The sequence below is a fragment of the Akkermansia massiliensis genome (genome assembly GCF_023516715.1).
GTDB classification, from domain to species: Bacteria; Verrucomicrobiota; Verrucomicrobiia; order Verrucomicrobiales; family Akkermansiaceae; genus Akkermansia; species Akkermansia massiliensis.
The window spans coordinates 744,759-855,229 of record NZ_JAMGSI010000001.1 but is presented as its reverse complement, the minus strand read 5'-3'; the positions used below and the strand labels follow the sequence as shown (position 1 = coordinate 855,229).

The 110,471-nt window shown below is 57.9% G+C and carries 124 protein-coding genes, 1 tRNA gene and 3 CRISPR repeat arrays (2 of these 128 cut by a window edge); of the genes, 63 read left to right on the top strand and 62 right to left on the bottom strand.

Features of this window, described 5'->3' with window-relative positions; all coding sequences use genetic code 11:
* Positions 1-880, top strand: the 3' portion of a protein-coding gene (gdhA, locus tag M8N44_RS03680; RefSeq protein WP_102727528.1) for an NADP-specific glutamate dehydrogenase. The gene continues 476 nt to the left of window position 1, outside the view; only the last 880 of its 1,356 coding nucleotides appear in the window; the start codon falls outside the window, past its left edge; its stop codon occupies positions 878-880.
* A 385-nt stretch (positions 881-1,265) separates the two neighbouring features.
* Here the strand turns inward: gdhA and lpxB are convergent, their stop codons facing one another.
* Positions 1,266-2,372: a lipid-A-disaccharide synthase gene (gene lpxB / locus M8N44_RS03675; RefSeq protein ID WP_249853004.1), complete on the bottom strand. Its 1,107-nt coding sequence runs from the start codon at positions 2,370-2,372 to the stop codon at positions 1,266-1,268.
* Between the two features lie 122 nt (positions 2,373-2,494).
* Here lpxB and M8N44_RS03670 point away from each other — a divergent pair, with 122 nt between their 5' ends.
* Both M8N44_RS03670 and M8N44_RS03665 read left to right on the top strand, forming a co-directional pair.
* Positions 2,495-3,169: a DedA family protein gene (locus tag M8N44_RS03670; RefSeq protein ID WP_240454312.1), complete on the top strand. Its 675-nt coding sequence runs from the start codon at positions 2,495-2,497 to the stop codon at positions 3,167-3,169.
* Between the two features lie 17 nt (positions 3,170-3,186).
* A complete protein-coding gene (locus M8N44_RS03665) occupies positions 3,187-3,663 on the top strand; it encodes a C-GCAxxG-C-C family protein (protein ID WP_102722245.1) in 477 nt (158 codons plus the stop codon).
* A gap of 56 nt (positions 3,664-3,719) precedes the next feature.
* Here M8N44_RS03665 and M8N44_RS03660 read toward each other — a convergent pair whose 3' ends face one another.
* The 3 genes from M8N44_RS03660 to M8N44_RS03650 all read right to left on the bottom strand — a co-directional run bounded on the left by M8N44_RS03660 (position 3,720) and on the right by M8N44_RS03650 (position 5,400).
* Positions 3,720-4,064, bottom strand: coding sequence for a ferritin family protein (locus M8N44_RS03660; RefSeq protein WP_102722244.1), 345 nt, complete (start codon positions 4,062-4,064; stop codon positions 3,720-3,722).
* 296 nt (positions 4,065-4,360) lie between these two features.
* Entirely contained in the window at positions 4,361-4,705 is a 345-nt protein-coding gene (locus M8N44_RS03655) for a ferritin family protein (protein ID WP_102728421.1), read from the bottom strand.
* Between the two features lie 191 nt (positions 4,706-4,896).
* Positions 4,897-5,400 carry a thioredoxin family protein gene (locus tag M8N44_RS03650; RefSeq protein ID WP_022398008.1) on the bottom strand — a complete coding sequence of 168 codons (504 nt, stop codon included), beginning with the start codon at positions 5,398-5,400 and terminating at the stop codon, positions 4,897-4,899.
* Between the two features lie 172 nt (positions 5,401-5,572).
* Between M8N44_RS03650 and M8N44_RS03645 the strand changes: the two genes are divergently transcribed.
* Positions 5,573-5,647 (top strand) — tRNA-Val (locus M8N44_RS03645).
* A gap of 415 nt (positions 5,648-6,062) precedes the next feature.
* Here the strand turns inward: M8N44_RS03645 and M8N44_RS03640 are convergent.
* Genes M8N44_RS03640 through M8N44_RS03625 form a run of 4 tightly spaced genes read right to left on the bottom strand, consistent with a single transcriptional unit; the run spans position 6,063 to position 9,064 of the window.
* A complete protein-coding gene (locus M8N44_RS03640; RefSeq protein WP_102727525.1) occupies positions 6,063-6,944 on the bottom strand; it encodes a hypothetical protein in 882 nt (293 codons plus the stop codon).
* Positions 6,937-7,218, bottom strand: coding sequence for a Bbp19 family protein (locus tag M8N44_RS03635; RefSeq protein WP_102727524.1), 282 nt, complete (start codon positions 7,216-7,218; stop codon positions 6,937-6,939). Before M8N44_RS03635 ends, M8N44_RS03640 begins: the two co-directional genes overlap by 8 nt.
* Positions 7,215-8,849, bottom strand: coding sequence for a portal protein (locus M8N44_RS03630; protein ID WP_102728420.1), 1,635 nt, complete (start codon positions 8,847-8,849; stop codon positions 7,215-7,217). Before M8N44_RS03630 ends, M8N44_RS03635 begins: the two co-directional genes overlap by 4 nt.
* An 8-nt stretch (positions 8,850-8,857) precedes the next feature.
* Entirely contained in the window at positions 8,858-9,064 is a 207-nt protein-coding gene (locus M8N44_RS03625) for a hypothetical protein (RefSeq protein ID WP_102728419.1), read from the bottom strand.
* 291 nt (positions 9,065-9,355) lie between these two features.
* Between M8N44_RS03625 and M8N44_RS03620 the strand changes: the two genes are divergently transcribed.
* Genes M8N44_RS03620 through M8N44_RS03610 form a run of 3 tightly spaced genes read left to right on the top strand, consistent with a single transcriptional unit; the run spans position 9,356 to position 10,580 of the window.
* Entirely contained in the window at positions 9,356-9,976 is a 621-nt protein-coding gene (locus M8N44_RS03620; RefSeq protein WP_022398013.1) for a phage connector family protein, read from the top strand.
* 50 nt (positions 9,977-10,026) lie between these two features.
* Complete coding sequence (locus M8N44_RS03615; RefSeq protein ID WP_022398014.1) at positions 10,027-10,320, top strand: BlaI/MecI/CopY family transcriptional regulator; 294 nt, start codon at positions 10,027-10,029, stop codon at positions 10,318-10,320.
* A complete protein-coding gene (locus M8N44_RS03610; protein WP_022398015.1) occupies positions 10,317-10,580 on the top strand; it encodes a hypothetical protein in 264 nt (87 codons plus the stop codon). Before M8N44_RS03615 ends, M8N44_RS03610 begins: the two co-directional genes overlap by 4 nt.
* 102 nt (positions 10,581-10,682) lie before the next feature.
* Positions 10,683-11,519: direct repeats of the CRISPR family, unit length 33 nt; unit sequence GTTTCAATCCACGCACTCCTTGCGGAGTGCGAC.
* Between the two features lie 154 nt (positions 11,520-11,673).
* Here the strand turns inward: M8N44_RS03610 and M8N44_RS03605 are convergent.
* From M8N44_RS03605 to M8N44_RS03475, 27 genes are all read right to left on the bottom strand, one after another.
* Positions 11,674-12,390: a hypothetical protein gene (locus M8N44_RS03605; RefSeq protein WP_102734019.1), complete on the bottom strand. Its 717-nt coding sequence runs from the start codon at positions 12,388-12,390 to the stop codon at positions 11,674-11,676.
* Between the two features lie 14 nt (positions 12,391-12,404).
* Positions 12,405-14,558 carry a hypothetical protein gene (locus M8N44_RS03600; protein WP_215489892.1) on the bottom strand — a complete coding sequence of 718 codons (2,154 nt, stop codon included), beginning with the start codon at positions 14,556-14,558 and terminating at the stop codon, positions 12,405-12,407.
* Positions 14,555-16,999 carry a coiled-coil domain-containing protein gene (locus M8N44_RS03595; RefSeq protein WP_215489893.1) on the bottom strand — a complete coding sequence of 815 codons (2,445 nt, stop codon included), beginning with the start codon at positions 16,997-16,999 and terminating at the stop codon, positions 14,555-14,557. The genes M8N44_RS03600 and M8N44_RS03595 overlap by 4 nt, the downstream gene beginning before the upstream one ends.
* Positions 17,000-17,002: 3 nt before the next feature.
* On the bottom strand, positions 17,003-17,470 hold the full coding sequence (locus M8N44_RS03590) for a hypothetical protein (protein ID WP_249853002.1): 468 nt from the start codon (positions 17,468-17,470) through the stop codon (positions 17,003-17,005).
* Between the two features lie 6 nt (positions 17,471-17,476).
* Complete coding sequence (locus M8N44_RS03585) at positions 17,477-17,881, bottom strand: hypothetical protein (RefSeq protein ID WP_215489895.1); 405 nt, start codon at positions 17,879-17,881, stop codon at positions 17,477-17,479.
* Positions 17,878-20,076: a hypothetical protein gene (locus M8N44_RS03580; RefSeq protein WP_215489896.1), complete on the bottom strand. Its 2,199-nt coding sequence runs from the start codon at positions 20,074-20,076 to the stop codon at positions 17,878-17,880. The genes M8N44_RS03585 and M8N44_RS03580 overlap by 4 nt, the downstream gene beginning before the upstream one ends.
* Positions 20,077-20,136: 60 nt before the next feature.
* Positions 20,137-20,724, bottom strand: coding sequence for a hypothetical protein (locus M8N44_RS03575; RefSeq protein ID WP_215489897.1), 588 nt, complete (start codon positions 20,722-20,724; stop codon positions 20,137-20,139).
* 38 nt (positions 20,725-20,762) lie between these two features.
* On the bottom strand, positions 20,763-20,966 hold the full coding sequence (locus tag M8N44_RS03570; protein ID WP_215489898.1) for a hypothetical protein: 204 nt from the start codon (positions 20,964-20,966) through the stop codon (positions 20,763-20,765).
* Positions 20,967-20,987: 21 nt separating this feature from the next.
* Positions 20,988-21,461 (bottom strand): hypothetical protein, encoded by a 474-nt coding sequence (locus M8N44_RS03565; RefSeq protein WP_046434997.1) that lies wholly within the window; start codon positions 21,459-21,461, stop codon positions 20,988-20,990.
* Positions 21,458-22,099, bottom strand: coding sequence for a hypothetical protein (locus M8N44_RS03560; RefSeq protein ID WP_087393289.1), 642 nt, complete (start codon positions 22,097-22,099; stop codon positions 21,458-21,460). The genes M8N44_RS03565 and M8N44_RS03560 overlap by 4 nt, the downstream gene beginning before the upstream one ends.
* Complete coding sequence (locus tag M8N44_RS03555) at positions 22,096-23,421, bottom strand: hypothetical protein (protein WP_215489899.1); 1,326 nt, start codon at positions 23,419-23,421, stop codon at positions 22,096-22,098. Before M8N44_RS03555 ends, M8N44_RS03560 begins: the two co-directional genes overlap by 4 nt.
* A gap of 46 nt (positions 23,422-23,467) precedes the next feature.
* Positions 23,468-23,920: a phage protein Gp36 family protein gene (locus M8N44_RS03550; protein WP_215489900.1), complete on the bottom strand. Its 453-nt coding sequence runs from the start codon at positions 23,918-23,920 to the stop codon at positions 23,468-23,470.
* Between the two features lie 7 nt (positions 23,921-23,927).
* Positions 23,928-24,320: a hypothetical protein gene (locus M8N44_RS03545; RefSeq protein WP_215489901.1), complete on the bottom strand. Its 393-nt coding sequence runs from the start codon at positions 24,318-24,320 to the stop codon at positions 23,928-23,930.
* Positions 24,321-24,386: 66 nt separating this feature from the next.
* Positions 24,387-25,343, bottom strand: coding sequence for a hypothetical protein (locus M8N44_RS03540; protein WP_215489902.1), 957 nt, complete (start codon positions 25,341-25,343; stop codon positions 24,387-24,389).
* Positions 25,344-25,374: 31 nt separating this feature from the next.
* Positions 25,375-25,815: a hypothetical protein gene (locus M8N44_RS03535; RefSeq protein WP_046434984.1), complete on the bottom strand. Its 441-nt coding sequence runs from the start codon at positions 25,813-25,815 to the stop codon at positions 25,375-25,377.
* A 47-nt stretch (positions 25,816-25,862) separates the two neighbouring features.
* Positions 25,863-27,029 (bottom strand): phage protease, encoded by a 1,167-nt coding sequence (locus M8N44_RS03530; protein WP_215489903.1) that lies wholly within the window; start codon positions 27,027-27,029, stop codon positions 25,863-25,865.
* Between the two features lie 169 nt (positions 27,030-27,198).
* A complete protein-coding gene (locus M8N44_RS03525) occupies positions 27,199-29,343 on the bottom strand; it encodes a phage portal protein family protein (protein WP_215489904.1) in 2,145 nt (714 codons plus the stop codon).
* Positions 29,340-30,038, bottom strand: a complete 699-nt coding sequence (locus M8N44_RS03520; protein WP_215489905.1) for a TraB/GumN family protein — start codon at positions 30,036-30,038, stop codon at positions 29,340-29,342. Before M8N44_RS03520 ends, M8N44_RS03525 begins: the two co-directional genes overlap by 4 nt.
* Positions 30,035-30,964, bottom strand: coding sequence for a terminase large subunit domain-containing protein (locus tag M8N44_RS03515; protein ID WP_046434975.1), 930 nt, complete (start codon positions 30,962-30,964; stop codon positions 30,035-30,037). The genes M8N44_RS03520 and M8N44_RS03515 overlap by 4 nt, the downstream gene beginning before the upstream one ends.
* Positions 30,957-31,517, bottom strand: coding sequence for a phage protein Gp27 family protein (locus tag M8N44_RS03510; RefSeq protein ID WP_182916208.1), 561 nt, complete (start codon positions 31,515-31,517; stop codon positions 30,957-30,959). The genes M8N44_RS03515 and M8N44_RS03510 overlap by 8 nt, the downstream gene beginning before the upstream one ends.
* A gap of 76 nt (positions 31,518-31,593) precedes the next feature.
* Entirely contained in the window at positions 31,594-31,851 is a 258-nt protein-coding gene (locus M8N44_RS03505; protein ID WP_046434970.1) for a hypothetical protein, read from the bottom strand.
* The gene (locus tag M8N44_RS03500) at positions 31,848-32,180 is read right to left on the bottom strand and encodes a hypothetical protein (RefSeq protein ID WP_215489906.1); all 333 of its coding nucleotides are present in this window, start codon (positions 32,178-32,180) and stop codon (positions 31,848-31,850) included. The genes M8N44_RS03505 and M8N44_RS03500 overlap by 4 nt, the downstream gene beginning before the upstream one ends.
* The gene (locus tag M8N44_RS03495; protein WP_215489907.1) at positions 32,168-32,725 is read right to left on the bottom strand and encodes an N-acetylmuramoyl-L-alanine amidase; all 558 of its coding nucleotides are present in this window, start codon (positions 32,723-32,725) and stop codon (positions 32,168-32,170) included. Before M8N44_RS03495 ends, M8N44_RS03500 begins: the two co-directional genes overlap by 13 nt.
* Before the next feature lie 30 nt (positions 32,726-32,755).
* Complete coding sequence (locus M8N44_RS03490; RefSeq protein WP_215489908.1) at positions 32,756-33,385, bottom strand: hypothetical protein; 630 nt, start codon at positions 33,383-33,385, stop codon at positions 32,756-32,758.
* A 96-nt stretch (positions 33,386-33,481) separates the two neighbouring features.
* Positions 33,482-33,733: an excisionase family DNA-binding protein gene (locus tag M8N44_RS03485; RefSeq protein ID WP_102734099.1), complete on the bottom strand. Its 252-nt coding sequence runs from the start codon at positions 33,731-33,733 to the stop codon at positions 33,482-33,484.
* Between the two features lie 364 nt (positions 33,734-34,097).
* Positions 34,098-34,628, bottom strand: coding sequence for a DUF4339 domain-containing protein (locus tag M8N44_RS03480; RefSeq protein WP_102734039.1), 531 nt, complete (start codon positions 34,626-34,628; stop codon positions 34,098-34,100).
* 196 nt (positions 34,629-34,824) lie between these two features.
* Positions 34,825-35,175 (bottom strand): helix-turn-helix domain-containing protein, encoded by a 351-nt coding sequence (locus M8N44_RS03475; protein WP_102734040.1) that lies wholly within the window; start codon positions 35,173-35,175, stop codon positions 34,825-34,827.
* A gap of 24 nt (positions 35,176-35,199) precedes the next feature.
* Here M8N44_RS03475 and M8N44_RS03470 point away from each other — a divergent pair, with 24 nt between their 5' ends.
* The 15 genes from M8N44_RS03470 to M8N44_RS03400 all read left to right on the top strand — a co-directional run bounded on the left by M8N44_RS03470 (position 35,200) and on the right by M8N44_RS03400 (position 43,343).
* Positions 35,200-35,418, top strand: a complete 219-nt coding sequence (locus M8N44_RS03470) for a hypothetical protein (protein WP_205595947.1) — start codon at positions 35,200-35,202, stop codon at positions 35,416-35,418.
* A gap of 13 nt (positions 35,419-35,431) precedes the next feature.
* On the top strand, positions 35,432-35,596 hold the full coding sequence (locus M8N44_RS03465; RefSeq protein ID WP_180971952.1) for a hypothetical protein: 165 nt from the start codon (positions 35,432-35,434) through the stop codon (positions 35,594-35,596).
* A 28-nt stretch (positions 35,597-35,624) separates the two neighbouring features.
* Positions 35,625-35,843 (top strand): sigma factor-like helix-turn-helix DNA-binding protein, encoded by a 219-nt coding sequence (locus tag M8N44_RS03460; protein ID WP_249853084.1) that lies wholly within the window; start codon positions 35,625-35,627, stop codon positions 35,841-35,843.
* The gene (locus M8N44_RS03455; RefSeq protein WP_215712125.1) at positions 35,833-36,528 is read left to right on the top strand and encodes a DUF3102 domain-containing protein; all 696 of its coding nucleotides are present in this window, start codon (positions 35,833-35,835) and stop codon (positions 36,526-36,528) included. Before M8N44_RS03460 ends, M8N44_RS03455 begins: the two co-directional genes overlap by 11 nt.
* 2 nt (positions 36,529-36,530) lie before the next feature.
* Entirely contained in the window at positions 36,531-38,576 is a 2,046-nt protein-coding gene (locus M8N44_RS03450; RefSeq protein ID WP_102734043.1) for a hypothetical protein, read from the top strand.
* Positions 38,577-38,589: 13 nt separating this feature from the next.
* Positions 38,590-39,624 (top strand): AAA family ATPase, encoded by a 1,035-nt coding sequence (locus tag M8N44_RS03445; RefSeq protein ID WP_102734044.1) that lies wholly within the window; start codon positions 38,590-38,592, stop codon positions 39,622-39,624.
* Positions 39,625-39,646: 22 nt separating this feature from the next.
* Complete coding sequence (locus tag M8N44_RS03440; protein ID WP_102734045.1) at positions 39,647-40,003, top strand: hypothetical protein; 357 nt, start codon at positions 39,647-39,649, stop codon at positions 40,001-40,003.
* Positions 40,004-40,013: 10 nt separating this feature from the next.
* Positions 40,014-40,298, top strand: a complete 285-nt coding sequence (locus M8N44_RS03435) for a hypothetical protein (protein ID WP_215833972.1) — start codon at positions 40,014-40,016, stop codon at positions 40,296-40,298.
* Positions 40,295-40,612 (top strand): DUF6874 family protein, encoded by a 318-nt coding sequence (locus M8N44_RS03430; protein ID WP_215833973.1) that lies wholly within the window; start codon positions 40,295-40,297, stop codon positions 40,610-40,612. Before M8N44_RS03435 ends, M8N44_RS03430 begins: the two co-directional genes overlap by 4 nt.
* Positions 40,605-40,850: a hypothetical protein gene (locus tag M8N44_RS03425; RefSeq protein ID WP_102734048.1), complete on the top strand. Its 246-nt coding sequence runs from the start codon at positions 40,605-40,607 to the stop codon at positions 40,848-40,850. The genes M8N44_RS03430 and M8N44_RS03425 overlap by 8 nt, the downstream gene beginning before the upstream one ends.
* Positions 40,847-41,122 (top strand): hypothetical protein, encoded by a 276-nt coding sequence (locus M8N44_RS03420; RefSeq protein WP_102734049.1) that lies wholly within the window; start codon positions 40,847-40,849, stop codon positions 41,120-41,122. The genes M8N44_RS03425 and M8N44_RS03420 overlap by 4 nt, the downstream gene beginning before the upstream one ends.
* Positions 41,115-41,636, top strand: a complete 522-nt coding sequence (locus tag M8N44_RS03415) for a host-nuclease inhibitor Gam family protein (protein WP_215833974.1) — start codon at positions 41,115-41,117, stop codon at positions 41,634-41,636. The genes M8N44_RS03420 and M8N44_RS03415 overlap by 8 nt, the downstream gene beginning before the upstream one ends.
* Positions 41,629-41,787 (top strand): hypothetical protein, encoded by a 159-nt coding sequence (locus tag M8N44_RS03410; RefSeq protein ID WP_180971470.1) that lies wholly within the window; start codon positions 41,629-41,631, stop codon positions 41,785-41,787. The genes M8N44_RS03415 and M8N44_RS03410 overlap by 8 nt, the downstream gene beginning before the upstream one ends.
* Before the next feature lie 241 nt (positions 41,788-42,028).
* Complete coding sequence (locus M8N44_RS03405; protein WP_249853001.1) at positions 42,029-42,418, top strand: hypothetical protein; 390 nt, start codon at positions 42,029-42,031, stop codon at positions 42,416-42,418.
* 691 nt (positions 42,419-43,109) lie between these two features.
* Positions 43,110-43,343, top strand: a complete 234-nt coding sequence (locus M8N44_RS03400; protein ID WP_102734055.1) for a hypothetical protein — start codon at positions 43,110-43,112, stop codon at positions 43,341-43,343.
* 504 nt (positions 43,344-43,847) lie between these two features.
* Positions 43,848-45,220: direct repeats of the CRISPR family, unit length 33 nt; unit sequence GTTTCAATCCACGCACTCCTTGCGGAGTGCGAC.
* A gap of 202 nt (positions 45,221-45,422) precedes the next feature.
* Here M8N44_RS03400 and cas2 read toward each other — a convergent pair.
* The 3 genes from cas2 to cas4 are packed head-to-tail and all read right to left on the bottom strand — an operon-like array spanning position 45,423 to position 47,412.
* Positions 45,423-45,713, bottom strand: coding sequence for a CRISPR-associated endonuclease Cas2 (gene cas2, locus M8N44_RS03395; RefSeq protein WP_102722925.1), 291 nt, complete (start codon positions 45,711-45,713; stop codon positions 45,423-45,425).
* Positions 45,714-45,727: 14 nt separating this feature from the next.
* A complete protein-coding gene (gene cas1c, locus M8N44_RS03390) occupies positions 45,728-46,747 on the bottom strand; it encodes a type I-C CRISPR-associated endonuclease Cas1c (RefSeq protein ID WP_102722926.1) in 1,020 nt (339 codons plus the stop codon).
* Positions 46,744-47,412 carry a CRISPR-associated protein Cas4 gene (gene cas4, locus M8N44_RS03385; RefSeq protein WP_102728418.1) on the bottom strand — a complete coding sequence of 223 codons (669 nt, stop codon included), beginning with the start codon at positions 47,410-47,412 and terminating at the stop codon, positions 46,744-46,746. The genes cas1c and cas4 overlap by 4 nt, the downstream gene beginning before the upstream one ends.
* A 156-nt stretch (positions 47,413-47,568) precedes the next feature.
* Here cas4 and cas3 point away from each other — a divergent pair, with 156 nt between their 5' ends.
* Genes cas3 through cas7c form a run of 4 tightly spaced genes read left to right on the top strand, consistent with a single transcriptional unit; the run spans position 47,569 to position 53,573 of the window.
* The gene (gene cas3 / locus M8N44_RS03380) at positions 47,569-49,980 is read left to right on the top strand and encodes a CRISPR-associated helicase Cas3' (protein ID WP_180975184.1); all 2,412 of its coding nucleotides are present in this window, start codon (positions 47,569-47,571) and stop codon (positions 49,978-49,980) included.
* Positions 49,981-50,002: 22 nt separating this feature from the next.
* Positions 50,003-50,698: a type I-C CRISPR-associated protein Cas5c gene (cas5c, locus tag M8N44_RS03375; RefSeq protein WP_102728416.1), complete on the top strand. Its 696-nt coding sequence runs from the start codon at positions 50,003-50,005 to the stop codon at positions 50,696-50,698.
* A gap of 16 nt (positions 50,699-50,714) precedes the next feature.
* Positions 50,715-52,706: a type I-C CRISPR-associated protein Cas8c/Csd1 gene (gene cas8c, locus M8N44_RS03370; RefSeq protein WP_102728415.1), complete on the top strand. Its 1,992-nt coding sequence runs from the start codon at positions 50,715-50,717 to the stop codon at positions 52,704-52,706.
* Positions 52,707-52,748: 42 nt separating this feature from the next.
* Positions 52,749-53,573: a type I-C CRISPR-associated protein Cas7/Csd2 gene (cas7c, locus tag M8N44_RS03365; protein WP_102728414.1), complete on the top strand. Its 825-nt coding sequence runs from the start codon at positions 52,749-52,751 to the stop codon at positions 53,571-53,573.
* 633 nt (positions 53,574-54,206) lie between these two features.
* Here cas7c and M8N44_RS03360 read toward each other — a convergent pair.
* From M8N44_RS03360 to M8N44_RS14095, 14 genes are all read right to left on the bottom strand, one after another.
* The gene (locus M8N44_RS03360) at positions 54,207-54,437 is read right to left on the bottom strand and encodes a hypothetical protein (protein WP_102749307.1); all 231 of its coding nucleotides are present in this window, start codon (positions 54,435-54,437) and stop codon (positions 54,207-54,209) included.
* A gap of 513 nt (positions 54,438-54,950) precedes the next feature.
* Complete coding sequence (locus tag M8N44_RS03355; RefSeq protein WP_102749309.1) at positions 54,951-55,589, bottom strand: hypothetical protein; 639 nt, start codon at positions 55,587-55,589, stop codon at positions 54,951-54,953.
* Positions 55,586-55,759, bottom strand: coding sequence for a hypothetical protein (locus M8N44_RS03350; RefSeq protein WP_180976187.1), 174 nt, complete (start codon positions 55,757-55,759; stop codon positions 55,586-55,588). Before M8N44_RS03350 ends, M8N44_RS03355 begins: the two co-directional genes overlap by 4 nt.
* Positions 55,756-56,283, bottom strand: a complete 528-nt coding sequence (locus M8N44_RS03345) for a host-nuclease inhibitor Gam family protein (RefSeq protein ID WP_102749310.1) — start codon at positions 56,281-56,283, stop codon at positions 55,756-55,758. Before M8N44_RS03345 ends, M8N44_RS03350 begins: the two co-directional genes overlap by 4 nt.
* Positions 56,284-56,285: 2 nt before the next feature.
* A complete protein-coding gene (locus M8N44_RS03340; RefSeq protein ID WP_249853000.1) occupies positions 56,286-56,507 on the bottom strand; it encodes a hypothetical protein in 222 nt (73 codons plus the stop codon).
* A 273-nt stretch (positions 56,508-56,780) separates the two neighbouring features.
* Entirely contained in the window at positions 56,781-57,092 is a 312-nt protein-coding gene (locus tag M8N44_RS03335; protein ID WP_102749313.1) for a DUF6874 family protein, read from the bottom strand.
* Positions 57,089-57,373 (bottom strand): hypothetical protein, encoded by a 285-nt coding sequence (locus M8N44_RS03330; RefSeq protein ID WP_102749314.1) that lies wholly within the window; start codon positions 57,371-57,373, stop codon positions 57,089-57,091. The genes M8N44_RS03335 and M8N44_RS03330 overlap by 4 nt, the downstream gene beginning before the upstream one ends.
* 13 nt (positions 57,374-57,386) lie before the next feature.
* The gene (locus M8N44_RS03325) at positions 57,387-57,743 is read right to left on the bottom strand and encodes a hypothetical protein (protein WP_102749315.1); all 357 of its coding nucleotides are present in this window, start codon (positions 57,741-57,743) and stop codon (positions 57,387-57,389) included.
* A gap of 12 nt (positions 57,744-57,755) precedes the next feature.
* Positions 57,756-58,025, bottom strand: coding sequence for a hypothetical protein (locus tag M8N44_RS03320; RefSeq protein ID WP_102749316.1), 270 nt, complete (start codon positions 58,023-58,025; stop codon positions 57,756-57,758).
* 19 nt (positions 58,026-58,044) lie between these two features.
* Positions 58,045-59,085 (bottom strand): AAA family ATPase, encoded by a 1,041-nt coding sequence (locus M8N44_RS03315; protein ID WP_102749317.1) that lies wholly within the window; start codon positions 59,083-59,085, stop codon positions 58,045-58,047.
* A 24-nt stretch (positions 59,086-59,109) separates the two neighbouring features.
* Entirely contained in the window at positions 59,110-61,137 is a 2,028-nt protein-coding gene (locus tag M8N44_RS03310) for a hypothetical protein (RefSeq protein ID WP_102749318.1), read from the bottom strand.
* A 4-nt stretch (positions 61,138-61,141) separates the two neighbouring features.
* Complete coding sequence (locus M8N44_RS03305; protein WP_102749319.1) at positions 61,142-61,930, bottom strand: hypothetical protein; 789 nt, start codon at positions 61,928-61,930, stop codon at positions 61,142-61,144.
* Positions 61,927-62,199: a hypothetical protein gene (locus M8N44_RS03300; RefSeq protein ID WP_146024278.1), complete on the bottom strand. Its 273-nt coding sequence runs from the start codon at positions 62,197-62,199 to the stop codon at positions 61,927-61,929. The genes M8N44_RS03305 and M8N44_RS03300 overlap by 4 nt, the downstream gene beginning before the upstream one ends.
* Before the next feature lie 171 nt (positions 62,200-62,370).
* Positions 62,371-62,571, bottom strand: coding sequence for a helix-turn-helix domain-containing protein (locus M8N44_RS14095; protein ID WP_146024279.1), 201 nt, complete (start codon positions 62,569-62,571; stop codon positions 62,371-62,373).
* A 94-nt stretch (positions 62,572-62,665) separates the two neighbouring features.
* On the opposite strand from M8N44_RS14095, the gene M8N44_RS03295 reads away from it, so the two are divergent.
* The 28 genes from M8N44_RS03295 (at position 62,666) to M8N44_RS03160 (ending at position 87,546) form a co-directional block, all read left to right on the top strand.
* On the top strand, positions 62,666-62,986 hold the full coding sequence (locus M8N44_RS03295) for a helix-turn-helix domain-containing protein (protein WP_102749322.1): 321 nt from the start codon (positions 62,666-62,668) through the stop codon (positions 62,984-62,986).
* A gap of 13 nt (positions 62,987-62,999) precedes the next feature.
* Positions 63,000-63,335 (top strand): hypothetical protein, encoded by a 336-nt coding sequence (locus tag M8N44_RS03290; protein ID WP_102749323.1) that lies wholly within the window; start codon positions 63,000-63,002, stop codon positions 63,333-63,335.
* 120 nt (positions 63,336-63,455) lie between these two features.
* A complete protein-coding gene (locus M8N44_RS03285) occupies positions 63,456-64,178 on the top strand; it encodes a DNA-methyltransferase (RefSeq protein WP_102749324.1) in 723 nt (240 codons plus the stop codon).
* A 119-nt stretch (positions 64,179-64,297) separates the two neighbouring features.
* Positions 64,298-64,630, top strand: coding sequence for a hypothetical protein (locus M8N44_RS03280; RefSeq protein ID WP_102749325.1), 333 nt, complete (start codon positions 64,298-64,300; stop codon positions 64,628-64,630).
* Positions 64,631-64,726: 96 nt separating this feature from the next.
* Positions 64,727-64,981 carry an excisionase family DNA-binding protein gene (locus M8N44_RS03275; protein WP_102749326.1) on the top strand — a complete coding sequence of 85 codons (255 nt, stop codon included), beginning with the start codon at positions 64,727-64,729 and terminating at the stop codon, positions 64,979-64,981.
* Positions 64,982-65,054: 73 nt separating this feature from the next.
* Positions 65,055-65,720: a hypothetical protein gene (locus tag M8N44_RS03270; protein ID WP_146024281.1), complete on the top strand. Its 666-nt coding sequence runs from the start codon at positions 65,055-65,057 to the stop codon at positions 65,718-65,720.
* A 39-nt stretch (positions 65,721-65,759) separates the two neighbouring features.
* Positions 65,760-66,362, top strand: a complete 603-nt coding sequence (locus M8N44_RS03265) for a M15 family metallopeptidase (protein WP_146024282.1) — start codon at positions 65,760-65,762, stop codon at positions 66,360-66,362.
* Between the two features lie 2 nt (positions 66,363-66,364).
* On the top strand, positions 66,365-66,688 hold the full coding sequence (locus tag M8N44_RS03260; RefSeq protein ID WP_102749328.1) for a hypothetical protein: 324 nt from the start codon (positions 66,365-66,367) through the stop codon (positions 66,686-66,688).
* 104 nt (positions 66,689-66,792) lie between these two features.
* Complete coding sequence (locus tag M8N44_RS03255) at positions 66,793-66,942, top strand: hypothetical protein (protein WP_180976188.1); 150 nt, start codon at positions 66,793-66,795, stop codon at positions 66,940-66,942.
* 39 nt (positions 66,943-66,981) lie between these two features.
* Positions 66,982-67,479 (top strand): hypothetical protein, encoded by a 498-nt coding sequence (locus tag M8N44_RS03250; RefSeq protein WP_146024284.1) that lies wholly within the window; start codon positions 66,982-66,984, stop codon positions 67,477-67,479.
* A 75-nt stretch (positions 67,480-67,554) separates the two neighbouring features.
* Positions 67,555-69,006: a terminase large subunit domain-containing protein gene (locus M8N44_RS03245; protein ID WP_102749331.1), complete on the top strand. Its 1,452-nt coding sequence runs from the start codon at positions 67,555-67,557 to the stop codon at positions 69,004-69,006.
* Between the two features lies 1 nt (position 69,007).
* Positions 69,008-70,762: a phage portal protein family protein gene (locus M8N44_RS03240; protein ID WP_102749332.1), complete on the top strand. Its 1,755-nt coding sequence runs from the start codon at positions 69,008-69,010 to the stop codon at positions 70,760-70,762.
* A complete protein-coding gene (locus M8N44_RS03235) occupies positions 70,759-72,000 on the top strand; it encodes a hypothetical protein (RefSeq protein ID WP_102749333.1) in 1,242 nt (413 codons plus the stop codon). The genes M8N44_RS03240 and M8N44_RS03235 overlap by 4 nt, the downstream gene beginning before the upstream one ends.
* Before the next feature lie 37 nt (positions 72,001-72,037).
* Positions 72,038-72,463, top strand: coding sequence for a hypothetical protein (locus M8N44_RS03230; protein WP_146024285.1), 426 nt, complete (start codon positions 72,038-72,040; stop codon positions 72,461-72,463).
* A 37-nt stretch (positions 72,464-72,500) separates the two neighbouring features.
* Complete coding sequence (locus M8N44_RS03225; RefSeq protein ID WP_102749335.1) at positions 72,501-73,469, top strand: hypothetical protein; 969 nt, start codon at positions 72,501-72,503, stop codon at positions 73,467-73,469.
* Between the two features lie 88 nt (positions 73,470-73,557).
* Entirely contained in the window at positions 73,558-74,091 is a 534-nt protein-coding gene (locus M8N44_RS03220; protein WP_102749336.1) for a hypothetical protein, read from the top strand.
* Positions 74,092-74,117: 26 nt separating this feature from the next.
* A complete protein-coding gene (locus M8N44_RS03215) occupies positions 74,118-74,585 on the top strand; it encodes a phage protein Gp36 family protein (protein WP_102749337.1) in 468 nt (155 codons plus the stop codon).
* A 182-nt stretch (positions 74,586-74,767) separates the two neighbouring features.
* Positions 74,768-76,024: a hypothetical protein gene (locus M8N44_RS03210; protein WP_215833370.1), complete on the top strand. Its 1,257-nt coding sequence runs from the start codon at positions 74,768-74,770 to the stop codon at positions 76,022-76,024.
* A gap of 258 nt (positions 76,025-76,282) precedes the next feature.
* The gene (locus tag M8N44_RS03205) at positions 76,283-76,921 is read left to right on the top strand and encodes a hypothetical protein (RefSeq protein ID WP_102749339.1); all 639 of its coding nucleotides are present in this window, start codon (positions 76,283-76,285) and stop codon (positions 76,919-76,921) included.
* A gap of 12 nt (positions 76,922-76,933) precedes the next feature.
* Positions 76,934-77,398, top strand: a complete 465-nt coding sequence (locus M8N44_RS03200) for a hypothetical protein (protein ID WP_102749340.1) — start codon at positions 76,934-76,936, stop codon at positions 77,396-77,398.
* Between the two features lie 33 nt (positions 77,399-77,431).
* The gene (locus M8N44_RS03195; protein ID WP_102749341.1) at positions 77,432-77,644 is read left to right on the top strand and encodes a hypothetical protein; all 213 of its coding nucleotides are present in this window, start codon (positions 77,432-77,434) and stop codon (positions 77,642-77,644) included.
* Between the two features lie 33 nt (positions 77,645-77,677).
* On the top strand, positions 77,678-78,259 hold the full coding sequence (locus M8N44_RS03190) for a hypothetical protein (RefSeq protein WP_102749342.1): 582 nt from the start codon (positions 77,678-77,680) through the stop codon (positions 78,257-78,259).
* Between the two features lie 74 nt (positions 78,260-78,333).
* Entirely contained in the window at positions 78,334-80,940 is a 2,607-nt protein-coding gene (locus M8N44_RS03185; RefSeq protein ID WP_102749343.1) for a BACON domain-containing protein, read from the top strand.
* A 61-nt stretch (positions 80,941-81,001) separates the two neighbouring features.
* Positions 81,002-81,358 (top strand): hypothetical protein, encoded by a 357-nt coding sequence (locus M8N44_RS03180; RefSeq protein ID WP_102749344.1) that lies wholly within the window; start codon positions 81,002-81,004, stop codon positions 81,356-81,358.
* Positions 81,359-81,385: 27 nt separating this feature from the next.
* Positions 81,386-81,895, top strand: a complete 510-nt coding sequence (locus tag M8N44_RS03175; protein WP_102749345.1) for a hypothetical protein — start codon at positions 81,386-81,388, stop codon at positions 81,893-81,895.
* Between the two features lie 46 nt (positions 81,896-81,941).
* Positions 81,942-84,485 carry a coiled-coil domain-containing protein gene (locus M8N44_RS03170; protein ID WP_180976191.1) on the top strand — a complete coding sequence of 848 codons (2,544 nt, stop codon included), beginning with the start codon at positions 81,942-81,944 and terminating at the stop codon, positions 84,483-84,485.
* A 27-nt stretch (positions 84,486-84,512) separates the two neighbouring features.
* Positions 84,513-86,687 carry a hypothetical protein gene (locus tag M8N44_RS03165; protein WP_102749346.1) on the top strand — a complete coding sequence of 725 codons (2,175 nt, stop codon included), beginning with the start codon at positions 84,513-84,515 and terminating at the stop codon, positions 86,685-86,687.
* 22 nt (positions 86,688-86,709) lie between these two features.
* Complete coding sequence (locus tag M8N44_RS03160; protein WP_102749347.1) at positions 86,710-87,546, top strand: glycosyltransferase family 2 protein; 837 nt, start codon at positions 86,710-86,712, stop codon at positions 87,544-87,546.
* Between the two features lie 86 nt (positions 87,547-87,632).
* Positions 87,633-89,220: a CRISPR direct-repeat array (repeat unit 31 nt; unit sequence GTTTCAATCCACGCACCCGTGAGGGTGCGAC).
* Between the two features lie 379 nt (positions 89,221-89,599).
* On the opposite strand, the gene M8N44_RS03155 is transcribed toward M8N44_RS03160, so the two are convergent.
* The 5 genes from M8N44_RS03155 to M8N44_RS03135 all read right to left on the bottom strand — a co-directional run bounded on the left by M8N44_RS03155 (position 89,600) and on the right by M8N44_RS03135 (position 94,442).
* On the bottom strand, positions 89,600-91,177 hold the full coding sequence (locus M8N44_RS03155) for a glycine--tRNA ligase (protein WP_180975183.1): 1,578 nt from the start codon (positions 91,175-91,177) through the stop codon (positions 89,600-89,602).
* Positions 91,178-91,260: 83 nt separating this feature from the next.
* Positions 91,261-91,923 carry a YdcF family protein gene (locus M8N44_RS03150; RefSeq protein ID WP_102727517.1) on the bottom strand — a complete coding sequence of 221 codons (663 nt, stop codon included), beginning with the start codon at positions 91,921-91,923 and terminating at the stop codon, positions 91,261-91,263.
* Positions 91,924-91,966: 43 nt separating this feature from the next.
* The gene (locus M8N44_RS03145) at positions 91,967-92,746 is read right to left on the bottom strand and encodes a CPBP family glutamic-type intramembrane protease (RefSeq protein ID WP_102721716.1); all 780 of its coding nucleotides are present in this window, start codon (positions 92,744-92,746) and stop codon (positions 91,967-91,969) included.
* Positions 92,747-92,759: 13 nt separating this feature from the next.
* The gene (locus M8N44_RS03140; protein ID WP_102727515.1) at positions 92,760-93,929 is read right to left on the bottom strand and encodes an aminotransferase class I/II-fold pyridoxal phosphate-dependent enzyme; all 1,170 of its coding nucleotides are present in this window, start codon (positions 93,927-93,929) and stop codon (positions 92,760-92,762) included.
* 27 nt (positions 93,930-93,956) lie between these two features.
* The gene (locus M8N44_RS03135; RefSeq protein ID WP_022398056.1) at positions 93,957-94,442 is read right to left on the bottom strand and encodes an Lrp/AsnC family transcriptional regulator; all 486 of its coding nucleotides are present in this window, start codon (positions 94,440-94,442) and stop codon (positions 93,957-93,959) included.
* A gap of 309 nt (positions 94,443-94,751) precedes the next feature.
* Between M8N44_RS03135 and M8N44_RS03130 the strand changes: the two genes are divergently transcribed.
* Positions 94,752-98,261, top strand: coding sequence for a DEAD/DEAH box helicase (locus M8N44_RS03130; RefSeq protein ID WP_249852999.1), 3,510 nt, complete (start codon positions 94,752-94,754; stop codon positions 98,259-98,261).
* 147 nt (positions 98,262-98,408) lie between these two features.
* Here M8N44_RS03130 and M8N44_RS03125 read toward each other — a convergent pair whose 3' ends face one another.
* Together M8N44_RS03125 and M8N44_RS03120 are read right to left on the bottom strand one after the other, a co-directional pair.
* A complete protein-coding gene (locus M8N44_RS03125; protein ID WP_102727514.1) occupies positions 98,409-98,786 on the bottom strand; it encodes an ApaG domain-containing protein in 378 nt (125 codons plus the stop codon).
* Between the two features lie 18 nt (positions 98,787-98,804).
* Positions 98,805-99,701: a hypothetical protein gene (locus M8N44_RS03120; RefSeq protein ID WP_102749305.1), complete on the bottom strand. Its 897-nt coding sequence runs from the start codon at positions 99,699-99,701 to the stop codon at positions 98,805-98,807.
* A gap of 135 nt (positions 99,702-99,836) precedes the next feature.
* Between M8N44_RS03120 and M8N44_RS03115 the strand changes: the two genes are divergently transcribed.
* From M8N44_RS03115 to M8N44_RS03095, 5 genes are all read left to right on the top strand, one after another.
* The gene (locus M8N44_RS03115; protein ID WP_022398060.1) at positions 99,837-101,354 is read left to right on the top strand and encodes a cellulose synthase family protein; all 1,518 of its coding nucleotides are present in this window, start codon (positions 99,837-99,839) and stop codon (positions 101,352-101,354) included.
* A gap of 10 nt (positions 101,355-101,364) precedes the next feature.
* Positions 101,365-102,222, top strand: a complete 858-nt coding sequence (locus M8N44_RS03110) for a L,D-transpeptidase (RefSeq protein WP_102727512.1) — start codon at positions 101,365-101,367, stop codon at positions 102,220-102,222.
* Positions 102,223-102,334: 112 nt separating this feature from the next.
* The gene (locus M8N44_RS03105) at positions 102,335-102,892 is read left to right on the top strand and encodes a YqgE/AlgH family protein (RefSeq protein ID WP_180971053.1); all 558 of its coding nucleotides are present in this window, start codon (positions 102,335-102,337) and stop codon (positions 102,890-102,892) included.
* Positions 102,893-102,902: 10 nt separating this feature from the next.
* On the top strand, positions 102,903-103,598 hold the full coding sequence (locus M8N44_RS03100) for a YggS family pyridoxal phosphate-dependent enzyme (RefSeq protein WP_102728412.1): 696 nt from the start codon (positions 102,903-102,905) through the stop codon (positions 103,596-103,598).
* Positions 103,599-103,684: 86 nt separating this feature from the next.
* Complete coding sequence (locus tag M8N44_RS03095; protein WP_102728411.1) at positions 103,685-105,352, top strand: GTPase family protein; 1,668 nt, start codon at positions 103,685-103,687, stop codon at positions 105,350-105,352.
* A 73-nt stretch (positions 105,353-105,425) separates the two neighbouring features.
* On the opposite strand, the gene M8N44_RS03090 is transcribed toward M8N44_RS03095, so the two are convergent.
* The 3 genes from M8N44_RS03090 to M8N44_RS03080 are packed head-to-tail and all read right to left on the bottom strand — an operon-like array spanning position 105,426 to position 108,212.
* Entirely contained in the window at positions 105,426-106,016 is a 591-nt protein-coding gene (locus M8N44_RS03090; protein ID WP_022398065.1) for a 5-formyltetrahydrofolate cyclo-ligase, read from the bottom strand.
* Positions 105,983-106,861: an ABC transporter ATP-binding protein gene (locus M8N44_RS03085; RefSeq protein WP_022398066.1), complete on the bottom strand. Its 879-nt coding sequence runs from the start codon at positions 106,859-106,861 to the stop codon at positions 105,983-105,985. Before M8N44_RS03085 ends, M8N44_RS03090 begins: the two co-directional genes overlap by 34 nt.
* A 10-nt stretch (positions 106,862-106,871) precedes the next feature.
* Positions 106,872-108,212, bottom strand: coding sequence for a dipeptidase (locus M8N44_RS03080; RefSeq protein WP_022398067.1), 1,341 nt, complete (start codon positions 108,210-108,212; stop codon positions 106,872-106,874).
* A 156-nt stretch (positions 108,213-108,368) separates the two neighbouring features.
* Between M8N44_RS03080 and hprK the strand changes: the two genes are divergently transcribed.
* From hprK to ptsP, 3 genes are all read left to right on the top strand, one after another.
* Complete coding sequence (gene hprK / locus M8N44_RS03075) at positions 108,369-109,337, top strand: HPr(Ser) kinase/phosphatase (RefSeq protein ID WP_022398068.1); 969 nt, start codon at positions 108,369-108,371, stop codon at positions 109,335-109,337.
* Between the two features lie 78 nt (positions 109,338-109,415).
* Positions 109,416-109,682, top strand: coding sequence for an HPr family phosphocarrier protein (locus M8N44_RS03070; RefSeq protein WP_022197994.1), 267 nt, complete (start codon positions 109,416-109,418; stop codon positions 109,680-109,682).
* Between the two features lie 46 nt (positions 109,683-109,728).
* Positions 109,729-110,471, top strand: the 5' end (the start) of a protein-coding gene (ptsP, locus tag M8N44_RS03065; protein ID WP_022398069.1) for a phosphoenolpyruvate--protein phosphotransferase. It continues 1,036 nt past the right edge of the window; 743 of the gene's 1,779 nt are visible here — the first part of the coding sequence; its start codon is at positions 109,729-109,731; its stop codon lies beyond the right edge, outside the window.

The following is a 110,471-nucleotide window of genomic DNA, read 5'->3' as shown; positions in this document are numbered from 1 at the left end:
GGATACGGACGTTCCCGCCGGGGACATCGGCGTGGGCGGCCGCGAGATCGGCTACCTCTTCGGCCAGTACAAGAGAATCCGCAATGAATTCACCGGCGTTCTCACCGGCAAGAGCCTGAACTGGGGCGGTTCCCTCATCCGTCCGGAAGCCACCGGCTACGGCTGCGTGTACTTCGCCCAGAACATGCTCGCCACCCGCAACGACGATTTGCAGGGCAAGGTTTGCCTGGTGTCCGGCTCCGGCAACGTGGCCCAGTACACGGTGGAAAAACTCAATGAACTGGGCGCAAAGCCCGTCACGATGTCCGATTCCAACGGCTACATTTACGATCCGGACGGCATTTCCCCGGAAAAACTGGCCTGGGTCATGGAACTCAAGAACAATCGCCGCGGCCGCATTGCGGAATACGTGAAGCAGTTCCCGAAGGCGCAGTACTTTGAAGGCCAGCGTCCCTGGAGCGTTCCGTGCGACTGCGCCTTCCCCTCCGCCACGCAGAACGAAATCAACGGAGAAGACGCCCGCACCCTCATCAAGAACGGCTGTACCCTGGTGGCGGAAGGCGCCAACATGCCCACGGACCTGGAAGGCATTGAAACCTACCTGGCCGCCAAAATCCTGTACGGCCCGGCCAAGGCCGCCAACGCCGGCGGCGTGGCCACGTCCGGTCTGGAAATGTCCCAGAACAGCCAGCGCCTCTCCTGGACGCGCGAGGAAGTGGACCACAAGCTGAAGAGCATCATGGCCAACATCCACGCGAACGCCCTGGCCCACGCCCAGGAATACTCTTCCGACAAATCCTTCACCAACTACGTCACCGGCGCCAATATTGCCGGCTTCGTGAAGGTGGCGGATTCCATGATCGACCAGGGAGTGGTTTGAGTCCCGGTTGTGACACACTTGCTGCCAACGTAAAACACAACAGAAGCGCCGGGTTCGCCCGGCGCTTTTCTTTTATTCCTTTCAAGGGGCCTCTCCGGCCCGGAAATAGCTTTAAATGCTGCGCCCGGCAGAACGAGCAGGAACATTCCACAGAAGGATTTCTCTGCCTGAAAAACTACTTCCGATTCCAAAAGGAACGTTCACCGGGAATTCACGGCAACAAATCCCCTGGTCCGGACCGGGAGACAGAATGGAAAAACGGAACCGGCATTTCACCAGACAACGGCCACGGATGTATTTTCCCCATTCCGGTTGCGAACCCGTTTCCATCAATAAAATGGCCGGCGCAATTCTTCCCGGTTCAAATCGTCAAAAAACCGGAGCATTACTCCTTCAGCAGACGGCAGACGGCCTGGGCCGCGTGTTCCGCCGCTCCGCCCTGCCCCAGCTTGTCGGAGGCCTGCTTCATTTCCGCCAGCAGGGCATCCCTGTTTTCCGGAACCAGCAGGCGTTCTATTTCCTCAATCACCTGGTCCGGCGTAAAATCAAACTGGATCAGCTCCTTGACTACGGATTTCTGCGCCAGAATGTTCACCATGCCGATGAAGCGTATTTTAATAAGCATGCGCGCCATCCAGTACGTGAGCAGGGGAACCTTGTACACCAGCATGTACGGAAGCCGGTGCAAGGCGGCCTCCATCGTGGCGGTGCCGGAAGCCACCACGCCCACGGCGGCGCGGTCCATCAGTTCATGATAGCCCCCCACCGTAATGTGGAACAGCTCCGGCGGCATGCCGGCCTTCTGCGCCATGCCGCGCATTCTTTCTGCAAGCGCCTCCGTGGAAGCTGCGGTTTCAAAAGACAGCTCCGGCCGTTCCCCGGAAAGGCGGCGGACCACCTCTATCAACACCGGGAAATGCCTGTCAATCTCACGGTTCCGGCTGCCGGGAAAGAGACCGACCAGGGACGCCTCCCGGACGTCATCCTTCCGGATGGAAGCAATCTCGTCCACCAGGGGGTGCCCTACGAACTCCGTTTTCAGCCCGGCTTCCTGGAACAAGGGAGCCTCAAAGGGGAAGATGCACATCATCAGGTCCAGCATGCGCACCATCTTGGGAATGCGGCCGCGGTGCCATGCCCATACCTGCGGGGAAATAAAATAAATGATTTTGGTATGCGGGCAGCACTTGCGCACCTTTTCCGCCAGACGCAGGTTGAATCCCGGGTAGTCGATCAGAATGAGGCAGTCCGGCTGGTCCTGCCGTATCTGCTCCAGAATGGAGAGAAAACGCTTCCGGAACCACCCGTATTTCTTGAGCACCTCCACCACGCCGATGACGGCGGCTTCATCCGCCCAATCCTCCACGCCGGGGCATAACGCATGCATGCCGTGGCCGCCCAGTCCCCTGACCTCCATGCCGGGCATCAGGCGCAGCAGATTCTTCAACAGCAGGGCTCCGTGAATGTCCCCGCTCTTCTCGCCTGCTATCATGTAAAGCTTCATCACTCTCTGCAACGGCGCGCGCCGTATGCCTTCCAACCTTACCAGCCTCTTTTCCAAGGTGCAATAAAAGACTTTTCTTTCAAGGATTTTAATGCAAGATACGCGCCGTTATGCATGAGTTGATCTCACTTTGGATGTCCTGGGTGCAGGACTGGGGATATGCGGGCGTCATCGTCCTGATGGCCATGGAAAGCTCCATTTTCCCCGTCCCCAGTGAGGTAGTCATCCCGCCTGCGGCCATTCTGTCCGCCCAGGATGGAGCATCCATGAGCTTCTGGGGGGTGGTGGTTGCCGGAACGTTCGGCTCCTGGCTGGGATCCGCCATTACCTACGCCGTAGCCCGTATTGTGGGGCGCCCGGTCATCATGCGCTGGGGCAAATTCTTTTTCATGCCGCCCAACAAGGTGGAGAAGGCGGAAGTCTTCCTCCAGCGGTATGAGGTGTCAGGCGTTTTCTTCGCCCGCCTTCTGCCCGTCATCCGGCACCTGATCTCCATTCCCGCAGGCATTGTCCGCATGGGCTTCGGCGTCTTTTCCCTGGTCACCGTGCTCGGCGCGTTTGTCTGGTGCACGGTGCTCGCCTGGTACGGCCACCGCATCGGGGAACGGCATCCGGAACTGCTCAAGTCCCCGGAGGAGCTGATTTCCACCGTCAAGAGCGAAAGCCTTCCCCTTATTCTGGCCGTGCTGGTGCTGGCCGTCTGCTACATCCTCATGCTGCGCCTGACGGACCGCAAAAAACCGGAAGACGCCGCAGCGGACGCTCCCGCTGAAAAGGAGCAGTAAAAGAAAACCTTTTTCCCATGAACGGTTCCAAGGAAGACCGGGCAGTCCGGGCGCTGGATTACTTCCACCAGGGATACAACTGTTCCCAGTCCGTCTTTGCGGCTTTTGCAGACGTCTGCGGCCTGACGGAGGAAACGGCCCTGAAGCTCTCCTCCCCCCTGGGAGCGGGCATCGGACGCATGCGGGAAGTATGCGGCGCTTTTTGCGGACTGAGCATGCTGGCGGGGAGCCTGTATGGAAACAGCTCTCCGGAAACCGGAGAAAAGGAAAAAATCTTTTCCCTGGTCCAATCACTGGCCGCCTCCTTCAAGCAGGAATTCGGCACGCTTTACTGCAGGGAACTGCTGGGATTGTCTCCGGAACGCCTGGCTGCGGAGACGGCGCGCCCCGGAGAAAGAACCGCCGCCTACTACGCCTCCCGCCCCTGTGAACGCTGCATTGCCTTCTGCGCCCGCCACGGGGCCGAGCTGGAAGCAAAAGCCCGGCATCATTAAAATGCCCGGTCCCCCATGGAGGGAAACCGGGCATTTTAATCAGACAGAAGATTCCGTCAATGAGCGGCCTGGGAACTGCATTTGCCGTCCGGGCAGGACGCCTTCAATTTGTCAATTTTTTCATTGGTTTCACCCATCCCTTCATCGTAGAAGCCCTGTTCATCCGGGGCCAGCACTTGAAGGAGGCGGAGGAATTCGCCCGCGTGTTCCTTTTCTTCATTGGAAATGTCCAAAAGGACTTCCTGCGCAAGCTTGTTATCGATGGATTCCGCAAGCTGGGTATAAAGCTGGATGGCCTCATATTCCGCAGCAATCATGAACCGGATGGCCCTTACCAATTCGTCATGGGTAAGCATCCGGTCTTCTTTTTGTCCACTAAATGCATTTGTAAATTCAGGCATGCAGGTATGACTCAAATCACCACTAATGTATTCAAAATGTTTTTGTCATATATTTTTCGCGACATTCTTTGAACTTTTTCCATTAAAAACGGTCTAAGGAATCCAGCCTCGCATTCCGGCTTTTTTCCATATGAGGAAACGGCAGTTTTTCCCTCCTCAATTTTCCCGCTGCGGGACTTTCCCCACTGTCGGCATGAAATGAAAGAGGCGAGCCGGGACACATGCGCGGCATGAGAAAACGCCCGGATTCTTCGTGGAAAAAAACGGGCGTCTTGCAGTGGCGGCTGGAAAACCCTTTATTGGGTGGCTTGAGAACTGCATTTGCCGTCCGGGCAGGACGCCTTCAATTTGTCGATCTTTTCATTGGTTTCACCCATCCCTTCATCGTAGAAACCCTGTTCGTCCGGGGCCAGCACTTGAAGGAGGCGGAGGAATTCGCCCGCGTGTTCCTTTTCTTCATTGGAAATATCCCAAAGGACTTCCTGGGCCAATTTGTGGTCAATGGACGCGGCAAGCTGGGTATAAATCTGAATAGATTCATATTCCGCAGCAATCATGAACCGGATGGCCCTTACCAATTCATCATGGGTAAGCATCCGGCCTTCCTTTAATCCGCTAAATGCATTTGTAAATTCAGGCATGCAGGTAGGACCGGATGGGCAAATCCTTCATTCAATATGCGTTTGTCATAATTTCATGGAGCTTCTTTTGAACTTGAGCCATCAAAAACAGTGTAGGGAAAATTTCCCATCTTTCTTCCCAAAACACGGCAGGAGCGACGATTGTTCTGCCGCCGCTCCCGCTGAAAACGTTCCGATCCGGAACAAATACGTTACTTGGCCTCCGCAGTCTTGGGCGCGTACTTCTTGAAAAATTCAACGTACTGGACAGGAGTCTGGCCGGGAATATAACCCGTGCGGCCCAGTTCCTTGCCCTCCGCGTCCACCACGACCATGGCCGGAACGCCGGTGATTCTATACGTCTTGGCTTCCTTGGACTTGCTGAAATCAGAACTGCCGAACTCGAACTTGACGCCGATAGCCACGCCGTCCATGCCCTGTTTGAACTCCTTCTTGGAAAGGATTTCCTTCTCCAGCTTAATGCAGTAGCCGCACCAGGACGTTCCCGTGAAAAGAAGGACGATGGGAAGGCCGGTTTCCTCCGCCTGCTTCTGGGCGCTCTTCAGGCTCTTGCCCCAGCGGAATTTCACCTTCGCCGCCTTGGCGGCCTTGGCGGCGGCTTCCTTGTCCGCGGGAGTGCTCTGGGCCATGGAAACGCCGGAAACGCTGAATCCCAAGACGGCGCACAACGCAAAAATAAAATGTCTGTTCATCATACTTGTGAAATGTTCTTCCCAAATTAGCAAAAATACACCGCATAGGAAGAAAAATCAGCGTCTTCCTCCCGGCAGGAATGCTTCCTCCCCCTTTCACAAAATGGACCGCTTTCAAAAAAAGTATTGCTCTTTCCGCCTTAATCGGGTAATAATCCGCCCGCACTTCCAAAACGCGCGGTTAGCTCAGTGGTAGAGCAACACCTTGACATGGTGGAGGTCGTAGGTTCAAATCCTATACCGCGTACCATCTTCTTAAAATCCCGTCCCTTTCCGGACGGGATTTTTTATTGCCCCTCCCTGATGAATGGGATGATGCGGTCTGGCGCCTGTTGAAAAATGCCAGCATCAACGGACGGTTTGTGTAAAAATTGATGGAAGCTGCCTGAATAAGAACCAGTGTGAAAATACTATCCATACCTACTTACGGTAAAAGGTATAAGTCATATCTTCCTCCCTTCTCCATCCATACGGAAAAAAATATTTTTCCAACTTTTTTTGAACGCAAGCCCTGTTTCGGGACGCTAAAGGTATGAAGGCAGATGAAGGCCCCAGCCCTTGACCCTCCTTCCCTGATGAAATAATGACCATTAAAAGCCCGGCGGAAGAATTCTCCCGCCGGGCTTGCTTTTCAACCAATTCCGTTGCTGAAACGGCCCGGACGGCTACCGGGAAGTCAAACGGTCGTATAACTCATTGGCGTATCTGTGATTGGGATGGTTCACATTCATATACGCCTCATAAAGCGGATGGGAGGGATCCGACTCCATGCGCATGGCTTCTTCTGCCGGAGAGGGCGTTGCGGCCCCCGAATGATGAAGAGGAGCTTCATCAAGCAGGCGTGAGGCCTGGTACAGCAGGCGGATGACGTCCGGATTGGACCCTAAACCCGGATTGTCAAGCAGGGCATCCGCATCCACTCCCGTCTCGGACGCAAGCCGCTGGAGTGCGGCGGTAGCCCTGCCCATGTTGCGCTCATAATTGGCGCCCCATTCCTGCTGCAGGGACTGTTCCGCCTGCGTTTCCATCTCCATCCGGGAATCCGCCATCTGTTCCCGGGCCTCCTCATATGCCTGGGCCATCGTTTCCTGGAGAGCGTTCATGGCTTCCGGCGGTACGCCGTAACGGTAGGCCGTGCGGGCCATGCGTTCTGCGAGCCCTGCATTCCACTCGCTTTCCGGCGTGGACTCCGGACGTTCCAGGCGGTAATCTTCCTCCGATTCCGGCAGGCCGGCCATCCGGCGGAACCGAGCCATCTGCTCCTCATTCTCCACACCGGGATAATGCCGCAGGCGCTCCAGCTCCGCATAACTCTTCGCCAGCGCTTCTGGCGTCTTGAACTTGGAAAGGGACTTCTCCATCCCCTTCAACTCATCAAACCGGGCATACCAATCCGGAACAAAACCGCCGTCCTCCCCCAGAAGGGAAGGAAGAGGCACGGCTTGAGCCGCGGCTTCTGTCAACGCTTCCGCCTCCGGGGAAACTGCCCCGGAAAAATCCGCCTCCCCGGAGGGAGCGGCCATATTATTATCAATGGAATCAATCATTCTTTTCTTCTGCTGTGGATTCTTTAATGGCTAACTGAACTTGACGGCGGATGTACAGGAAAACCTCCCTGTAGGCATCGCGCCTCATGGCGTCCAGGGGGTCATAACTCCCCGGGCTGCCTTGAAAAACGGGCAAATCAGTCTGGAAGCGGGCTTCCAGAAAGGTCAGCACCTCCCGCCCGTCCGGAGTGTCAAACACCCGGAAAAGCTGGCGCCTTCTGAGACGGGCCTCCCGGACGGAGGCCTCCTGCTGCAATGTCGTATCCTGGTTCATTCCTGAATCGTGGTTAACTGGTCAAGCAAGGGATTGAGGGAAGCGTACGGATCCTCTTCCGCCGGAGCCTGTGCGGCCCCCTGCTGGCGGTCCGCCCGTTCCTTCCGCATGGCCTGGACATCGGCCCAGGGCCTCAGCATGCTCTCCGGAGCGCCGTCCACACGGGTGGACAGGCGGAAGCAATGGTCCCAGTCCACATGATCCGCCAAATCCGGAGCGGCCTGCATCATCATATTCAGGCGCTGAAGGCTGCGGTCCATCCCCTCGCTCTGCAAGCGCCTGAGCACCAGCGCAATCTTTGACTGGTACACCACCCTGGGCTCTCCGACGGCAATGGAGCCGTCCCTCCCCTCCCGCAGAACGGCGCGGGGAGGCCTGGGAAACTTGCCCATGCGGAACAGCAGGGAGAAAATGCGCGTCATGGTGGAATACAGATCACTCACAAACAGCGTGAAGGACGGGGAAAACATCAGCACGCGCTCGTTCTCCCGGGCCATCACCTCCGTGGCGGTCATGCTGCCGCGGTGGCCGCTCCAAAGCTCCAGCATGGGCAGGTAATAGGCGCGCCGGATGGCGTCCTGCTTCTGCGCCAGACGGTCCATCCCGACGTCATACCTGCCCTGCGTGGCCCACTCCCGCGGAAGGTGGAGGGAGGCGGCCTCCGGGGTAATGACGGTTCTGCCGCCGGCCCGCAGGTCCACCTCCCCAATCTGGTTGGCGAGCTCCAGAATGCGTGGGAAGGCGGCCACCTCCCCCAGCGTGTCCAGAATGCGGTTCAGGAACTGAACCTGCTGGATGGCGGGAAACACCAGCCTGCCGGGCGCGAGGCCGTACGGACCGCTGCCCCACTTCAAAAACCGGGTTACCAGGTAGGGAAACTCCATATATCCCCCCTCCTCCACGATCACCTGGTCGTCCAGGGACAGATACACGCTTTCAAACGGCATGTGGGCGGCCTGCTCCCTGCGGCGGCTCCGGCGGGTGCGCGGACGCACCACATGCAGGAACCGCAGGGACGTGGCGTACGGATTGCCGCCGCGTTCCAGCACCTCCCGCGCCCTGGGCCCCAGGGCCTTCATGCCGAACATGGAACGCGCCTGGTGGGCGGTATAGGTAAACTCCCTGACGTAGGTATCCACCCGGCCTTCCGCATTCTCCGCACAGGCGAACTGACCGCACGGAATATTGGTGAACAGCAGCCTTCCGTCCGAGGAACTTCCCGTAAACAAACTGCCGGTCCCCAAAGCCACGCGGTCCAGAAAACACTCATGGATCTCCGTATAGAAATTGGAAACGGACAGCTCCTTCAGGGCAATCTCCGAACACTGATTGTACCAGGCCTCCGCCTCGTCCCCTCCCCGGTCGTCCGGAGCCGACCACTTGAACCACACGTCATGGCTGGGCGTAATGTAGGACATATGGCCGCTGGCCAGCTTCTGGCACGCCTCCACGGCAGTGGTATCCGTCATGCGGTCCATGGCGTCCCTGTTGGGGAGGGAAACCTCCCCTTCCCGGTTCAGGCGGCGGGGCAGCACGTAATCCCTCAGGCGGTCCCACCACGTCTCCCACGGCGCGCGCTGGGCGGCCAGGGACTTGTACACGGAATTCAGCTCCGCAACTCTCTCTTCCATGGCGGTGCCTATCCCAGGGTTTTCCTAAGCAGAGTCCGGGGATTGACCTCCCCCTGCCCGACGGAAGAATTGCGGCGCGCCAGAATGGTGGAAATCATCCCCTGCCTCTGCCGCTCCCGGGCCTGATAATCTTCTCCCACTTCCTCTCCCACGCTCTCCGCCTTAACCGGGATGGCCTGCTCCGGAGCTGGAGTGGAAGGAGTGGACGGTTTCATAAATCCCATAATCTCTTTTACTTTCTATGCATGGTTTATACTGATGGCCCCTTCCACGCCTGCCGCACGGACGATCCATGCGGCGGGAACGTTCGCTCCCCGCGGAGGAAAAGGGCGGTCTCCTCACCTGCCCGGAATTGCCCGGGAAGGTGCATGCATTTATCAAATAGATGAATTGGAGGAAAATGCATCCGGGGAAAAACCGGGCGCATACGTGCCACCGGTGGCATCAAAGAGGGTGTTCCCAAACGTGATGCATTCCGCATCCGTTTCCGCCAAACATGTGGCGTTATGATCAATGAATCCTTACTTCAGCCGGACACTCCCTCCGCGCTGGACATCTGCAACGCGGCACTCTCCAAAATAGGGGAGGCTCCGCTGGACGCGCTGATTGCCAATGAATCCACGGCATCCCGTCTCTGCGTTCTTCATTACCACCCGGCACGGAGGGAAACCCTCTGCATGGCGCGCTGGACCTTCGCCACCACGCAAACCACGCTGGACTCCGTCTCCGCTCAGGCGCCCAACTCCCTGACACCCTATCAATTCACCCTGCCTGCGGACTGCCTGCGCGTGCTGGATGTGGAATGCACGGAATGGAAAATGCAGGGAAGGCGCATCCACGCCTCCCGCGCGCCGCTGCCCATGAGCTACATAGCCGACATTGAAGACGCCGAACAATTCGATCCCCTCTTCATGGACGCGCTGGCTACCCGCCTGGCAGAAAAGCTGGCCATGCCCCTGACGGGCAACCAAAGCCTTCGCCAGAATCTTCACCAGGAATTCCATAAAATCATTCTCCCGCAGGCGGCAACCGTCAATGCGGTGCAGAGCTTCTCCAACGACTCCCACCCCCTGCTGGACCTGCTGAGGAAAATCAAGTCGCCCGCCTGCCCGGAGGAATGTGAATAACAGGAGAATAACAAGGCAGCAACATAACAACAACTTGTGAATACAAGCTCATGAAAGCCCTGGACTTCATACAGATATTCGCCTCCAACGTCCGCAGGCTGGACTTCCGCCTCAGCAGCGCCCAGGTCATCCTGGCCGTCATTGCCGGATACAGGCGCCACAGTACCATTACGGAAGCCACGCGCTTGCATCCCAATACCGTTACCAACATCCTGCAGGACCTCATTGCACAGGGATACATCAACCGCTTCGGGGACAGCCGCCCTTACGTCTACCGCCCCACCGCGGATGGGGAACAGCTTGCAGGAAACCTGCTGGATAAAAACACCCTCCCCAGCCCATGAAAGAGCCCCTGCTCAGCACGGAAGAAAAACGCCGCTGGCTGGCCCGCGTCTTCCGGGATACGGATGGAGAATACTCCCAGGCGGACAAATTCAAGGCGCTGGTGGAAGATACCAAACTGGCGGCCCTCCAGCAGGAAGAGGAGGAATTCAAACGCCAGCGGGAAGCGGGCGCCGCACCGCAGGACCCCATTCTGACCCTGCTCCAGTCCCTCCCTCCCGCAGAACTCGATCTGAACCGGCAGCCCCCGGCTGAAAAATAAACAACGAAACCCGAAAAAAAGCTCTCCAGACCAAACAAGCCTGGAGAGCTTTTCATTTTTAGGAAGAGTTACGCAAATCCGGACATAGCAAGCCTTTCCGATGTTTCAATCCACGCATTCCTTGCGGAGTGCGACATTTGTCTGCTATAGCTTTGGATAATCTCAACGAGTTTCAATCCACGCACTCCTTGCGGAGTGCGACCGTTGTCCTGCACCTGACCTGTGACCATGATACCGTTTCAATCCACGCACTCCTTGCGGAGTGCGACAACTGGCTGGGGTGTTTGCCGTCAAGACGGTGAAGTTTCAATCCACGCACTCCTTGCGGAGTGCGACCCGCTCAATTCTACGCGTGGGAATACAACTACGGTTTCAATCCACGCACTCCTTGCGGAGTGCGACGGACCGCGTTTTCCCTTACCACGCCCATAGTGGGGTTTCAATCCACGCACTCCTTGCGGAGTGCGACTGGATGCGAATTAAGGCCGTGTGAAATGTTCAAAGTTTCAATCCACGCACTCCTTGCGGAGTGCGACAGCGCACTTAACGCTTTATCCCGCCGAATGGTATGTTTCAATCCACGCACTCCTTGCGGAGTGCGACTCCAGCTTTGAGGCATATCGTCGAATACTTTAATGTTTCAATCCACGCACTCCTTGCGGAGTGCGACAAGTGCTTCATCATTACTTGGATAGCGTAAATCCGTTTCAATCCACGCACTCCTTGCGGAGTGCGACACGATGTCATTACCAATTTTGAGATGGGATTCAGGTTTCAATCCACGCACTCCTTGCGGAGTGCGACGGTTGTGTTTATCAGATAATGATATTTGCGAGATAGTTTCAATCCACGCACTCCTTGCGGAGTGCGACGGCCAGTGCCAGTGCCTACTACAGCTACCGGGACGTTTCAATCCACGCACTCCTTGCGGAGTGCGACTAGGGCCTACATCAACCAGCATCTGATGTAACGTGACGGCGAATATGGTGAAAATTGACAGAAAGATGGCGAATTCACCTTTGAACGCCACCCCGTTGCATCCCCATTGCAACCTGGTTGCCCCTCCCTTGAAAACGGCTTGAACTGGCCCCCCCTACTCCCCGATCACGTTCCTGGCGGCCAACTCGTCAAATACGCGGATGAACTCTGCTGCGTCCATCTGCTGCCGGGGCATGTGAAGAGTGCCCAGCGTCACCACGTCCAGCCGGTCATATTTGGCTACTGCCGGCATCGTTGGCCAGCGGTAGGCCGCCCAGCGTCCCTCCGGTCGTGATGCCGACCAGGGACGCTCAATGTGAAGAGGAACCCCTGCGGCCATGGCCAGGCGTCCCGTTGCTATATCCTCCGGATCGTCACTCCCAATGGGCAGCCGGTCCAGAACCGCCAGCATCCGGCGCAACGCGGCACCCGTGAACCCGTAGCACAGGCCGCACATGATCCGTCCGTCGCAGCAGCTGCCGAACCCTTCCGCGCCCGCTGCCAGCATCCGGCGCACAGGTCCGTCAGAACGCAATACCGTGTCGGCATCCAGCTTGATGGCAACATCGTCATCGGCTGTGCCGTCCAGCAATGTTTCCAGGATGCCACGCACGCAGGAACTGCCGTTGAGGTTGCCGCGCCGCGGAAAATCCGTCTGCACATACCTGGCGCCCAGGGCTTGCATTTGGGCGGCCACCTCTGCTGTGACCGGATCGTGCCCATCATCGGCCACCGTCACGGCGGCATCCGGCAAACGCCGGCGCACGCAACGCAACGCCGCCAGGGACAGCGCCGCATCACGACTAAAAGTTAAAATGGTAATTCTGATCATCGTTGTTCTATATTTTAGGCCGGGCCGTAGGGATAATTGGAACCGCCATGAACGGGAATCTGGATGGAACCCAGTTCATACTGGATGACTTCATGGTCAGGGGTGATCGTGGCCAGGTGGAAGGAGTAATAAAACTCTTCCCCATCCGGTTCCTCCGGTTGGAGGCGTAGGGGATTAACAGGCCCTTGTGAATACGCTACCGTGCTGCCCTGGTACTTTCCTTTGCCGTTGAACCGCACATTGAGCCAAATTTCCCCGCTGGTGACGGCCCCCTTGTACCAGTCTCCCTCGGTAGGTTCCGGGGCGGCGTTGCAGAACGTCGTCCCGTTGAGCAGCAGCAGGCCCGGCCGCAGCCGATAGCCGGTGACGGTGGTATTATCGTCATCCCAATCCAGGACAACCTGGAACCCAAAACCCGCTGGACGGTCGGGCGCCTCGGTCCAGACAACTTCCCCTTCCGGCCCAAAAGTGGGAGCCTCCGGAGATTTACGGGCATCATCGTCATATTGGAGAGTCTGGACCGGGTTGTCCTGCTGGTCATCCTGATCCAGATCATTCTGTCCGGATTGCAGGGACTTGGCGCGGTCCATCATATCCTGCAACGATAAATGCGCCGGCACCCCTGTGTTGACAGACGTGCGGCTGCCGGCCAAATCCACGCTTACACCTTGCACCACGGTGGACATATCCACCCATTCCGTGCGGCCGCCTGTAATGGATAATTGACGGCCTACCAACCCGGCAGGAGACAAGGCCCGCAAGGACTGCAACGTCCCCTCCCAGGGAAGCTGCCGGGTAATCTCATAATAATCCCGCAGGACGCCGGTATAATCCGGCCATTCCTGCTCTGTTTCCCCTGTGTCCGGCTTATCCGGTATTGAGGAACCATCTTCCGGCCCCGTTGTCCCGGACTTGTCGGCCCTGTACCAACGCCTGGGAGTGTTGACCGTGCGCCCCCTCCATGTCAGTTTGCTGTACCAGCGTTTCTGGCCGTTCACGATCTTCTGCTTGCCAAAAAGCAATTCAAACCCCGGACGGGGCGGCACCGTGATATAAACTTCCTGCGTCAGTGATACATAACACCACTTGATCAGTTTGCATGCCGGAGACAAATCCCCTTTGAACAACTCATAAACCTGGGCGCTTTCCGCCGTGCTGTAATTGCTGGCGTCGCTGGCCTTGTTTTTCAGAACAGTTTTCTTCACAGCCCCGAAACGCGCCCCCGGAACTTCCGCCAGCTTGGGAACTTTCCCCTGCCACCACTCGGCCGCGTCATCAGGTCCGGTGGGCAGCTTGTCTCCAAGCACCAGTATCTCGGGCTTTAAGAAAGACCAGATGGGAGATTCGGAGCTGGGCGGTTCGTCTTCCGTTTCCGGTGTGGTTCCGGGCATGGCCAGCTGCACGGTTACGCATCCCTCCTGGCGCAGGGAGGCCCCGCGCGGCCAAACCTGGGATTGACGGGCCATGTGCCCGGCCGTCAGCACCACGCCCACCGCAGGGGGAACCAGGTCATGGCGCGGGTCCAAATCGATGGCCGTCAGCAAATCCCCGGCGCGATCCAGCGTGACCGCAGGAAGGGCGGCACCATCCGCAACCCTGATCACGGGAGAAGAACCGGAATAATCAACCCAGCACACCATGCCGGGGCGTGCCCCCAGCAGCTTGCGCAACACGCCCGCGTAAGTATCGCATGCCAGGGCCGTGTTCCACACCCAGGCCGCGGGGGAAACGTCCACCTGAATTCCTACCTCCGCCCCCAGCAATCCATGCTTGCGGGCATCTTTCAGGATGCGGTTCAGCGTCCCGGCAATAGACACTTTGCGCGGAGCATCCGCACCGCTGCCGCCCTCCACAGCGGCATACAGAGCGCCTTTCAGGCTGCCGGAGGCGTTAAAGCAAAGCGTCCCTTCCAGCGGTTTGAGGATGTCATGCACATCTATTTGCCATGCCCAGCTGTTGCCGGAAAAGGAAGGTCGGCAACGCCTGACCGTTCCTTCCATGATGGTGGAGCCGTTCCAGACAATGCGCGCCGGCTCTTTGTAGTCATAGGGGGGCGGCTCATCATTGTGGCGGATTATCTGCCGCCAGGAAACGCACATCGGAGTAAAATTCTGCCAGCTGTAAGACGCGTCTTCCAGGGCCTTGTCCGTAAGTTCAACAGTCTTCATCTGCGTGGGCCGAATTGTGATTGACTCTTGATGCGGGCCACTTCCTGGCGCAGCTTGTTGAGTTCCGCTAGGGTCCTGGCCTGGTTGGCCGACGTAGTTCTGTAGCTGGTCAGCATGTCCCGGATCAGGGACATAGCCGCTTCCAGTTCCGGCGTGCTGTCACGGGGGGAAATGGCTTCCATCTGCCGCAGCATCCTGGCGAGTTCGCCGGATTCACGGCGTGAAATTCCCTTGCCGCCGTCGCTCTGGTCGGACAAAACCTTGCGCACCAGCGCCTCCACTTCCGGGAGGCGCCCGGACATGTCCGAGCGCCCCAGCTCGCCCATGCGCCCGGTGATCCGTCCGCGTTCTTTGTCCAGCCAGTCATCCAGGGTGAGAACCTCCTTATTCTTACGGTCCATCTGTCCGTCCAGATCGGCCAATTTGCGGGATCGTTCTTCCAGGGTTTTGGCCCTGGCTTCTGCTTCCTTCCGTTTTTTCTCCGCCGCCAGCGCAGCATCCATGTTATCCAGGGCCGCGGTTGCCGCCTTAACTACACCGTCATATTTTCCCGTGTCTTTTATCAGGGCAATCAGTTTCCGCAGACTGACTAATTCCTGCTCTTCTTCTTTGGTCCGTTCGTTGACGGGTTTCCCCTGTAGCTTGGTAATGGCCTGTAAGATCCGCTCAATTTGTCCGGCCATCGGCTTGTCCTCGTACTTTTCCGCATAGCGGTTCAGGCTGTCCACCGCATACCCCAGCCGCGTTTTGGCATCCTCGGCGGTTTTGGATTGCCGTTCGGCCTCCTTGTGCCGGGCCTCGGCGGCCCTGGCCAGACGATCCGCCATGCCGCCGGCCAATGTCGCCGCATGCTGCCGGTCGTCCTGCCGGGCGTTAGTCTTGTCCGTTTCGGCGGTTACCTGGGCCTCGGCCGCGCGCTGGGCGGCGTGCAGAGCCAGCAAATCACGCAGGCGTTCCGTGGCCCGGTCAACGTCTTCCTGGGCGGCGGCGGATTCCTTGAGAGCGGTTTCTATATCCGTTACATTATGCGTTAAGAAATTCTTCACTACATCCAGCACTCGTGCGTATTCCAGATAAACCGCATCCCCGGACTTGCCGCGCAAATCTCCCACCAGCCCCGTGCCCTTGATCAGATCCATGGACTTGTCCAGGGTGGCGCGGGCCTCTTGGGCTCGCCTGGCCAGCAGGGCTGCTACCTGTCCAAAATCCTTCCCCTGCATGCCGTACTGTCCGGCTATGGTCTGTTGTTCGGTCAGCACAGACTTGAGGCTTTCTTCGTCCTGAGCTTTTTTCTGATGCAGGGCGGCGATCAATGACGTGTTGACCACGGGCAACGCAGCCGCCATGATCATGTTACCATTGGATTTAGATAGCTCTTTTTCAAGCTCTGCTTTGCGTTGCGCTATACGTTGCCATTCCCGGAGGGCGGCTTCTGCTGTCTTGAGATCATCCACTTGCCCGAACAAATCTTCCTTGCTTAAGTTTTCCACATCGGCCTTATTTGGCATCCGCTGGAATTCCCGGAGACGGCGCGCCTGTTCTTCCTTAGCTTCGGCCAGCTGCTGGGCGGTCTTGAGGGCTTGTTCCGCCTGCTGCTGTTCCATGCGGCGGCGGTCTTCGGCATCCTTGGCGTCCAGCTTGGCCAGTTCGTCGCGTGCCTGGGCATCGGAAATGTCCCCTCTGAGTTGCCGCTGCCGGATGATGCTGCGGTTCTTCTCGGTTTCGATCTGCAACAGCTTGTTCTGCAAATCCAGCCGCGCCTGGGCCTTGCGGTCCAGGTCTTCAATCACTTTCCTGCGGGCTTCATAGGCCGCATTGATCTGCTTGACGCCGGCTTCTTCCTTCTTCAGCCATTTTTCCTCTTTCTGGCGGGAGAGAGTTTCAGAAAGAGAAGCCTGCCAAGCGGCCATTTTGGTCTTGGCCGCATCCAAGGCCGTAGTCATATGGGACTGGATTTTATTCACGCCCACACCAAACGCATCGGACAACATTTGACCGGCTTTCCAGCCATAGTCCCACCATTCACGACCAAGCTGGGCAACATTTTTGAGGTTTTGCAGCCCTCCATCAAATTTGCGCCAGTCGTTCATCTGCTGGTCAACCCATCCCCTAAGCTTGCCGGGCAACGCCGTCATGGTATTGATGCTGCGGGATAGCCAGGAAGAATTTGTCTTTAACCCTTGGGCGGCGGTGCCGATCGTCTTGTCCACCTGCTTAATGGCCCCGGTCAGCTCGGCCGCTCCCTCCAGCCGCCAGGTCATGCCGCCTCCGGTGGCTGCCCCGGTATAAGCCGGGGCAGCGGTACCGCCCACGCCTCCGGAAAGTAAACTATCCGGCACCTGCTTGGCAGCCTTGGCCAAATCCTGCACCGCCTTGTTGGCTTTGGTCAGGTCTCCCAGGTTGGCCGTGGTCCCGATGCTGATGCTTACGTCATAATCCATAGGTCAATCAATGTCTCCTGTTAAAAAAAGTTGAATTTCCAGCACCCCCCAAAACGCTGCGGCCCCATATCGTTGATCATTGGTCGGCGGCAAAGGCTGCACATGGTCAAGGGTGGCGTGGTATTCCCGCGTGCGCTGCGGGATGCCGGCATGATAGGCGGTCATCCAGGTGACCATGCCCTCCGGGTACAGCGCCAGCAATTCCGCTATGTCCAATCCCCATGCCCTGGCGGCGGCGTAAGTGCTGAAAGCCCGCGCCAGGGAAAAAGACATCTGCAACCCGGCATTGCCGCGTGCCGCCTGGTGCATCCAGCGGCTGCCGATCACGGCCTCGCGCTGCACCTGGACGGAGGGAAACACAGTTACCAGGGACGGCATCACATCCCCGTAACTGCACAAGGCCACCGCCTCCGGGGCATCGTCTCCGATTGGGCGGTAGATCACTGTATCTTGCGAACGATAGGCGTCCATAATCAGTCAAAGATTGCTGGTCGTGAAAAACCTGAAAAACGCCACGGCGGCGGATTCCGTGATCACAAAAGCCGGGTAGTCGCGGGAAGTAAACACCCTGCGCCCGCCCTGCGGATTGACGGCCTCAACGGTCAAATCTACGGTTTCCGCCGTCCGCATGGGGTCATCCTCCTCCGGAGCGTAAAACTCTTTCAGCCGCGCCCACACCTGCACCGCCTGCCAGTCCTCACCCATGCCCACCAGCGCGGCAACTACGGCCTCCATGGCCAGGGCCTGATCCGCTGGAATTTCGTCCTGCGTATAGCGCGCCGGAGGTCTATAACCGCCCTTGTCCTGATAAATGGGCATCAGGGTGAACTCCTGCCATTCGCCGGGCTGCGGAAACTGAATTTGTATTTCTGCGTTGTTCATTCTATAGGTACGTTAATATCTTCAAAATCCGCCGTTTCCTCGGATTCAATGGCGTTAATGGCCATTGCTTCCAATGCGTGATAGGTTGGATTGGTCAATCCATTGGAATAAAGGTGCCTGGTGCCTGTGCCCGCGTCGGCTGAAAGGGCATATGTTTTCTCATTGCGCGCGTCGATAATCAGGGTGCTTACGCCTGTTCCTGCCTCGAAAGCGATGAAGCCGCGGAGAGAAGCTATCTTGAACAGGGTATTGGTACTGCCGCCTCCCAGCTCCATATAAAGAGCCGCCTTTTCCTCCCGCACTGCTGTACTCGGCAGCCCTCTCTGCATGTAAATAAGCCTGTTCAGCCCGTTTGGCATCAGCTCATTATGGCCTACCGGAAGAAATACGGTTGTCGTCTTCACCTGCCAGTGTCCAACGGACGATACATAAAAGATTTCCCTTACTCTGATTTCATACCCCTTGCGGACAGTATCGTAAGGCGTATTGATGGTAACATCGATGATTTCCCCATGGTTGACGGCCAGCTCGTTCCCCGGAATCATAGAATAAGAATCCATCGTCAACCCGGTTCTGTTGGTTTTTGAGCCGCGGCCTATGCCAAAAGTAAATTTAGCGAAGGCTGTCGCGTTGACCGCAAGGGAAAATCCGCACACGGAACTGTAATTAAATTGACCGTTAGGCCCTATCAGGGGAATAACCGCTGACCCGTACGCATTGGACCCGGCAGAAGCTGCGCCCACCGAAAAACGCTGCGTCAACCCGGCAAGAGTACCGTTGGAAGATTTAGAAATGGAACCCGCGACTGTGATCGAACTGGAATTAAGGTATATAGGCTGAACCAACGCTGATACAGCACCGGCCAATCCTAACGTATAAAAGCGATTAACCGCCGTCGTGTCCGTTACTGCCCCCACGGCAAGCGGAATGTTGATGCCGCCATTGGCGTTAATAGCCCCCGCCGCCGTCAGACCTCCGGCCAGCGTCATGTTGCCGGATGCATCCACCTGCGGTATGGCCTCAAGGGCCTGCTGGGCTTCTGTGGCGGAGTTGGCCGCGCTGGTGGCAGATGTTGCGGCATTATCGGCAGCCGTGGACGCGGTGGTGGCGGATTGGCCAGCCGTCCGCGCCGCAGCCTCGGCGGTCGCGGAAGATTGGCGCACATCCCGCCCCAGGCTATCCAGTTGCCGCGCGGTGGCCAGCTCCATCCCTCCCAGGGTGATGCCGTCGTCATAGTCCACCACCACGGTCATCAAGGGAGCCATCGTACCATTCACGGTGGGCGGGTTGGACACCTCCGTGATCAAACCGCGTCCGGGGACGGAAGGGGTCAGGACGGCGTGCATGCCCAGTGCGTAGGGCGTTATCTCGGTCCCCTCACACACCTGGATGATAATGACATCCCCGCGCGTCAGGGGAATGCCCGGCGTAAATACCCACGTGGCCGTCTGGCCGCTGGACAGGTTGGACACATAGGCGGAGGTGCCAATCAGGCTGTAAGCGCCGTCCGTCAGCCGCCAAATCCGCAGGCAATATTGATTAGCGGCCGGATTCTCGAAAAAATACACGGTGGAAATACTCGTCAGGCGGCAGCTGTCGGGCAGATGCCCCGCCAGTATCTCGTCTCCCCAGGTCATCGCGTAGCCTCCGACGATGGTCCAGGTGTCGGCGGCGTCCCCGCTGGACAAGGTGGATTGCCCGGTTGCCGCGGCCAATTCCACGCCCGCCTCCTTGAGCGCGTCCGGCAGTTGTGCGGTCAGGGCGTCGGCTACCAGTTCGGACCAGTCGGCAAGCACCTCTGCGGGCGGCGCATAATTTGCCGGCAGGATGTCCCGGCGCACCGTCACCCGGATCGGGCGAGACGTGTGTTGCGCTCCATCAGGGGCCACCAGCACCACCTCGGCCACCAGGGCCACGCTGTCCGCACTGTCAAGCGCCTCCTGGAGCGGCGCCGTATTGACCACCCAGTCAGCCGTCTGCCAGTCATCTTCACGGACAAACCCGGTCACGGTCATGATCAGGTCAGGGCTGCCTATCGTCTGCTTGACCGCCAGCGCCGGTGTGCAATTATCCAGGGCATGCTCCACACGGATGCGCACCGGCACCGTATCGCCCAGCACCAGGGACACATCCGTCACCGGCACCCCGGAGGGCCAGCGGAGCGCCATTGTTCTGCCATCAATTACCAGTTCCATGTCTCGTGATTAGGGTTGCGGAGGGCGGAGGCTGCCTGCCCCCGCCGCTCCGGGTTTTCATCAGGCCGTCGCCGGAGATGCCAATGCCTTGGGCGTCAGCTTTTGCAACGGGCTGTATTCAATGCTCAATTCCCATTCAGCGGTTGCCGGGTCGGATGCGAAATTCGGAGTATTCGTCAGCCGCAATCTCCCCATGACGCACCACTCCATCAGTTCCTTGCCGTTTTCGGCGTGATCCGTCAGGCGGCCATATAGCCAAACCTTGATTTCTCCGTTAGACACAAACGGCACGGCTTCCTGATTGTCCGCCAGTTCATCAGCCACGCCAAAGGCAAGTTGAATCACTTCCGGCGCAATGTACTGCGTGGTGAATTTAAGTTTGTACTGCTGCACCATAGTTACATCCTCCGTCTCATACATGCCGGTGGCGTCATTCACGCCCTCAATCTGGACGTTCTTCTTGACCTGCTCCACCTGGCCGCTCTTGATTTTGCCCAGGTACAGCCAGGGGCCGGGAGCTTCGGAGGTGGGGATTGCCGGACATGCGTCCGCGCCCACTGTCTTGCTGCCGTCCGTGGTTCCAAATTTGGCAATCCTGATCGGCATGCCGCCAATCAGGTAGTTCACTCGTCTTGTTGCTTCACTCATGATGTTTAGTCTTTCTTCTTTAATAGTTGAGCCTGATGTTAATACACGCGCCTGGCGGCCTTGTCGGCTTCCAGAGCGGCAGCCTGTTTGGCCGTTACCGTCACCAGCGCGCCGGCGGCAAAGCGCCAGCCGTCAATCTCGGTTCCCGTCTTGAGGATGCGCACCTTGACGGCGGGTTCCCGCGTTGCTTCCCCCACGGCTGCTGCCGGGGCCTGTTCCTGTTTGGTTTCTGCTTTTGCCATGGTTTAATTTATGGTTCAGGGTTAATAAAAAAGTCTCGGAGCCAGCACGACGGCCTTGCCTACCAGGTTCTTGATTTTTTCCAGCTTGCTCAAATCCAGCGGCGTTACGCCAATAACGACCGGTTCTTCCTGGTTGTCCTCTTCATCACGCATCCAGTTCTGGACACGCGCAATAATGGTAGCCGCGACGTCGGCCAGATATTCATCCACGGATTCATACCCTGGCGGCAACAGGGATTCCTGCTGCATGTAGATGCCGACTACCATCGGGCAATCCATCCGTGTGGTGCGCGTGCGCTGCGCCTGGTCCGTGTTGGTTGGATCGCCCGGTGTGACGGCCACGCAGCAATACTGGGAATTGGCCGTCATCAGGAGCAGGTCACACTGGCTCACGCGGTCAAACAGGCCCGGCATCACCAGCGGGGCAAGATCTGTGTCCCCCTGTAAATGTCCCATCAGTTTGCGGGCATAAAGGTAACTGGGCGCTTTCTTCATGATTTCTTCTTTCTGCTTAAAAAATCCAGGGCATCATGTACGGCTTCCTCGGCCACGCTGCGCACTTCGTCTTCATCGGGCATCACATCCGGGTGTTCCGGTATGGTGACCTCCCGCATCAGGATGTAGAAAATCGGGCTTTGCGGATCTGCCACACGCCGGGTCTGTCCCTTGCGCGGTCCCCTCGTGATGGGAACGTCTTTGCCGCCAACCAGCACCCCCGTTGCAGGCCCCTTGCAAGGCACAAACACCAGGCTTCCCCCCAGCCCTGCCTGCTGGATGCTCAACCCATACGGGGCATACTCTGTCGGGATGGCCAGATTTTTGGTCGGTTCTCCCGTCACTTCGGACGGTCGGCCGCTGGCGCGCAGCGGACCGCCCAGGGCCTTAATAGAGCCAAGCCACTGGTGCCGGACGCCGCGCTTGTACACACGCACGGCCAGCCGGTCATTGCCGTCCGGTTCCACGACGGTGGCGCGGGCAGCGTCCGCCCAAAAAGACCGGCCGCCGCGATCCTCAAAGCGGGTGCGCAGATTGTCCTGAAGGTCCAGGGCAATGGCTTCATTCACCTGGGCCTGTTCTTTGCGCCCAAGTTTCAAAGCAATGCCGCCCGTGATGGTCACATTCAGACTGATCATAATTCGCGCACAGTGATGGTTGCCGGCCTGGTGGCCGTGTCGATGCCGGTGACGCGGTACGCCGTACCGCCCAACAATACCCGGCTGCCGGGCGCCACCTGGCGGCCGATGGCAGCCGCCGCCAAGTCAATGCGCCTAGCGCTGCTACCGCCTTGCACCACCAGGCGCACGTTGCCGGAGGCAGGGGGCGCACTCCCGACGGGCACAGCCGGCAACGCCGCCACCGTGAGCGGCACGCGATAAACGCCGGATTGCAGGGCTGCCAGATCCTGCGCTGTCAGCGTGAGGGACGTTTCCAGTTCCGGGGCTGCGTCCGGAAGAATCCGGCCAAACAGGCGCGCCACGTCTTCAATCATATCCAGTCCCGCGCGGTTCTCTGGCGCATCGGCCCGGAAGCCGTCGGGGTTGCTTAAAAATTCATCCAGGGCGTCGGCCTGGTAGTTGGTGCGCAGAGATGCCGGCACGTCCTCGCGTGGTTGGGTGGTGATCACCCGGCCAATCTCTCCGGCATCATAGGGACGTGTGCCGTTGCGGTCCACCAGGCGCAGGGAGGAACCGTCCCATTCTGCAATGCCCTTCATCTGTTCGGCCAGGGCTGCGCCCAAGTCTTCATCCCGGACATTGGCGTCCAAGGCAACATCATGGTTGAACGACTCCGGCCGCTGGGATTCGATGCGTTCCATATCTTCGTCCGTTACCAGGCCCTTTTGCTCGGCAACACGCCATTTCACCGGACGCCACCACATGCCGCTGCCGTAGTCAAAAGGCGGGTAAGGCGTCCGCCACCGGGACAGCGCCGCCCAAATGGGGGAATCATTCAGAGCAATGAAAGATCCATCCCTGGCTACACCTTCGTAGTTGACGGAGGCGGCCGCCTCGTTCCAGCGCATTTGCCAGTCCCTGGGCTCGCGGGATTGACGGTTGCGGTGCAGCTCGCTTGCCGGGTACATGGCATTGCCCGTGAGCCGGTTCTTTTCCGCATAGCCGCGCGCCATGTTGACATTGGTTTTCAAGGTTACATCCAGGCGGCGCGGGGTGTAGATGTCTTTAATCGTTCCGGTGGTTCCCGGCGTGGGACGGTAGCCGGCGCGTTCCAGTTCTTCCCGGACCGCCCGGCGCGCTTCAATCAGAGACACTTTCCCGTTGGCCAGAGCAGCCGCAGCATTCCGGCAAGCCTGGGCATCCTCAAATCGCACCTTGCCCGCCATCACAAAGGCCCGCTCCATACGCCAGTAATCCACGCGCGCAGCTTCCCATTCCCGGCTGCGCAGCTCGGACGGGATGACTTGCTTGTTAAGGATAAACTGACCGGGAGCGGGCATGCTATTACCTGATAACTATTCACTATTAACTGCCATGATGCCTCGATCATGGCTCCGGGTACCAGCCTGTGCCGTCGTTGCCGTAGGCCGGAGACGGGGCGATAATGGCAGGCTTGTGCGATGCGGGCACATGCACCTTGCCGTCCGGCCCCATCACCTTGCGTTCCGCCCTGGCAATGGAGGCCAGCAGTGCGGCGGCATCATCCGCCGCCTTGCGCCGCTCGTCGGTGATGGCCATGCTGAAACGCTTGAGCAGGCGCACCGCCGCAATGTCCATCGCGGCAGCGCGCAGCGTGCGCGGTATGGTTGCCTGGTCATCGTCCAGCGCGTTGGCCGGATTGCTGGCGATGGATTCCCTGACCATGGCTGTCACGTCGTCCAGGGTGTCCAGCGTCCAGGGATTGGCGGAGTCCGGGCCGGACGGTGCCACAACGGCCAATTCCTTGGCGTTGAATACCAGGGCCAGGTCATCCGTCGTCAGCTTGATCCAGGCTTTCATGAAGCGGTCAGGCTTGGGGGTTAGCGGCGGAGATCAGGGCATCGGCCACCCGCAGGGAGTTGAGCGCCAGCTCGCGGATCATGCGCTCGTCGCGCAGCAGTGCTGCATAGCGTCCGTGAGCCACCAGGCCGGAGGCAATAGTCGCGGCAATTTCCACGCGGGAAGGTTCAGCTGTTCGCAAGGTGGCGGCGGATGATACAGGTTCCTGTCCTTTAATTTCTCTGTTTTCCGTTTTAGGAGGATCCTCTTCTTGGGATGCCGTGCCGGTCAAGGCGTCATATTCTTGCTTGGTCATGTTGGGGTCGGTGGGTTCTCCGTCTGCCGGTTTGGTGTTGTCGCCCTGGGGTTCAGCCATGGGGGCGGATGTTTTGGTCTTGCTGGTATTAAGTTTTGTCATCATGATTTGGTCTTTTAGTTGTTGTTAGTCTTTGCCTCCCGCTTCCGCAACGGAAGCGGGAGGCCATGATCAGCTGATCGTCAGGCGGCTCACGCAGGGCGGAGCCGTTACGGCGTACGTATGCTTCATATTGATTTCGTACCAGGTGGTATGGATGCCGCGCTCGTAGTAGCTTTCTACGTTTTCCGCGTAGGCGTCGCCGCCGGCGCTCAGCACCTTGAGGCCGGAGAAGTCCCCGACGGCCATTCCCTCCTGGGCATAGGTCAGCCATACGTCGTCACCCAGCAAGTTGGTTCCTTCAAACTCCACGGATGGTCCTGCTTCATCCTTGCCAACGGAGACATTGGCCACCATTACCTGGAGATCGTCGGCGGCATGGACGCCCAGCAGTTGCTTGAACAAGTCAACGGTCAGTTCCCTGGCGCTGTTGTAGGTGATGGCATCCAGGATGGCGGGGGAGGCCCCCAGCACATCCCACTTCTTGCTCGGAATCAGAATGCGGTTGGGCTTGATGCCGGCCTGGGTTTCCATGCGGTCAATCTCGTCCTTGAGTTCCTTCATTGGATCGGCGGAGGAAGACGACCAGTTGCCCACGCCGGAACGCGCCTGAACCTGGCTGCGGAAATGGTCAAACCCGTCGGCAATCATGGACCTTTGCCAGACGCCCAGAAGCGTTCCCGTCCTGGCCTCCGCTTTAAGGGCGGCCACTTCGGAGCGGCGGGCGTCCAGTTCTTCCCTGGACAAATGCAAATCCTGATCGTCGATGCCGATGCGCAGACTGTGGTCCTCCAGGGCAAATGGACGTGGTGTGCAAACCAGGTCCAGGCTGCGGGCGGATTGATGGCGTCCGCGCGAGGTGTCCACGCGACGGAACGCATATCCCTGGGGAAAATAGTCATACGTCCCGCTGTCTCCGTCCACCTTCACGGACGGCGCGATAAAGGACAATGGATTGACCGGAGAACGGCGGAACCAGCCCACCACCATCTGGTGCAACGAGTAACAGTAAGTGTAATTTGTGCTCATATCAGTTAATGGTTAAAAGTTAATAATGATGTTATTCGGAGGCTGCCTCCACTTTGTAGGGCTTGCACATGATCACGTTGATCAGCTGCCCGGCCTTGGTGGTGGCCACGTCCTGAACAGCGTAACCCACAATCAGGTCGCCGGCAGTTTCCGAGGATGCGGAAACGGTACCGTCAGCGTTACGCTTGAGCGGGGTGTTCATCTTGATGGTGCCGGGGTCTGTGCCCAGCTGGGCCTGCACGATGGACTGGCTGGACCACAGGATGATGGATGCCCCGGTCCGATTGCCCAGCATGGAGCGCAGCTGGCCGTCCGGCTCGCTGATCACGCCATGGGGCATTGTGTCGTTGTCTTCCAGGGCGATTTCCCCGGCAGCATTGATGGAGGCAAATTTGCCTTCATGGAGGTGGCCCTGCTTGCTGGCTTCCTCCGTGTATTGCCGGCGCAGCACCGGCTTGTCATAGACGATCATGGTTGGTTTCCTTTCGTATGTTGGTGTGTTGGTTGTTGCCGGATGCCTTAGCGCAGGCCGTCCTGGTAGTCCTGGCGGGCATCGCGCCAGACGCGGGCATATTCGGCGGAGTTGAGTTGACGCCCCAGCTTGTGTTCTTCCTTATCCACGCGGCCCTGGCAGTAGTCCGTCATGGCTTTCTCCTGGGTGTTCACGTCGCGCCTCATTCCGTTGATGCGCACGCTCACATCCCGGTTGGGTTTCTGGCCCTGCATCCGCGTGTTGACGTCGCGCAGGGGAGCCAGGTTCGGGTAACGCCGTTTGCGGCTGTTGGTGTCCGGCCCTCCGGATGCGTTGGCGGCAGCCAGAGCGGCGGTCAGTTCCTCCACCTTGGACTTGAGGCCTTGGACGGCGGCCAGCACGTCCTCTGCGTTGGCGGATTCGTCCAGGTCCATCTCTTCCGCGAGTTGCATCAGGATGTTTACGGCAGCGCTTCCGTCGTCGTTGGTGTCCTTTTCCGGGTCATCCGGGTCAGTGTCCGAATTCATGTCGGCGGGTTTGTTGTCCTCCTGGGCCGGAGGGGTGGGAGGCGTCTTTTCCTCGGTCGGTTCATCCGGCGTCTGGTCCAGCTCGCTGTTCTTGTCGCGCTTCGGCTTGGTGATGGCCGTGCGGGTCTTGTTGGTCGGTTTCATGTCTTTGTCTTGTTGGTTATCTCGGTTTGCTTGTTTGCGAGAATTGGTCATCGGGAGTTGTCCCTTGTGGTTGGGGTAGTTGGTTACGCTCAGGCCGGCCAGCCGGACCGGAGCCACCACGCGGTTGTCAATCACTTCAAAATCCGGGTAATCGTATTCCGTGCTGAAGAACACATATTCCCCTTCATTCACGGCCTGGTGTCCCCTGGGCGTCCATTCAATCCAGGCCCAGAGCATATCCCCTTCCGCGTGCAGCGCCTTCACCCAGCCGAACGCCTTTTCAAATTTGTGCTGCTCGGAAGTGGGCAGACCGCGCCCGTCGGTATCTTCCAGGGAAAAATTGTCTTCCAGGATCATCAATCCCTGGGCATCCAGCCGGGCCTGGTATACCGTGTCGGAAGGATCGTTCAGGGCTCGCCGCAGTTCATCCTGCATTTTGGGCGTCCACTCGCAGGTTGGCTCCACCGCAAACCATCCGGCAGCCGGCACTTTCCCCAGTTCATAGGGCGCATGGGGCGCGTCATTAAACGGTATTACTTTCATGTCTCAAATTCGCTCTTGTTATTTGGGTCTTGCTTGTTAAGGTGAATGTCCGGTCGTGCACCGGGAGGAAGCCTGTCAGCGTCAACCAGTGGGGCTCCTTCCGTAGATTGGGGGTTGGGAGCGGCCCCGTATCACCTGACTGTGGCCTCGGTTCCTGACCGGGGCTTTTCTATTTCTTTTTGTGGGCCGTGATCATCTTGATGGCTCTCTTTTTCCCGGTTTGTCCCAGCACGGTGTTGGTTCCCTGATGTTCTGAGCGAACGTTTCCGCTCTTGGCATCCTTCGACTTCTTACCCACAACGGCTGCCCTGGCCGCTTTCCTGGCATCTGTGTCCTGCGGGTCAGCAAAGTGTTTGGCGGCGGCGTGGCTGCTGCCGTGCCCTTTGGTGCCTTTCTTCCCTTGACCGGGGCTGCCATGTTCCACCGTCAGGCTGCTGCTTCCGATTTTTGCCACGCCCTGCACGCGGCCTCCTTTGGCCGCCGTCTTCCGGATAGCCTTTTCCACCGCATCCACTTTTTCGGTGACTGTGGCATTTTGGCCGGCTTTCAATGGCGTGTTGCTCCTGCCGGATCTGGTTTCCCCTTCACGCCCGACGCCACGGTTCCGGCCGGTTCTTCCTTCCTGCCCCCAGCGCACTCTGGCGGCGTGTCTGGCCGCTTCCGACCGGCTCATCTTCCCGTTGGTGTCCTTCCTTTCGTCGTCATCCTCCAAATTTGCGATTTGCAACGGGGTTGCAACGGGGGTTCCCGGCTCTTGCGGGCCGTTTTGCATCTCGGTGTCCATGGCGGCTTTTAAGGGGTCCTGTAGCGTTTCCGCCAATTTGGCCACTTCTCCTATTCCCGGCACCTCCGCCATACGGCGCAGGGTATCGAGTTCATCCTTGCTCAATGCCGGTTCCTGGGTGCGGCTGTTGCAGTCTTTTCGCATGCAGGACTGGTCAAACGCTTCACGCGCTGCCGGCCACAGCATGGTTGGCGCATAACGGGTGTGCATCTCCCGCAGCAGGGGAGATTGCAAGCCCAGCCCGTCGGCTCCCGGCATGGCCTGGGTGGTGACGTTGTACCCGGTCAATTCCTGCACCTGGTCGTCGGGAGTTCGGTAGCCTGCTCCGGCCAGCTGGGATATGTTGGTGACGCTGGCCACCGTGTCGTCCGCTTCCGGGTGCTTGATTTCCAGTTCCACGTAAATTTCCTGGCCGGGGTGCCATTGTTCGATGATGGGCCGCACCATACCCCGGTTGAGGACGCCGGCAATGTCCTTGCCTTCGGCCGCAGCCAAATCGTCAAAGCCGTCTTCGTGCGTTGAGCCGGTTTCCGTGTTGGTGCCTGCCCCAGGAGCGGTCAGCATGGTCATCTGGCCGTTGGTGGAGCGCAGCACCAGTTCCTGGGTGGACAGGTCGATCAGTTTGAGAAACATGTCCGGCGTGCTGGCCGGTACGCTCACGGCCTTGACATCAGCACCGGGAGGCAGTGTGCCGCAGCTGTTACTGATGCACTGCATGGCCATTTTCAGATAAAGCGTCTTGGTGTCTTCATCCGTTCCTTCCGGCATGATCACAAAAAACGGCGGCGTGCCGTAACGTCCGTTGCAGGTCATCCACTGTGCCTTGGCGTTCTTGCGGTCCAGGCACAGCATCATGGCCACCTGGTCAATGGGACGCGGGCAGAGCCGCGTCAGGATGGACCATTCCGGCACGGGTACCTCTTCCGCCCGCGCTGTCCCAAACGTCGCGCGTGGGTTCCATTGCCAAGGGCCGCCATAGCCGTCACGGCTCCAATTCCAGTTATCGGTAACTTGCAGGATAAATTCACGGGAAGTCTCCACCATTTGCAACCGGCGGAAATGCCTGAAAGATGCCTGTCCGAATGCAGCGATTGCTTCATCCATGTTGGATATGGCATTGCAAAAGTCCTTGGCCGTTCTGAGTTGGGCGTCCGCAATGGCATCTTCCAGATCACTCAGTCCTTTCTTTTTGACAATGCGCCAGGGTAGCTTTTTCAGGGCGGTGTCCCTCTTTTCCACGCAACTGGCCAGCACGGCATCAGCCGGTTCCAGCTGTTCCCATATCCACTGTACTTGTGCGTACGCTCCGCGCAGGGCTTCATTCATACAGGAGCGCACGGTGGAAATGTTCAAAAAGTCTAGGGGAGGCGTATAGGACAGATGCCGGGATTGGTCGCCCAGGATGTCGCGCAAGTCCTGCTCGGTAAATACCACCGGCTTGCTGTCGCTTTTCAGGCGGGCAGCCTGTGCTGGTGTCAGCGTGAGATTGCCCAGAGTTCCTCCCTTTCTGAATTTATTGTTCCGGCTCATGCAAACGGTCTTTCATCTAGGTTGATGTTATTGGCCAGGGTTGCCTGGACAGCCGCCTCTGAGTAGGCGTTGTTCACGTCGCGCCGTCCCGGTTCCGGGGGAACTACTACAAAGCTTTTGCCGATAAATCCCCAGTAGGCCAGCTTGCCGCTGTCAAACGTGTCGGCATGGTTGCCGTCCTTGTCCGGCTTGCACTCAAACTTGGCCCCGTTGCGCTTGACCAGCCGATGATCATCCCTCAGCCATTTGCCGGAGGGCATGGCGATCAGGCCATCTTCCAACGCGCCACAGTACGCGGACCCCATGGCCGTTTTGGCGTCGGTCTTTTCTCCCTCGTAGATGACATTGTTGTTCCCAGCAAATCCGATTACGCGAATTTCGCCGGACAGTCTTTGTCGCAGTTTGTTAGCCGCAAATTTTTCATTGGATTTATCGACCACCAAGGCCTTGCGATATGATTTGGCGATGGGTTTGAGTACGTGCCGGATGATGGATTCCATCACGTCCAGGTCTTCCGTCTTCCATCGCACAACCAGCCGTTCATAATAGACGCCTTCCCATTGCTCCATCACTGTCAGCGAGCTCGGGTTGGACTTGTCCTCAATGGTGGACGCCACATCCAGGCCCAGGCATACCTTGCCGCCTTTCAAGTGTTCCGCCCATGTGGACGGTATCAATGTCTCATAGTTGCTCATGCTGCCAGTACCTCCTTGCTAAGATCAATGCCCGTGCAGCACTGCGCTCCCTTGTACATGGCGTTGTTGAGCCACGCCAGCTGCACGGCGGATTGCCCGCCCTGAACAAACTTGAGCGCATAGTTGCGATCGGCAGATGCCTTGTCCATGGCGTGGGCGCGGTATTCTTCAAACGCCACCGGCTTGCCGGAGAGCGGATCGAACAGGGACAGTCCCGCCAGCTCGCTGTCAAAAATGTCCACACGGTGGACCGGATAGCCGGCCTCCGTCTTGTAAAAATTCCCCTGGGCGTTGGGCGTGAATTCCAACGGGCCGGGGTTGAGAAAATCATAGGTGAAATGCTTGTCGTCCTCCGGCGGCGTCGTGAACATCCACATCAGAAAATCAGGGTTGCGGGAGATGATCGGCTCCACAGCGTCCAGGACCGCCCGGAAGTCTGGCCAGAACCCGACTTCATCCCCAAACACATCTCCGGTCCAGCCGCGCGCCGTGTCCGGGTTGGGGGCCAGAATCTTGGTGCGGCTGTAAGAGGTGCGCGTATGGTAGATGCGCACCTGGGCCGTCTGCTTGTCCATCAGTTCCGCCAGATCATCCACGGCCAGCAGCTTGTGAGAACGCTTGTCCACCACATTGCCGCCCAGTTCCTTGCCCAGGGCTTCCTGTTTTGCCCGCAGTTTGGCCAGCGCGTCGTGCCAGATTTGGGCCTCCTTTTCCACGATTTCCTTGCCCGTGGCGATGGATGCGCTGACAAAATAACAACTCCGTCCGGCACGTTCCAGCATGCGGTCTATCGCCTTGGCAGCAATAAGGTAGGACTTGCCGCGCTGCCGAGCCCACAAAAAAAACATGGTGCGCAGCCGCAGCCAAAAGGCCACTTCCTGGAAGGTAAGCAGATTGATCAGGGGCTGGGAGTTGCCTTTATCCATTGATAAATTCCGGTGTGATTGTTTGTGCCTTGCCAAACAGCAGCGGACGCAGCATGGCCACCTTCTGGGCGTCACTGCCCTCGCCATTGACGATTGCCTGGACCTCCGGCGAAAGCGCCTTGTCCAGCAGAGCCTGGGCGGCCATCGTCTGCCATTTGTCGATGTCCAGTTGCAGGCGGGTGGATTCCATCTTTCCCTTGGCGTAACTCTGCACGATGCCGAACAGAGTTTTCAGGGTTTTGGGGTCGCTGCCTGGTGAGGTTGCCAGGTCAAACACCGTGGAGCGCACCGCCTGCAAGGTAGCCTCGTCCAGGTCGGAGGCGTCCATCTTGTTGAGCTTGGCGGCTATGTCCTTGCGGCGTGTCGCCATCAGCGGCTGGACGTGGTTGTGGTAATACTGCGCGATGCTCGTCAGGCTCCAGGTGATGCCGTCTTCCGCCACCCGTTCCTGCACGGCCTTGTAAGTCGTGCCGGAGAAAAACATCTCGTCCACCGCATCCCGGAGGTAGGGCGGCAGATTGGCGGCTACGCTGTCCTGACGGAGTTTCTTCATCGGTATTTAATGAATAAATATAAAGCGGTTAAGCTAAAGGCCATGGAAGCAATGGTAACAATGGCGTCCGGGATGGTCATATCTGTCCAAGCTGTAGTATTCCGGCATCCGTGATCATCCACTTGCGTTCCCCGGTCAGCTCGTTGCGGGTGCCGATAATGCAGGAAGATTGTTCCAGGTCCGTAAGAGCGTCTTCCAGTTCCAGCAGCGTGGGGCGCGGCTGCACGTCCAGACAGACCTCCGCGCGCAATGCTTCGTCGCGCATCGTGTAGGTCTTGGGCATCCGCTTGAGACTGCGCAGGATGGCGATTTTAACCTTGGCATGTTGGTTCATAGTGATTTCCGTGATTTAAGAATTTCAATCATCATGTTTTGCTGTCCGTACATCTCATTGAGCTTGACCGTGATGCCGGTTAGGCGAGCGTGGAGGTCGGACACCTCCGCCCGGTGTTGTTGCTTGATTTCGGCAACTTCTTCACGGGTGGCGAATTTATCTTCCAGATAAACGCGTTGGGCATCCTCTGATTGCTGGGGTGACTTACGCGCTTTGCCCATCGCGTACCCACCCCCGCCGATCACGCCGGCTCCCATTAAGTAGGCCAGCATCTGGCCCACCGATCCGGCGTCCATGGTGGCCGCCGCCTCTGCAATTACGCCCCACATTGCACTGCGTAAGCATGGATGCCGTGAGCAACGGCCTGAGCCAGTACCTCACCCTTTTCATGCAAGAATTCCACATCGGAATCCACGGACAAAAACGCCCCTTCCACAATCACCGCCGGGCACACGGTGCCCTGTAAAAACACGTCGCCACGGTTGGCATAAGGCGTCCGTATGTTGCGGTCGGCCAGCTCCGCAATCAGGTCAAATTGCGCGTCTATCGCTTTGGCCAGGGCAATGCCTTTCTTGCTGCCGTCGTAGTGCACCACTTCATGCCCCCCCTTACAGGCTGGGCTGTCGGCGGAGTTGAGATGCAGGCTCACGGCTACATCGGCTCCCCAGGCGTTGATGGCTACGCATTCATTCTTGATGCTGCGGCTGTAATCCTCGCGGCGGAAGACGCGCACCTGGTGCCCCAGCTTTTCCAGTTCTCGGACGATTGCCGGCGTGTACTGCGCCCAAAAAGGATGCTCTGCCAGGCCGTCGTGGCTCACTGCGCCCTGGTCGCCCGTGGAGCAATGCCCTATGTCCAGTGCTACTTTCATCATATTTACCTGTTAAAGACTAAAGGCCTGCTATCATTTACCCGTTGCCTGCACCACGGGCGGCACCACAACCACGTCCGGGGTGGACTGGGACCAGGAAACGCTGTGATTGTCACGGTCCACCACCAGGGACGAGCCGCCACGGATGACCACCACCTGGCCATCCGTAAGAGCCACGCTGGCGGCGGTCTGCTTATCCGCGCTGCTGCAAGCCCAGGTCGTCATGACCAGGGACATGCCGATCATCAGCAGGAGGGCGGAGCCGCCGGCGCCGGACGTGTTGGACGCTCTCGGCGCTGACTCGTCAACGCCTCCATCCTGATCACCGGTCGGCTCCGCAAATTGATATTTGCCCACGGTCACAAACCGGAGCAATACGTTGACCGCCCCAAGAGCGGCTGTAAATTCCACAGGGTTGGATTCAAGCCAATCCCTCACTGCCGGCACCAATAAAGAGGCCAGGGCGGCAGCGTTGATCCAAAATGTCCGGCTCAAATACCAAGGCGTATTATTCTTTGCCGTTTGCTGCGTGGCAGCTGCCCCGGCGTTTGATTTGTTCGCCTTCGGCTCGCTCACCCCGACGTTTCCCAACGTGAGGGTTTGTCCGTCATGCGTTCCACTATCCGTAGCAGCTCCAAAATCTTGTTTTTGCGCGTCGTTCATGTGGGCAGTTTAGCCCATTTCCCGGATGGCGCTGCGGCGTTTGCGGCAAATGCGGCGTTTGCCGCAAAAGCTGTATTTGCGGCATTTGCGGCAAAATTAAAGGGGCAGCGTCAGTTGCTGCATGTCCCGCGCATACTGCACCGCCTGAGCCTGTGCCCTGGATGCGACATCTTTTACTTGCGCCCTGTACATCAAAAATTTACGGCCTCCGCGCCTGGCACGCCAACCGATCAATTCGCCGTCCTCAATCATCCGGCGCACGGTGTCCTGGCTGTAACCAAGGATTCGGGCGGCCTCCGTCACTCCACAAGTTCCCCCCTTCACCCAGCGAGTGATATTTGCGTCCATGTGCATAATATAACACACGGGCATCAGCCTTGTTCCGACATTTCAGGCCATGCAAAAGCCCTTGCGCCTCTCCCCTTCGCCTGATCATTCCCCGCGACAGAATTTCAGACATCTTCTCCCATCCCTGGCATCAAAACGGAAACATGTTTCCGTTTTGATGAATAACTCCCCCCTTTGCTGATATTCAAAAACGACACATGTGTCGCTTTTGGTTCCTTACTGAATTTGAAATGGGAATCATGGTTCCCGGTAAAGCTTCATAACTTTATTAGCTTCCCGCTGCCCAAAATTGAAATTCGCACAATTGTTCGAATTTGGATTGAAAAGCTTTCCCCATTCTCCGTGCTGGGCTGCCACTTTCATGCTATTGAGCTGGTTTGGGGCGACGCATCAAGCAGTCAAATCCCATTCCATCTTTGTTAATGATCATGATTGGCTCCCATCCTCCTTTGATCCAGTCAGAATCTTTGTTACGATCCACGAAGGATCCTTTTCCCGTGTATTCATGGATTAGACTAATAAATTTTTTATCATACTCCCATTGTTGCGGTTTTACGGTTTTTGTAAGAACAACATTGTGTTGCCAGAGTAGCCATGTATTGATTCCGGAGATTAATATCAAGCATGCAATTAACACCATAGAAGCGTAGATGAGGCGTTGCATGCTGACAGGATTCTTTTTTTTGACTTCCTCAGCTGGAGTAGTTTCCTCAGCTTGTTTAGGGGAGTAAATGATATCTGCCTGGTTTAACGGCGTCCATTGTTGATCACCCTCTTTGGCTACCATGGTATCCATGGTAATCAGACCGGAGTCCAGTAAGGCTTTGATCTTGTCTGCGGAGATTGGACCGCGAGCCTTACTATTAAATTGATAGTAGTATTTTGTGTTGTCCATGGTAATATTTTACTGTGTATTATATCTTTTCGGAATTATTTACTTTAGTCTTGTTCCAGCCATCTTCTCTATCTTTCTCCGGATATGTTGCCGGGTATCCAACATTTGAATGATGGTGAAAATCCTACAGAAAGACTATTCTTGCATAGTTCCGTATCTTTTTAACAAGTTAATTGTTCTCCCGCGAACATTTTTGCTAAATTTTTTTCAGCCACCCCTGCATGGCTGATTTCAGCATCTTCAGCTTCTCTTCAGACTTAATGGCTCTCACCTTCCAATTTTCGAGATCGTGATAATGCTCATGTTGCTCTTCTTTGTTTCCGCTTCGTCCCCAAAGCCAATCCATGCTTACCCCAAGAGCTATTGCGAGTGCCCCTAATTCGGATGCTCTTGGAGTATTTTCCTCTCTCAAATACCTTGATACAGCAGCTTGAGTAATTCCTGCTGAATCCGCTAATTCCTTCTGTGTTAGTCCATTTGATTTCATTGCTTCAAGAAGTCGCAATGAAAATATACTGTTTTGCATATTTTCTTCTTGCTTGTTCATACGGTTCGGTATATTCCGATTGGTATGTTCGCACGAGCACAAGAGAAACACAAGGCCAAAGCCCTGACCGGGAATCTGGTGAGGGCACGGCAAGAACTCAAGGACAAGGGCTGGAGCTATAGAACAGCCGCTCCGGAATTAGGTGTCTGTTACCAGCACCTGGCCAGCGTCCTCACAGGGATAAGGCAGAGTAAAGCTCTGCTGGACAGGATTAGCAAGCTTCCTAAACGCCGCCACCATTAACATCAATATCATTATGCGGGATATTGCAGAATTTGCTGGAGCCGTGGCCGTTATGGCCCTGATGGGCTGGCTGGCCGCCTGGGCGGTGGTGTATTGCCTGGACAAAGAAGCCGCTCAGGTGCGCGAGGGCCTCAAGGATGCCCGCACCGCCGTGTTGCCTGTACCCCTCACCAAATAACGCCATGCAACCTGAGGACGCCGTGAACATGGACATCCCCATGACGGAGGAAGAATGGGCCATTTGGCAGGCCCTCTGGCGGGTGCCGGAATTCCGCCGCCATTATGGCCTGGATCATGCCGGCAGCCTGACACAACGGGAAATTGGCCTCTATCTGGGCCTAACCCGGCAACGGGTTTTCAGCATTGAGCGCGCCGCCATGCGCAAAATCAAAATCGCTTTCAGAAAATTCAAAGATGAAATATGAGATTCAGATCATGCCTCAAAATGAGGTGACAACTACCAACCGGGATTGGGAAATTGCAATCGTCCGGGCCAACGCTCTGCACGGCCAAATCACCGGATTGACAAATCAAATTCAAACCCTTGAGCAAAAACGCTGGATGACTGCGGTTGTGCTGGGTGGATTGCTCGCACGCATGAAAGCGGCAGCCCAGCATGGGGAATGGAAAGCCTTATTTGGCAAAAGTGACACATGTGTCACTTTTGAATATCGCACGGCTGCACGCTACATGAAACTCTACCGGGAAGTGCTCAAGCGCGCCCGGAAGCTGGGCACGGTGGATGTGGCGCTTATAGAAAGCGGACGCCGAGACGCCCGCACGCTGGAAGAGATCGGCAAGCTTTCCGACGCTGACAGCCTCCGGCAAGCCTACTTTGACTTTGGCGTGGTCACTCCGCCCAAATCTCACGGCACCAGCACCATTGATGACAACCGGGGAACAGGCAAACCCCAGCCCATTGCGGACCCGGAGGAAGCACTGGCCGCCCGGCAAAAATCAGCATGTGATGAATTTGCCCGCATCATGGTGGACCTTGAAGCCATGCTGGATACCGGACGCTTGCCGCTGGTGAACCAGGATGCCTTGGCAGAAGGTAAAGACATTCTCAATAACGCCCTCAGGATCATCAACGCCTTAACCAACGCATAACGATGACGGAAACTCTTGCCATTTATGCCGCCGCCGCGACGGACAAGGAATTTGAATCCCTGCCTGAAAAGCATCGCGACCGTGTGACCAAGTGGGCGCATGAGCTTGAGTGGATGGAGCGCGCGCTTAAACAGGGCAAGCGTCTCACCGGGCCATGCGGCCTGTATAGCCAGATGGCCCGGCACATGGGACTGAGCGTTACCCAGGTGTCCCGCATCATCAAACGCTGGCAGGCCACGCAGGACTGGCATGTTCTGCTGGATGGCCGCGTGCGCAACAACAAGCCGGTAGAGGACTACGGCATCAAAACCCCTCGTTTCCGCGCCTGGGCCGTACGGTTTGCCGAACATGAATGCCGATCCAGCCGTGAGGCCATCCGCAAAATATTTACCATCTTCCTGTACGGAGGCATGACTATTGACGGCTATGAACGCCACGTTCCAGGCACCATTCCGCAAGAAGTCAACGAACGCGCTTTGTACCGCATTTTTGCCGACCATGAAAAGGAAATCCACCGCGCCCGGTTTGGCATGGGAGCCGTCCGGGAATTGCCCGTGCTGCGTGACCGCTCCGTGCTGGAGCCGGGGCAGTGGTATGAAATGGACGACGTGATGCACGATGCGGAAGTCATGTACCGGGGGCAGGCGGTGCGCGTCTCCGAATTCGGCATGTTCGACTATGCCAGCGCATGCCGCATCCATTGGGGGCATATTCCCAATTTCCGCCGCATGTCCGATGACAGGCGGCAAGCCCTGGACCGCAAAATGGCCCTCATGTTCCTGGCCTATGTGCTGCGCTATATCGGCTACCATCCGGAGGCGTGCGTGATCATGATGGAGCACCGGACGGCGACTCTTTCCGAAGATAAGATCAAACTGCTGGAAACCGCCACGGGCGGCGTGCTCAAGGTCCGCAAGGGCGGCATCAAGGGAGCGGCTCAAAAGGCGATCGGAGGACGGGCGGCGCGCGGCAAGGGCAACCCGCAGGCCAAAGCCGGCATCGAAGGATCGCACAACCTGATTCACAACGTGCAGGGCAATCTGCCCTTGCAGGTGGGCTGGACAGGACGCAATGAGCCGGCAATCACCTGGGGCATGAGGCGCGAGGCAGAACAGGTGGCCTTCTGGCAGGCAGCCCTGCGCGCCAAGGGGCGCGACGACCTGGCCGACAAAATTGATATGCCGGTCATGAACTTTGAGGACTTCACGGAATACCTCACTATCAAGTACGCCCTGATCAATGGCCGCACAGACCACAAAATCAGCGGCTGGGGCCGCAACAAGACCATACAGTACTGCATCGGCAACGGCTGCTGGGTAAATGAACACGACCTCAGACAGTCCCCGGAACAAAAGATGATGCTCCAGGCACTGGTGGGCCAGCATCCGGACCTGGTGAGGGAAACGGACCTCAGCCCGGCAGACGTATGGGAACGTGGCAAGGGCCGTCTGGTCAGGCTGCCCCTGGCGGCTTATGTGGACCTGATCGGGGATGACCGTGACTTTGGACGCACGGTGCGCGTGATCGACGGCTTGATCAGGGTACAGGACAAATTCTGCAACAACGGCGAACCGATTATCTATCTGGCTGAAATTTCCAATGACGGGCAGGCGCCCGTCCGGCTGATCGACCGGAAGGAATACCGCGTGGTAATCAACCCCTATGCCCTGCACGAGCTGATTGTGCTGGATGATCAAGGCCGCATCCTGGGACGCGCTCCGCAGTATGTCCGCGTCAACCCGCTCAGCGAAGACTTGTACAAGACCATCGGCAAGGTGGAGGCGCGCAAAGCCGCAGACATGGCCCGGCAGAAAGCACGCTGGCAGGCGGAAAACAATTTCAACGCGAGCCGCCACCAGGCCAACAAGGACGTGATGCACGAGGCGGACCAATCCGACCTGGGCCTGATCACCCCTTCCGTTCCCGGCACCGCCAGAGGGCGGCGCATGGTACGCAAAGAAGACATGTCCGCCCTCCTTTCCGATACTCCGCCACCTGCGAATAACGACGAAAGCGCCGTGGAAGTGAATATTTCAGACCTTTTCTAACCAACCCTAAAATATGGACGAAACAACAAAACAACAGGATTGCACTGCGGTTGCAACGCAGTGGGATCAGTACGAAGCAGCCATCAAGGAATGCTCCACCTATACGGCCGCCCAGCGCGATGCCGTGCTGTGGCTCAATAACCTCGGACGGCAGGAAAACATGACTCTTGCCTCCCTGGGAGATGCCATCAACTACAGTCCCACCGTGGTGCAGCGCGTGCTTTCCGGCACGTATGGCGCTGGTGTGGACAAGGTGATCACGAGCATTTACCGCTATAAATCCCTTCACGAGGCCCGGCTGGAAGCAGGGGACAAGCCCCCGTATGTACAGACTAGCATGGCGCAACGGATATGGGACGCGGCGGACTATGCCCGCGTGCGGCAGCAGATTGTATCCGTTATCGGAATGACCCAGCGGGGCAAGACAACGGCCATCCGCGAATATGCCGCCGCCAAGGGAGCCACGGTTCTGGTGCGCTGCCCGGTATCTCCCTCTCCCGGCAAGATGATCCGGCGCATGGCCCAGGCCCTGGGCAATACCGGCACGGGAAACATGGACATGTACATGGATTACCTGTACCGGACCATCACGCCCCAGCACCTCATTGTGGTGGACGAAATACACCAGGTGATCCTCCAGGAGCGAAAGCTTGGCATCCGCACCGTGGAAACGCTCCGCGAAATTGCCGACGAGTGCAACTGCGGAATGCTGCTTATCGGCACTAAAGTATGGTGTGACGCGCTCAATAAGGACATGTCCTGGAAGGGCGTTCTGGAACAAATCGTCAAACGAGGCATGACCGTGGCTCTTAAAGACACGCTGCCCCTGCGCGACCTGAAACAACTTTGGCAGCACTACGGTTTGCCGGAACCGGGCGCGGACATCATCGGCTATGTAAAAGCAGTAGCCAACGACGTCGGCCTGGGACGTTATACCAAGCTCCTTTCTATTGGCTACACTCTGGCCTCCAAAGCCGGCGAGCCTTACGGCTGGCACCACTTCCAGCGCGCTGCTGATATGATTGAGGTGCTTGCCAAGGGCCTTTAACCATTCACTCCACCCTTATCTCATGCGCAAGAAGACCATCAAGTACAGCATCGTTGACCTGGGAGCGACCCGCTATGTGGTCCTCCGCCTGGCTGACCTCGACGCCCTCATCACCACGCATCACAGCCTTGCCCTGGAACTTATCCCGGTATTGAGCGAGGCGCAGTGGGAACGGCACCGGCAGCTGCTTTACATCACCCAGCATATCCATGTTGATCGGGTCAGCCATTGCAAGGTGGCCCTCCTGACCAAGACGGACTATGACTCCCTCAATCTGGCCATATCCCATCTGCACGCCCTGCTGGGCAATATCCGCCTGGCCAGCATCACCGTCGGCCCCACCGAGGCCGACCAGCCTGACTCAACTTCCAACCAATAACACCACCATCATGTACAGCACCAACACTAACAATCAACAGGACAGGGGGCGGCAAGCCCCCAATGTCAAACCGGACCCCAAGAGAGGCCATTATATCATCCATATTGAGGATGTTATCACGGACACGGGCAAGCAAGGGCTGTCTATTTACAACGAGACCCTCCGGGATGCGGACCACGAGACGCCGGCATCACGTGTCGACACGCTGCTCAAGACAGTCATTGCCAGCAACACGAACGCTATCGGCGAAGTAATGGCCGATGCCATCAATCGCAACCGGGAGGGCCAACAATGAAAGATCTGTTTACCGCCACACCTGCGGAGCGTGAGATCATTGAACGCATCGCCAAGAGGGCTGCAGATATCATGCGCAGATTCATCTCGCCAGATCGTCGGATGGGTGAGGATGACATCATGATGTATCTGGAGGCCTGCCATTGCAACGGCTGCCCCCTGCGGCTGGAGGATATGGCATCAGGTGACCATTTCAGCCTGATGCACGATATTTACGGTATCAGCTCTCACATTAACACAGCCACGGGAGAGCTGAATAAGCGTTTCCTGCCTCGCTTTTTTGATGCTTCCAAAGAGGACTGCCGTCATGAATGAGGATATCTACTGCTATTACCACCGGCACGCGCGCCTGGAGATCATCCAGCGCCATGGGCAGACCTATGCGGTCTGCCCGGAGTGCCGAAGAATCATGACCGAGGGCATCCGCTCAGAGTTGAACCGCGCCAATCACGGCAATCATCTTTCATCCGATGACCTGGTACACAAGCTGATCAACAGAGCCGAGCCTGTTAATCCCATCCCTCCCGTCTACATCTACATTGACCAGCCATGACCTACGATCCCAATACACTGGCCTATCTCATCGGCCTGCAACTCTCCCGCTTCCCCGGCGCGTGTGACCACTGGGAAGTCTGTGACCCCCGCTGGCCGGGCATGATCGCCATCCGGCTGGAGCAGCTCGGACAGTACTACGTCCCTGTAGATGGAGAGCGATTTCTGGAGTGGCTCAGCGCCACGCCAGACCTTACCTGGCAGCATGTCGTAAACATGCTGGCCAAAAAGAGAAAACAACTCAACAAACAACACACACGCAACAATGGGTAAAATACGCACAACCACTAAAGCAACCGACCAGCAGATTATTAAGGACAAGGCTGAATTTTGTCAGACCCTGGACGACATCGCCCGCAAAGGCGTCGAGCTGGATACCTTGCAAGCCGCCAAGGAAACCGCCATGCAGCAAGTGCTCACGGATCACGACCCTAAAATCAGCGAGCTGACCAGGGAGATTGACCGGCTCACCAAGATGGCCGAGCAATGGGCATCCCCCCGCAGGGACGAGCTGTTTTCCAAGGGCCGCAAATCCGGCACCACCGCTTTGACCACCTACGGTTATCGTCTGGGGCAGCCCTCCCTCAAGCCCGCCAAGGGCTGGACGTGGGACAAGATTGTCGCCCTGCTCAAGACTACGCGCCGCAAGGCGTACCTGGTCACCAAGGTGACTCCTGACAAGGATGCAATCCGCCAGCATGTCAAGCCTCACAAGCTCGCCAAGCTGGGTTTGGAGATCAAACAGGTGGAGACTTTTTACGTAGAGAGGAGTACCAGGGATGACTAAGATTGAGGTTAAAGACTATGGATTCCAGACCCTGCTGACTATCTGGACGGGCACTGATAGAGGAGGAGCAACAGCCACTCTTGTCTATCTGACGCCCAAGCAGCGGCAACAACTGATCAAGGCTCTACAAAATCCCGGTCATGAACAATAAGCCACTTACCAAGCGACAGATCGCCGTACTGTCCATTATGGCCGGCAAGGCCTACAAGCGTATCCAGTCCCAGGGATGCCCCCTCCCGTCTCTGAGAGATTGGAGGCACGACGAGGTCTGGGCAGCCACAGGGATCACCGAGTCATTGACCAAAGCCACCCAGGAGCACTACGTACCTATCTATAATAGGCTGGCATCCTATCTTGGCTGTGCGCCTGTCAAGGACCGTACCTGGTCGGAGATGGACAAGGCCATCCACAATCTGCGTGATGCCATGCAGCGCTATGAGATAACTCCGGACTATCTGGCCGAGATTGTGCGCGACCAGCTGCACCTGCCTTGCACGGGCCGGGATGTGTACCAGGCATTGCGCAACTGGGCCGCCGTGGAACACGTCCGGCACCTGATGTACACCGTCATCAACCGGGGACGGGCGGAGACTCGCAAGATGGTCGCTGAAACCGGGCAGGAGACCTACGAACCGCACGCTGATCCGTGCACTATGCCGCCCGGCAAGCTGGCTGATCATGTCGGGGCTGTACGTATTGTTCCCACTCCTGGGCCGCATAAGGCCACTGAGCGGGGATTCCGTAGTAATATATGGATGCCAGATCAGGAGGTGCAGCCATGAATGATCCTACTTATCCGCTCACATGGCCGGAGGCGCTCATGGCTGCCAAGGATGGGGCCGTCATTGAGTGCTCCGCCTGCAATCCTGAATATGGTAATATCACGGCCATATACGATCCAATCAACCATGTCCTAGTGGATTGGATATGGACGGACTGGGTTTTGACTCCGGACGCAGCTGACATCGCTGCTCCCTGGCGTATTGTCTCACCAGATAGTGAGGAGGGGCAGCCATGAGCAGGAGGCTTGCTCTGATACCCTTGCGTCCTCAGTACTGGGATATGTACCGGGATGGCTCCAAGATATGGGAGCTGCGCAAGATCTCCCACTCACCCAGAGGGGTGGATGGATTGATCATCTACGCTACTGCCCCGGTATCACGGATCGTTGGCGAGGTTGACCTGATTAGTACCCATGTCGGCTATGTCAATGATGTATGGGATGTCGTCAAGGATGGCTGCGGTATTACGCGCAAGCAGTACGATCTATACTACCAGGATCAGGAGATAGCTATCGCATACCGCCTCGGCAATGTCTATGAGTACCCTACCGGACTTTGGATGCTTCCAGCTCCTCAGGGATACCGATATCTTAGGCAAGAGATGTATCATCAATTCCGATGCCAGACCGGACGCCCCCGCCTGGTGCATGCCTCCTGTGGATGCGCGGATTGAAATAACAGAAAAACTATCATGAAAACCTTAGAGCCGGGCGATAAGCTTAATTGCTACGTTATTGATCGCAATGGCCAACAGTCCAATCTAGCCATCCAAGCGCTTGTTGTCACCACCAAGCAGTCACTGTATGCTGATAGTCTCTATTCTACTGTCCTGTGCATCATTGACGAAAGGATAGAGCAACTGCTGGAGGATCATCAGGGCGAGGAAATGACACCTTTTGTCCGTGCTTTATGTTGTGATGACTAGGCTATGATACAATTAAGGCCGTCAGGTTGCTCCTGGCGGCCTTTTTGTTTTCCTGTTTCACTCGTCTTCGTGGATAATCACCCACACGTTATTGAGCACGTCCCGTACCCATGCTGTTATCTCATGACCCTGACGAGTGGCCCATATTAGCACAATGGCCGACTCCCGCAGATGATAGGTCTGGGGATGGGCATTACCCTGGTCCTGCGGAGATATGACAGTAACTGATCCGTACACTGGGATCGGCGTTATAACAAGAGGTGTATTTGATTCAGACATGGCCGCTATTTCTCTTAGTTTGCACTCTTCTTGCAACGACATTGCACTCAACGAAAAAAATTCACCATCTTTCTGTCAAATTCATTTCTATCGCGGAATTTTTCACCTTCTTTCTTCCTGCACGTTGTCCACCCTGCGAGCCTTTAATTCATCAAGCTTTCACCCCTCTTCACCCCAAATTCACCCCTTTTCCATGATCCCTGTCACACCTCACTGACCAGCGACGTTTCAATCCACGCACTCCTTGCGGAGTGCGACCTGATGACCAAGGTGATGCAACAGTTTGAACTTGTTTCAATCCACGCACTCCTTGCGGAGTGCGACATTTCTTGACAGCTGTTTTACTTGTAGTTTAACGTTTCAATCCACGCACTCCTTGCGGAGTGCGACTATTGAAGACCTCAAGAAAGCACGCTGGTATCTGGTTTCAATCCACGCACTCCTTGCGGAGTGCGACGAGTAACGGAAAGAAAATATCCCTAGCCGCCACGTTTCAATCCACGCACTCCTTGCGGAGTGCGACGGTAGGCATACGGATTGTCCCTGTTGGCTTTATGGGTTTCAATCCACGCACTCCTTGCGGAGTGCGACAGCCGAGGACGGCCTTGCGCACCGCGTCAAACGGGTTTCAATCCACGCACTCCTTGCGGAGTGCGACATGCAAAATCGGAAGCACGATTCAGGCATAACAAGTTTCAATCCACGCACTCCTTGCGGAGTGCGACGAACCATCATTGAAAACCTGCAATGGAGGATGAAGTTTCAATCCACGCACTCCTTGCGGAGTGCGACCAAAGCCGGGAACGTCTTCCGAGGCATAGATCATGTTTCAATCCACGCACTCCTTGCGGAGTGCGACCTCCCCCCAGCAAGCCCAAGCTTGAAGAGACGTTGTTTCAATCCACGCACTCCTTGCGGAGTGCGACCCATTGTCCCGGCCAAGTCGGGGAATCTGGTAGGGTTTCAATCCACGCACTCCTTGCGGAGTGCGACGGCATATTCCGTTCCGTTGGATCGCGGAACTCACGTTTCAATCCACGCACTCCTTGCGGAGTGCGACGGGTCAGTTTGGAGGATTAGGCAAGAATTTGAGAAGTTTCAATCCACGCACTCCTTGCGGAGTGCGACATGGACCGCATTTCTTCACGCTGTTCGTGAGAAAGTTTCAATCCACGCACTCCTTGCGGAGTGCGACTGACGGCTCCTACTGATGAGGAGTGGAGCAATGTTGTTTCAATCCACGCACTCCTTGCGGAGTGCGACACGCCAACCGAGAATATGTCGGGTTGACGAAAACGTTTCAATCCACGCACTCCTTGCGGAGTGCGACCGGAAGCCGCCCCTGTTGCGGCGCCGGTTAAAAAGTTTCAATCCACGCACTCCTTGCGGAGTGCGACTTGCCAATCTGGCGCATATCAGCCTCCACGACCGGTTTCAATCCACGCACTCCTTGCGGAGTGCGACCCTCAAGAGCCATCATCATTAACTGCCCCACATAGTTTCAATCCACGCACTCCTTGCGGAGTGCGACGCTGGTGTCCAAACAAGGGGACGTGACGGAGAATGTTTCAATCCACGCACTCCTTGCGGAGTGCGACTGCGCCTGACCATATACATTGTTATTCAACAGCGCAAACGATACTTTGCGCCAACCTCCCGAAGAAGGCCATCATCACCTAGCCTTCTCTTCTAAGTATTCATCTGTCAATCTTCCATTCCCAATGTATTACGCCAATCGCCGATCTCCCGGGAAATTGGTGTGAGCTTGGGGTTGGCGCAAAGGCCGTGCTCAGACAGCTTTTAAATGATCAAAGGGCCGGAAATGTCGAAACTCTTCTCCTTGCCCAATTGCTCTATTTTATGATGCCAATTGGACCCCATGTGATAAATTCTCAGGCTGTCGCTCTCGTTATCAATAATCTTAAGCAGCTTGTTCCTGATGTCAACCAATTGGGCCGGAGCCAGCTCACATTCAAACACGGAATTCTGCACTCTCTGACCGATATTTTCACAGGCGCGGGCAACTTGACGCAACCGCCGCTGCCCGGCCTTGTCATCCGTAGCTACATCATAAGTAATGAGAATATACATGGCTAAGGAGCGTTTTACTTGCCAATAAACGGAGGATAGCAGTCCAGGTCTCCGCGCAAATGACGTGCTAGCAAAAGGGCCTGGATGTGAATCAGCAATCCCTGTGTCGTCTTTTCCTGAAGGAAGGGGTGCACCAAAACGGTCTTCTTGCGCTCCTGCCAGGCATTCAATACTTTCTTACGGGAATCTTCCTTCAAAAAGACGGCTCCGGATTCCTCCTTGTCGAAATCATCTGCGGAAATTTGCTTGCGGTTGATTAGCGTAAGAGCCAGGCGATCAGCCAGCGGCGCCCGGAATTCTTCCATCAGGTCCAAGGCCATTCCGGGACGCCCCGGACGGTCGCGATGCAGAAAACCGGCGGCCGCATCAATGCCGGCGCTTTCAAGAGCGGACCTGGCATCATGGCACAACAGACTATATAGAAAAGATAGAAGGGCGTTAAAACAATCCTTGGGAGGACGCCTGTTGCGGCCTTCAAACACTAACTCCGGCTCTTCCGTCCTCTGGCAATGGGACACGCAGGAAAAATATGTTTCCGCAGCGGAACCTTCAATGCCCCGCAGCATATCGCCGGAACTGCACCCGCGGGCCATGCGGCAAAAAGCAGCCAGACGGTCCACCGCTTCCGACAAATCTTTCCCGTAAGTTCTCTGCGCTCTTAAAAGCAAACTGCGGCAATTGGCAATTTTGGCTCCTATCATTTCCCGGGCAACGCCAACCCATCTTGCCTCATCATCAGCCCAGCGGTATTGCTCCCGGCGCAGCAGGATATTTCCCTTCATGAAGCCCTGGACGCCAGCCAAGAATTTACCGTAAGGATTGCAGAAGGAAAGCGTGATGCCGCGCTCCGCACAGGCCCCCATCAAATAAGGGGAAACTCCTATGTCCCATCCCAGCGTCACAATACCCTCCAAATTATGGAGGGGAACCCGCAGCAAACATGTTCCTTCCGAATTGACTTTCACGGTATCGCCATCCTTGGACAGCCAGCATCCCTCCAGCGTCACAAACAAGGTATTTAAATGTTTCTTCATAAATCATCAGCTTCACTTGCACCAAGACTATCTTCAAACACATCATCCACCCGGGCCTTCATGGTCTGCCTGTGCTCCCGGCAAACGTCAGGAAGACAATCATTGACCAGGGAACAGGACTTGCAGGCTTTGGAATACATGGGCAACGGCGTCACTCCCCCGGTTAACACCTCCCTGGCATTCCTGATAACCCCGGCTGTCAGAGTACGCAGCTCTTCATCAAATACCACCTCCATCCTTTTCTGGGGCTTTCCATAAAACAGAAAACCGGAGGGAATCTCCAACCCAAACATTTCTTCCAGGCACAAGGCCTGGGCGCACACCTGCACTTCATCCGCACGGTGCGGTTTGGGCTTGCCCACCTTGTACTCCACGGGCGTCATGGATACGGGAATGCCGCCTTTCTCAGCATAAACAGCCTCCACGACATCCGCAATGCCGTGAATTCCCCATTGGAGGGAAGAAATATGAAGAGAACGCAGGATCCTCTTTCGCCCGCGGTTTTCCGTCATGCCGGAATCCGCCCGTTCATGAAATACATTCCCCTCCGCCGTAAATTGATTATCAGCCCACACGCATTCCAGATGAATCAGCGCGCATTGCCTGGGACAATACAAGTAATGCTGTAATGCCGCCAGGGGCACTGAAAAAAAGGAAGAAGGCATCTTGGAAATTCTGTTCAGGGTGAAACACTAAATAAAATACTAAATTAATCAATTCATATATTGCAAATGATCATATGGAACCTATGATAGTTTCACATGTATCAGGCTCGCCCCCATCAGTCTCTTTCCACTCACGAACAAGAATGTTCCCGTACGATGTCTACCCTGCTTGCTCCCTTAGGGCTATCGCAATTTGGGGCCTTGATCGGCGGCATGCACGACTTCGGCAAAATGAGTGCAGACTTTCAGCAATACATGGATGCTCTCTCTCAACATATCAGTCCTCCAATTCCAAAAAGCGGCATAGACCATTCCACTGCTGGAGCCCAGTTTGTCTGGAATTATTTTCCCATCCCGGAGGACTCTGAAGAATTTTTTATCTTCCGGCAAATCATTGCTTTATGTATTGCCTCCCATCACAACTCTGCTCTCATTGACTGCTTCCGTGGCACGATGCCCGGAGATGACGTATTCTCCAAGCGCATGGAAAAATCCGGAGAGAAAACCCATCTTGATGAAATCCTGTCCAAATTGACGTTTCAGGAGAAAGATCATTACTACTCTCTCCTGAAAAAAACGGAACTGGCCACGGAATTCAAGAATGTTTACACCCTCCTTGCCACCCTGTTTGGCCACTGTCCAAAAAAACAAGCATTCCATGCCGGACTAATCGCACGGTTCTGCTTGAGCAGCCTTATCGAAGCGGATTACACCAGTGCTTCCGGAAAAGGAAGCTACGAAAGCATTCCGGACCCGGATTGGGAAGGAATGTTAAAAAACTTGAATAAACATCTCGAACAATTCAAGGCTGATACTCCCATCAATCAAAGCCGGGCAGCCATGTCGCAGGAGTGCCTTCAAGCTGCGCCAGGACAAGTTGGCAAGTGGAACCTTACACTTCCCACCGGTGCAGGCAAAACTCTCTCAAGCCTCAGATTTGCCTTGGAACATGCACGGCGGCACCATTTGTCACGCATCATCTACATCATTCCCTATACCTCCATTCTTGACCAAACGGCCAATGCCATCCGGAAAGTACTTGGAAATGAATATAAAGACTGCATCCTGGAGCATCATTCCAATCTGGTGAAGGAAACCCTTAACGAGGAGGGAGAAATGGAACCATGGTCACCGAAAAGAAAAACCTGGTACATGGAAGCCACTCAAACATGGAACGTTCCCATTGTACTCACTACATCCGTCCAATACTTGAATGCCTTATATGCATCCGGCAAACAGCATGTGCGGCGCATGCACTCCCTGGCAAATGCCGTTGTTATTTTTGACGAAGTGCAAGCTATTCCCCCAACCTCACTACGGCTTTTTGAACATTCGCTGGATTTTCTCTCCGGCATCTGCCACAGCAGCACCATCCGCTGTACGGCTACTCCTCCGGAAACTGCCACGGAAGACGGAACGCATGCTCATCTCATCGAAACACCTATTATTCCGGACAGCCAAGCTTATTTCGATCAATTTAGCCAATTCCGTCAATGCGAGGTTGTCTGTGAACTAAAATCCTCCAATTACTGGACCGTAGAAAAAATGAGGGACTCCATCATGGAGCAAGCTTTCTCCAAAGGCCCCACCCTCGTCATCGTAAACACCAAAAAACTGGCCTCTAAACTGGCCTGCGCCTGCCGGGACCTGAATACAGAGGCGGACGTTTTCCACCTCAGCACCAACATGTGCCCTGCCCACAGGAAAGAAATCATCACGAACCGTATTGACAAAGAATCCCTGGAAAAGGCCAGAAGGAAGGGAAAAGCCGTTGTGTGCATCAGTACCGGCCTCATTGAAGCCGGAGTGGACGTAGATTTTGACGTAATCATACGGAGCGTGGCCGGCCTGGATTCCTGCACTCAAGCGGCAGGCCGATGCAACAGGGACGCCAACCGTCCCGGGGGAAGAGTTATCCTGATTAATCCCGCAGGCAATCTGGAAAGACTGGATTCTCTCCGGGAACTTGAAATCGGAAGAGAAATTGCTATGGGAATGATTTGTGATCCTGAAGAAGGAGGAATTCTGGGAAACAAATCCGTTTCGCTCTATTTTAAGGAATTCTACGGCAAGCTCACCCGCTCTCATAATCATGATCATCTGTCTTACCCGTTTAAATGCTCCGGCGTCGTCACCAACATGGAGGATGCGCTATCTCAAAATTCCAAACTGATGACATATCCCCGTCAGCAGTCCAAATATGCTCCCCTTCGTCTTTTCCAGGCCTTTGACTCGGCAGCACGCCACTATCATCCGATCCAGGTTGATACAATAGCTGTTATCACCCCTTATGGAAGAGGGGAAGAATGCAGGGAAAAACTCTGGAACATGAATCCTCATACGGATGAAGAATGGGAACAATGGAATGAATGGATCCAAAAAGCCAGAGCCTATTCCGTCGCGATTTCCAACCGACTTCTTGGAAAATACTTGAATGCGGGAGACATCATGCGTATACAGGAAGGAGTGGATATTTATACAACAGTACCTAATAAATATGATCCATTTCTGGGCTTTCTCACAGACCCCGGAGAGACTTCCGGTGCGCTGACCGTTTCCCGGATTTAAAAATTTCAACAGCTTCATATTCATGCTTAATCAAATCGAATTTAAGGTCTACGGGAAATATGCGCTTTTCTCCGACCCCCTCACCCGGATAGGCGGAGAAAAATGTTCTTATCAAATCCCCACTTATGAAGCCCTGAAAGGAATTGTAAAGGCGGTCTACTGGAAACCCACCCTGATCTGGTTAATTGACGAGGTGAGAATAATGCGCCCTATCCGTCTGGTTCCCAAAAATATGAAACTGATCAAATATCATGAAGCCGGGGCGGATTTATCCGTATATACCTACCTTCAAGATGTGGAATATCAAGTCAAGGCTCATTTTGAATGGAACATGTACCGTCCGGATATGTCCAAGGACCGGATCGACGGCAAGCATTATGAAATTGCCCGTCGCATGATTGACCGCGGAGGACGTAGGGACATCGCGTTGGGAACCAGGGAATGCCAGGGATACGTGGAACCATGCCGGTTTGGAGAAGGAAAGGGATTCTATGACCAATATGGAAACACGTCTTTCGGACTCATGTTCCATGGTTTCAATTATCCGGATGAAACGGGAAAAGAGGAGCTTTCCATACGTTTTTGGCGTCCGGTCATGGAAAATGGAATGATCCGCTTCGTGCGCCCTGAAGCATGCGAAATTGTCAAGCATGTACGCCCCATGGCGGCATGCCCGCCAAGATCCAGCGGACTGAATGATCTGAGCCTGGGAGAATGAAAGGAAAAAGAAAAAGATGAACTGGATGCACGCCTTATACGCCACCTATGAACAAAACCGTGATTATGTGGGTCGTATTGACAAAGAACCGGCCCACGGCAACAGGAAAGAACGCCTCATTACCCCTCTTCTGCCGCTGTACCACAGCATGCAGAATGCTCACATCACCATCACACTGAACAAACAGGGAGAGCTAATTAATGCATCCCTCAACAATCAGAACAGTCAACCCACCATCATCCCCGTTACGGAAGCCTCAGGAGGCCGCACCAGCGGAGCCTGTGCCCACCCTCTGTGTGACAAGCTCCAATACGTGGCAGGTGATAACGCTGACTATTTCCCTCCGGAAGAATCCCCGGCCAAACGGACAAAGCAACTCAAAACCCTTCAGGAATCCTACGAACAATATGAACAGCAATTATCGGAATGGGCGGCATTTGATCCCGGTAATGTCAAACTGAACGCCGTTCTGGCCTATATTCGTAAAAAATCCCTGATCACGGACTTGATCAACGGGGGAATCCTATATGCGGAAGATTCCACCAACACTCTGCTTCCTGTATGGAAAGGGGACAAACGGGAAATGCCCGCCATCTTTGAAATCCTGGGAGCATCCACCCAGGAAAATGCGTTCATAAGATGGAAGGTCAACAGCAGGGATGGAAGCCCTCCGGAAGTGTATGAAGACCCCGCCATGTACGAATCCTGGCGGATTTATACGGAATCCAAGGCCAACAAAGAAGGGATGTGCTATGTCCTGGGAAAAACAGCACCTCTGGCAACCACTCACCCGGCACGCATCAGAAACGCCGGCGACAAAGCCAAACTCATTTCTTCCAATGACAGTTCCGGCTATACCTACCGCGGCAGATTCATTGAAGCGGATGAAGCGTGCGGAGTAAGTACGGAAGTCACCCAAAAAGCCCACAGCGCGCTTCGCTGGCTTATCTCCCGCCAAGGCTGGTATGATGGAGATCTTGTCGTTCTCGCCTGGTCTCCCGGTCTGTTGAAAGTTCCGTCTCCCTGCGGCAATGTGCAGGAATGGGAACACTACACGCCCGACCAGCCAACACCGAATGACCAAGTCACCCAATTGGTTAAGCAATTTAAAAAAGAACTCTCCGGAGGAGGAAAAGAGCTGCTGCGGACATCATTGAATGAAAACGATATTAAAAACCGTGTTCTTGTTCTCAGCTTGAATTCTGCGTCGCCGGGGCGCATGTCCCTCTCGAGCTTTCAGGAATTCACCGTCTCCGAATACCTTAACAACCTGCTTTCGTGGCATTCCAAAGCCAGATGGAAACAATGCCTTCCTAAAGACAAAGAAGGAAATGACCGATCTTATATTGGCGCGCCGTCTATCTCCATGATTGTCAAAGCAGCGTATGGAATAAAGGTAGACGATAAACTACGCAAACACGCCCTCTCCAGACTACTACCCTGTATTCTTCACAATCTTCCCATTCCTCCGGACCTGGAAAAACAATGTGTTCTCCAGACATCCAAACGACATGCCATGGAATGGTGGGAATGGGAAATGACCTTGGGAGTATCCTGTTCCGTTTATCTTTATAATCATCCACAAACAAATACTTCGTCCTCAGATACCATGAGCCTTGATCCAAAAATCACAGATCGCAGTTACCTCTTCGGCCGTCTTTTAGCCGTTGCAGAAGCCATCGAAACATCAGCATTAAATATCACGAAAACCTCCCGCCCCACCAATGCGGAAAAACTTATGCAGCGGTTCCAGCAAAGACCGTCAGAAACATGGCCCATGCTGGAAAAAAGCATTCAGCCCTATCGCAACATTTTGAAGAAAAATGAAAACACCGTTTCTTTCTTGAAAAGCTATGATGCTTACATAGACAATATCATGGAAACATTCCTCATGGGACAGTTCATGGATAACGGACCATTAACCGGCGCCTACCTCCTCGGTTACCACTGCCAGAGAGCCTTCATTTACAAAACTAAAGAAGAAAAAAATGCTGAACTGGCAAAATAAATCTTAGAATAAAACATTAATTCAACACTATAAAACCACATCATGAGCCTTAATCATAAAATCGACTTTGCCGTCATCTTTACCGTTACAAACGCTAACCCCAACGGAGACCCCCTCGATGGCAACCGGCCCAGAACCACTTTGGAAGGACTCGGAGAAATCTCCGATGTCTGTCTTAAAAGAAAAATCCGCAATAAGCTGATGGACATGGGACAAAACATCTTTGTCCAGTCAGACGACAGACGTGTAGACGACTATAAAACATTGAAAGAACGTGCTACTCCCATCCTGAAACAAAAAGGTACGTCTGCTGAACTGGCACAAAAAGCCTGTCAGGAATGGTATGATGTGAGAGCTTTTGGACAGGTCTTTGCCTTAAAAGACAAAGATGCGGCAAAAGGCACCGGCGTCTCCATAGGAATCAGAGGCCCAGTCACTATTCAACCTGCCTTCAGCAGAGATACGGTGAATATCACTAGTACACAAATCACGAAAAGCGTCAGCAATGACGGAGACGGCAGTAAAAAATCTTCCGACACCATGGGCATGAAGCACCGGGTGGACAAGGGCACCTATGTCTTCTTTGGAGCAATCAATCCGCAGCTGGCAGAACTCACAGGCTTCTCGGATGAAGATGCATCCATTTTCAAACAAGCGCTTCCTCAGATGTTTGAAGGAGATGCCTCCTCTGCACGACCGGAAGGTAGCATGTCTATTCAAAAAGTCATTTGGTGGGAACATAACTGTAAAAGCGGTCAATACTCTTCTGCCAAGGTTCACCATTCCATTGAAGTCTCCGAGGATGGAAATATTGTAAAGAAATATGATCTACCGGGGTTAACCCCGGAAATGATTGAAGGCTTCTGATCTGTTTCTTTTCACAAATGTCAAAACACCCTTCACTAAAAATGAAGGGTGTTTTTAATGAGTGTTATAGCCAACTGCTCCTTCTCATTCCAGAGATAGTGAGGGATGACAGGATAGTTGATATAAGTTGATTTAGGGTTGAAATCCGTTGGAATCTTAGAAAACACGGGAGTTGGAGCGCTCCTGGCCAGACAGGAGATATCTTATAAAAGTCGAAGCCAAAATGCGGAGAAATGACAGGTATCTGATATAAGTGCACTGGCTATGCAGAGGGGCTGCACAAGGGGTGAAAGCATGAGAAAAAAGCACATGCAATCGCATTGCAGAAAAGGTGAAAGCTGATTGAAATAGCGACCATGTCTGAATCAAATACACCTCTTGTTATAACGCCGATCCCAGTGTACGGATCAGTCACTGTCATCTCGCCGCAGGACCAAGACAAAGAACACCCCCAGACCTATCATCTGCGAGAGTCGGCCATCGTGCTGATCTGGGCCACTCGTCAAGGGCATAAGGTAACAGCGTGGGTGCGTGACGTACTCGACAACGTGTGGATCATCGTCCATGAAGACGATTGACCCAAGAAACAAAAAGGCCGCCAGGTTGTCCCTGGCGGCCTGAATGGTATCTGGGCTAGTCATCGCATAAAGCGCGGACAAATGGAGTCATCTCCTTGCCCGGATGATCCTCTATCAGCTTACCCGTCCGCTCATCGACGATACCCAGAATAGTAGAATAGAGGCCGTCAGCATACAGGGATTGCTTGGTGGCAACAACAAGTATCTGGATGGCTAGATTGGACTGTTGGCCATTGCGATCAATAACGTAGCAATTAAGCTTATCGCCTGGAGTTAAGGTTTTCATGATGTTTTTTCTGTTTCAATCCACGCCCCTGTGAGGGCGAAAAGTTAGTTGTTATCCGACGGAACACTGGGCTGCTCCATGTCGATGAGGATGGGATTAAACTCATCGACGACTACACGGCCGGAGTATCCTCTCACTACATTACTCGCGGGGGGGCAAGACTGAACCAACCTAATGCCTCGGCGAGGTCTCCGGCACCACTCCAGTGTCGCGTCGGCAGGTATATCCGTCTCCAGCATGGTGCGCTGATATGGCAGCAGGCGCAGGATCGTGTCCAGTATCCTCATGGTTGCTCCTCCTGTGGGACGATACGCCATCCAGATCGGACCTCGTTACTGCCGATGTCAATAACCCAGTCCTGCCAAATATGATCGACTAGCACCCCCTTGGATGGGCTGAATACTGCCATAATGCGGTATCCATCCAATTGAGATAAGCAGGCAGACTCAATCATGGCTCCCTCCTTGGCAGCTCTAAGAGCCTCCGGCCAGGTGAGCGGATAGTCAGGATCACTCATGACTGCACCTCCTGGTCTGGCATCCATATATTACTGCGGAATCCCCGCGCGGTGGGCTTATGCGGCCCAGGAGTGGTGACAATGCGTACAGCCCCCACATGATCAGCCAGCTTGCCGGGCGGCATCGTGCGCGGATCAGCATGCGGCTCGTAGGTATCCTGGCCAGTCTCGGAGGCTAGTTTGCGGGCATCCTCCCGACCCCGGTTGATGATAGTATACATCAGGTGCTGGACATGCTCCACGGCAGCGTAATGCCGCAATGCCTGGTACACATCCCGACCCGTGCAAGGCAGGTGCAACTGGTCCCGCACGATCTCGGCCAGATAGTCTGGGCTGGTCTCGTAGCGCATCATAGCCTCGCGCAGGTTGTGGAGGGCCGTGTCCATCTCCGACCAAGTCCGGTCCTTGATGGAGGACGTGCCCAGGTAGGTAGCCAGTCTATTATAGATAGGCACGTAGTGCTCCTGGGTTGCCTTGGTAAGTGACTCGGTGACTCCTGTGGCAGCCCAAACCTCGTCATGCCGCCAATCCACCAGGGACGGCAGGGGGCACCCCTGGGACTGGATGCACTTGTAGGCCTTGCCGGCCATGATGGACAGTACGGTGATCTGTCGCTTGGTAAGTGGTTTGCTCATATATCGATGTTGGGCTTGAAGGGTGTAGGGTTAATCAGAGCATTGATCAGTTGCTTGTGCTGCGTCGGCGTTAGATAGATTAATGTTGCGGTACTGGCCCCACGGATTGCTCCTGTGGTAATGGACAGGATGATGTGGTGCCCCATGTCCTTGACCTCAATCTCAGTCATGCGCTTATCCTCCCTGCTGTGTCAGTCTTAGGCTCTACCCAATATGCCTCCGTCTGCTCAATGCGTAGTCCCAGGGCGGCCAGCCGCTCGTCATCCAGCTCGGCCTTGAGCTTGTCCTTGTCCGGCTTGGGATCGGACACCTTGAGGTAGGCGGTGAGTCCCATCTCCTTAATCTTGTTGCAAACGGCTCCCCAAGTGAATTTGCGGGAGAGTAGCACCAGTGTGGGATTGCCCAGTCTCCAACCCCATCGGGCCTTGCCGGTCTCTCCGGACTTGGCGTCCCCTTGCAGGAGCGCCTCCCGGTTGCGGATGGCATACTGCTCGGCCTGGGCCAGCTTGGCGGTGATCAGGTTGTTGAGGCCATCAACTACTCCGCCGTGCTCCTCGCGGGCGGCCAGAATGGCCTTGTCCAGTCGGGCCTGAGCCTTGTCTCGCTTGACGGTCAGCTCGGCGATCTGGTCCAGGCATTGCTCGTACTCGGCCAGGGTGGCCAGTCCGGTGTTGCGTGTTGTTAATTTAGTCATTGTTATGTGTGTTGCTTGTTGATTTGTTTACTTTTGCGGGCCACCATGGATACGACGTCCTGCCAGGTGAGACCGGGCGTCTGTAGCCATGCGTAGAATTTAGCTCCATCCACCGGGACGTAGCGCTCTCCCAGCTGCTCCAGACGGATGGCAATCATGCCCGGCCAGCGTGGGTCGTAGATAGTCCAGTAGTTGCCGGAGCTGGCAAATCTGGACAGCTGCATGCTGATCAGCGTGCACAGGGTCTCTGGATCGTAGGTCATGGCTGGTCAATGTACATGTAGATGGGAGGGATGGGATTAACCGGCTCGGCACCGTCTATCAGCTTGTGGATCAGGTCGTCGGATGCAGCATATCCTCCGTGATGGGATATATAGATATCTCCCCTGAGCCTATCAGCCAGGACGGCTCGACACTCCGGGCAAACCGCATAAGTCTGTCCATGGCGCTGGATGATCTCCAGGCGTGCGTGCCGGTGGTAATAGCAGTAGATGGGATTAGTCATGACGGCTGGACCTCCTCTCCATATCGGTAAAACGGGGGAGAAAACACCTCTCCAGCTTGCCCGTGTCATGATTAAGATGCGCATTGATGCCCGTGACATCGTGCATGAGATTGAAGTTATCAGCCTGCTCCATGTCAGCAAGCCGCAGAGGGCAGCCGTTGCAGTGACACGCCTCCAGGTCCATCTGGATATCCAGCTCATCGACGTCTGTATTGCCGTACTTGTGGTATAGGGCGCAGGCCCGCTTGGCGATGCGCTCAATGATCTCACGCTCCGCAGGTGTGGCGGTAAACAGGTCTTTCATTGCTCGCCCTCCCGGTTATGGTGAATAGTATCAATTATCACCTCACCAATGGTGTCGGGATTACTGGCGATGAACTCATTGATCAGCGTGGCGACACGGGCGGCAGGGGTCTCATGGTCGGCCTTTTGGATGGTCTCGCTATAGATGGCGAGTCCGGACCGTCCGCTGTCCGTGATGACGTCCTCGATGTGGAGGACAAAGTTGCCTCCCTTAGGGTCCAGCGTGAAGTTGGGGGCTTGCCGCCGCCCGTCCTGTTGTTGATTGGTGTTGGTGCTGTACATGATAGTAATGGTGTTATTGGTTGGTGGTTGAGGTGGGTTGATCGGCCTCGGATGGACCGACGGTGATGCTGGCCAGGCGCATCTTGCCCAGTAGGGTGTGCAAATGAGATATGGCCAGATTGAGCGAGTCGTAGTCAGTCTTGGACAGGAGGGCCGCCTTGCAGTGGCTGACCCGCTCAATGTGGATATGCTGGGTGATGTAGAGCAGTTGCCGGTGCTGCTCCCACTGCTCCTCGCTTAATACCGGGATGAGCTCCAGGGACAGGCTGTGATGCGTGGTGATGAGGGCGTCGAGGTCGGCTAGGCGGAGGACCACATATCGGGTGCCGTCCAGGTCAACGATGGTGTACTTGATGGTCTTCTTGCGCATGGTATCGGAGTGTTAATGGGTGTCCTGTGCAAGCATGGCGTCGCGCAGCAGGGTCAGGTCCTGCAGGAGATCGGGCAGCTGATCAGCAGCATCGGTGAGGACCTGGTGGATATCGCCCAGGTCGACCGGATCGGTCGTACCAATGGCTCCCCATGTTGTCAGCGCCGTGCCGACGAGGTCAACCAGCTGCGGTATGCCTTCGGCAATCCTGATAGCGGCCAGGGTTTCTGGCGGCACCGTAATGGTGAGCGTGTTTTTCTCGGTGTTGGGTTGTTGTTTCATGTTTGCTTATTGTTTGTGGTTATACGTGTTCCGGCATCTTGCCGGCTTCCATTTCTTCAAGTTTTCTAACCGCGGCCAGGTAGTAGTCCCAGGTGAGGTCCACCCCTGCATTGTTGGCTGCCTCCAGACCCTTGCGCAGGCGCTTGGTAGTCTTGCCAAATCCGTACAGGTTGGCCTGCTGCTTGAGGGTGGCCAGCATGGCCCGGCTGGGAGTCGGATAGCCGTAGTAGGTCCAGAGCGTCTCCAGGTCACGGGTCTCAATGTAATCCGGGAGGCGGTAGATATTGGCCGCTCCGCGCTTGGAGGTCTGCTCCAGGATGCCCTGCCACTTGTCATTATGCTCCACGTACTCAGCCAATACAGGTGTGCCCACCAGGAGCATGCCGCACTGGGTCTCATCGTATATCTCCCGCAGCTGCTCAATGCCCTTGCGTCCGGTCTTGTCGCTGTCCAGCGCGTGGTGGATCTCGTCGACAATGAGCAGGTGCTCCGGAGTCAGGCGGTTGACAATCTTGGCAATCTGGAACTCGGTGTTGCCTTTGACCGACAGGCCTAATTGAGCGGCAATGCGGTAGAGCAGCCGTCCCGGACTGGTGACTACCGGGCAGCGCACCAGGATGACCGTGCCGGGGTGGCGGCGGGCATACTCCTTGAGCGCCCAGGTCTTGCCCCACTGCGTCTTGCCCACCAGCATGGAGGCGTATTGATTAACGTGGGTCAGCTCGGCAATCTGCATCACGTAGCGCGCCAGAGCCGTCTCAATAAACGGGCCGTCCGAGGTTGACTGCTGGCGTAGGGAAAGGACGCCGCACAGGTCGTCCAGCTTGGCCAGATGGGGGCCGGCAGGCGCTTGGTAGGTACCGTTGAGCAGACGGTGCATGACCGTCGTGCTCACCGGCAGCTTGTCGGCCAGAGTACGCAGGGTCCACTGATGCTCGACGGCGTAGTTGATCAGGTCCGTAAGCATCTTCTTGTGGCCTTGCTTGTAGGGCGTGGCCGGGATGCGTGCCAGATATCTGCTCAGGTCGGCGTCGTTGTTGATTTTGGTGATGTCGTCCATATTGTTATTATTGTGTTTATTATGTTATAAAAATCTTACATCGGGCAGGTCGTGGGGCAGCTCGTCGTCATCGTTGCCGCTGGCGGGGATGAGGCTGATGTCCGGCATGGACTCGGCCGCCGCCGTGGCTGCCCTAGTCACGGCCCGCTTATCGGCAGGCGTGGGGGTGAGGGAGTATGCCTGGGCATACTCGGCTGCCGTGACCGGCTTGCCCTCCATCAACCGCCTGTTGTGCTCGCGCTTGCGGACAATATCCGCCTCGTCCTTGGCTCCGATGATGCGGGCATACTCCAGCTGATGCTCCCGGCGCCCGGCCGCCTTGCCCATGGCCTGCTCCACGGCGTGCGTATCCGCCGTGCAGACCCTCTGCACGAGGCCTGCAGTGCCGATGATGCGGCCGTCCTGACCGCACACAAATAGCTGGTTGGCATCGTAGGGATTGACGTAGCCCTGGTACTTGCCGTGGGCCAGCTCCCGGATGGCTCCGTCAGGAGTAACCACGCGGGCCTCGTAGATCAGCTCCTCGTCCTGGATAGCCTTGTCGCGCATCCGGATGTAGGCGCTGGCCACCTTGATGGGGCGGGCCAGGTCCATGCCCAGTATCTGACAGATGCACCAGGCGGGCAGCTTGATAAGCCTGTTGCCCGGCTTGGCCTCCTCGTAATCCCATGCCTCGGTGGGGCTCATCCGGCGGCGGTGCACCAGGTCGGCTCCGGTCTCGCAGGCGGTGCGGATGATCTGGGCGGCCATGGACGGCTCCACCTCGCAGGACGGAGTCCAGGGCGCGGAGGGTGACAGGCGCAGCTCCTCAACCATGTAACCGCAGCGCTCCCAGCCCTCCAGCTTGTGGGTGGTGCGGGCATTGATGTCGCTGACAATCTTAGTGAGCTCGTGACTCAACTCGTCCATGGTCAGCATGTAGTGCTTGAGTTGACCGGCTCTATCCGCGGGCAGCTTGTCCATCGCCTTGATGAGCTGGTCCTCGGCACGCGCCAGGCCGTGCAGGGTTTCCGGCGGCGTGCGGTCGTGGCCGGTGGCCCCAGGCAGATGGCTGATGCGGTTGTGCTGCAGGTTGTGGTAACTCTCCAGGGGGGCCTTGTGGCGCGGGTTGCCCACCCCACGGCCGCCATGGCCCTGCTTGAGCGTCTGGCGCACGCCTCCGATGCCGGAGCGGTCCACCTTGATCAGACCGCCGCTGGCATGGTAGAGCAGCTCCTCCATCTCCTTGTCAATGGCGGCCGTCCCATTCTCGACCACGAGGGTGGTTCCTCGTGGGGAGTATCCGATTGTAGCTCCCCACAGGGCCAGGATGCTGCGCATGTCCCGCTTGTTAAGATGGATCATCTTGCCCGTCTCCTCGTCGCGGCGGCGGATTTTTTGGCCCCACGCTACACGCTTGCCCGTAAGGTACTCCAGCACCCCAAGCTGCAGGGGCTGCCCCTTGTCGCGGCCGGATAAGACCTGGAGGTCCAACCACACGTCGTCAAACAAGAAATGACTGCCCAGCCAGAGTCCCTCGCGGGTGGCCAGTACCTGGGCCAGTTGGGGCGCTGCCGTGCGGATGCCCTGCTTGAGCGCCACCGTCTCCAGGGTCTGGGGGGCAAGCCGCTGCAGGTTGCGCAGGCTCCAGCCGGAGGGGATGCGCGGCCAGCCCGGCCAGTCCTCATAGCCGGGGATGGTGTCGCGCCTCTCCGTCCAGGTCTTGATAAGCTGCAGCCTGGCGGTGGGTATGCCCCCATTGCGCTGGCACTGGGTGCAGAGACCGTGCCAATAGGCCAAGAATTTGCTGAGGGTAACACGGCTACGGGCCTGTATCTTGCGGTAGCGGCGGTCCACCAGGGAGAGGGGATTGTCTCCGCTGTTGCGCCAGATATCATACCAGCGGCGCATGGTGACGGAGGATATGCCACAGAGGGCTGCAGCATCCCGGATAGCTCCCTGCTGCGCTCCATAGCAGGCGCTGGCCTCCTTGATGCGCTTGCAGGCCGCATAGATGGCCAGCACTCTGTCCCGCTCCACCAGCGGTAAATCGTCCATGGTGATATTGTCCATTGTGTTATAATGTAGTTGTGCCGTTGACCAACCCATCCATCGTGGCCTTGACTCGCTGCTCGTCGACGTTGGATATCTTGCGGGCGTAGGCGGCCAAGGACTCAGCGAAAAGCTCGCGCTCCTGGAGACGCAATAAGTGGATGTAGCCTTGGTCCACAAAGGTCCCCAGCTGCTTGAGCAGGCAGGCCGCATCCTGCTCGGCCTGGTGCCGGCGACGCTCCAGCTCATCCGGGGGGAGATTGAGGGCGGCCAGGTCATTGGCCAGCTTGTCCATAGGGGTGAGGGCCAGCGCTCCGTCAGGGTTGCCGGCTCCAGTAAATCCCAGGGGCTTAACCCGGTCATGCGTTGTCCGCTTGCGGGTAGAGATAACTCCCAGGTTGATCTCCATCTGTCGAGGTGTCTCGGCTCCGTCGGTTACTTTATCCACTAGGGTGGGCAGTTCGGAGACAGGTTCACCGCTCAGTCCGGCGTCCAGGAGATACCTCTCCGTATTGGCCAATCGACCGGCTGCTGTCTTGTAGCAGCGCATGTAGCGGTTGGACATCTGCTGGGTAAATTGAAACCGTGGTTTCAATTTATCGTCTTTGGCGAAGAATTCACCCCACTCTCCATGGGGAGTCGCGGCCTTAAGCTCGGTCAGCAGCTTGCCCAGCTTGAGTCCTGCCGTCACGGCATTGCGGCCGGCGCATGCCGCCATCTCGGCCTGCGCCTGGGCATACCGATGCAGGCGGTTGGCTTCGCTGACGCCCAGCGTCACCCGCGTTTCAGCGGTTATCATTAGCTCGTGTTTCATTGGTCAAAATGTTGTTGACGATTGATCTCTTGCTGTAGGATGTAGCGGTTGAGGGCCACCCTCAGCTTGACCAGGGCCTTGTCTTGCAGCTCCCAGATAGCCTTGTCGGACAGGCCCAGGTAATGAGCCAGGTTCGAGCAGGTAAGCGGTCCGTCGTGATGTACCTGGTAATGGCGGCGCACCTCCGGGATGTTCCACAGGGCTCCCCAGATGGCCCACTCATCAGCAGTCATGGGGGCGTCCATATCAACGGGGGTGTCGTCCATCATCGTGTGGCCTTTCTATAACTGGCAGGCTGGCCGTGCGCGGGTCCTTGATGCCGTCGCGCACTTGCCGCTCCTCCGTATCCAGATACCAGCCTCCTGCCTTGACCATCCCAAAAAATGCCAGGGCCATGACTGCTATGGCGGCAATGAGATTGGCGGCGTTCCTCAGCATTGTTACCTGCTCCTCCTTAATGATGTCAGTTTTTTACGCGGCAACCTCCTGATGCGAGCTTTCAGGGCATTGCCTCGGTCTGGGGCCCCTTTGAGTACTCTGCGTACGTGACTAGGTGATACCCCTAATGCTTCGGCAGCCTCAACAGGCGTATACCCCCTGCTCAAGAGCCACTGGAGTGAGATGTCTTCTTGTGTTCTCATAAGAGATTTGTTAGGTTCTTCCTATGGCCGCCCTTATGGGGCGGCCTTATGAAGAAACTAATACCAGTAACGTAATATTTGGCAAGCACAAAATATGAAGAAACTTCTATTTCAAGATAATTTGAGAGAGCTGATGAAGCAAAAAGGGTTCTCTCAGGTCATGCTTGCCGAATCTACTGGTATATCACAAAGTGCTATATCTCTTTATCTTAGAGGTAAGGCGACTCCTAAAGCGGGGGAGTTGCAAAGAATGGCGGATGCTTTGTCAGTATCGATGGACTATCTATGGCGACGTACTGGAGCCGAAAGTCTACAAGAATCTTCATACTATGAACATAAATGGAGAGAGTCAGAACGAGAGCTCGCAAAATTGCGTGAGGCCTTAAAATTATTAGTTAACAATGTAAGTAAATAATGACCAATTAGATATGAAACCATGGCAGTTTTACACTCTCACCGTAATAGGCATCTGCTTGATCGCTCTTACTGGGGCAATCTCATACAGCTTGTACAACCTTTCTACCCAAATAGCTGATGTGACAAGGCTACCTCAAACAGGTAGCCAAGAAAAAATCAGCAAGCGTCCAATCAAATACGAATACCGATTCCGCGCATTATACAAAAAGGATTTTTACGACGGAAAAGAAGAACCTTTGATCTCCCCCAATAGCCAAAAAGACCTTGATTTTTTTGGATGGGATTATGCTGGCACTTTGTTTGACGACGGCCGCTGGATTTTTGTCCTTATGAAGCGCAATATCTGATGTATGACACAGCGCAACATTCTGATCATAAATTTTATACATCTAACAAGCATAACAAATTCATAATAAATTTGTTGTGACGTTAGAGAGAGGTGCTTGCGTGAGCTATGCTCGCGTCCGATGACCAACACACATACCATGTTGCATGGGGACTGCATGTCCCTGATGATGACGATGCCGGAGGCATCCTATGATGCCGTGATCACCGATCCTCCCTACGCCAGCGGCGGCCTCTCTACCGCTGCCAGAGCACAAGACCCACGCGTCAAGTACCAGCAATCCGGCACCCGTAAATACTACCCGACGTTTAGCAATGACACCCGCGACCAGCGTACCCACCTGATGTGGTCCGTGCGGTGGATGGAGCAGGCCCTCCGCCTGACGCGCCCCGGCGGCTGGCTGATGGTATTTAGCGATTGGCGTCAACTCCCGCTCACCTCCGACGCCTTGCAGATTGCCGGCTGGACGTGGAGGGGCATCATCCCCTGGGACAAGACGGAAAGCTGCCGCCCCCAGATGGGACTGTACCGCAACCAGGCCGAGTACGTCCTGACCGCCACGCATGGAGGATATAACAAGTCCGTCAAGCTATGCCCTCCGGGAGTGGTCCGCGAGCCAATCCGCCCCAAGGATAAGCTCCACTTGACGGGCAAGCCGGTCCCCCTGATGGAGCACCTCATGACCATCTTGCCTGCCAAGTCCCGCATCTTGGACCCGTTTGCCGGCAGCGGAACCACCCTGGTGGCTGCGCGCAACAAGGGACATACGGCCGTGGGCATTGAGCTGTCACCGGACTACCACCGCATCGCCTCCGACCGACTCGGCCTCGTGCTCACTGCCTAATCTCCGTCGATACCCAGTACGGCAAGACCGCCAGGAAAATTCCCGGCGGTCTTTTTATTAATGTTAATGACATAAGTACAAATTTTGTATTTTCATACTTCTGTATATTCTATTCCTATATGCACAAAATATTACTTAATTCAACGTCAAATAACGAAATTGAATCCATTACTATTGACGGAAATAATGCCTTGAAATGGAATTTTATGCATGCATTGCTCAACAATATTTTTGAAACGGATAGACACAATGAAGTAGAAGCCCTAGAAGACATAAAATTGTGGGCGAACCTATCAGATGATGAAGTGAACCAAATCCTACCATTCTCTCCATGTGAGAGAAAAGGTGACACGATGCATTTGAAAAGCCCTGCTGCCGAAACTGCGCCTGATGAATTGTTAATCCGTATTTATGAGGCAATAAAAGAAAAAGCTCCCCACGTTTTAGGTTAACAACATCCAACCATTGCACGCCCCCTGCAGCATCCCTGCAGGGGGCTTTTTTTGGCCGTCATTAGAGATGGCAAAAAATTGTGGTAAGGTTGAGGCATGGACGACAAGACGCTCAAGCACTGGGCCTCCGGGCCCCTCTGTACCATTACCCAGGCAGCGGCCCTGCTGGGAGTGTCCTCACAGACGGTCAGGCGCATGGTGATGCACGGCAGCCTGATCGCTTGGCGTCCCAACCCGGCCGGAAGAAAGTGGCTGCTCTACCGTCGCCAGGTGGAGGCTATGGCCGTCACTCTCCAGAGACGGGCCATCCGTCACGCCCGCCTGCTGCAGAGCACATTCGACTTTTTTTGACGCCAAATGCGCCAAATGCAACAAACGCGCCAAATGCAACAGAGGGTCGCCGGGAATGGGCTAAAGTGCCCCCATGAGCTACACTCCCTCTCCTGTTGATAATACTACTGGTGCACATGATACAATCCCGGCTCCGGGTGGAGCCGGGAACACCACCACCAACAAGACGCCATTTTACCTGTCCAAATACTTTTGGACCAACTTGGCCGCCTTACTGGCTCTGATCATCCCCGACGTACGGGCCTGGCTGGACAGCAACCCCATTGAATTCTTTAGCGCCCTTGGCGCGGTCAACATCCTGCTGCAGTTTATAAGCGGCGGGAAATACCAGCTTGCCGGAGAGGATGGCCAGAGTGGCCAGTCCGCCAATCCGGCCGGCGTCCTCCCTCTCCCCGTCGCTTCCATGGGGGAGGACGTCGCTCCCCCTGTGGAGGACCGGAGCCAGTATCCTGATCAGGATACGTCGTCCATGCCCAATGGCTCCGGGTCCTCCTCACCTTTGTCCGGGACGACCCGCCTGATGATCGTCCTGGGCGCGTTGATGATCCTGCTTGGCAACTCCTGCAGCAAGGATGCCGACCCGGTAGCCACCAGCGTGGCTCTTACCGACGGGCAGGTGGTGGTCATCCGTGGTGGCTCATCCCTGGTGGTGGACCGTGACTCCCACAGCGTTGCCTGGTCCCAATCAACTCCGGACGTTGTCGTAGTACCGCCAGTCGTCCAGGCCACGTCCAAGTAACCTCCACTCTCAACTCTTAACCCTCCACTCTCCACAGCAATGACCTACGCAGAGTTACAATCCAACACACTGGCGTGGCAGCGCGCCCTCAAATTTGCCGGATTTTACCGGGGCCAGCTTGACGGCATCACCGGTCCGCTGACCCGTGAGGCGGCGGCCCAGTGGCGCGAGAGCCATCAACAGCTCCAGACCCGCTACGGCCGGCTGGACAAGCGCACGGAGGACAACCTGCTTACCCTCCAGCCTCTGGCCGCGCTCAAGGTGCGCCAGATGATGACGGCCCTGCGCGGTCTTGCCGACTGGCGGCTCATCTGCGGACTCCGCACCTACGACGAGCAAGACAAGCTCTACGCCAAGCGCCCCAAGGTGACCAACGCCAGGGGAGGGCAGTCCATGCACAATTTTGGCATTGCGGCCGACGTCTGCCTGTTTAGGGACGGCCGTGATATCTGGGCACCCAGCGAGGGACCGGACTCCATCTATAAGCCCGTGGCGGCCCTGGCCCATAAGCTGGGTCTGGTGTGGGGTGGAGACTGGCGCTCGCCCTACGATCCCGGCCATGTCCAGCTGGGCTCCCTCCCCACGGCCACCCTCCACCGCGCTTACACCACCGGGGCCAGCACGCTGGCCCAACTGCTCTGATCATGATCCTTGCACTAATAGCAGACGCCGCTGCAGGCATCTCGCCGGAGGCAGTGGGCACCATCCTCGGCGTTGCTCTCGGCTCGTCCGGGACATGGTGGATGGTCAAGGGCCGCAAGGCTCCCCAGCAATCCGACGATCCCCAGCGCTTCTTGATGGAGGACAAGTACGCCACCCGTGAGGAGGTGGCGGAACTCAAGGCCCTCCAAGCCAAGACCACCGACGACATGCACAAGAGGCTCAACGGCATCACCGTCAAGCTTAATGAGATGTCCGGCACCCTCACCCTGATGATCGACATCCTCAAGACCCGTAAATCCTTATGACCACTCGCGCCAACATCAAGATCACCGTCCTGCAGGTCCTCGACCGGCTGCCCGCTGCCTATACCCAGCGCGTGTCTGCCCTCCGGGCCGAGGTATCCCTGGACATGTCTCCGAGTCCAGGTACTGCCGATATCGACCTAGCTATCCAGGAGCTGGAGGCCCTGCGCCTGATCACGTCCACCACCTGCATGATCACTGGCGAGCGCAAGTACGCCATCACCGACGCCGGCCGCGTCCAGCTTACCCAGATATGAGGTAACAGTGAACAGGTAATAGTTAACAGTATTAACGCTATGCTCCGCAAGCCCAGACCAGACAGTGTGATCGGCTCCCAGTTGCCCCCCATCATCAAGGACGACGTAGACACCATGCTGCTCTCCGGCGAGTCCTACCGCAAGGTGCAGCAGCGCCTGGAGGAGGACGGCATCAAGCTGAGCCAGGAGGCCATCCGGCGCTACTACCACTCCCAAATCCTGCCGGCGCGTCTGGCCCGGCAGAACAAGACGGCCGAGGAGCTCAACAAGATATCCGTGGAGGGGGTGGACGAGGCCACCATGCGGGCCATCCGCTCCGCCGCCCTGGACCTGGCCGCCTCCCCGTCCTGCGACCCTAAGGCCCTTAACATCCTGGTGGGACTCATCCTCAAGGCCGAGCAGCTGGCCCAAGACAAGCGCCGCCTCAAGATACTGGAGGCCAAGGCTGCCCAGGCCGACGCCGCCAAACAGGTCACCCAGTCCACCCTCACTCCAGAGGAGCGCGACCGCAAGCTGCGCAATATCTTTGGATGCTAACGCATCCGGTTAATAGGTAACAGTTAATAGTTAACACCAAATCAACTCTCATCTCTCCACTCTCAACCCTCCATCATGTCCTCCTCCCTGATCACAACGCCACTGGATCTGCTGCTGCCTTACCAGGCGCAGTGGGTGGCGGACGAGAGCCGGTTTAAGGCCGGCATCTGGTCCCGTCAGTCCGGTAAGGATTTTAGCACGGCCGCCGAGGCGGTGAGGGATGCGATGATCAGGCCCAAGACCACCTGGATGATCGCAGCCCCCTCCGAGCGCCAGGCGATGGAGTCGCTGTCCAAGTGCAAGGAGTGGGCGGAGGCATTTAGCGTCGCACTGGCTGCCGAGGAGATTGAGCGCCAGGACGGCCCCAACACCCTGCTCAAGTCCGGCTCCATCACGTTTGACAACGGCAGCCGCATCCTGGCTGTCCCCGGCCGGCCGGATACCGTGCGAGGCTTTAGCGCCAACCTGGTGCTGACGGAATTCGCATTTTTCGAGGACCCCGATGCGACGTGGCGTGCAGTGCTCCCATCCATCACCAATCCCCTCCGGGGCGGTGAGAAAAAGGTCCGCCTCATTACTACCCCCAACGGCAAGACGGGTCGTGGCGCCAGGACGTACAAGATCATCAACGACAACCTGCTTAACCCCAGGGAGGGCCGCAAGCAGCACTGGTCCTGCCATGTGGTGACCATCGCCAAGGCAGTGGAGGATGGCCTCCCGATCGACATCGACGAGCTCCGCGAATCCTTGGACGACCCCATTGGTTGGGCTCAAGAGTACATGTGCGAATTCCTGGACAGCAGCAACGTGCTGCTGCCCTACGACCTGATCGCCACGGCTGAGTCGGCAAGTGCCACGGTGTCCTGCGACCCGGCCATCTACCTGGGCAACAAGCTGGACCTGCGCCTGGGCATCGACTTTGGACGCACCAACGACCCGACGGTCTGCTGGACATTGGAGCGGGTGGGGGACGTGCTCGTCACCCGCGAGGTACTGGTGCTGCGCAACATGTCCGTGCCCGACCAGATGGAGGTACTGCGCCACCGCATCAAGGCGGCCAGACGCGTCTGCTACGACTACACGGGTGTGGGCATCGGCATGGGCGATGTCCTGGTCAAGGAGTTTAAGCGCTGGCATCCGGAGGGCCATGAGTATGGCAGGATCGAGCTCTGCACGTTTACGCCTGCGTTTAAGCGCCTCATCTTCCCGCGCCTCCGCCAGGCCTTTGAGGCTCCGACCCGCGTCCGCATCCCCATCGACGTGGAGGTGCGCGAGGACCTGCACGCCATGCAGCAGATATTTAGAGGTACGGACTACAGCTACGAGGCCCCGCACACCAGGGAGGGACACTCCGACCGGTGCACGGCCCTGGCTCTGGCCCTGCGCGCCGCCGACGGCCACGTGCAGCACCATCTCCCGGCCCCAGGCACCGGCCGCATCATCACGGGAGCGGGCCTGTTTGGCGGCCGCTCCCACGGCTCGCTCTTTGGCGGCCGTCCCATCCTACATCAACTCCTGGCAGCATAGTATGATCAGACGACTCTACAACTACATCCTCCACCGCAGGCCCCATGCAGAGGGCGTGCAGCGGGCGCTTACCGCGCCGGACAAGGCATCCCAGGACAGCAAGCCGGCCATGTTTGCCGCACTCGCCCTGGCCGAGCTGGACAAGGTACGCCGCCGCCAGATTGAGCGCGTGTGCCCGCTGGACTACCTGAGCGTGGATACCATACGGCGCTGCCTGCAGGACTGCCAGCTGGGCGCCTATGCCGAGCAGCAGTGGATCTGGGAACAGATGGAGCGCTACGACGCCATGCTGATGACCTGTATTACCAAGCGGGACGACGCTCTGAGCAAGTACGACTGGTCTATCACGGTCAAGCCGGACCTGGACGACCGCGACAGCCTGCTGGCCGAGAGCCAGCAGCGCACCATTACCGACCTGTGCAACGCCATCGTTAACATGGACGAGGCCATCACCTCCCTGTCCCAGGCGTCCCGCCGGCACTACAAATTCTTGCAGCCCTACGCCGACAGCGATGGCCTGCATCTGTTGCCCATTGACAACTGGCTGATGTGCCGGGACGGCTACCGGGGTCCCTGGGGGTACAATCCCAACGCCCAGTTTGGCCGCTACCGGGGAGAGGCCTTGCCGGTCCCGCTGGACGACCTCATCCTGCGCCTGCATCCCCGGCCCATCGACATGCCCGCCCAGATGCTGGTGCTTAACCGTAGCACGACGCTGGCCCAATGGGACGTGTTCTTGGAGAGGCTGGGTACGCCGCCGGCATTTTTTGTGCTTCCTCCTGACTGCTCCGAGGAGCTGCGTCAGGAGTACATCAAGATGTCGGCCATGTGCTACTCGGCGGCCACCGGCGTCATCGACCACGACTCCGATATCAAGTCCATCCCGATATCCCAGACGAGCGTCGACTTGTTTGACCGCCGTTACAAGGTGGCCACCGAGGAGATCGCCATGCTGACCACGGCCGGCAAGCTCACGGTCATGACCGAGTCGGGCTCCGGTACCTTGGCCGGGGGAGCACAGGCCGACGGATTTGCCGACTGGGCCGGCGGCGAGGCATCCTCCATCGCCTCTGTACTGACAGTCCAGCTGGTCAACCGGGTGCTGGATGAGTACCACCCCGGCCAGCCGCACCTGGTGAATTTTACGCTCTCCTGCGTGGACAAGACCACGCCGGACAAGGAGATTGCCAACGCCGCCGCCCTGCGTGCCGCCGGCTACGACATCGACGACGCCGAGGTCAGCGAGCGCACCGGCTGGCAGGTGACCGCCGGGGTCTCCTCCTCCCAGCTCTACGCCATCAAGGCCGCCGGCTACGTGCCCCAGCAGCAGGCCATGGAGGGTGTCGTCAAGATGCCCCTGCAGCCCGCCCCCCAGGAGACGCCCTACACGCTTAACTCCCGCCGCCGAGACGCCCTCACTACCCTGGCTCTGCACCGCAGCACCACACTCTGGGAGCCAGCCCGCCTCCGTCTGGAGGAGGTGGTCGCCCACCGCCTGCAAGACATCGACAAACGCCTGGAGCGGGTCACGCTGGAGATGCTGCCCCTCTCCCCGGCGGAGCAGGCCCAGCTGGCCCTGATGCTGCAGGTCCCCGGAGAGGAGGAGATCGTCTCCACCGCACTCCAGATTGCCCGACGCCTCCAGGAGGCCCGCAACGAGGGGAGACGCCGCGCGGCGGCCATTGACCCGTCTCTCACATTATCCACCCCTGCACGACCCCTGCACGGCGCAAATTCAGCCCAATCCAACGCATGAGCAACTACCGAGACAGATACATCGCCCGCGGCATCCCGGATTTTGACCCGGCTGCCTGCGCTCCGTACCCCGTCGGCCAGGTCCCGCAATCAGGCTGGTACCTGATTGAGCCGGCCGGCACCTACACCATCCCGGTGCCCGACACCTCCATCGCCCCAGGCAAGCGCTGGGACGTGGACGAGGTCATCGACGAGGCAGCACTGCAGGCCATCTGCGAGTCCTACGATCCTGCCATCAACGGCGGCAACGGCATCCAGGTCAACAACGACCACCTGCATCTGCGCACCACCGGCGATAACCCGGCCCTGGGCTGGTGCAAGGCGCTGGACTACGGCCGGGTCGACGGCAGCCTCTACCAGGCTGCCTACATCGCCTGGGTCAAGGACACCCACCATGACCTCAACCAAGGCAAGTACTGGGCATTTAGCACCGAGTACAAGCTGGCCGACTATAAGCGCGTCTACGACAACGGCTACAGCCCGACGCGCCTGTCCGGTCTGGCCGTCACCAACAACCCGGACCACGAGGCCCAGCCGGGCATCATCCGCCAATCCGCTGCAGGCGATGTGGTCGTCCACAGCCGCAGTGCCACCATCTCCCAAACCACAACCATGAGCAAGAAAGCAACACAGCAACGGGTCCTGCACTCCGACGATGCCGCCGGAGATGAGGAAAAGAAGAAGCAAGAAACCAACACCAACAATGACAATCCTTCGCCCGCTACCACGGAGGAGGAAAAGAAAAAGGAAGACGAAACCAATACCAACAACGACGACCAAAACAAAGACGAAACCAACTGCAACTCGGACGACGAGGGCTGGCTGGGGATCTGTAACGAGATCGCCAAGGCACTCAACCTGTCCGAGACCGCGACCGGGGACGACATCCTCAAGGCCGTGACGGATCTCAAGACGGATTTTGATTTGCTCAAGCAGCAGGTCGATGAGTCCAACGGAGGCTCCGTTGCCCACAACAGGGCACCCCTGCCGCGACAGCTGCATAACAAGGGCAACCAGCAGCGCATGGACCCCAAGGTCACTCCTGCGGGTGTGATCACCCACCGCACGCCGGAGGGCAAGGCCGTCAAGGTGCCGCAGAGCGACGTCGATCTGGTGGCCCATTGCCGCAAGGCCGTGGACGCCGAGGTCACCAAGCACGGCCGCGCTCTGACTCCGGGCGAGTACAACCGCACCTGGACCAGGGCTGCGGAGGAATTCACGTCCTCACGCAGCAAATAGCTCCACTCCCAACTCTCAACACTCAACTCTAAACAAGATGATTATTAAGCAAACTCCCGTGGTGCGCCGCGACTGGCCGGCCGGCACCACCGGCACCGACAAGAGCGAGGGCAAATTCGCCAAGCTCTCCGCTGACGGACAGACGATGTCCCTGGTGACGTCCGCCACCACCGTCCCTGACGGCGTCGTCAGCAACCCCGACGGACGCGACGGCGCCGACGGCAACGGCGGCGACCTGATCCTGATGCCTCATCCGGGCATCGTCCAGGTCCGTCTCAACGACACTCCCGGCATGATCGAGACCGGCACCTATCTGGTGCTGTGCGCTGATGCCACCGTCAAGGCAGCCACCGGCACGGCCGGTGAGCTCATCGTGGCTCAGTCCATGGCCCCCAACACCAGCGGACAGGGCAGCTGCCTCCACGAGGCCCTGCTCGTCGCCTGGGCAACGCCCACCGCCTAATACGCTATTAACTGTTAACTAATCACTATTAACTCATATGAGCACATCTGCAACTTACGCCGTCAACCTGCCGCTGACCAACTACATCGTCGGCTGGTACGGCACTCAACTCCACGACCCGGCACGCTTTCTTGCTCCGGGTGTCAAGGCCCCCGGCTTGCTGACCTCCTACAAGCGCTACCTGCGCCAGGACGCATTTGCGGTCTCCGATACCCGGCGCGGCATGTACGAGGCACCTCGCACCATCGACATCCAGGGAGAGGACCTCCCGGTCATGTTGGAGGAGCACACCCTCAAGATCGGCATCGACGACCGCGAGCTGCTCGGTGCCATCGACCAGGAGGTCTACCGTAACAGCCTGCGCCAGGCCAAGACCCGGGGACTGGCCCGCCGCATGTTGATTAGCCACAACAAGGAGGTGTTTGATTACGCCAACTCCATCATCCCCAGCATCACCAAGGTGGGCGACACCAACGAGGCCAACAAGTGGACCAACCTGGACCTGCCCTTGGCGGATATCCTGAAAAAGATGGCTAAACAATTTGCTCGGAACAATGGAGTCTATCCCAACCGCATCCTGACTACGGGCGATATCTGGGACCTTGTTGAGGCCAACAAGCAAATCCAGTACAAGATGGGTGAGGGGTCTCCCAAGGTACTCACCCAGGACAAGTTCCTGGATTTTATCGGTCTAAAAGGAGACGACATCCCGCCGGTCAAGATCATGCGCTCCATCGCCTCCTACAATCCCGGAGGCGTGGCGGGAGCAGAGGTGGACAACGTCAGCATCGTGGGCAGCAATTTCTACTTGTTTTACGCTGACGACGATCCGAGCCCATTTGACATCACGGCGCTCAAGACGCTCAACATCGCCGGAGACGACATGTACAGCACGGTGGAGACCTACCGTGACGACGACATCTCCACAGAGTGGCTGCGCATCAAGGGCCACCACAAGGTGGTCTTCTCGGCTCCCTCCTGCATGATGCGCATGCAGATCGCTTAATACAGGGTGGAGTGTGGAGAGTTAAGAGTTGAGATGCTCTTGCCTCCACGCTCCCTCTCTTAATACTTACCATCAATACACAATCAAGATGACCGCTAAATCAACCAAGACCAACAAGGCTACCAATCACGACGCTCCTCAGGCTCCCGCTCAGGATATAGCACCTGCCAATACCGACCAGGAGCAGATCACGCCGCCCGCAGAGGACACCGCTGCCGAGGCATCCACACCGGAGCCTGTAGCCAATCCCGCCAATCAACCTGCCGTAGACTCCCCCACGCCCGCCGACAAGGGTGACGGCACCAACCAGGAGGCAGGGAACGATCACGGACCCAACATGACCGAGGACGAGTACGAGGCCCTATATGGCCCCGCCAAGACCCTGGAGCCATACGTCGCCTCCTTGCGTCCCATCCAGGCCGGCTTGACTCCCAGACAGGAGATCACAGCCATCATCGCCGGCGGTATCATCGGCGGCTTGCTGGCCCGTACCAAGCCCTACGAGACCCTCGACCTGCATAAGGCGGCCGAGACCCTGGGCATGTGTGACACGATAGTCGATATGATCCTGCACCTCGACGATCCCGCCCCGGAGTCCCCGGACGAGCAACCCAACTCTTAACTCTCCACCCTCTACTCTCAACAACAATGTCAAGCTGGATCACATTGACGGCGGACATGCTCACGGAGGCCATCGACCGAGCGGAGCTGGAGGCCATCACGGCCGCCGACACGGATGGCACCGTCATCCCCGGCATCATCCAGGACGTGACGGCAGCCGTGCGCGAGGCCATTGCTGCCAACGCCGCCAATGTGATGGACCTGCAGAGCGACACCACCATCCCGCGCACGCTCAAGCCGGAGGCCCTGGACATGATCGCCTGGCGTCTGCTCAAGCGGTTTGCGGTGATGGTCTCCGAGGACCGGGATAAGGCCAACACAGCCGCCCGCGAGCGGCTGGAGGCCGTCCGGGCCGGCACCCACCGGGTGATCGGTCCGGATGGCCGCATGCCCGTGCCTCCCGGTAAGCGCCCCTACGTCCAGGGACCGCGCCCTGCCTACGGCTCCGGAGCTCCGGGGTTGTTCCCGTCCCCCGGACGGGGAGTTAACAGGTAACAGCAGCTCAACTCTCCACTCTCAACCCTCCTCACTCAACAGCAATGCCCTCTCCCTCGGATATCATGCGTGCCAAGGTCACGGTGCCTGCTGCCGGCATGTCGTCGGCGGACTGGGACGGCGTGGACCCGGATATCCGCGAGCGCTCCTACTGGACGGCCAGGCAGGGGCACTATGCGCGTGTGCAGGGATTTAGGGATCGCTCCCAGGGCATTGTGGACGGCAACCTGTCCGAGGCCGACGCCCTGCGCGAGGTCCGCGCGATGCTCAAGGCCACCGGCTACCAGCCGGAGCCCGGCACAGAGGGCACCATCCAGGACCTCAACTCCGACGCCCGCCAGCGCCTGATCCTGGAGACCAACGTGGCCATGGTCCAAGAGCGAGCCTACCGGGACTCCATGATGGGGTCGCTGGCCTATCCGGCCCAGCGTCTGGTGCGTATCCGCTACAGCCGCCAGCCCAGGGACTGGGCCGCCCGCTGGAGGGAGGCGGCGGCGGCCGTCAACTACGAGGGCGTGGCCACCGACGGCTCCCACATCGCGCTGCTTACCTCGCCCATCTGGCGCAAGCTCAGCCGATTTGACCTGGACTATCCTCCGTTTGATTTTAACTCCGGCATGGGGGTTGACCCGGTTGACTACGAGGAGGCTCAGCGCCACGGCCTGGTTATCCCGGAGGCGACGGTGGATGACATGGACGGCGAGTCACTCAACGCCAGCCTGGAGGCGTCCATCGCCAAGATGGACGGCGACCTGCAGCAGGCATTTGTCGAGGCTCTGGAGGATTGCGTGGAGGTGGAGGGAGACCGCGTCTACTACACCGACCCCAACGGCACACGCCCGGTGCACTGGAGCGAGGCCGGGCGTGTGATCTGCGGGCAGCGCCCTCCCGTCATCCCGGACACCCAGGCCAGGGCCATGGTCAAATTCGTGGAGGACCAGCGCAAATTTGACAGGAGCCAGCGCGGAGTCCAGGACTACGCCACCCAGGAGGAGTGGGACGCCCTCTACGATGCCGTCAACCGCATCACGCCCACCGACGTCCGGGAGAGCGGCACGCTCTACCGGGGCATGTCCATCGACCCCAACAACGCCGACCAATTCCTGGTTGCCATCAAGCGCGACGGCTACCAGGCGCTCCCCACCAAGATGGTGGACAGCTGGTCACGCACGGAGGAGACGGCGCAGCGGTTTGCCGGCAGCGGCAAACCGGGCAACGAGAGGATCATCCTTGTCAACGAGGACTACCGCTCCGGCCACCGCATCGACACCATCGTCCGCACTCTCCAAGATCAGAGGCGTCTTGTCAACAAGTCCGACCAGCATCCCCATACCAACGAGAGCGAGGTCCTGTTCATGCAGCAGGTCCGCCACGGAGTCAACAAGATCGTCCGGGGGAGGGACGGTACGCCCACCTACGTCTATGTCAGCGAGCAGTAATAACAGATCAACCCTTACGCCGGAGATGGCGGTTCTGGCGGCCGTTGTTATGGCGGCCGCTTACAAACGGTCTGGCCGGCTGCCAGCCCTGGGCGCGGGCTCGGCTTTCCCAGTCGGACGGCTCCGGTCGGATGCCGGACGCAGCATCGCGCGGTCTGGCCAGCTCCTTGAGCCACCAGCGCAGGTCGCGGTTACTGATCTTGCCGTCCATCCCACTCATGTCCCCCTTATGCCTCAACCCTTAACTGATGTCAACTCATGATCAGGTTGCACGTAGATGTGATTGGGCTTAACCGGCTCCCCCTGGCTCCCGCCATCCGCACGGAGATGGTGGCTGACGTGGCCAGGGCTGCCCGCCAGGCAGTAAGGGATAGTTTCCAGGACATGCTCGACCGCACCCAGTCCCAGAGATTCTGGGGCGCGGCCAAGCGATCAGTCAACCCTCCCGTCATCCGGGACAACAAGGCCACCATCGACATCACCCACATCGGCGTGCGCCTGCAGTGGCTGGGCGGCACCGTCAAGCCCTCCGGCCGCAAGTCGGAGGTGACCGGTCGCCGCATCAAGAGCCTGCTCATCCCGTTTAAGGATTCCCCCCTGCGCCGGCGCTCCCTGGCATCCCTCAATATCCCGGAGGAGGAGGTCATGGTCCTGGGCGACGTCGATACCGGCAGCGCCATCCTGGCCCGCGTCAAGCAGCGTAAGCGCCGCAACAAGGACGGCCACTACCAGGATGTCACACCACTGGGTGCCCTGGTCAAGTCCGCCACCATCCCGGCCCATCCGGAGGTGATGCCCTCCCGCGAGCAGATGCGCAAGAATGCCGTGTACGCCGCCACCCTGGTCCTCAACCGCCTCCTGGCCCAGGCCGACGACAACTCAACACTCAACTCTTAACTCTCCACTCTCATGGACAAGGATTACAAGCTCGCCGAGCATCTCATCAAGCACCTGCAGCAGGACGACGTCCTGGCTCCGATGGTGTGCCCAACCGTGTGGGACGACCAGGACCAGGTGGACGCCATCAACCGCGTGGCCATTGGCAAGCCCGGCAGCGTCGCCGTCACTCCTGCAGGATACGTCCCCCTGCTGGACATGGGCGTTGATGCTCCGATGGTGCGCATGCACGCCGTGCTGGCCGTGAGCTGCTTTGCCAGGACAGCCGGGATGCCCGGAGGCATGCCGCCTCTGCGCTGTCTGTCCGGCATGGTCGGGCAGGCGCTGCACGCGGTCCGCACCTGGGACCCGGTCGTCGACCGCGTCTGCTACGACATGCCTTCCGTGGCATCCGTCGAGGATTACGATATGAGTAAGTCCAAGCTCACCGGCTTCCGGGGACGGGCCATCATCCTCTACGCTCCCGTCAACTTTTAATTTTTCCCTCATCCTCACCCACAACACACAACCATGGCTAAGACCAACACAACCAACAACACAGATACGACCGGCACGACTCCGCAGGCTCCCGCCCAGGAGGATACGCTGGTGTTAGTCCGCGTGACCAAGACGGGCACGCTCATCAACGGCGCTTACGGGCGCGCAGGTGCGACCGCCAAAGTGACAGCCTCCCAGGCCAAGGCCCTGGAGGCGGCCAAGCTGGCCGTCATCATCGGCGTGTAACTACCAACCATTAACCAACCACTAATCACTGATATGTCTAGATTTATCATCCCCGGCCTGATCATCGGCTCCAAGGTCAGCATCGCCAAATTCGGAGCCTCCATCGGCAGCGGCGACCAGGCCAAGACCGTGTCTGCAGACTGGCTGCCCGTCCCTCCGAGCGACGAGGACCCCGGCCCCTGGCTCTACATGGGCAAGGTCCGCACCAGCAACCCTCAGATTGAGCCCAAGACCGCAGAGATTGAGGGCACCAGCGTCGGCGGCACCTACGAGACCGAGGAGATGCAGCTGGTCACCAAGCGTAAATTCCTGTTTGCCTCCAACTACATCACCCCTGAATTCCTGCAGCTCTCTTTTGGGCTGCGCGAGGACTGGGGCACGGAGCAGGTTGTGTTTGCCGCCGGCTCCACGCAGATCGACGTCTACGTCTACACGGAGTGGACCGACGCCTACCGCGACGGCGCCAGGATCATGAGCGCCTGCATGCAGGGCCGCCTGCGTCTGGTCAACCCGGCCAAGGCGGCGTCTGATCCGTCCCTGGCCGAATTTGAGCTCAGCGTTGTTTACAACCCGCTTTGCAAGCTGACGCCTGACGCGGACTATCCGGCGGCCTAAGCACGCCACTTCCTCCCGGCGATCCGCCGGGAGGAACCTTTCTCAACTCTCCACTCTCCTCCCCCCACACTGATATGATACTCCTGATTGACTTGGCCACCATGGCCGTCATGCACCCCGGCGGCATACCGGTCACCGACCTGTCCCTGGTGCGCGGCGATAAGCTGCCCCTGCGCATCACTCTGCTGGATGAGGGCACTCCGGTGACTCCCTCCGGCACAAGGCCGGCGCTGGCCGTCAAGACCGCCCTGGGTGACGATACCCTGGTCCTGGCCGCCACCAACCTGGAGCCGGTCGACGACGCTCTGGGGCTGGCTTATGTTGGCAGCTTGTCGGTCAACACGACTCAGTTGATCGCAGCTATGGGCAGCGCCGATCGCATCGACCTGGTCGCGGAGGTGGTCATTATTGACGGAGACGGCTCCCAGCGCACCTCATCCCTGATCAAGGTAAGAGTGCGCCAGGATATCATGCCGGCAGACGTCGTCCCTCCAGATGACGTCATCGTCAACTGGGAGGAGATGGTGGCCGCATCCCTGGCCAACCAGCTGCCAGACGCCTTGCACAACGCCGGCATGTATGTCACTCCGGCCAGCGGCACGGCATCCATGTCGCCTCCCGGCTATGACCAGGACCAGACCGTGGCATGGTCATGGGCTCGGTTTATATTTGGCGATGACCTCTTGACCGGTTATGTCGGATCGATCTGCAAGGTGCGTGACGTGTACATGTGGGCAGTCCTCGGCACGACGGACACCACACCGCGCTGGCTGGACATCTGGCGACGTGCTCCGGGCGGGGACTGGGTATTGGCGGCACGATCCAGTCAGGCCGTAGCATCCAGCACTGACGTGGACCTGTACATGTGGGGGATGATTGCCGATACGGATATTGTAATCGGGGACGAGGTGGCGCTGCACGTCTATGGTGGCACGCCCGAGGCGCCAGTGGAGATCCCCCTGTCCATCGCCCGGCAGATGGTGACGGCAGCCGACGGGCGCGGGATTGCGTCTGCGCTGGACGGACCGATTACCGATGCCACCGTCATGCCCGCAATGATGTTGTCCTGTACTTATCAGGACGGCGTCAGCGTGGGAGGGGTTAATCTGGCCACCCGCGCCGAGGTGCAGCGGTTGACGGATTATGCTGCCGCTACCAGCAAGCAGACATACCAGGATGCCCGCGCATCCGAGGCGGCCAGGGACGCAGCTCAGGAGATTGCCGAGGGTCTGGCCATCACTGTTGGCACGGTCACGACGGGCGAGCCAGGCAGCCAGGCAACCGCCTCCCTGACACCCGGCAGCACGCCGGGATCGTGGCAACTGGACATGACTATACCGCGCGGGGACGTGGGCGCTGTGGACACCTCCAAATCCTACACATGGACACAGCCACAGGTATTTGATGCCACCGTCACGGCATCCAGGGGCGTTCGCGTGCCGCTGCCTGCCACGGCCCAGGAGGCTATCTCTTACGAGGCGCTGATAGAGCAGCGGGCCGCAGATGATTGGCGGCGGGCGAACTACTACATGGAGACGCTGATCCCGTCTTGGGTGACAACACTGGTGCGGCAGATGCAGATGTCCGACGCTTATAATGTAGTCACGGCCAACGCATCCTCTAAGGAGGCGGTGTATACCAACGATCTGCACGATTTTTTGATTACCATGATGCCCTCCGCCGGTGTGTCTTTGATTGGCCGATCTACAGGCGCGTGGAAATTTGCCAATTACATGGGAGATCATAACAATAGTGCTTATGCCGCCGCCGTTGTATGGCGGATTATCGGCTCTGACAAGGCGTCTATCCTGCTGGGGAGCACATCCCAAGGGTACTCATCGACAACTAATCCGGCAGCGCCCTGTTATGCTCACCCCATCCATTGGGCTGACTACAATCTGGACGCAGCGGATTACAGGTATCCGTTGCTCAACGCAGTCAATAATTACACCAGCCGGGACATGGCACCCGCATGGCAGGTGACGATTTATCCCACAAGCTACCTGGGGAGTACGACGTCTTGCCTGATCCGAGGCACGGATTATGGGCGCGCCGTTGGCGACCAGCTATATATGTGGGCGCTTGTGCCCAAGATCACTTACGTTGCCGTGGCAATGGCACCCCGCGCAGCCGCCGATCATCAAAACACGATGAACAGATGGGAACTGTTTGTCGACGGCAATTATGTTATGCCGATGACATCCTTGTTTTGTGGCAGCGGCCACACGGCCTGCGTCACAGTTAAGGCCAAGGCTCACGAGGCAAGCAGTACCTTGCAAGTGGGGCTGCGTATGGGAGGCATGAGGATTGACGCAGCCCCCGCGCTGGGGGTCAACGATGTACGATCCATTATGGGGCGCGTGGTGATGGACGGAGTAACGGCCAAGCCTATGCCGGCGGTGACGGCTTCCGCGCTGGATGTACCTGCGGAGGGCGGTGAGGTAACGCTGACGGTATCGTCCACGCTGTCCGAGGCGGTTTATATACTCAACGATACCATGTGCGGGCATGACCCCGCCGCCGTATGGTGCATGCAGTCCTCTGAGCAGACACCAGCCGGAGGCGGCCAGATCACCCTGACGCTGGCTCCCAACACGACTGGCCAGCCCCGGCAGGTGTGGGCGTTTGTCGGCCATCACTACGCCCAAGCCTCCGTCGTCAAGATTAACCAATTAGCTTAACAACAACATGCAAGAGATACATTTACATTTTCCGCGCCCAGGTAAGTGGGACAAGTACACCATGACAGCCGTGTACCAGGACGCGGACGGCTACACTCACACTGACCATTATACCCAGGATGACATACCCGCCGATCAGGCCCCGGTCCTGGAGGCAACAGTCACCGCAATCGCGAGCATGGGTGAGGACTGGCAAGCCTCCCAGGTGTGGGCACAACTGGGAGACGACTCCGTGATCAATAACCCCGCTGCCCGCGAGGGGGCCGTCGAGGTGCACGAGGCCGTACTACTGACGGTTGAGGCTGTCAATAGTGCCGGCGGCCGGCGCATTTGCACACCCTCCGAGTACATGCAGTTTGTACTCGCGGACCCCAGCGCGGTGGCGTTTTTCCGGTATTTCACGGCTCTCAACTCTTAAGTCTCACCTCTCCACTCTCATCACACCATGCACTACCTCTCTCTCGACACGGTCATCTACCGTCCGGACGGACTCCGGGATATCGTGCTGTGCCAATACGACGACGTGATGGAGGAGCTGGTGACCGTCAAGCCATCCGTCCAGATCCAGCGCGAGGCCGTCATCGGTAGTCCCTGGATGCACCAGGCAGCCCGTGGCAACGCCTCCCTGCAGATGTCTTTTACCCTCGTGCGGGCGTTTACGACTTTCGCCCGCGCCCATGCCTGGGGACTCGACCTGCAGGAGGCGCTCACCCTGCACCCGGAGGGTGTGGTTACCTGGTTGTCCTGCTACTACCAGGGCCGGCCGGGCCGGACCAGGACCTACCACGCTACGGTTGACCTTGCCCAGCCTCTGCCGCTCACGAGCGATCATGACCTCGGTCCGGATGGGCCGCGCCTCGGCCGCCGTCCGGAGGATATCCGGCTGCCGGATGCCGAGGGCAAGGTCTGGGCTGCCCTGCAGGTATCCCTCACCCTCACGGGAGACATCTCTTAACCACTCTATTAACTTTTAACTATTAACTAATAACTATCATATCACCATGGCAGACAAGGATTACAAGGTACAGGTAGGTGTGGAGGCCAAGGCCGACACGCGAGGACTGGATCAAGTCAACAAGGGACTCGACAAGGTCCGCAAGACGGCACACCAGGTCAACGAGGAGCTGGGCGACAAGGAGGTCGCCACCAACCTGGAGGAGGTGACCGATGCCGCTGAGGAGACTGCCGATGCCCTGGACAAGACCAGTGACGCTGCAGAGGGTGTGCAGGAGGCCGTCAGTCAGGTTGGCCAGGAGGCCAAGACCACCGGCAATGAGATGGACAAGGCCGGCAGCAAGGGAGAAGAGGCCGGGCGCAAAATGGAGAGGGGAGCTAGGAGAGCGGCGTCCGGATTGGGTAACCTCAAGAGCAAGGTACAGGCGACGTTTAACATCCCTACCGAGCTGGAGGCTGCCTACAACCGGGGGGTGGCGTGGGGCAAAGCCATCCTGGATGCCTGGGATAAATACATTGAGGGCGTGGACAAGGCCGCTGTCAAGCGGGCGCGGGAGCTTAAGGACCGGCTGGCCACCGAGGCCGCCACCCGCGAGCAGGCTTATACCGATGCGCTGACCAACGCCAAGCGAGAGCGCATCTATGACGAGGAGCAGCGCAGGATCACGGCCATCAATGACCTCTACACCCAGCGCCTCCAGCTCATCGGCCAGCTGGCCGTCAACCGCACGGCGGAGGTGGATCATGTCGAGGCCCTCCGTCAAAAGGAGCTGGAGCTGCAGCGTACCATCGTCAAGACCCGCGAGATCAGGGGGGAAATCAGTAAAGAAACGGCCGCCGCCCTGATGGCCGACCTGGACGCCTCCGAGGCCAAGTCCGCTGCCAAGTCTCGTGAGGATCGTCAGCAGATCATGCTGGATGCAGCCATCCAGGCACGCGATGAAACGGCCAAACAGGTGGCCCAGATCAAGGCTGAGCAGGAGCAGGCGGCCAAGTCGCCTTATGCGGGTGTGACTCCGGATGGATATCGCACACTCAAGCGACGGGAGGAGGTGCTTGACAAGGCGCATCAGGAGGCCAAGGACCTCCTGCCGCAGAAACAGAAATTAGAACAGGAAAAACAACGCCTCGAAAAAAGTATTAGCCTACTCGAAAAGACGCAGGAACTTAACAAGCAGCAACGGATGAATCCGTTGCTGGGGGCGGAAAATGCCATCTATGAGACGGAGCGCAGATTACAGGCAGACCGTGCCCGATTGGAGCGCATCAATAAAGAGTTGGGCACAGCCAACATTGCTATTGCCAAAGACAAATCCCAGCAAGCAGAGCGTCAGCTTGTTGAAGATAAAATAGATGCCATTGAGGACTATTACCGCACTAGCAATCCTCTCAAGTCGTACTCGGCTAACAACGATGGTGCAGAGAAGATGAAGAATGATATCGCCGCAGATATTGCAGCTCAGGAAGCCAAACAAAAAGATATCAAGGACCGTCTCAAGGAAAAAGAAAACCAGCTCAAGCTGGACGAGGCCAACGTCACTACTCAGCAGCAGATACTGCAGTACCAGCGTGAGATCAACTCCAAGGAGGCTACCATCGCCGCCGCCAAGGCGGATCAGGCCAGCGCCGTGGCTGCCGACGAGCGTCGGCAAAAGGACCTCGCCGAACTGGCCAGCCAGCGCAAGGGCGTCCAGGAGCGCTGGCGCGAGCACTACGACAAGCTCACTGCCAGCCAGGATTACAAGGAGCGTGAGACTCCCAGGCTCAAGCGGCTGCTGACCCAGGGGCAGCACATGGCCGATGCCGGCTACATGTCCGAGCAGGACGCCGTGCGCCTGGGACAGATGCGCGACGAGGCCCTCAAGGGGTTGCCCAGGGAGCTGCGGGCCAAGGTCAAGTGGATGGTGGACGACATGATCAAGGGATACTCCAGAGCCGCGTCCGGAGAGAGAGAGTTGTTGACTCCCCTGGAGCGCAAGGACCTGGAGGCGAGTCGCTACAAGGCCAAGCTGGACGGCCTCTCCGACATTACGCCCAGCCTGCCCAAGGATGGGGCCGCCAGCAAGATTGTGGCGATCCTCAAGGATGTGGCCAAGTACGGCATCCTCAATGAGGCCACCGTCAAGCGGCTCCAGTCCCTGTCCATGCGTATCAACGGAGACGATGCCGCCGGGCAGCGTGTCGTCTCCCTGGTCAAGGAGCTGGTCCAGGGCGAGCTGGGCCGGATATTGATGACCATGTCCAGGCCTCAGCCGGTCAAGCCCCGCCGCGTTACTCCGGAGGGCCGCGACCTGGACGCGGAGGATGCGGTGCGCACGCGTATCCGGGCCGGAGCCCAGGCGCCACAACCTCCTCCGCATCCTGCTCCCCAGCCTGCAGCAGGCCAGGACTACAGCTCCATGATCGGCGAGTTTACCCGGCAGATGTTTGGTCAGAGCGACACCTCTGGCCGTATCCTGGATGTCATGCAGCAGTTTGTCACCATCGCCAAGCAGGCGGCCGATAACTCCTCCCGGCACAACGACCGTTTGAGCACGATTGAGCGGGAGGTGGCAGCCCTCAAATCCCGTGAGCAGTACGGTCGCCATTAACCCCTATCCATCACCGATTGATCCTCCATGCACGTCATTGAGCTAACAGGCAGCGCCATCAAAGGAGCCAAGTATGACTGGCGCAATTTTACGGCCGCCAAGGTATCTTGGCTGCAGCTGGCCCGCGACCAGGACGAGCCGGCTCCCTATGCCTACCTGGATGATGTGCGCGTAGTCTGGGACGGCGTCATCGTGCTACAGGGCACGATCCGCAAGTGCGCTCTGGAGCAGTCCGGCAATGCCTGGCGCTGGTCCATGGAGGCATGCGATATCCTCCAACCCCTGGAGGCGGCCTTGTGTTTCAATCCTGGCGGTAAACTGAGCGGCGGCTTGTCTCCCTATGTCTCCGGAGGCGGGGGTGATGGCGTGGACGTGCCGCGCAAGATCAAGATCGCCAGCACGGTGCAGTGGCTGCTGGAGGATGCCCGCAAGTACGGACTGCTACCGGCAGACGTCGGCATTGAGGTGGCCGTATCTCCCACGGCCTGGATGTGGGACACTGCGTTGGGCTGTGACATGTATGCCGGGGTGTTGCGCAAGCTTCTGGGCGGCCGTCCTGGCATGGTGTGCTGGGTTGATTACTCCGGGGCCTCTCCCGTGATCAAGGTGGCTGACGGAGAGGAGTTGCCGGTGGCGACGCTGGACCGTGTGCGCGATCGGTTGTCCGGTATCAACCTGTCTCCCCGCCCGGACCTGGTGCCTCCGGCCGTGGGCGTCGTACTGACGGCCGGACGGCAGGCTTACCAGTCCCAAGTCTGGCCCAAGGGAGCTGACCTGCACCAGGAGGGATGTGTCACCATCCAGGTGGCGCTGTCCGGTGGCGCCACCTCCACCGGGGACGAGCCTCCGGTCAGCAGTGAGGACCCCGTCTGGGATTTTACCAAGCCGATTGTCGAGGTCAGGGGCGACAGGCTGCCCACGGGTACGGGGGCGGCCGACCTCAAGTGGTGGCAGTCCCAGGTGCCGGAGCTGGCCAAGGCGACTGGAGTAGGATTGGGGATCATCAAGCGGTCTCTGATAGCGGATGTAGAGGGCAGCGACCTGTCCAATTACTCCACCGATGATACGGCCCAGCGATATCGCCACGCGTCCGGTCAACTGTCCACCATCTGCAAGACCATTAAGTGGAGTTACATAGAGCTGCGCCAGGTCGTATACACCGACACCAAGCCTCCCAAGGGCACCGAGATGATCTTCACCAAGACCCGCAACTTTGGAGGCCGCGTCCGCTATTGGGGATGGCTCAAGTGGCGCGGGCGCACCATCAACAAGCAGCGCATGCGTTACCGGGCCAGCAAGTCCGGGGATGCCGGGGGGGATGACGGCAGCGATCCGCCCATCAGCGGCGGAGGCACACCGCCGTCATCCACGATGGAGTGGCCGGATTATACGTCCATCCTGCGGCAGTATTACGAGATCACCCGTCCGCTGCCCTGGGAGGGTGCGGTTACGTCCCTGCGCGCCCTCTGTCCGGCCGGGTTGGTGGGCCGCCGGCTCGCCCTGGAGGGCGCTCGCCGTGCGTACCGGGACATGGCTACCGTCGTCCAGGGAGTCTCAGTGGATTTAGCCGGCGAGACTACATCACTCACGACGGGCGTACCCTCTCACCTGTCCCTGCAGGACATGGTAGACCGCATCCAGCAGATGGCTGCCGACCAGCAGGAGCTGGACCAGGAGCAGCAGCAGGACAACCCGGTCCAGACATTGCAATATGACGACGAGGCCTACAAGTCACCGGATGCCCCGACCATCGGCCCGGAGGGCGGCATGGTATGGAGCGAGGCGCCGGAGCAGCCTCCCGCCTACGGCTATCAGGTCACCCTGGAGCGCGCCGAGGGCAGCGACGACATAACCGGCTGCCGAATTCGTCCGGGCAAGCTGATGCTCTCCGGCCGGTACATCGGTACGGTTCCCACGCCCAATAGCGGGGAGTGGTTTGCGTCCTCGTGCACGGCAGGCGAGATATGGCTGGACGTCAAATTCAGTGGTATGGGCAAGCTGACCGGCACCTCCATAGCTTACGAGCAGGGGGCGGTCAACCCCCTCCGCCTTCAGATGGAGGAGGGCGACCCCTCGGAGGTGTTTTCCTATTCCTTCCACTTGGCCACCATCCGGGACAAGGAGGTCATCCAGCACATGCTGGGCACCATCCAGGTGCCGGTCTACGGAGGCACTTTCTATCCATACGGCCCCGCCATCTAAATTTTACCCTATATATAATAGTATGATCAGGATTTTTATTTTTTCGTACTCCGGAGACGCCGACGAGGCAGCAGCTTGCGTGCGGTGCGCCCGGATGGCCGTACCCTATGCGAGCGTGACGGTGGTAGATGATGCAGCCAGTCCGGTACAGGAGGATATCGCAGATGCTCTCCGGTCCATGGGGGCGGACTACGTACAATCCACCTGGGAGCGCAACGGCAACCTGCGTGGCCCGGATTGTATCCGCGGCATGCTTTCCGAGATGTGCCGGGAGGCCGAGGATGACGATATCCTGGTCAAGATTGACTGTGACACGGCTCTCCTGGATGACGGCTGGCTGCGGTGGATGGAGTCCCGGCCATGGTGCCCGATGTATGCCTCTGGGGATTTTATCGACGGCTCCTGGAGGATTTACGGCTGTCTGTACGCCTTGCGCGGCTGGATGGCCAGACGTCTCTACCGGGAGATGGACTGGACGCTCCTGGACGATTCAGCGCCGGAGGACGTGACGATCGGCCGCGAGGTACTGGCCAGAGTGCCGGTGACATTGTGCCGGGTTGAGGAGCCGTGGCGACAACGATCTCCTTGGAGCGAGTGGACGGCCTGGTGCTGGCCTAGCAGGACGGTGAGAGCCGAGAGCTATGCGGCCAGGTTTGCGATGGTGACCACCGGTTCCCCTCGCATGGATGACCGGCCATCCAGCGAGCGGGCCAGAGTGATGCACCTGCTGGCCGACGCCAGGGAGCGGATGCTCCGGGAGGGAGTGGACAGGGAGGACGATGAGGCGGTGGATTGGGGTGAGCTTCTGGCCGCGTGTAAGGGTGAGGCAGAGTCTATGCAGACACCCTGCGCGGAGTAGGCAGACAGGCAAGTTATATCAGATACCTGTCATAGTTCTATCAGATGCCTTGGCGCGTTACAATAGTAGGCCGTTCAGTCTGCGACATCTAAATCCACGCACCCGTGTGGGTGCGACGAGCCAGAAGGACTTTGTGGAATTTCTGGAGGAGTTTCAATCCACGCACCCGTGAGGGTGCGACTCGAAACCAGGACCATCACGGACCCTGACACAGGTTTCAATCCACGCACCCGTGAGGGTGCGACGTGAACAAGTTAGAGATTCTTACGAAAAAATATAGTTTCAATCCACGCACCCGTGAGGGTGCGACATGTTTTCCGTATTTCAGCAGGCTTCCACGAAGCGTTTCAATCCACGCACCCGTGAGGGTGCGACCTGGCCCTGGGCGAAAAAATGTACTACGTCTTTAGTTTCAATCCACGCACCCGTGAGGGTGCGACTTCCCGGAAAATAACCATGCGTCACTGTCCAACGGTTTCAATCCACGCACCCGTGAGGGTGCGACTGGAAGCCCTGCAAGCCGCAGGCAAGAAGGGTTGTTTCAATCCACGCACCCGTGAGGGTGCGACTCTTGCTTTGTGCTAACCTTGAAAAGGAGTTAGAGTTTCAATCCACGCACCCGTGAGGGTGCGACCGATAATCAGCCGCCCGGCGCCCGTGGGCCTCCGGTTTCAATCCACGCACCCGTGAGGGTGCGACATCACGCCCACCGTTGTTGACGTGCCATCCGGAAGTTTCAATCCACGCACCCGTGAGGGTGCGACAACCGAAATCGAGGAAAAGATCGGCATGTCCATCGTTTCAATCCACGCACCCGTGAGGGTGCGACGAGACGGCAAAGGCTATTCAGCTTCTTGCCGTCAGTTTCAATCCACGCACCCGTGAGGGTGCGACGAAGGATATATGCTACAGATTTGAAAAATTATTGGTTTCAATCCACGCACCCGTGAGGGTGCGACTATGGAGGATTACCACATAGCGCGTGAAGTTGAGGTTTCAATCCACGCACCCGTGAGGGTGCGACTGCCGTCATGCACGAACAATCCGCCGCCCAGATGGTTTCAATCCACGCACCCGTGAGGGTGCGACCGGAGAATAACAACACACTAACATTCAACTATTAGTTTCAATCCACGCACCCGTGAGGGTGCGACTAGCAATGCAATCCAAGGCTGAGGAACTACTAAGGTTTCAATCCACGCACCCGTGAGGGTGCGACTTCCAGCCGCGCAAAACAGTATCTTTTGGACTCTGTTTCAATCCACGCACCCGTGAGGGTGCGACATCCGTCTTAACCCGGAAGACCCGTTGCAGACAGGTTTCAATCCACGCACCCGTGAGGGTGCGACAATCTACGTCAAGAACATGCCGGAGGATACCAATGTTTCAATCCACGCACCCGTGAGGGTGCGACACGGGTCTTCATAGCAAAGGAAACCTACCATCCGGTTTCAATCCACGCACCCGTGAGGGTGCGACTCGTGATCATCCATGACGAAGGCGGCTTCCTGGTGTTTCAATCCACGCACCCGTGAGGGTGCGACTGCCGAAGACACAGCGGAGCTTGCCGCCCGGCTGGTTTCAATCCACGCACCCGTGAGGGTGCGACGCTATACCATTGACCCTGAAAAGCTTACGTCGATGTTTCAATCCACGCACCCGTGAGGGTGCGACGGCGGAAGGGGATATGCGTTCAAAGTTAGTGGTACAAATCGCTTTTTGCGCCAACCTCTTTCAGGATGCATATTCCTTACCCCCTTATATTTTATTGGAGAGAATGTCAATCTACTGATTTCAAGGACTTACAGAAATCGCCGATCTCCCCGGGAATTTCTGTGAGCTTGAGGTTGGCGCAAACAGTTTATCAGTTCAGCAATTCATTTTGGAATTGCTGATTCCCATCTGGTTCACCAACCTGTTTTTAATGCTAGATGGCCAGCGGCCTATCGTCCAGCAACTTTTTTTCTCTGCCATTCCAAAAACAAAAGGCCGCTCCATATTAATGGAGTGGCCTTGAAGTGTTTTCCGGCATCGGCGGCTGTCAAAGGCGCCGTTAACGCACACGGGCAATGAGCCAGTGCAGCAGGTCCTTGATGGCGACGCGTTCCTGTTCCATGGAGTCGCGGTGGCGAATAGTTACCGTGTCCTTGAGGGAGGCATCGTTTTCTCCAAGGGTTTCAAAGTCCACCGTGATGCAGAAGGGGGTGCCCACTTCATCCTGGCGGCGGTAGCGGCGGCCAACGGCTCCCGTTTCATCATAGAAGACGGGCATCCATGGCTGGAGCGTTTTTTCAATTTCCCGGGCGATGCGCACCTGTTCCTCGTTTTTCTTGAGCAGCGGGAAAATGGCGGCCTTGATGGGAGCCATCCGGGGCACAAAGCGGAGCACGGTACGGACGTCTTTCTTGCCCTTGTCATCCACCAGCTCTTCTTCATCAAAGGCTTCACAGATGATGGCCAGAATGGTGCGGTCACACCCGGCGGAGGGTTCCACCACATGGGGAATGAATTTTTCCCGAGTTTCTTCGTCAAAGTATTCCAGCGGACGGCCGGAGCCTTTCTGGTGGCAGCTCAAGTCATAGTCCGTGCGGTAGGCAATGCCTTCCAGTTCCTGAATGCCGAACGGGAATTCATATTCCAGGTCGTAGGTTTTCTTGGAATAGAAGGCGCGTTCACCATCCGGCACGTCCAGGATATGGATGTGTTCGCGCGGCACGCCCACTTCGTCATAGAAGCAGAGGCGGTGTTCCAGCCATTCATCCACCAGGCGCAGACCGTCTTCCGGCCGGCAGAAGTATTCGATTTCCATTTGTTCGAATTCGCGGGAACGGAAGGTGAAGTTGCGCGGGTTGATTTCGTTGCGGAAGGATTTGCCGATCTGGGCGATCCCGAAGGGGAGCTTCACGCGGGAGCTGTCCAGGATGTTCTTGTATTGGCAGAAGATGGACTGGGCCGTTTCCGGGCGCAGCCAGCCAGTGGCATTGGGATCGTTTTCATCGGAGGTGGCTCCGATGGTCGTCTTGAACATGAGGTTGAATTCACGGGCTTCCGTCAGCAGGGAACCATTGGCGGGGTTGTACATGGTGGAGTCCGTTATGGCCTCCATTCGCTCGCCTTTCAGTTCCATTTCCTTGTGGGAGACGTCCTTGCCTGCTAGCTGGGCATAGTACTGGGCCGCGGTCTTGCGGGCCTTGTCCGCCTGTTTTTCAGAGTCCACCAGCACGGAGTATTCCTTTTCCATGCTCCAGGAGCCGTCCTTTTTAACGGCTCCGGTGTAGAAAAATCCCATGCCGCTCTGGGCCGGCACCTGGTCGGCGCGCAGGCGTTCCTTGGTCAGCAGACAGTCGCACATCGGGTCGGAGAATCCGCCCACATGGCCGGATGCCACCAGTACGGAGTTATGCGTCAGGATGGAACCGTCCATGCCGACCACATCGTCGCGCTCCTGCACGTTTTTGCGCCACCAGTATTCCTTGAGGTTGCGCTTGAGTTCCACCCCCATGGGACCGTAGTCCCAGCAACCATTCAGACCGCCATATATTTCAGCTGCCTGGAAGATGAAACCCCGCCTTTTGCAGAGGCTCACGATTTTCTCCATTCGGGCGGGATCTGTATTGGTTCTGTCTGCCATGATAATATCTATAATTGGGTTGGCTATGCGGGTTGTATTGATGACCGCAATCAGCGGCCAGTGAAAGCAAAAAGCGTGTCTTCTCAAGAATTCCAGGGGAGAGGCACATCCTTGAGCAGCTGGGAGTCATATCCAGCTTCCACCAGCGTGCGGAAGGCTTCCATCGCCTCCGGAGTCACAGGTTGTTCCGTGGAAAAACCGCGCCTGGGGTATTCCAGTATCCGCTGGAAGTCCCCCACCATGGCGGAGACAACCAGCTCCCGCGGCAGTTCCGGGGTCAAGTATTCCCGGAAAGTGACGGGAGGGGAGCTGACCGCCACCTGCGCTTCCGGCCACTGGGCCTGGAGCGTAGCCAGCGTACGCCGCTCCATGTACGGTTTTTGCAGGGCAATGAGGCTGGCAGGGTCCGGGATGCCGGCCTTTTTCAGGATTGTACGGGAAAAGCGGACGTTTTCCCCGGTGTTGGTAGATTTATTTTCAATGAGGATACGGTCTTCCGGCACTCCCTTTTTCATGGCCGCCTCAGCAAAGAGTTCCGCTTCCGGCACGGCCCATTCCCCTGTAAAACGCCCCATCCCGCCGGAAAAGAGCAAGAGGGGAGCCAGCTTCCGAGCATAGAGTTCCGCCGCATATTCCGCCACCCGCACGTCATTGCTGCCAAGGATGAAGATGAGGTCCGCCGGGCGCAGCTCCTGCTTCACATGATGGTATTCCCACAAAATTTCTATCGCTTCTTCCGGAGTCATCGGCCCTATGTACCCAAGAAGTTCCTTTCTGTAAACGCCGGATTCACCACAGTCCGTATTTGCCCCATTCCAACGCGGCCCATCCCAGCAGCGCATTCGCCACCGCATGCATGACGATGACAGAGCACAGGTTTTTCTGCCAGACGGCAAGCAGGTACACTAGGGAACCGTAAATGAAGGCGCCGCAGTAGTCCACAGGCTGGTGCACGGCCATGAAACAGAGAGTGGTCACCCAGTACGCTTTCCAGCTATGCGTGCCGAAGGGGATTTTCCAGGGATGGTCCAGGTTCACCATCAGGCGCATCAGATAACCGCGCCAGAAGAGTTCCTCCACCAGCGCCACCACCACCACGGCACGGAAGAAGCGCAGGACCAGCGCCGCCAGCCAGCTCCAGGAATCCGGGGCAAAGACGACGCCGGGATCAAAGCCTTCCGGGCGCATGTCAATTCCCAGCAGGTACCGGTACCATGGCCAGGAGGGGTGGCCAAACCATGCATCCGGACCGCCCGGCAGACGGTCCGCCGCCATCGTAGGGGCCAGCCAGCACAGGATGCCCAGCACGCCGAAGAGGATTCCCCATGCGGCGGGTTTCCATTTCCAGTCCCAGTCAATGGCTTTTCTCCACCACAGGACCAGGACAAAGCAGACGATGGCCTGCACAGGGTACAGCCATTGCTCCGGCGCCCTTCTCCACCAGGCGGCGGCGGGGTGGTTCCATTCCAGGAACGACCCGCCAAGCTGCCACAGCAGGGTAAAGCCCATGAACACCGCAAACGGCGCTACGTACGCCCTTGTTTTCAGGGCCTCCGGGACGGAGTTCATGGACGCGGAGGGGTCAGGAAAGAGTTTTCACGAAACGCTCCATGCGGTTGCAGGCTTCCTTGATCTGGTCAAAGGCAGTCGCATAGCAGCAGCGCAGGAAGCCTTCCCCGCTTGCACCAAAAGCGGTACCGGGCACGGCGGCCACCTGCTCTTCCATCAGCAGGCGCGTAGCGAATTCCTTGCTGGTGAGTCCAAATTTGGAGACGTCCGGGAAGACATAGAATGCGCCGCCGGGCAAATGGCAGTCCAAGCCTATTTCGTTGAAGCGCTTCACCAGGAAATCGCGCCGCTGGCGGTAGCTTTCCCTCATTTTCATCATGGCGGAGGTTCCGTTTTGCAATGCTTCAATGGCCGCTTCCTGGGAGGTGATAGGAGCGCAGAGCATGGAGTACTGATGAATTTTCATCATGGCGGAGATGAGCGGCTCCGGTCCGCAGGCATAGCCCAGGCGGAAGCCCGTCATGGCAAACGCCTTGGAAAAGCCGTGCAGCAGCAGGGTGCGTTCCCTCATCCCAGGCAGCGAGGCTATCGAAACGTGCGGCTTGCCGTCGTAGCGCAGCTCGCTGTAGATTTCATCCGTCAGCACGATGAGATCGTGCTTGATGCAGATGCGGGCAATTTCCTGAAGGGTTTCCACAGGGGCCACGGCCCCGGTCGGATTTGTGGGGAAATTGAGCATCAGCACCTTGGTCCGCGGTGTAATGGCGGCTTCCAGCACCGCCGGGTTAAGGGCGAAAAGGTCCTGCTTGCTTGTGGGCACGGCAGTAGCCACGCCATAGGCCATGTTCACGCTGGGAGCATAGGAGACATAGCAGGGTTCATGGTAAAGAACTTCGTCCCCCGGGTTCAGAATGGCACGGAGCGCCAGATCAATGGCTTCGCTCACGCCCACGGTCACCAGCACTTCATGCAGGGGATCGTATTTCACATGGAAGAAGCCGTCCACGTATTTGACGATGGAACGGCGCAGGGATTCCAGTCCATAGTTGGAGGTATAGGAGGTGTGCCCCTTTTCCAGGGAGTAAATGGCCGCTTCCCGGATGTTCCAGGGGGTAACGAAGTCCGGTTCCCCTACGCCCAGGGAGATGATGTCCGTCCGTCCCGTGACTAGGTCAAAGAATTCCCGGATGCCGGAACGGGGGATGGAGCTTACCTGCTCCGCAATTTTGTTCTGCCAGTTCATGATGATTTCTTTCGTGTCGGCAGGGACTTACGGAGCAACAGCCAGGCGTTCATTCTGCGCGGGGGCCTCGAACACACAGCCGTTTTTCTTGTAGGTTTTCAGATGGAAGTGCGTGGAAGTGGACAGCACCCCTTCCAGCGTAGACAGTTTTTCCGCCACAAACCGGGCAATGTCACGCATGCTTTTTCCTTCCACCAGCACCAGCAGGTCAAAGCCGCCGCTCGCCAGATAGCAGGAGGAGACTTCGTCAAAACGGGAGATGCGCATCGCCAGGCGGTCAAAGCCGCCATCGCGTTCGGGCGTCATTTTTACTTCAATGAAGGCCGCTACCCTGCTGTCGTGTTCGTATTCCTCATTTACCACCGCCTGGTAGCCCAGAATCACGCCTTCCTTTTCCCACTGCTCCCGCTGGGCTCGAACGGCTTCTTCAGTCATGTCAAGACGTTCGGCCAATTCGCCATCGCTCAAGCGGGCTTGAGTCGCCAGTAACTGTAGAAGTGATGCAGTGGACATAAAATTTCAGGCATAAAAGACCCTTTTATAGCGAACGTGTCAAGAACACATGTTACGCAAGGCTGACATCCGTTCTTTCCAACATAATAAAATACGTTCTTTTTCTTCAAAAAACAGCCGCCGTTCCGAGAATATAATGCTATTGCCTTCAATAAGATAACCATTATTTCAAACATCCGTTGGAATTATTTTCAGAGAATAGTTGCTCTAATCCGCCTTTTGTGCCATAGTAAAGTGCATAGACCTGTAGCGTCCCTTTACAAGGAACGCTTGTTTCCAATTTTTATATGACAGTCTGATATTATGAGCATGGCACTTAACCCGGATAGGGCTACCCTGAACTTTCTCAATGCCTTTCCGGAAGAAATCCGTCTGCGCGGCGAGAAGCTCCAGAAAGACGGAGCGGTTACGCAAATCTTTGGCAATCATTTGTATATTCAGGGCCGTGTGGAAGATGCGCACGGCGTACACCGCGTGAACCTCCGCCTCCAGGGCAACAGGTGGTTCGGGGCATGCTCCACGGAAGACGAGGATCTGGCCGGAGCGGCCATGTACGCCGCCATGCTGGAACGCATGTACCGCGGCCAGGATCTTCCGGAGTCCCCGAACGAACTTAACGACGTTCCCCTGCTGGATATTCTGGAAGAGAAGCTGGGCCGCGAACTGGATGACAAGGAAGCGGATTACGTCAGCAAGCTGGAGAAGCGCTACCGCCGTTTCGCCATTGAGCAGGAAATCCATGACCATGACATGGTGCGCCTGAATCCCCGCTGGGAAATCGTCAGCTATGACCCGCTGGAGCTGTGGCCCGTGCCTCCCACGAACATCCTTGAATTCTGGAATTACATCGCCTATGCCTTCAACAAGAGGCGCCTGCCCTACCCGGAATTCATGGAATCCATCACGGATCTGGAAAAAGTTCAGCGCAAGATTCACGAATGGGAGCGTTCCCGTGAAGTAGGCACCTGGTATGACCGCATCCAGTCCGTGAATGAACGGCCCCCGCAGCCGCCCCGCGGAGAGCTGTTCATGAGGCTCGTTTCCACCATCAACGAGGGCCATTTCGAATACCGCCATTCCCTGAAGCAGGACTGGATTCCCGTCCGGGAAAAGCAGGATTTGGAACATCTGGAAAACCTGCATGAACGCGCTGCCGTGCGCATGGATGCCCAGACGGAAATCCTCCTTGTGTCCCTGTCCGATTACGCCCGTGCAGAAGACGCCCTGACGCTGGACCTGGACCAGGAAGCCGCGTGCGCCCTGATGAACAAGCTTTTCCACCAGCCCGCCCTGAAAGGCTACCTGGTGAACCTGGATGAAAATTATTTCAAGGTGGTGGACGAACCGCTCAAGTGGATTTGCCAGGACGACCCCATTGAGCCGGACTGCTACGCCCTCCAGCTCGCCACGTCCACCGGCATCAACGTCTCCCACTCCGTCCGCCAGCTTCCCGGCCAGCAGGAGCTGTACCAGTCTGACGAAACCGTGTTTCCGGGTCCCCCCCGCTGGCTGGAGAGCACGGAAGTGGAACCCCGCTATTCCATTCCCAAGCAGGTCATCGACAGCCTTGAAGGGGTGGAGTTCCTCCGTAAGATCGGCGCTTCCCTGCCCCCCAGCATGGAGGACCGCGTGGTGGACATCGACCTGCGCGGCACCTTTGACATGAAGATCGTCCGCGGCCTCACCTCCGCGGAAACGGAACACGTGCTTTGTGAAGTAAGCGCCAGGGACGCTTCCGGCTACCGCACGGAAAAACTCGGCAAGGACGGCTGGGACGTCGCTCACCAGGAGCCCATGAAAAACAAAGCCCTGCTGCGCTTCATCCGGGAGCACCTCTATCCCATTCCCGGCCTGCTGGAAGAAATGGGCTTCTCCTATGATCCCCAGGTAGGCGCCTTCAAGGCCCGCGTTACCCGGCAGTTCCCTGAAAAATTTGCGGAGTGGGCCAAGCAGCTCCCGGAAGAGCTGACCGTCAACATGGATGACAAGCTCAAGACGCTGCTGGCGGACCCGGTGGCCGCCGCCGTGCGGTTTGAAGTAGTTAACCAGGAGATTGACTGGTTTGACCTCCGCATCGTCATTGACGTGGAAGGCGTCCAGCTTTCCAAGGAACAAATCCGCGCCCTGGTCGCCGCCAGAGGCGGCTACGTCCGTATGGACGACGGAGGCTGGATGCGCCTGGAAATCAAGCTGGACAACGACCAGCGCGACGCCGTCACCCGCCTGGGCCTGGACCCCTTCGACCTTTCCGGGGAAACCCACCGCATGCACGCCATGCAGCTTGCGGACCCGAAGGCCGCGGAAGTGTTCGACCCGAAGGCCTGGAAACGCATCAAGGACCGCACCGCGGAAATCAAGATCGATGTCAAGCCGGACGTTCCCTCCCAGCTTCAGGCCACCCTGCGCCCGTACCAGGTGGACGGCTTCCACTTCCTGGCCTATCTGGCCACGAACGGCTTCGGCGGCATTCTGGCGGACGACATGGGTTTGGGCAAAACCATCCAATCCATCACTTACGTGCTCTGGCTGCGTGAGGAATTCGCGCGCAAAAACAAATCCAAGAAGAAAATCGCCGTTCCTCCGGTACTCATCGTCTGCCCCAAGTCCGTGCTGGATGTCTGGGCCGGGGAAACGGAGAAATTCGCTCCCGGCGTGCGCGTACTCGTCATCCGCAGCAAGGATCAGGCCAATCTGGACGACATCCGGAAGAATTACGATATGGTCGTGGTCAACTACGCCCAGCTCCGCGTCTGCGGAGAAACCCTCAACCAGATCAAGTGGCTCACGGTCATCCTGGACGAAGGCCAGCAGATCAAGAACCCGGACTCCAAGGCGGCCAAGGCCGCCCGTGAAATCGTCTCCTACAACCGCCTGGTCCTTTCCGGCACGCCCATTGAAAACCGCCTGCTGGACATGTGGTCCCTCATGGCCTTCTCCATGCCCGGCGTTCTCGGTTCCCGTTCCTACTTCAAGAAGCGCTTTGACAAGCGCAAGGACCCGCAGAGCCAGAACCGCCTGGCCGCGCGCCTGAAACCCTTCCTGCTGCGCCGCACCAAATCACAGGTGGCGAAGGACCTGCCCCCCAGGACGGAAGAAGAAGTGTACGCCAAGATGGAAGGCATCCAGAGCCAGCTGTACAAGGCGGAACTCCGCCGCATCCAGCAGGCCCTGCTCGGCCTGGATTCAGACGAATCCGTCAAGAAAAACAGCTTCGCCATCCTGCAGGGCCTCATGCGCCTGCGCCAGATCTGCTGCCACCCCGGCTTGGTGGACCCCAAGTACGCCAAGGAAGACAGCGCCAAGATGACCGCCCTGTTCTACCTGCTGGACCAGCTCCGGGAGGAAGGGCACAAGGTGCTCGTCTTCTCCCAGTTCGTCTCCATGCTGGAAATTATCAAGAACCGGCTGGAAGCGGAAAACAGGCCGCTTAACTACCTTACCGGCCAGACCAAGGACCGCCGCGGGGAAATTGAAAAATTCCAGACTACCAAGGACCCGTCCGTCTTCCTGCTTTCCCTGAAAGCCGGGGGCGCCGGCCTCAACCTTACTTCCGCCTCCTACGTGGTCCTGTATGATCCGTGGTGGAACCCGGCTGTGGAAAGCCAGGCCATTGACCGTACGCACCGCATCGGCCAGAAGAACAAGGTGATCGCCTACCGCCTGCTGACGAAGGACTCCGTGGAAGAAAAAATCCGCATCCTCCAGCATCAGAAGAACCAGCTCGTCGCCAACGTGCTGGGTGACGAGGGCTTCACCTCCAGCCTGGGCATTGACGACCTGAACTTCATCCTCAACCACGGGGATGACGAAGAAGGCTAAGCCGATGGCGGTGAGTAGAGAGTAGTGAGTAGAGATTAATTATTTCAACTTCCGGACATTGGTCCGCTCATTCTTTCCCTACTCTCTGATCTCTCATCATTAATCGCTATAAAAAAGCCCTGCAATTTCATGCAGGGCTTTTTTATTTCACCATTTAAGGCTGACAGGGTCCGTATGATAAAGAATCCCGGCCTCGTCACGCACAAGAAGAGTTAACTGGATGCGCGCAGGAAGGCGCAGCATCTGGAGGCCGTTGAACGCAAATATCTGCCCCTGGCACAACAGGGGGCGGGAACCGAACAGTTCATCCCCTTCAATCACCTGCGTGCCGTCTTCATGGGAACGGACGGTCCACTTTTTACCGATGATGCGCACGGCGCCTTCCCCCGTATTGCGGATGCTCACATTGTAGGGCACGGGAATGCGCCCGTCGTCACGGACCAGCCGCTCCAGCTTTTCATCCCGTGAATACAGGCTGCGCGGCGTGAGCCGCACTTCCAGGCTGGTCAGGAGGGGGAGAACCATACGGGAACCGGAGAGGAATTATGATTCCACGGGAGCCAGGGCCGCCTTCATCAGCTCCAGCGTCGTCTTGCGGATGGCTTCCACGCCCGCCTTGGTGGGCTTGGCGTCCGGAGCCAGCGTCATCTGCTCCTGCAAGGTCGTCAGAAGGTTCATGATTTTTGCAATGTCCCGGCGTTCCTTCATTTCCGGCTCCACCCCGTCCAGGATGTAATGGAAGTATTCCGGCACGTCCGGCTGGAAGATGACCTTCGCCTTGTCCTCCGCAAACTTGTTATCCAGCGCCGCGGTAGCGGCATCCAGGGCGCGTATCCATCCTCCCAGGCCAATCAGGTTCGCCATGTCGGAATCCCGCAGGGAGGCAAGCTCCTGTTCCACGTCGGACTGAATCAGGGCCAGATTATTCTTGAAACTGCTCAAATCCCCGTCTTCCGCATTTTTCAGCAGGCTGGCGGCATGGCGGTTCACCCGTTCCCCGGCTCCGATGGCCTTCGCATAGCTGGAGAGGTCCAGCGCAATGGGCTTCACTTCGTTCATCTTGCCGCACTGCACGATCACAAAGCCGTCCGCCATCATGCCGCCAAGCTGGAGAGCCAGGGAGCAGCGGTCCATGGGGGGGCGTTCGGGACGCGCGCGCAGCGCCACGTTCTCCGGAATTTCCGGCAGCCCTTCCAGGTCTTCAAAAATCTTGCGGATGGACGGCGCGGTAAATTCGTTGATGCCCAGCTCCTCATTCATGTGGGAGTCGTCCAGCAGGCGTTCCGGAATGGCCGGCTGACCCTGCCTGTCCTGCTTGCCGGGCGGCGTCTGCACATCCAGTACGGCTTCCTCCTTCTCCGGGGCATTTTCCTTCGGGGCGGCAAACGCCATTCCCCCCGTGACGGATACAGCCGCTGCCAGCACATACAATCTCTTCATAACAACACTCAAAAAGGTTAAGCAAAACGGAATATGTCTTGACTCTCGCCCTATGGTGTCTTATACGGGCGTCACGTCAAGGAAATCCCCCGCGCCTGACGCAAAAAGATACCAAACACCCTTTGCAAGCCCCGCATGTCTTTAAATTACAATTTTATCTGGCTCCTGTGCTATCTTCTGGTTCTCGTCGGCCTAGCCGGATACGGCTTTCACCGCCTGAGCATCGTTTACCTGTACTGGAAGAACCGCAACAACAAGCCCCAGCCCAAGTCCCGCTTCCAGGAACTGCCCGTCGTTACGGTCCAGCTCCCCATGTTCAATGAGAAGTTCGTCGTGGACCGCCTTCTGGAATCCGTAGCCGCTCTGGATTATCCTCAGGACAAGCTGGAAATCCAGATTCTGGACGATTCCACAGACGACACCACGGAACAGTGCTACCGCAAGGTGGAGGAACTGAAGGCCCGCGGCTTTGACGCCGTCTGCATCCACCGCACGGACCGCACGGGCTTCAAGGCCGGCGCGCTGGAAGCGGCCACCAAGGTGGCCAAGGGCGAATTCCTGCTGATTCTGGACGCCGACTTCGTTCCGGAACCGGACCTTCTGCAAAAAACCATCCATTTCTTCACGGATGAAGGCGTGGGCCTCGTCCAGACCCGCTGGGGCCATATCAACCGGGAATACAACCTTCTCACCCGCGTGCAGGGCATGTACCTGGACGGCCACTTCGCCATGGAGCAGACGGCGCGCAACCGTTCCGGGCGTTTCTTCACCTTCAACGGCACCGCCGGCATGTGGCGCAAGTGCGTGATCGGGGATGCGGGCGGCTGGTCCCATGACACCCTGACGGAAGACATGGACCTTTCCTACCGCGTCCAGCTCAAGGGCTGGCGCTTCATTTACCTGAACGATGTCGTCACCCCGGCGGAACTCCCCGTGGACATGGACGGGTTCAAGTCCCAGCAGCACCGCTGGACCAAGGGCTCCATCCAGGTCTGCCAGAAAATCCTGCTGGACATCTGGCGCTCCAAGGCTCCCCTCAAGGCCAAGGTGGAGGCCACCACGCACCTTACCTGCAATTATTCCTACCTGCTCCTGGCCCTGCTCTGCTTCCTGGTGTACCCCATCTGCACCCAGCGCATCCCGGAAAATGAAACGGTCTTCATGTGGTTCGTGAACGTGGCCCTGTTCTTCATGACCAGCGTGGCCGTCTGCATCTTCTACATGAGCGCCCAGATCGTGGTGCGCCCCAAATCCTGGTGGAAGGAGCTGCCCTACCTGCCGCTTCTCCTCACGCTGAGCGTGGGCATGGCGGTGAACAACGCCAAGGCCGTTCTGGAAGCCATCTTCGGCCATCAGTCCGCCTTCGTCCGCACGCCCAAGTACGGGGTGGACCAGAAGGAAAACAGGCAGCATGTCTCCCAGCTCAAGCGCAACGGGTACAGGGCCATCAAGTCCGTCGTCATCCCCGTCCTGGAAATCGCCTGCGGCACCTTCTTCCTGAACCTGATCATCATCATGATCCGCCAGGGCCATTACCTTTCCCCCATCCTGATGATTCCCTTCCTGGGATTCTACTACACGGGGTTCTGCTCCCTGGGCCGCATGATCTCCAACCTGCTGCCCGCCAAACAAACTGCCAAAGCCAAGAACTGACACCTTTCCCATGCCTGCGCCTCTCTCGCAAGCAGTACGCCTGATTCAACTCGCCGGCGCCGCCTTCGCGGTGTTCGGCGCCTTGGTATCCTGCTCCCGTCCGGACTACCAGCCCACCGCCATCGTCAAGGATGGCGCCGTCGTTAGCGTCAGGGACCAGAAAATGGCCGTCATGCGCAACGGACACGTCGTAAAAACCTACCCCATCAGCACTTCCAAATTCGGTCTGGGCGACAGGAAGGGGAGCTGCCGCACTCCGCTGGGCGCCCACCGCATCGCCTCCAAGATCGGCACCGGACAGCCCAAGGGCATGGTGTTTAAAAGCCGCAAGCCCACCGGGGAATGCGTGGCCCCCAATTCTCCGGGCCGCGACCCCATCGTCACCCGCATCATGTGGCTGGAAGGGCTGGAAGGCCGCAACCGGAACGCCCACTCCCGCCTGATTTACATCCACGGAACGGCAGAGGAACGCACCATCGGCACGCCCGCCTCCTACGGCTGCGTGCGGATGAAAAGCAATGACGTGTACGAAGCCTTCAACCTGCTCCGGACCGGGGATCCCGTCGTGATCGAACGCTGCTCCATAGACGCTTCCCTGAAAGCTCTGGCCCAGGCGGAAAAAACGCAGGATTCCTCCCTGCTGGTCATGGCTTCCGCACCGTCTTTCATGGAGAATGCCAACACGGCTTCCATCATTTCCCACCGCCGCCGGGCATCCCGTCCTCCCGCCGTAGCCCTTTCCCGCAAGCAGACCGCGGCCGCCGGGAAGAAAGCCTCTCCCCACAAGCGGACGGCAGTCCGCAAGACAGTGAAGAGCTCCAAAGCCGCCGCCCGTTCCGCCAGGGGGACCCGTTACACCCTCGGCTGAACCGACCTTCCCCGCCATTCTTCCGGCATTCCCGTTCCTCCGCCTCCTGACATGGCTGTTTGAACGCATGGTTGCCTGCGTCCGTCACATTTGTTAACGTAGACTTATGGCCATGATGGAACATGAAGATATCAGCAATGAAAACCTGGCGGGCCACCTTCTGGTTTCCGCCCCCTATCTGGACGGCGGCGGCTTTTACCACTCCGTGATTTTTCTGAGCCGGGTGGAGGAGGAATTCGTCATAGGCCACATCCTGAACCATCCGGCCGGCATGAACGTGGGAGAAGTGGCGCGCCATACGGACATTCCGGAATCCCTTTACCCCGTTCCCATCTTCAAGGGAGGCCCCGTGGAGCGCAACCAGCTCATTTTCGCCGCCTTCGTCCGTACGGAGGACAAATTGCGCGTCCAGTTCCATCTACAGGAGGAACAGGCCCTGGAATACATTGAGGATCCCCACGCCATCCTGCGCGCCTACGTGGGCCACAGCGCCTGGACGCCCTCCCAGTTGCGCCGGGAGCTGAACGACCGCGCCTGGTACGTCTCCCCCACCGTGCCGGACATCTGCCTGGAGCCGGACTCCTCCAAGGTATGGGCCATGGCCATGCGGCGCCTCTCCCCCCTGCACCACATCATGAGCCACGCGCCCGCACAGCCTTCCCTGAATTGAACCATCCATCATGAGCATCCAACAGAATCTGGAACACATTCTCTCCCGCATCCGCTCCGCGGAACTCCGTGCCGGGCGTCCGGCGGGGTCCGCCCGCCTCGTCGCCGTCAGCAAAACCTTTCCTGTGGATGACGTGAAGGCGTGCTACGATGCGGGCCAGCGCATTTTCGGAGAAAACAGGGTTCAGGAGGCCCTGGGAAAAATCCCCGCTCTTCCTCCGGATACGGAATGGCACCTCATCGGCCCCCTGCAGCGCAACAAGGTGCGCAAGGCCCTGGAACATTTCACGCTGATCCACGCCGTGGACTCCCTGCGCCTGGCGCAGTTCATGGACGCCGTAGCGCAGGAGACGGGCAAACGCCCCCGCATCCTGCTGGAAGTGAACGTAGGGGATGAAGACAGCAAATTCGGCTTTTCCCCGGAGACTCTGGAACGGGAATGGCCGGAGCTGGCCGCGCTGGACCACCTTGAAATAGCCGGCCTCATGTGCATCCCTCCCCCGGTGGAAAATCCGGACGAAGCGCGCCCTTATTTCCGCCGCCTCCGGGAGCTGAAGGAAACCCTGTCCGGCAAGGGGGGAGCCCCGCTGAGGGAGCTTTCCATGGGCATGAGCCATGACTTTGAAACGGCTGTGGAGGAGGGCGCCACCCTCGTCCGCGTGGGCACCGCCATTTTCGGCGGCCGCTCCTACGCTCCGGCCCCGTGATTTTAGTTGGACAGAAGGAAAAGCGGCGTGTACGTTTGTTCCGGAATAACGGAACGGCCCGGACGGAGCCTTGATTTCAACACCCCATGCTGACAGGAGGAAAAAACGTGATTCCGCATGCGGTGCGGGACGTAGCGGATGCCGCCGCGGCATTTTCCGCCCGCATTGGCCCGGACCGTCATTTTGACTCCCAGGAAAACGTGGAGGAAGCCCTGGCGGAATGCTGCTCTCCGCAGAACGTCACCGTGATCGGCATGACGGGTTCCGGCAAGTCTTCCACGCTGGACGCCCTGGCCGGAGAACGGTTCTGTTCCCGCGTTTCCAGCGAAGCCACACTGGTCCGCTGGCAGTACAGGCCCCACCCCGCTCCCCACACCCATGAATGGGTGCTGGACCTTTTTTACCCGTCGGACGCCCTGCTGAACCTTGAGTTCTGGGACACCATCGGCCTGGAACAGGAGGACGCCCCCCGGAAGCTGAAACACATCGTCCCCAAATCGGACGCCATTCTTGTGGTCATTTCCGCCAGGGACGGCAACCAGCCCCCTTTATGGGACTACCTCCGGACGCTGGAGGAACGGCTCCATTCCCGCATGGTGCTCGTCATCACCCACGCGGAGCTGCTATCCTTTGACCAGCTCCAGTCCCTGAAAGAGGAATTGCGCTCCACCTCCCGCGAACGCCTGGGCGTGCAACTTCCCCTGTACCCCGTCACGACCGCCGGGGAGCAGGCTGGGGAAGGCGTGGAAGCGCTGAGAACATGCGTGCAGGAGGTGCTGAAACGCAGCCCGCTGACGGACAAGCGCGTGGAACGCCTGCTGCTGGCTACGGACCGCCTGCTGGAAGAACAGGGAAAGGTGCTCAATGAACTGCACCGCCTTTCCAAGATGGATTCCGGCTTCCTGACCTCCATTGACCGGGAGATAGACCGCATCCAGCTCCAGATGGAGGATGAAATGCCCGCACGGCTCAAGGCGTACGCCCAGTACGTACAGGACTGCGTGCCGCGGCTGGGGAAAAAATCGGCCCGGCAGATGGGGCGCTTCCTTTCCATCCGGCGCACGATGATCCTGCACAAGCTTCCTCCCGTCATTGACGAATGGTTTTATGAGCTGGTCAAGTCCGGCATTGAGGAACGGCACGCGTATTACAACAAGGAATTCCTGAACATCTGCCAGACGCACTGGAACCATGTGCGCCCCCGCGTGAAGGAACAGTGGGACTGCGACATAGGCGATTTTCCCGCCGCGCGGCTCCAGGCGGACCTGGAGGTGTACAAGGAGCGCCTGGGCCGTTCCATTTACATGCCCCTGAAGGATTTCGGCATCAAGCCGTGCCTCAGCAAGCTGTTTCTGGACCAGGAGGACGTGATGAGAACGGAAATCAAGCTGATGCTCATCCTGGTGATTCTGGGAGCCCTGCTGGGGTGCTTCGGAGAACATGCGGCGGGGTTTGCCTGCGTAGCCGCGGCCCTGGCCGTCTGGGTGGGCGGCAACCTGGGGCTGGCCTGGATGCAGTTCCGGCTGTCGCGCCAGATTGTAGCCGCGGCGGCGGAAATGCACATTGCCGTAGAATGCGGCCTGCGGACGCCCCTGTATGAAGCCATGGTCAGCGGCCTTTCCGATTACCGCAAACTGTACGCGGACATCCGCGGCCAGGTGGCCGGCGGCGTGGAACATCTCCAGCCCCTGCTGAATGCCCGCTACGACCTGTTCTATAAACTGACCGTGCAGAAACACCGGTTCCGCATCTAGCCCCTTTCCTTTTCGTCCGGAGACGCGGCTTCCTGTTCCCTGCCGCGGAAACGCACCCGCTTTCCATCAAGCATCACTCCGCGTCCGGCGTAATCACCATGTCCACATGCCTGTCATGGGCTTCCATGGGCAGGTCGTCCAGAAGCTGGCAGGGGAAGCAGACTCCCGCCAGGGAAACTCCCGCAGCCGGTCCCGCCAGCAGCGTATCATAAAATCCACCGCCGTACCCCAGCCGCTTGCCGTCCCGCGTAAACGCGGCTCCCGGCAGAACAATCAAATCCATTTCTCCCGCATGCAGTTCCGGGCAACCCGGGCCGGGTTCGCGAATGTCCCAGCAGCCCGTCACAAACTCCCCGTGGTGGCATACGCGGTGGAAGCTCAGCGTCCTTCCCTCATGCACCAGCGGGAAGTACCATTCCCGGTCCGGCAGCATGTCCAGCAGGGGCAGCAAATCCACTTCCCCCGGCCTGGCGGCAAAAACAGCCACGCGCCGGAAATTCTTTTCCCGTACCAGCGCCGCCACATGGCGGCAGATGGAACGGGACATGGCTTCCCGGGCGGCGGCGTCCAATCCGCCTATCCTTTCACGTATCATGCGGCGCACTTCCCTCTTGGAAGCCGCCGGACCGCTCACGGTTCCGGATTGGGGTGCTTTTCCTTCCATTCCAACAGGCTCTTTAAAAATACGCTTTCCAATGAGTTGCGCGGGTGTCCGGCTTCCAGCCATGCGGCGCGGCCGTCTTCCCTCACCAGCTCCTGCAACTGTTCCAGCAGCTCCGGGGAGGCATGCTCCAGCAGGATTTCCTGCTTGTCGGAATCCCGTGTCAGCTCGTTCATGGAACCCTCCGCAATGAGCAGCCCTTTAAAGATGACGCCCACCCGGTCGCAAACCTCCTGAACCTGTTCCAGCAGGTGGGAGCACAGGAAAACGGTTAGGCCGCGCGCCTTCAGGTTCTCAATAATGTTCCGGATGTCGCGGGAACCGAGGGGGTCTACGCCGGCGGTCGGTTCGTCCAGCACCAGCAGGCGCGGAGACTGAACCAGAGCCTGCGCCATGCCGACGCGCTGGAGCATTCCCTTGGAATAGCCGCCCAGCCGCCTGTCCGCCGCGTCGGCCAGCCCCACCAGGTCCAGCAGTTCACGGACTTTCTCTTTCAGGGATTTGCCGCTCAGGCCGCACAGCTTGCCGTAAAAGGAGACGGTTTCCGCCCCTGTCAGGAATTTGTAGAAGTAGGGGTTTTCCGGCAGAAAGCCTACCTCCTCCTTGCTGTCCGGGGACAGGCTGGATTTGCCGAAGATGGCGCACGACCCCTCCGTGGGCCTCACCAGCCCCAGCAGGGCCTTCATCAGGGTGGACTTGCCGGAGCCGTTCGGACCAATGAGGCCGTATACCTCTCCCTGCCGGATGCTCATGTCTATCCCCCGCACGGCATGCACCACGGGCTTGCCAAGACCTGTCTTGAAGGTCTTGTGCAGGTTGACGATTTCAGCGGCGGCAGGCTGGTCCATAAGAACGCGGTCAATGCTTGATCTGCCCCAGGCGGCGCAGAAGAATCTGGCTCATGTCGATTCCCTTGGAGAACAGGTCCACCGGGAAGTTTTCATTGGGGGAGTGGATGCGCGCATCCGGCAGGCACATGCCCAGCATCAGGGCGTCCGCTCCCAGCACGCGCTTCATTTCCTCAATGATCGGGATGCTGCCGCCCTCCCTCACCAGCACGGGCTTGCGGCCAAAGGCCTCTTCCAGCGCCTGCTGGGCAGCCAGGCCGAACTCGGAATTCGGGTCGCACACGTAGGCGTTTCCGCCGTGGCCCCGCTTGAATTCCACCGTGACGCCCCTGGGGACATGGCTCTTCACATGTTCTTCCAGCAGCGTTTCAATCTTTTCCGGCTGCTGGCCGGGAACCAGGCGGCAGGAAATCTTGGCAAAGGCATGGCTGGGAATGATCGTCTTGCTTCCCTCTCCCTGGTAGCCGCCTCCGATGCCGTTGATTTCCAGCGTAGGACGGGCGAAAATGCATTCCGCCCCGGTGAAGCCCGATTCCGTCACCACGGTTTCCACGCCCGTCAGCTTCGCCAGCTCTTCATTGCTCATGCCGGGCACGGTGGCCCACATGCTGCGCTCCCACGTGGCGATGGGTTCCACGCCATCGTAAAAACCTCTCACGGCCACGCGGCCGTCCTCGTCATGGAAGGAAGTGATTATTTCCGCCAGGGCCGCAATGGGGTTGGCTACCGCGCCGCCGAACACGCCGGAATGAAGGTCCGCGGAAGGGCCCTTCACGATAATTTCCGCCCCGGCCAGGCCGCGCAGGCCATAGGAAAACGTCGGTGTGTCCGGAGCGGCCATCCCGGTATCGGAAACCACAATCACGTCGCAGGCCAGTTCGTCCCTGTGGTCCTTGATGAATTGGGAAAGACTGCCGCTGCCCACTTCCTCCTCCCCTTCCAGCAGGAAGATCACGTTCACCGGAAGGTGGCCGCCGTTCTGGCGGAGCAATTCCTCCACGCCCAGAATATGGGCGAACAACTGCCCCTTGTTATCCGTGGCGCCGCGGGCGTAAATCTTCCCGTCCCGCACTTCCGGTTCAAACGGGTCGGACTCCCACAGCTCAACCGGGTCCACGGGCTGCACGTCATAATGGCCGTAAATCAGCACGGTTGGCTTGCCTTCCTCCCGCGGGCTGCGGGCCATCACAATGGGATGGAGGCGCGTCTTGTGGGCCGCGGCTTCCAGCCCCATGCCGGACAGCTTGTCCACCAGCCAGTCCGCGCAGTCGCTCACGTCCTGGGCGTGTTCCTTCTGGGCGGAAATGCTGGGGAATCTCAACAAGGTTGCCAATTGATCCAGTCTGTTCATGGCGCCATCAGACCACGCCTGAGGCTTCAAATCAACCGGTAAAGTGTGGCATTCCGCGCCGGAACGGGCCTTTTTTCAAAAAAATGAGGCTTGCCCGCGGGTCCGGGAACAATATTTGATTGCCCTCGCGCGAGATTTGTTCCTTTATATAGGATTATGTTCAGCAAATCCAAAGTGAAGAAAGTGGATTTCGTCACCCTGTCCAAATTTTACGGCAAATACAAGGAAGCCCTCCAACTGGAGCTCATCAACAGCCCCGCCGGCCTCAGCCGCCACATTTGCGAACCCGCCCTCAACCGCCCCGGGCTGGCGATCGCCGGCTTTTACTCCTACTTTGCCAACAAGCGTATCCAGGTCTTCGGCTCCGCGGAGCTGGCCTACCTTCAAAAACTGCCGGAGGGCATGCGCAAATCCCGCATCCAGCGCATGTTCCGGTGCGAGGTGCCGGGCATCGTCTTCTCCCGTGACCAGGACCCGCCCCAGGAAATCGTGGAGCTGGCGGACGAGGCCGGCGTCTGCGTCTTCCGCACGAGCCTGGTGACCATGAAATTCGTCAACTCCGCCACTATCATTCTGGAAAACGAATTCGCGGAAAGCCTCACCCTGCACGGCTGCATGGTGGACGTGCGCGGCGTGGGCGTCCTCATCCGCGGCAAGAGCGGCGTGGGCAAGAGTGAAACGGCCCTGGGCCTGATTGAACGCGGGGCGGCCCTAGTGGCGGACGACATGGTGTACGTGCGCAACGTGGGCGGAGAACTGGTGGCCAGCGCGCCGGAGATGAGCCGCGGCTTCATGGAAGTGCGCGGGCTGGGCATCGTCAACATCACCACCCTCTTCGGCCTCAAATCCATCCGCCACAACAAGCGGCTGGACCTCATCGTCACCCTCATTCCCGCCAAGGACCAGGAAGCGCTGGACAGGCTGGGGCTGGAAAGGGAGGGCCTGGACGTTCTCGGGGAAAAAGTGCTCCACGTGCAGCTCTCCGTAGCCCCCGGCAGGGACATCGCCCGCCTGGTGGAAGTGGCCGCCATGGACTACCATCTCAAGGACATGGGCATCGACATGGCCGGGGAGTTCAACCGCCGCCTCATGTCAAACTTCCAGCCCCCTGAAAACCAGGACTGACAAAAAACTCTTGGAAAAAAACTTCAATTAGTGTACTTACCGTTCTAGCAACCGTTATCACCCCTTACTTCAAATTCCATGGTTACCAAGGAACTCACCATCATCAACAAACTCGGCATTCACGCGCGTCCGGCTGCTCAATTCGTCAAACTGGCCAGTAAATTTGATGCAGACATTGTCGTGGAGAAGGATGGCGAGGAAGTTGATGGAAAGAGTATTCTGGGCTTGATGATGCTGGCGGTAGGCCACGGCTCCAAGATCACCATCACGGCGGAAGGAAAGGATGAGCAGGAAGCGTTGAACGCGCTGGAAGACCTGATTTCCCGCAAGTTTGAAGAAGATTGAACACTCCGGCTCACGGCCATATGAGACCGGGCCATCAAGCCCGCAGATGATTCAGGAACCCATTTCCACGGAAGAAACCTGGCTTCAGGGCATTCCCGTTTCCCCCGGCATCGCCCTGGGCAAGATCAAAATTCAGATCAGCGGTTCCAAGGAACCCGTGGCGTATGAAATTTCCCCGGAGGAGGTGGATGCCGAATTGGTGCGCTTCCACCAGGCGCTGCAAACCACCGCGGATCAGATCCGGACGCTGCGTGAGCGCATGATCCAGATATCCGGGGAAAAGGACGCCTCCATCTTTGACGCCCACATCCTTCTTCTTCAGGACAAGGTCATCCTCCAGCAGGTTCAGACGGAGCTGCTCAAGCGCCTCCAGAACGTGGAGCACATCTTTTATGTGGTCATGCAGAACTACATGGAAGTCCTGCGCCGCGTGGACGACCCCTACCTGCGCGCCAAGACCGCGGACATGGAGGACGTCATGCAGCGGGTCATCAACAACCTCCGCAGCACGGAACCCCTGGAAGACGAGGAAGAGGCGGAGGAAGCCCAGGTGCTGGTGGCCTATGACCTGACCCCTTCCGACACGGCGGCCATGGACGCCAGCCTGATTCACGGCTTTGCCACGGAAATAGGCTCCTCCGTTTCCCACACCGCCATCCTCGCCCGCTCCATGGGCATTCCCGCCGTCGTTGGACTGGACCAGGCCCTCCTGCGGGTGGAAAGCCACGCCCCCGCCATCCTGGACGGCTACAAGGGAGTGCTCATCCTGAAGCCCACGCAGGAGACGGT

Bases quoted from the DNA above. Each gene is read 5' to 3' on its own strand.
- lpxB (WP_249853004.1), bottom strand. From the start codon at position 2,372: ATGATAGCAGGCGAGAAGAGCGGGGACATTCACGGAGCCCTGCTGTTG.
- M8N44_RS03670 (WP_240454312.1), top strand. From the start codon at position 2,495: ATGCATGAGTTGATCTCACTTTGGATGTCCTGGGTGCAGGACTGGGGA.
- M8N44_RS03665 (WP_102722245.1), top strand. From the start codon at position 3,187: ATGAACGGTTCCAAGGAAGACCGGGCAGTCCGGGCGCTGGATTACTTC.
- M8N44_RS03660 (WP_102722244.1), bottom strand. From the start codon at position 4,064: ATGCCTGAATTTACAAATGCATTTAGTGGACAAAAAGAAGACCGGATG.
- M8N44_RS03655 (WP_102728421.1), bottom strand. From the start codon at position 4,705: ATGCCTGAATTTACAAATGCATTTAGCGGATTAAAGGAAGGCCGGATG.
- M8N44_RS03650 (WP_022398008.1), bottom strand. From the start codon at position 5,400: ATGATGAACAGACATTTTATTTTTGCGTTGTGCGCCGTCTTGGGATTC.
- M8N44_RS03640 (WP_102727525.1), bottom strand. From the start codon at position 6,944: ATGATTGATTCCATTGATAATAATATGGCCGCTCCCTCCGGGGAGGCG.
- M8N44_RS03635 (WP_102727524.1), bottom strand. From the start codon at position 7,218: ATGAACCAGGATACGACATTGCAGCAGGAGGCCTCCGTCCGGGAGGCC.
- M8N44_RS03630 (WP_102728420.1), bottom strand. From the start codon at position 8,849: ATGGAAGAGAGAGTTGCGGAGCTGAATTCCGTGTACAAGTCCCTGGCC.
- M8N44_RS03625 (WP_102728419.1), bottom strand. From the start codon at position 9,064: ATGAAACCGTCCACTCCTTCCACTCCAGCTCCGGAGCAGGCCATCCCG.
- M8N44_RS03620 (WP_022398013.1), top strand. From the start codon at position 9,356: ATGATCAATGAATCCTTACTTCAGCCGGACACTCCCTCCGCGCTGGAC.
- M8N44_RS03615 (WP_022398014.1), top strand. From the start codon at position 10,027: ATGAAAGCCCTGGACTTCATACAGATATTCGCCTCCAACGTCCGCAGG.
- M8N44_RS03610 (WP_022398015.1), top strand. From the start codon at position 10,317: ATGAAAGAGCCCCTGCTCAGCACGGAAGAAAAACGCCGCTGGCTGGCC.
- M8N44_RS03605 (WP_102734019.1), bottom strand. From the start codon at position 12,390: ATGATCAGAATTACCATTTTAACTTTTAGTCGTGATGCGGCGCTGTCC.
- M8N44_RS03600 (WP_215489892.1), bottom strand. From the start codon at position 14,558: ATGAAGACTGTTGAACTTACGGACAAGGCCCTGGAAGACGCGTCTTAC.
- M8N44_RS03595 (WP_215489893.1), bottom strand. From the start codon at position 16,999: ATGGATTATGACGTAAGCATCAGCATCGGGACCACGGCCAACCTGGGA.
- M8N44_RS03590 (WP_249853002.1), bottom strand. From the start codon at position 17,470: ATGGACGCCTATCGTTCGCAAGATACAGTGATCTACCGCCCAATCGGA.
- M8N44_RS03585 (WP_215489895.1), bottom strand. From the start codon at position 17,881: ATGAACAACGCAGAAATACAAATTCAGTTTCCGCAGCCCGGCGAATGG.
- M8N44_RS03580 (WP_215489896.1), bottom strand. From the start codon at position 20,076: ATGGAACTGGTAATTGATGGCAGAACAATGGCGCTCCGCTGGCCCTCC.
- M8N44_RS03575 (WP_215489897.1), bottom strand. From the start codon at position 20,724: ATGAGTGAAGCAACAAGACGAGTGAACTACCTGATTGGCGGCATGCCG.
- M8N44_RS03570 (WP_215489898.1), bottom strand. From the start codon at position 20,966: ATGGCAAAAGCAGAAACCAAACAGGAACAGGCCCCGGCAGCAGCCGTG.
- M8N44_RS03565 (WP_046434997.1), bottom strand. From the start codon at position 21,461: ATGAAGAAAGCGCCCAGTTACCTTTATGCCCGCAAACTGATGGGACAT.
- M8N44_RS03560 (WP_087393289.1), bottom strand. From the start codon at position 22,099: ATGATCAGTCTGAATGTGACCATCACGGGCGGCATTGCTTTGAAACTT.
- M8N44_RS03555 (WP_215489899.1), bottom strand. From the start codon at position 23,421: ATGCCCGCTCCCGGTCAGTTTATCCTTAACAAGCAAGTCATCCCGTCC.
- M8N44_RS03550 (WP_215489900.1), bottom strand. From the start codon at position 23,920: ATGAAAGCCTGGATCAAGCTGACGACGGATGACCTGGCCCTGGTATTC.
- M8N44_RS03545 (WP_215489901.1), bottom strand. From the start codon at position 24,320: ATGATGACAAAACTTAATACCAGCAAGACCAAAACATCCGCCCCCATG.
- M8N44_RS03540 (WP_215489902.1), bottom strand. From the start codon at position 25,343: ATGAGCACAAATTACACTTACTGTTACTCGTTGCACCAGATGGTGGTG.
- M8N44_RS03535 (WP_046434984.1), bottom strand. From the start codon at position 25,815: ATGATCGTCTATGACAAGCCGGTGCTGCGCCGGCAATACACGGAGGAA.
- M8N44_RS03530 (WP_215489903.1), bottom strand. From the start codon at position 27,029: ATGAAAGTAATACCGTTTAATGACGCGCCCCATGCGCCCTATGAACTG.
- M8N44_RS03525 (WP_215489904.1), bottom strand. From the start codon at position 29,343: ATGAGCCGGAACAATAAATTCAGAAAGGGAGGAACTCTGGGCAATCTC.
- M8N44_RS03520 (WP_215489905.1), bottom strand. From the start codon at position 30,038: ATGAGCAACTATGAGACATTGATACCGTCCACATGGGCGGAACACTTG.
- M8N44_RS03515 (WP_046434975.1), bottom strand. From the start codon at position 30,964: ATGGATAAAGGCAACTCCCAGCCCCTGATCAATCTGCTTACCTTCCAG.
- M8N44_RS03510 (WP_182916208.1), bottom strand. From the start codon at position 31,517: ATGAAGAAACTCCGTCAGGACAGCGTAGCCGCCAATCTGCCGCCCTAC.
- M8N44_RS03505 (WP_046434970.1), bottom strand. From the start codon at position 31,851: ATGAACCAACATGCCAAGGTTAAAATCGCCATCCTGCGCAGTCTCAAG.
- M8N44_RS03500 (WP_215489906.1), bottom strand. From the start codon at position 32,180: ATGTGGGGCGTAATTGCAGAGGCGGCGGCCACCATGGACGCCGGATCG.
- M8N44_RS03495 (WP_215489907.1), bottom strand. From the start codon at position 32,725: ATGATGAAAGTAGCACTGGACATAGGGCATTGCTCCACGGGCGACCAG.
- M8N44_RS03490 (WP_215489908.1), bottom strand. From the start codon at position 33,385: ATGAACGACGCGCAAAAACAAGATTTTGGAGCTGCTACGGATAGTGGA.
- M8N44_RS03485 (WP_102734099.1), bottom strand. From the start codon at position 33,733: ATGGACGCAAATATCACTCGCTGGGTGAAGGGGGGAACTTGTGGAGTG.
- M8N44_RS03480 (WP_102734039.1), bottom strand. From the start codon at position 34,628: ATGGACAACACAAAATACTACTATCAATTTAATAGTAAGGCTCGCGGT.
- M8N44_RS03475 (WP_102734040.1), bottom strand. From the start codon at position 35,175: ATGAACAAGCAAGAAGAAAATATGCAAAACAGTATATTTTCATTGCGA.
- M8N44_RS03470 (WP_205595947.1), top strand. From the start codon at position 35,200: ATGTTCGCACGAGCACAAGAGAAACACAAGGCCAAAGCCCTGACCGGG.
- M8N44_RS03465 (WP_180971952.1), top strand. From the start codon at position 35,432: ATGCGGGATATTGCAGAATTTGCTGGAGCCGTGGCCGTTATGGCCCTG.
- M8N44_RS03460 (WP_249853084.1), top strand. From the start codon at position 35,625: ATGGACATCCCCATGACGGAGGAAGAATGGGCCATTTGGCAGGCCCTC.
- M8N44_RS03455 (WP_215712125.1), top strand. From the start codon at position 35,833: ATGAAATATGAGATTCAGATCATGCCTCAAAATGAGGTGACAACTACC.
- M8N44_RS03450 (WP_102734043.1), top strand. From the start codon at position 36,531: ATGACGGAAACTCTTGCCATTTATGCCGCCGCCGCGACGGACAAGGAA.
- M8N44_RS03445 (WP_102734044.1), top strand. From the start codon at position 38,590: ATGGACGAAACAACAAAACAACAGGATTGCACTGCGGTTGCAACGCAG.
- M8N44_RS03440 (WP_102734045.1), top strand. From the start codon at position 39,647: ATGCGCAAGAAGACCATCAAGTACAGCATCGTTGACCTGGGAGCGACC.
- M8N44_RS03435 (WP_215833972.1), top strand. From the start codon at position 40,014: ATGTACAGCACCAACACTAACAATCAACAGGACAGGGGGCGGCAAGCC.
- M8N44_RS03430 (WP_215833973.1), top strand. From the start codon at position 40,295: ATGAAAGATCTGTTTACCGCCACACCTGCGGAGCGTGAGATCATTGAA.
- M8N44_RS03425 (WP_102734048.1), top strand. From the start codon at position 40,605: ATGAATGAGGATATCTACTGCTATTACCACCGGCACGCGCGCCTGGAG.
- M8N44_RS03420 (WP_102734049.1), top strand. From the start codon at position 40,847: ATGACCTACGATCCCAATACACTGGCCTATCTCATCGGCCTGCAACTC.
- M8N44_RS03415 (WP_215833974.1), top strand. From the start codon at position 41,115: ATGGGTAAAATACGCACAACCACTAAAGCAACCGACCAGCAGATTATT.
- M8N44_RS03410 (WP_180971470.1), top strand. From the start codon at position 41,629: ATGACTAAGATTGAGGTTAAAGACTATGGATTCCAGACCCTGCTGACT.
- M8N44_RS03405 (WP_249853001.1), top strand. From the start codon at position 42,029: ATGGACAAGGCCATCCACAATCTGCGTGATGCCATGCAGCGCTATGAG.
- M8N44_RS03400 (WP_102734055.1), top strand. From the start codon at position 43,110: ATGAAAACCTTAGAGCCGGGCGATAAGCTTAATTGCTACGTTATTGAT.
- cas2 (WP_102722925.1), bottom strand. From the start codon at position 45,713: ATGTATATTCTCATTACTTATGATGTAGCTACGGATGACAAGGCCGGG.
- cas1c (WP_102722926.1), bottom strand. From the start codon at position 46,747: ATGAAGAAACATTTAAATACCTTGTTTGTGACGCTGGAGGGATGCTGG.
- cas4 (WP_102728418.1), bottom strand. From the start codon at position 47,412: ATGCCTTCTTCCTTTTTTTCAGTGCCCCTGGCGGCATTACAGCATTAC.
- cas3 (WP_180975184.1), top strand. From the start codon at position 47,569: ATGTCTACCCTGCTTGCTCCCTTAGGGCTATCGCAATTTGGGGCCTTG.
- cas5c (WP_102728416.1), top strand. From the start codon at position 50,003: ATGCTTAATCAAATCGAATTTAAGGTCTACGGGAAATATGCGCTTTTC.
- cas8c (WP_102728415.1), top strand. From the start codon at position 50,715: ATGAACTGGATGCACGCCTTATACGCCACCTATGAACAAAACCGTGAT.
- cas7c (WP_102728414.1), top strand. From the start codon at position 52,749: ATGAGCCTTAATCATAAAATCGACTTTGCCGTCATCTTTACCGTTACA.
- M8N44_RS03360 (WP_102749307.1), bottom strand. From the start codon at position 54,437: ATGAAAACCTTAACTCCAGGCGATAAGCTTAATTGCTACGTTATTGAT.
- M8N44_RS03355 (WP_102749309.1), bottom strand. From the start codon at position 55,589: ATGAGCAAACCACTTACCAAGCGACAGATCACCGTACTGTCCATCATG.
- M8N44_RS03350 (WP_180976187.1), bottom strand. From the start codon at position 55,759: ATGACTGAGATTGAGGTCAAGGACATGGGGCACCACATCATCCTGTCC.
- M8N44_RS03345 (WP_102749310.1), bottom strand. From the start codon at position 56,283: ATGACTAAATTAACAACACGCAACACCGGACTGGCCACCCTGGCCGAG.
- M8N44_RS03340 (WP_249853000.1), bottom strand. From the start codon at position 56,507: ATGCAGCTGTCCAGATTTGCCAGCTCCGGCAACTACTGGACTATCTAC.
- M8N44_RS03335 (WP_102749313.1), bottom strand. From the start codon at position 57,092: ATGAAAGACCTGTTTACCGCCACACCTGCGGAGCGTGAGATCATTGAG.
- M8N44_RS03330 (WP_102749314.1), bottom strand. From the start codon at position 57,373: ATGTACAGCACCAACACCAATCAACAACAGGACGGGCGGCGGCAAGCC.
- M8N44_RS03325 (WP_102749315.1), bottom strand. From the start codon at position 57,743: ATGCGCAAGAAGACCATCAAGTACACCATCGTTGACCTGGACGGCACC.
- M8N44_RS03320 (WP_102749316.1), bottom strand. From the start codon at position 58,025: ATGAAACAACAACCCAACACCGAGAAAAACACGCTCACCATTACGGTG.
- M8N44_RS03315 (WP_102749317.1), bottom strand. From the start codon at position 59,085: ATGGACGACATCACCAAAATCAACAACGACGCCGACCTGAGCAGATAT.
- M8N44_RS03310 (WP_102749318.1), bottom strand. From the start codon at position 61,137: ATGGACAATATCACCATGGACGATTTACCGCTGGTGGAGCGGGACAGA.
- M8N44_RS03305 (WP_102749319.1), bottom strand. From the start codon at position 61,930: ATGAAACACGAGCTAATGATAACCGCTGAAACGCGGGTGACGCTGGGC.
- M8N44_RS03300 (WP_146024278.1), bottom strand. From the start codon at position 62,199: ATGATGGACGACACCCCCGTTGATATGGACGCCCCCATGACTGCTGAT.
- M8N44_RS14095 (WP_146024279.1), bottom strand. From the start codon at position 62,571: ATGAGAACACAAGAAGACATCTCACTCCAGTGGCTCTTGAGCAGGGGG.
- M8N44_RS03295 (WP_102749322.1), top strand. From the start codon at position 62,666: ATGAAGAAACTTCTATTTCAAGATAATTTGAGAGAGCTGATGAAGCAA.
- M8N44_RS03290 (WP_102749323.1), top strand. From the start codon at position 63,000: ATGAAACCATGGCAGTTTTACACTCTCACCGTAATAGGCATCTGCTTG.
- M8N44_RS03285 (WP_102749324.1), top strand. From the start codon at position 63,456: ATGACCAACACACATACCATGTTGCATGGGGACTGCATGTCCCTGATG.
- M8N44_RS03280 (WP_102749325.1), top strand. From the start codon at position 64,298: ATGCACAAAATATTACTTAATTCAACGTCAAATAACGAAATTGAATCC.
- M8N44_RS03275 (WP_102749326.1), top strand. From the start codon at position 64,727: ATGGACGACAAGACGCTCAAGCACTGGGCCTCCGGGCCCCTCTGTACC.
- M8N44_RS03270 (WP_146024281.1), top strand. From the start codon at position 65,055: ATGAGCTACACTCCCTCTCCTGTTGATAATACTACTGGTGCACATGAT.
- M8N44_RS03265 (WP_146024282.1), top strand. From the start codon at position 65,760: ATGACCTACGCAGAGTTACAATCCAACACACTGGCGTGGCAGCGCGCC.
- M8N44_RS03260 (WP_102749328.1), top strand. From the start codon at position 66,365: ATGATCCTTGCACTAATAGCAGACGCCGCTGCAGGCATCTCGCCGGAG.
- M8N44_RS03255 (WP_180976188.1), top strand. From the start codon at position 66,793: ATGTCTCCGAGTCCAGGTACTGCCGATATCGACCTAGCTATCCAGGAG.
- M8N44_RS03250 (WP_146024284.1), top strand. From the start codon at position 66,982: ATGCTCCGCAAGCCCAGACCAGACAGTGTGATCGGCTCCCAGTTGCCC.
- M8N44_RS03245 (WP_102749331.1), top strand. From the start codon at position 67,555: ATGTCCTCCTCCCTGATCACAACGCCACTGGATCTGCTGCTGCCTTAC.
- M8N44_RS03240 (WP_102749332.1), top strand. From the start codon at position 69,008: ATGATCAGACGACTCTACAACTACATCCTCCACCGCAGGCCCCATGCA.
- M8N44_RS03235 (WP_102749333.1), top strand. From the start codon at position 70,759: ATGAGCAACTACCGAGACAGATACATCGCCCGCGGCATCCCGGATTTT.
- M8N44_RS03230 (WP_146024285.1), top strand. From the start codon at position 72,038: ATGATTATTAAGCAAACTCCCGTGGTGCGCCGCGACTGGCCGGCCGGC.
- M8N44_RS03225 (WP_102749335.1), top strand. From the start codon at position 72,501: ATGAGCACATCTGCAACTTACGCCGTCAACCTGCCGCTGACCAACTAC.
- M8N44_RS03220 (WP_102749336.1), top strand. From the start codon at position 73,558: ATGACCGCTAAATCAACCAAGACCAACAAGGCTACCAATCACGACGCT.
- M8N44_RS03215 (WP_102749337.1), top strand. From the start codon at position 74,118: ATGTCAAGCTGGATCACATTGACGGCGGACATGCTCACGGAGGCCATC.
- M8N44_RS03205 (WP_102749339.1), top strand. From the start codon at position 76,283: ATGATCAGGTTGCACGTAGATGTGATTGGGCTTAACCGGCTCCCCCTG.
- M8N44_RS03200 (WP_102749340.1), top strand. From the start codon at position 76,934: ATGGACAAGGATTACAAGCTCGCCGAGCATCTCATCAAGCACCTGCAG.
- M8N44_RS03195 (WP_102749341.1), top strand. From the start codon at position 77,432: ATGGCTAAGACCAACACAACCAACAACACAGATACGACCGGCACGACT.
- M8N44_RS03190 (WP_102749342.1), top strand. From the start codon at position 77,678: ATGTCTAGATTTATCATCCCCGGCCTGATCATCGGCTCCAAGGTCAGC.
- M8N44_RS03185 (WP_102749343.1), top strand. From the start codon at position 78,334: ATGATACTCCTGATTGACTTGGCCACCATGGCCGTCATGCACCCCGGC.
- M8N44_RS03180 (WP_102749344.1), top strand. From the start codon at position 81,002: ATGACAGCCGTGTACCAGGACGCGGACGGCTACACTCACACTGACCAT.
- M8N44_RS03175 (WP_102749345.1), top strand. From the start codon at position 81,386: ATGCACTACCTCTCTCTCGACACGGTCATCTACCGTCCGGACGGACTC.
- M8N44_RS03170 (WP_180976191.1), top strand. From the start codon at position 81,942: ATGGCAGACAAGGATTACAAGGTACAGGTAGGTGTGGAGGCCAAGGCC.
- M8N44_RS03165 (WP_102749346.1), top strand. From the start codon at position 84,513: ATGCACGTCATTGAGCTAACAGGCAGCGCCATCAAAGGAGCCAAGTAT.
- M8N44_RS03160 (WP_102749347.1), top strand. From the start codon at position 86,710: ATGATCAGGATTTTTATTTTTTCGTACTCCGGAGACGCCGACGAGGCA.
- M8N44_RS03155 (WP_180975183.1), bottom strand. From the start codon at position 91,177: ATGGCAGACAGAACCAATACAGATCCCGCCCGAATGGAGAAAATCGTG.
- M8N44_RS03150 (WP_102727517.1), bottom strand. From the start codon at position 91,923: ATGACTCCGGAAGAAGCGATAGAAATTTTGTGGGAATACCATCATGTG.
- M8N44_RS03145 (WP_102721716.1), bottom strand. From the start codon at position 92,746: ATGAACTCCGTCCCGGAGGCCCTGAAAACAAGGGCGTACGTAGCGCCG.
- M8N44_RS03140 (WP_102727515.1), bottom strand. From the start codon at position 93,929: ATGAACTGGCAGAACAAAATTGCGGAGCAGGTAAGCTCCATCCCCCGT.
- M8N44_RS03135 (WP_022398056.1), bottom strand. From the start codon at position 94,442: ATGTCCACTGCATCACTTCTACAGTTACTGGCGACTCAAGCCCGCTTG.
- M8N44_RS03130 (WP_249852999.1), top strand. From the start codon at position 94,752: ATGGCACTTAACCCGGATAGGGCTACCCTGAACTTTCTCAATGCCTTT.
- M8N44_RS03125 (WP_102727514.1), bottom strand. From the start codon at position 98,786: ATGGTTCTCCCCCTCCTGACCAGCCTGGAAGTGCGGCTCACGCCGCGC.
- M8N44_RS03120 (WP_102749305.1), bottom strand. From the start codon at position 99,701: ATGAAGAGATTGTATGTGCTGGCAGCGGCTGTATCCGTCACGGGGGGA.
- M8N44_RS03115 (WP_022398060.1), top strand. From the start codon at position 99,837: ATGTCTTTAAATTACAATTTTATCTGGCTCCTGTGCTATCTTCTGGTT.
- M8N44_RS03110 (WP_102727512.1), top strand. From the start codon at position 101,365: ATGCCTGCGCCTCTCTCGCAAGCAGTACGCCTGATTCAACTCGCCGGC.
- M8N44_RS03105 (WP_180971053.1), top strand. From the start codon at position 102,335: ATGATGGAACATGAAGATATCAGCAATGAAAACCTGGCGGGCCACCTT.
- M8N44_RS03100 (WP_102728412.1), top strand. From the start codon at position 102,903: ATGAGCATCCAACAGAATCTGGAACACATTCTCTCCCGCATCCGCTCC.
- M8N44_RS03095 (WP_102728411.1), top strand. From the start codon at position 103,685: ATGCTGACAGGAGGAAAAAACGTGATTCCGCATGCGGTGCGGGACGTA.
- M8N44_RS03090 (WP_022398065.1), bottom strand. From the start codon at position 106,016: ATGGAAGGAAAAGCACCCCAATCCGGAACCGTGAGCGGTCCGGCGGCT.
- M8N44_RS03085 (WP_022398066.1), bottom strand. From the start codon at position 106,861: ATGGACCAGCCTGCCGCCGCTGAAATCGTCAACCTGCACAAGACCTTC.
- M8N44_RS03080 (WP_022398067.1), bottom strand. From the start codon at position 108,212: ATGAACAGACTGGATCAATTGGCAACCTTGTTGAGATTCCCCAGCATT.
- hprK (WP_022398068.1), top strand. From the start codon at position 108,369: ATGTTCAGCAAATCCAAAGTGAAGAAAGTGGATTTCGTCACCCTGTCC.
- M8N44_RS03070 (WP_022197994.1), top strand. From the start codon at position 109,416: ATGGTTACCAAGGAACTCACCATCATCAACAAACTCGGCATTCACGCG.